This is a genomic window from Nocardia sp. NPDC050710 (assembly GCF_040654375.1).
GTDB lineage: Bacteria > Actinomycetota > Actinomycetes > Mycobacteriales > Mycobacteriaceae > Nocardia.
Window position 1 is genome coordinate 172,466 of the sequence record NZ_JBFAHV010000005.1, and the last position, 111,094, is coordinate 283,559.

The window sequence follows — 111,094 nt, forward strand, 5'->3', positions numbered from 1 at the left end:
GCTGGGTTGGGGACGGACAGGTTGCGGGTTCGAATCCCGTCATCCGCTCCACGAAAACACCAGGTCAACAGCTGCGAGCCATCCTGGACGGGTGCCCATGTCACCACATGTGTCACCACTTGCGGTCACCACGGCTTCTCAGGGCATGGAGGCGCTGGAGGCCGACGCATGCTCTCACCACGCCCTCGAACCTTGTATCGAACAAATGTTCCCATTCCGGCTAAACTTTGTAAGTGACCAATGAGAACCCCACCGAGGGCGCCATCCATCGCTACTTCGATGCACTCCAGACTGGGTCCCCGATGCTCCTGAAGGAGTGCTTCACCGAAGACGCGCGATGGTTCGCACCGGGCCGTCTGCCCAACTCTGGAATCTGGCACGGGCCGAACGCCATTGTTGAGGAGTTCTTTCCGATCGCGATGGCTCGGATGCAGCCGGGGTCGTTCACCACTGAACTGCTCAGCCTGACCATCGGCGACTCGAACGCTGTCGTCGAGTGGCGATCGAGGGCGACCACGGTATCAGGCCACGAGTACAACAACGCCTACATCGCGAACTTCGTCGTCACGGACGGCAAGATCTCCGAGGTGCGCGAGTACTTCGACACCCACCGCGGCGAGACGCTGTACCAGTAGGCCGTGTCGCGTAGAGGCGGCACCTGAATTCGAGGGCTATTTGGAAGGCGCCGTCCGCGCAGCCGAACGCGCTGTCGCGGAAGTCTGCGTGGTGACCAGCCCACGCGTACCCGGCGTCGTCACGACCGACTGAACATCCCCGGCTGGCCAGGTTCAAGGCCTCATCGACGACAGATGCCCGCGTCGAGGTCACCCTCCTCGAATACGCCGCGGTCTCGCGCGCCCGCGACGAGGACTTTCACATCCGCGAATGTTCCGCCGGCCCTGTGGATCTCGACGACTTGCGGCTGATCTCGTTGTCCTCGCCCCGATGCCCGGTGCATCGAAGCCATCGATCGACACGCCGCCCAGGTCGATCCTTTGCGCTGTGAGCGTGTGCCGGACGCTGGCGCACTTGTGCAGCACCGTGATCCCAGCGTTCTTGTAGCGTGGCAGGAACGGCTCCGGAATGGATCCCGTGGTCTCCACGATCGTCACGCCGGACTCGATGATCACTGTCATGTAGTCCTGGTACGGAGGCGGACCCGTGAACGCGGGTTCGGCAGGACAGGCCTCGTTTTCGGCGAGGGTGGGTTGGAGCGATTCGAGGGGGAAATACGCATGCCCGGGTGATACCGACGTCGGCGGGCGTGCTCGGCGCGGTAAAGTCCCGGTTGAAGACGCGGTTCGGCGATCGTTGGCAGTCCAGGTGGGTTTTACCGACGCTCCGGGAGGAGATCGTGAGCTCGTTCGGCAGGCAGCGGGGGCGGCGTAATACCAAGGGCAAGCCCGCGGCGGCTCCCTATGCCTCGATTGCCGGGTGGAACGAGCGGAAGTCCGTGCGGGAGCCGAAAGCCCGCACCGCCGGGAGGATCGGCTCGGCGAAAGCGCGGCCGAGCAAGGCGAAATCGGCTCCGCCGACGTCGGATCGCCCGGCGCGCTCCCGTGGGGAACGCTTCCGGCGGCTGCTGTTCGCGCTGTTCATCCTGTTCGTCGCGGTGCCCTCGCTGCTGTTCGTGCTGGTCTACTGGAGCGCCGAGATTCCCGATCCGTCCGCGGTGCAGACCAACCAGATCGCCACCATCCTGGCCGCGGACGGCAGCACGGTCATCGCCAAGGTTGTTCCGCCCAACGGCAATCGGACGCCGGTACCGCTGTCGGAGGTGCCGCAGCCGGTGCGCGACGCGATGATCTCGGCCGAGGACCGCGATTTCTACACCAACCCGGGCTATTCCACCTCCGGCTTCTTGCGCGCGGCCAGGGACAATGTGCTCGGCAAGGATGACGCGGGCGGTGGCTCGACCATTACCCAGCAGTATGTGAAGAACGCCTTTCTCGGCTCGGAGCGCACGCTCACCCGCAAGATGCGGGAGCTGATCATCGCCGCGAAGATGTCGCGGCAGTGGAGCAAGGACGACATTCTCGCGGCCTACCTCAACACCATCTACTACGGCCGCGGCTCGTACGGCATCGCCGCGGCGTCGAAGGCGTACTTCGATAAACCGCCCGCGCAGCTGACCCTGGCCGAGGGTGCGGTGCTGGCCGCGCTGGTCCGCACGCCGTCCATCCTGGATCCGGAAACCCATCTGCCGGACCTGAAGACCCGCTGGCGGTATGTACTCGACGGCATGGTGGAGATGGGGGCGCTCGCCCCCGGTGATCGCGACGCGACGGAGTTCCCGCCCATCGTCCCGATCACCGAGATCGCCGACGGCAACTCGGCCCGCGGCCCGGAGGGCCTGATCCGCACCCAGGTGCTGCGCGAATTGCGCACCGCGGGCATCGGCGAACGCGAGTTGAATACCGGCGCATTGCAGATCACCACCACCATCGATGCCAAGGCCCAGCAGGCCGCGTTCGCGACGATCGACGACCGGCTCGACAATCAGCCGTCCGAGCTGCGCGCGGCGGTGGTCTCGATCGATCCGCGCTCGGGTGCGGTGCGCGCCTATTACGGCGGTTCCGACGGCATCGGCTTCGACTTCGCGCAAGCCCCGCTACAGACCGGTTCGGCCTTCAAGGTTTTCGCGGCGATCGCCGCCCAGCAGCAGAGCATTCCGCTGTCCAGGGTCCTGGACAGTTCACCGGTCACCGACCGCGGCACCCTGATCACCAATGTGGACGGCGAGTCGTGCGGCAGATGTTCCATGGCCGAAGCGCTGAAACGCTCGCTGAACACCAGCTTCTACCGGCTCACCATGTCGATGTTCGACGGGCCGAAGGCGATCGCCGACGCGGCGCACCAGGCGGGCATTCCGGAGGAGATCCCCGGTGTCGCCGGTAAGTCCCTGACCGAGGACGACGGCCGTCCCCTCAATGGAATCGTCTTGGGGCAGTATCTGGTTCGCCCGATCGATATGGCCTCCGCCTACGCCACCATCGCCGCGTCCGGGATCTATCACGAGCCGTACTTCGTGCAGCGGGTGGTGGCCGGTGACGGCCGGGTGCTGCTCGACCGCGGCGCCCCGGAGAATCAGGTGGGTAAGCAGCCGACGCCCGGACAGCAGCGCATTCCCCGCCAGATCGCCGAGAACACCCTTCAGGCCATGACTCCCATCGCCGCCTACTCCAAAGGGCACGGGCTCGCGGGCGGACGCCCTTCCGGCGCCAAGACCGGCACCACGCAGCTCGGCGAGAGCGATCTGAACAAGGACGCGTGGATGATCGGCTTCACCCCGTCGCTGTCCACCGCGGTGTGGATCGGCACCGAACGGTCGCAGCCGATCCGGACCGCCCGCGGGGCCGATATCTACGGCTCTGGTCTGCCCGCCGATATCTGGAAGCAGATGATGGACGGCGCGCTGGAAGGTACTCCGGTGGAGCAGTTCCCGACCCCCGCGCTGCTCGGCGGAATTACCCCTGGACCCAAACCCGGCAAACCCTCTGGCGGACCCTACGACATCCTGAATCCCCCGCAAACCACGCAAGAGGAGCCCGCGGACATCGCCCCGCCCACCTCCGAGCAACCTCGCCAAGTGGAGATCTTTCCCGGCCTGAACGTCCCGGTGCCCCGGTAGTTATCCGGCCGTGCCATCTAGTGTCGATCTTGTGACCTACGCCGCCCCCGGGGAACGCACGACATGGCAGCATCGTTTGCCAGAGTGAGAGCGAAAGCAAGGCAACGGCACCGGAAGGCAGGAGCGCGTCGGCACCGCGAGGAAGCGGGCCGACGCCGAAGCCGAGGGAACGATGCGGAAGGATATGCGCTCGAGCGACGACAGACTAGACATAGGGGCTACGCCGGTGGATTTCAATGTCGTTGACCAGCCCGAGACGCTGGTGGCTGGGACGGTACTGCGCAGCCCGGCGCTCGCGGTCGAAGGCCCACGCCGTGCCAAGGTGGAGGAGGCGTGGAAGCGAAATCTCGCGCGTCGCCTGCCCGGCCCGCCGACCACCGCATACGTCGATCATGCGCCGGAGATCAATTCATACCTGACCCATATCGTCGGCTACCGGTGCCGCAGTCTCGCCGACCTGCTGCCGGGTGACGTGTTGGCTCGGGTGCCCGCGGGGCGCTTCGCGCGATTCACGGCGAGTGGTGACAATCTCGGTGACACGATCGTCAGTATTTGGCGGGCGGTGTGGGACGCGGAGGCCGCGGGGAGGTTCGTCCGGTCCTATACCGGCGACTGGGAGCATTATCCCGATTCCCGCACGGTCGAGGTATTCGTGGCGCTGGCGACCGAACCGAGTGACGGGTAGGAACTGACTGTGGACTTCGAGATCGTCACATTGGACGAAAGCCTGGTCGCCGGACTAACGATCCCGCTGGCCGGGCGCGAGGTGACCGCGCGCGATCTGGATCTGGTGAACTTCACCTGGGATCGCTATCTGGCCAGGGAGAAGAACGTGCCGCGCGTCGCGGCCTATATCGGGCAGAACGATCACGCCGTCGCGGTGCTCGGCTACGAGGTCGGGGATATGGACGAGATGGACGCGGGCGATGTGCTGACCCGCATCCCGCACGGGCGCTACGCGAAATTCGTTGTCTCCGATAAGCCTTACGATCTGTTGCGCACCGCGTGGGCCCAGGTCGCCAAGGCCGAGAGCGCGGGCATCATCACCCGCTCGCATACCGCGGAGATCGAGCGCTACACCGGACCGACCTCGGTCGAGGTGTACGTCTCACTGGACTGAAACGTCAGGCCTGCGTGCCGTGTATACGGAAAGCGGCCCCCAGCCGGGGGCCGCTTTCGGCTAACGGGCTCAACCCGGTTGGCTCACGGGCGGTCGAACTCGCCGTCGGTGACACCCGCGGTGAAGGCGGTCCACTCGCCGGGGGTGAAGATCAGCGCCGGACCGGTGGGGTTCTTGGAGTCACGGACGCCGACCTTGTCCCCATCGAGGAATGCGACCTCCACGCACTGCCCGCTTGTCTCGCTGTAGGTGCTCTTGAACCAGTGCGCCCCGGACAGGTCAACGTCCACTGTCAAATCTCCTTGCTACCTGCCGGAACAGGTCTCGCGTCGTTGTCGTATCCAACGCAGTGCGCCGAACGGCCTCGGCGAATTCATGGTAGCGCCGGACAAGTTCGGGCCGCTCCAGGTATAAATCGCTGCTCATCGCACCATCGAGATACACAACGGGCGGCTCGACAGGCTGGCCTTTGCTGTCGGTGCCGAAGTCGAGCAACACAAACGGGATCGCGGGCAGACCCCAAACGGAACCTGCCGTGAATGGGTGTACTCGAAGGGAGACGTTCGGCAGCTTGCTCATCTCGGCGAGTCGGCGCAGCTGTGTGGACATCACCTTGGGGCCGCCGACAACTCGATGTAGAGCGGATTCGTGGAGCAGTACATCCAGCGTGAGCGGGCTTGCTTTGCGTGTGACGATGATCTGCCGCTCGAGTCGGACCTGTACTCGCCGCTCGATGTCTTCCTCGTTGCCATCGGCGAAGAACGCGCTGATCATGCCTCGTGCGTAGTCCGCGGTTTGCAGCAGGCCTGGTATCAGTTCTTGGTACGACACCAGTGTGCGTGCGGATCGTTCCATGCCGACGTACATATTGAACGCGTCCGAGAAGAGTCCGCCGAGAGAGGTGATCCCGCCCTCATCCCTGGCCGCCGCTGCTCGCGACGCGAGCCCCACAGCTCGCTCGGTCTCGTCGGCATCTACTTCGTACAGCGAGCACAGTTCGCGTACGTCCTGGCGTCTGGGATTGACGGTGCGCCCGGCCTCCAAGCGCTGTAGAGCGTTATAACTGAGCTGGACTTCCCTCGCTGCGTGCTGGATCGTCAAGCCTTGTCGCTCACGGGTTTCGCGGAGGAACCTACCCAACTGGCGGCGCAGCAGGGTCGGAGACTCGTCCTGGGACATCGCATCGCTCCTCGATGTGAACTCAATTCCGCGGGATTTCTGAACACGTCTTACCGCACATCCGCACACCTTCCTGGGGCTTTGAACAAGTTCGTCTGAACATTCAGATTTGGCTAGTGCACGTGGGAAGCCGGTGGTGTGCTACGTGAGCGCCCGGAGATAGCTCACTTCCCACACCAGGAGTTGTCAGGGGCACCGGGCGCACCTAAATCACCGTGACAGGGGGTTCACAATGCCCGCGCCAGCTGCACCCGGTGACGTCCTTCATGGGTGTCACTATCTCCGCACCGTCAGCGGATTGCCTTGCCACATAGACGAACACAGCCGTCTCGCCGTGTTGGTCGGTGGGAACGTCGGTGCCCTGATCATGTCCGAGTACTGGGGCCATTGCGTCAAAGACCGACTCTCGGGCTTCGGCATGGTCGGGCCGATCGTCTGGCATCCGTTCAATCAGCTCACCGTCATCACCGGCCTCTACGATCCGGCTCACCTCGATCAGCGGCGAGTCTCGGAGGTGCTTCGGGAGACAGATTCGGTACTGATCGAGCCGGGCCAGGTGCTGACCCTGCCGACACCGGGAGACAGCAGCCGGGGATGGGAAACACCGCCACGAAACAGCTTTCGACCGGCGATGTCGTCCGTGCTTGCCGCACTGGTCGCGTGTGTGGATCAGCGGCGTCGATGAACGCCGATATCTCCCCGTTGCCGCACGAGCAAGATGTTCATCTGTCGGTGTTCCTGCACGGGCTTCGATTCGACTACAAAGCCTGTGTGACGGCGGCTTTCGTATTCGTGCAGGTGTGGCGGGACACGCACTTCGAGGATGCTGTGACCGTATTCGCTGGCGGTACGAGTGGCCTCCCACGGCTTCCGAACGAACGGCTGTACCTGGAGCCGTGAGACAGGTTCGGCCGTGACGCGGCAAGCGCGAGTTATTGCGAGTCGAGCAGTTGCCGAACACGACGGAAACGGTTGTGCCACCACGTGACTCGCGCAGGGTCGGGGTGGCGGTAGCGGTCGAGCAGTTCGGGGTCCGGTTGCGGCGGGGTCCGCGGGACGGGGAGATATCCGTCGACCGGGCGTAGCGATTCGGCGACCATGTCACCCTCGAACAGCGAGAGGGTGCCGAGCCCGCAGGCGAAGTCGAGGTCGGGCAGCGCGCCCGCCAAAGCCAGTTGGGCGGCGAGACCGACGCTGGTTTCCAGCGCCGAGGAGACCACACAGGGCAGCCCCGCGGCCTCGGCGACCCGCAGTGCCCGCCGGACCCCGCCGAGTGGAGTGCATTTGAGGACGGCGATATCGGCGGCGCCCGCCACCGCCACGCGCAACGGATCCTCGGCGCGGCGGATGGATTCGTCGGCGGCGATGCGGACGTCCACCTTGCGGCGCACCTCGGCCAATTCCTCGATGGTCCGGCACGGCTGTTCGACATACTCCAGACCGCCTGCCGCGCGATCGATGCGGTTGATGTGCGCGATCGCGGTCGGAACATCCCAGACCGCGTTGGCATCCACCCGCACGGCTCCGTCCGGGCCGAGTGCGGCGCGGACCGCCTCGACACGGGCCAGATCCTCGCTCAGCGATTCGGGATGGTCGGCGACCTTCACCTTCGCGGTGCGGCAGCCGGATCCCACGACGATCGCGTGCGCGCGTTCCGGATCCACCGCGGGCACCGTGCAATTGATCGGGATCCGATTCCGCACCGGCTCCGGCCATCCGAGGGTGATCTGCTCCACCGCGGTGGCCAGCCACCCCGCCGCCTCCCGGTCGTCGTACTCCGGAAACGGACAGAACTCACCCCACCCGAGCGGCCCGGGAATCAGCATCCCCTCCCGCACGGTGATGCCACGGAAGCGTGTCCGCAGCGGGATCGCGTAGACAACGGGCTCGATATCGTCGGTCATCGGCTGCCAGCCTACGGAACGGATGTGGCATTCGGCCGTACGCGCCGTTCCGGTCCATGCTGAAAGTATGGGTTCGGATCCGAGACGCTGGTTGGCCGAGATCCTGCGGGTGCTATCGGCCGCGGTATTCGCCATCGGATGCGGCTGGTTGGCGGCGAGTCTCATTCCGCTGTACGACCTGGTGGCGCGCGGCGTCGATACCGGGAGCGGCGCACGCTATCTGCCGCTGGCCCACGGCGTCGCGTGGACCGGCATCGCCTTGTCCGCGGTGGCGGCGGGTATCCAACTGGCGGAACGGCTTCGGGCGCGCCGACCTATCGGCTGGACGCCGCTGGTCGCGGTGCCGTTGATTGTGGAATCCTGGCTGGTGGGGCTACTGGTCGCGCTGGTGCTGGTCTCGATCTGAGTGGTGGCGGCGCCCGGCCGAGTGGGTGGGCGCCGCCTCGTATCTCAGAGCCGCTCGAGGATCGTGGCGTTGGCGAGACCGCCTGCCTCGCACATGGTTTGGAGGCCGTAGCGGGCGCCGCGTTCCTGCATAGCGTGCACCAGGGTGGTCATCAGCCGGGCGCCGGAGGCGCCGAGTGGGTGGCCGATGGCGATGGCGCCGCCGTTGACATTGACCCGCGACAGGTCGGCGCCGGTATCGTGCGCCCAGGCCAGCACCACCGGTGAGAAGGCCTCGTTGATCTCCACCAGATCGATATCGGACAGCTGGAGTCCGGCCCGCTGCAAAACCTTCCGGGTGGCGGGGATGACCGCGGTGAGCATCAGCAGCGGATCGTCACCGGCGACGGCGAAGCTGTGCAGCCGGGCCAGCGGCTTCAGTCCGAGTTCGCGGGCGCGTTCACCGGTCATGATCAGGACCGCGGCACTGCCATCGCTGACCTGGCTCGCCGTGGCCGCCGTGATCTGCCAGCCGATTTCCGGGAAGCGGGCGGCCATGGCTTCTTCGTAGTACGCGGGCCGCAGCGTGGCCAGGGTTTCCAGGGTGCTGCCCACCCGGATGCCCTCATCGGTCCGGAGGCCCGCGATGGGGGCCAGTTCGCCCGTGAAGGAACCGTTCTTCGTTGCCAGGGCGGCCTTTTCGTGGCTGCCGAGGGCGAACTCGTCGAGCTGTGCGCGGGTCAGGCCCCAGCGCGCCGCGATCAGTTCGGCGCTGATGCCCTGTGAGACCAAGCCCTCCGGGTACCGCTGCGCGAAGCCGACGCCGGAGAGATCGTCGGATCCGATCATGTTGGCGCCCATCGGAATCCGGCCCATCGACTCGACGCCCGCGGCGACCACGATGTCGTACGCGCCGGATATGACGCCCTGTGCGGCGAAGTGGATGGCCTGCTGGCTGCTTCCGCACTGCCGGTCCACGGTGGTCGCGGGCACCGATTCCGGATAGCCCGCGGCCAGCGCCGCCCGCCGGGTCATATTGGCGCCCTGCTCGCCGACCTGGGTGACGATGCCGCCGATCACATCGTCGATGAGGGCGGGGTCGATGCCGCTGCGGTCCGCGATCTCGCGCAGGCTGTGCGCGAGCAGGTCCACCGCGTGCACGTCGTGCAGCGCGCCGTTGGGCTTGCCCCTGCCGATCGGGGTGCGTACCGCCTCGACGATCACCGCGTCTCTCATGGTGCTTCCTTTCGGAGCGCGAGCCCGGCCTCCGGCCTGACTCTATTGGCTTATAGTCAGAGTAACGTCTGGATATAGTCGACTCAAGTCAGAAATCGCTATGATGTGCGTCATGGCAGCCGTAATGGAAGGACCGTTGGCCGATCTGAGCTCGTGGCAACCCGAGGGATGCTCCATCGCCAGAGCGATGGATCTGATCGGCACCCGCTCCGCGATCCTGATCCTGCGCGAGGCGTACTACGGCACCCGCCGGTTCGACGGTTTCGCGGCTCGCGTCGGCATCACCGACGCGGCGGCCTCGGCGCAACTGCGCAAACTGACCGAGGCGGGTCTGCTGGCCAAGCGGCCGTATCGGGAGGAGGGCAAGCGCACCAGGCACGAGTATGTACTCACCGATATGGGCCGCGACCTGCTGCCCGCGGTACTGGCACTGATGCAGTGGGGCGACAGCTACCTACAGCCCGGCCCGCCGCCGCTGCTGCTGGTCGAGGAGTCGACCGGCGCGCCGGTGCGCGTCGAGGTGCGCAGCGCGAGCGGCACCGAGATCACCCTGGAACAGCTCGGGGTGCGGCTCAACGAGGACTATCGGCGCGTGCTGCGGGGCGGCGGCACGGCGTAGTCGCAGGTGGTAGGGGTGACAAGGCTGCGAGGCCACGGGGTCGTCTGGTCGAGGTGCCGGTACATGGTGGGCGGGTGACGCCGAACTCGGCAGCGATTCGATCAACGGTGGAGCGGCGTTTGCCTTGCTTGTGAGTTCGTCGTACATCTGGTGCCGGTGACGACCGCAGCACCGGGTATGACCCAGGCATGTAGCTGAGCTGGGCCGCCACGGAGCTGCACATTGCCACTGCGAGTCCGCCGGCTTATCTGCGAGTCGCTGACGGAGTGCCGTCTGTTCGGTCACCATGCTGGCTATCTCCGGGTTGATGCGTGATCCGGGATCGAGTCCGAGGACCCGATGACGCGTCTCTCGTTCGACAGCTACTTCTCGGGCCTTATCGTGGCGGCGAGGACCGACTTGCCGTTGGGCACCGAGAATGCCAATTGTTCAGTGCGACAGCTAGTTTACCGATCCTAAGGAGGCCTCGATGGTCAAGCTCCCGGTCGATCTGTCCCGATTTCCCCGGGTTGCCTTGGGTAACTGGCCCACACCGCTCGAGGATTGCCCGCGTCTGACGAAGGCGCTCGGCGGGCCGCGCATTCTCGTCAAACGCGACGACGTCAACGGACTCGGCGTCGGCGGCAACAAGCTGCGCAAACTCGAGTTCCTGTTGGGTGCGGCGCTCACCGAAGGCGCCGACACGATAGTCACTTTCGGCGGAGTGCAGACCAACCACGGTCGCCTCACGGCGGCCGCGTGCGCCCGCCTCGGGCTGCGCTGCGAGCTGGTTCTGACCCGACGGGTGACCCGCGTGCCCAGGTCGAACACGCTTGTTGCGCCGCAGAACGGTGAGGCGTACGAGCGGTCCGGCAATGTTGTACTCGACCGGCTTTACGGTGCACGAGTGCATGTGTGTGATGACGACTTCCAGGCCGAGGTCGCCGCTGAGCGGATCGTCGCGGGATTGAACACGCAGGGTCGCAGGGTCGCTTCTATACCGGTCGGCGGATCCAATGCGTTAGGCGTGCTCGGCTACCTGGCCAGCGCTCTCGAACTGAGGGCGCAGCTCGAGAGCATGGACGAGAGGGCAAGCCGCATCGTGTGCGCGATCGGCAGCGCCGGTACCGCAGCCGGTCTCGCGCTCGGCACTGCGCTGATGCACTGGCCGGTGACCGTGGATGCAGTGTCTGTGTCGAACACGGTGCAGGAGTGCCTTGCCGATATCGACCGACTGGTCGGCGACGCGGCGACGCTGCTCGGTGTGCGCTCACCAGTGCTGGACCACGTGCAGGTGACCGACCGTGCGCTCGGCGAAGGCTACGGGATGACCACAGCGGCGGTGTGGGATGCGATCCGGTTGTTCGGTCGTACCGAGGGCATCACCCTCGATCCCGTCTACACCGGTAAGACGGCCGCCGCTCTCATCGACGCGATTCGCGGCGCTGAGATCCCCGCTTCCGAAACGGTGGTGTTCCTGCACACCGGCGGTCTTCCTGGTCTTTTCGGGTATGTACCAGAGCTGATCGAGGAGGCTGAGGGCTGACCCGTCTGCCGACACCTGCCACGATTTTCGAGGATTCGGAACGAAAACTCCTTGTGATCACAGACATTGACTGTTCTCTGGGCGTCCGTCAGAATCGCTGTATGGCAGGTGAGTCACCTATTCGAGCCATGATCGCACGCAAGAGCCTCGTTGATCAGAGTCCGCCGCACGGTTTTGTCGAGGACTGCCTGTTCCCCTGGCCGGAGGCAGGTCTTCCGCCATTCGGTGCGATGAGCTGTTGTATCTCTGCGGGTGCGCGATCCGACCCCGACAGCCATAACCAGGACGAGATCGCTTTCATCTACCGCGGATTCGGGGAAGTCATCATTGGGGCGGATGTTTCGCCGATACGTCAGGGGGACGTCGTATTGATACCGCGCAATGCCGACCATATCTTCAGCAACACCAGCAAGGAGGGGGATCTAGCATTCTTCTCCGTGTGGTGGCCGCGGATCGAACCGCAGACCTGACGCCGGAGCAGCGATGCCAGGGGAAGCATTCACGGTGGCGAAATATATGCTGTCCGCCAACGAGATCGAACAGGTGTACTGGCTCGCGGACTCGCTCGGCGAGCCCGGGCAACGCATCGACGACGGGCTCTTCCTCGCCCGGGTCGCGATGCATGCAAGGGAGCTACCGCGCAACCTGCGGCGCTTCCTGGCGGATTTCCGGGCGAGCAACCGGTCTCCCGCGTGCCTGGTGCTCGGCTATCCCGTCGATGAGGTGCGTATGGGCCCTTCGCCGACGGCATGCAATCGCCTGCGCGAGAAGACGATCGATGAGATTCGACTGGAAATTGCGGCGATCCTGATCAGCTCATGCCTCGGTGATGTCTTCGGTTGGCGACTTCAGCACGAGGGCTCCATCATCCACGATTTGGCACCGAGGCCCGAACATGAGGATGTCGGTCTCGGAACCGGTAGCCGACAGCACATCAACTGGCACACTGAGGATTCCTTCCATCCGTACCGTGCCGACTATGTTGGGCTGTTCTGCGTGCGCAACAGCCACAGAGTGGCGACGACGATCGGTGCGCTCGACCCCGATCAGTTGAGCAAGCGGCACCGTCGACTTCTCTCCGCTCCACTCTTCACATTTCGGCCCGACCCTTCCTATCTGATGTCGAAAGCCCATCCGCTGCCCGGTACGGATCGAGGTGGAATTCTGTTCGGCGACCCAGAAAATCTCTGCCTGCGGTTCGATCAGGATTACATCGACTGGCCGGACGATATAGATGGGATCGCTGAAGCGGTCGAGACGCTACGGCGTGTCATCGAAGCAAGCCTGATCCACATGCCGCTGAGGTCGGGAGATTTTCTACTGCTGAACAATCGGCGCGCGGTGCATGGCAGGCCAGCGTTCACGCCCACTTATCGGGGAACCGACAGGTGGCTCAAGCGGATCAATATCACTCGAAATCTGGAGCGTTCTCGCCGACGTCGACAGTCCGACTTCGATCGGGTGATCTACGTCTGACCGCAACGGATTCTGAACGGCGTGTCCACAGTTTCAGCCGAGGCTTTCTTCGTCGAGATCGGCGAGTTCTCGTCGAACGCGCTCCGCATCGGTCGGGCGGTATTTTTCCTTGTAGATACGCAAGGCCGCGGCCCACGCCTCGCGGGCCAAGTCGGAACGACCCTGTGTGGCGTGAATCTGCCCCATCCGGTCGAGGGTATCGGCCTGGTAGTAGGTGCTGTTGAGATCGCGGAACACCGCGAGAGCGTCCCGATAGAAGTCGAGAGCGTCCTCCAGTCGGTGGGTGCGCTGCGCCACATATCCCAGGCTGACAAGGGTATTCGCCTCGCCTACGCGGTAGTCGTGCCGCCTGCAGAGGCGAAGTGCCGCCTCGCAATGCTCCTGCGCCTGCCCGAAGTCGCCGAGTCGAGATTCGAACCATCCTGTCGCATTGAGCATCGCTGCCTCCCGAACCTCTTGGCCGAGAGCTTGATACAGATGTAACGCGGCGGTGGCGTGCTCCAGTGCGCTCCGGTCGTTTCCTTGCCTCCCGCAAGCCCAGGTGAGAATCCGGTGGGCATGCGCTTGTGCGAGCGGATCGTCGGCATCTTCGGCCACTCGTAAGGCATTGCCCAATTCACGGAGAGCGTCGGCGTGGTTGCCCAGATTGAGGTGGGCGTCACCGAGCAGCCGGTGCGCCAACGACAGAACGGCGGGGTTTCCGACTGCGCGCGCGGAGATCAGACTGGTCTCCCAGGCTGAGCGCCATTCGTGCAGGTGCCCGCGTCTGTAGTGAAAGGTGTCGAGCGACCAAGCCAGCTGCCACGCAGAATTGTGCTCGCCCAGCTCAACAGCGAGCCGCTGAGTGGCGAGCAAGTTGGCGTGCTCGGCTTCGAACCAGGCATCTGCTGCCGCCCGGTCACGCAAGGCAAGCGGGTGGCAGTCGGGACCGGGCTCGTTGATCTCGATCGGATGCCGGTGTGGATCCAGCAGGCGCTCGGCGGTGTGCGCGGTGTGCAGGTAGAACGCCATCAGCCGGCGTAGCGCCGCGTGCCGTCTGCTTTCGGACAGACTCTGGCGAGCCTGTTCGGTTGCGTACAGGCGGAGCAGATCGTGGAAGCTGTAGCGACCCGGTACCGGTTGACTCACCAGGTGAGCGACTTCCAGCTGAAGTAACTGTGCCCGGATGCGGGCCACGGGAAGCCCGGCCAACTCTGCCGCCGCCACGAGACTGATGTCCGGTCCCGATGCGAGACCCAGCAGCCCGAATAATGCGGCGACGTCGTCGGGCAGCGCTCGGTAGGAGAACGAGAACACGGCCCGCAAGTTCAGGGGGATCTCTCCGGCATCCAAATAATCGAGCCGAGCGTTCTGATCACACAGTTCGTCGGCCAGCGCAGCCAGGGGAAAGCTCGGGTGGGCGGTTGCGCGGGCGGCCACGATGCTCAGAGCCAACGGTAGGCCCGCGCAGTATTCCAGGAGCTCGACTACGGCGTTCGGCTCAGTATTCAGTCGTGCCTCACCGATGTGACCGGCCAACAATTGGCGGGAGTCGCGCTCGGGCAGCACCGTCAAATCCACCAACCGCGCCCCGTGGCCCACGACCAGCCCGGCCAGATGAAGACGACTGGTGACCAATACGGTGCAGGCGCGGCCACCCGGCAAAAGCGGGGCAACCTGCTGTGTCTCGCGGGCATTGTCCAACACGATCAGCATGCGTCGGTCGGCCACCAGGCTGCGATACAGCCCGATCTGCGCGTCCAGATCGACGGGTAGCTTGGTCGGATCCTCACCAAGCGCGTGTAGGAAGCCCCGCACCGCCTCGGCGACCGACATCGGTTCGGCGGTTGGCGAGAATCCCCGCAGATCGACGAACAGCTGGCCGTCGGGAAACCGGTCTGCGTATTTATGTGCCCAATGCACCGACAACCAGGTCTTCCCGATGCCGCCGACGCCTCCGATAGCCGAAATCACCACGGTCGCAGCGGATCCCGACGCATCCTCTAGCATATCTGTTAGTGTGGCCAGCTCCGTCTCGCGTCCAGCGAACCGGCGTGGCGCCGGCGGCAGTTGCCTCGGCACCACTCGCTTGACAGTGTCGCCGCTGAAGAATTGATTGTGCTGATCGCCGCCGGATTGAAATACCTTGCCGTGGCCGAACACCTTTGCTTGCTGCTCAGCCTGTCGAGCCGGATCCGCGTTGTGGTCACTCGGCGAATGTGCCTCAGGCATAGCGGAACTCAAACTCCGCGGTTGTATTGGTCCCGACCGGCCTGGAATATGCGAGCGTCACCGGATGCGGTGGCGGTCTGTACAACATGCTGCACCTGAGCCTGTTCGTCGGCTGACAATGCCGGGGTCCATTGCTTGTCCAGCAGGTTGCGTAGTTCCGCCTCGAGGGCGGGATGGTCGGCCAACAATCGACTAAATTTGCGCTGCCAGTCCTTGGCCAGCTCATGCTCGGTATCCGTATCACCAGCTTCGCGCGCCGCCAGCACCTCTCCCCGAACGTCTGTCAATTCCGCCTCGATGGCCGGAACTCGCTCCGGGTGGACTCGGCGCCACAGCGCGGCCGCGCCGGCCCGAATCTCCTTCCATCCGTCAGTAGCCATCGCCGTCACCAACGTCGTGCCTGCCACCAACAACAGTGGGTCCACATATCCCCCCAAGGTTCGAGATGCCGAACAATGTTCTGCGGCCAGTCTATGCCGCAGCTCGTGTTGTCGTACGTAAAAGCCTTACGGCATGGGAGAGTTCATCGCTGAACAGAACTCGATGCCGCACATCGTCCATGTCTCGTGCCGCCGTGGAGACACCAGATGACCGCGATCGGTCGCCACCCAACGCCACTGGCATTCCCCCGGTGGGACCGTCCGCGCACGCGAAAGCCGGGCCGGCGACGAACCGCCGCCGACCCGGCTTCGGGGACATTCAGTTCAACCGGCTGCCGTCGGCGGCCGAGAAGAAGTAGGTGTGCTCGGCGCTGGTGGTCAGGTGCACCCGGGTGCCCTTGGCCGGGGGGTTACGCCAATCCGCCCGCGCCACAATGGATTCACCCGCACCGTTGAGCTGGCCCTCGGCGACGGTGCGGCCGTAGATGTAGGCATCGGAGCCGAGCTCCTCCACCACATCGACCTCCATCTCGATGCCCTTGGTCAGCCCGCCGTTGCCGAGCTCGAAGTGCTCGGGCCGGATGCCGACGACCACGGTACCTTCGGTCGAGTCGGCCACCGAGCGCGGCAGCGGCAGCGCGTATCCGCCCAGCGTGACGCTGCCGTTGTCCACCGGAAGGGTGAACATATTCATCGCGGGCGAGCCCATGAACCCGGCGACGAACGCATTGGCCGGGTCCCGGTACAAATCGCGCGGGGTCGCGCACTGCTGCAACAGCCCGTCCTTGAGCACCGCGACCCGGTCGCCCATGGTCATCGCCTCGACCTGATCGTGGGTGACGTACACGGTGGTGGTGCCGAGGCGGCGCTGCAACTGCGCGATCTGGGTGCGGGTCTGAACTCGCAGCTTGGCGTCCAGATTCGACAGCGGCTCGTCCATCAGGAACACCTGCGGCTGGCGCACGATCGCCCGGCCCATCGCGACCCGCTGGCGCTGGCCACCGGACAGCGCCTTGGGCTTGCGGTCCAGATAGGGCTCCAGGTCGAGCAGCTTGGCCGCCTCCAGCACGCGCTGTTGCTTCTCCGCCTTGGCGACCTTGGCCAGTTTGAGCGCGAAGCCCATATTCTCGGCGACGGTCATATGCGGGTAGAGCGCGTAGTTCTGGAACACCATCGCGATATCGCGTTCCTTGGGTTCGGCATGGGTCACATCGTTGGCGCCGATCAGGATCCGCCCGCCGTTCACCTCTTCCAGTCCCGCGAGCATGCGCAGCGAGGTGGATTTCCCGCAGCCGGACGGGCCGACCAGAACCAGGAATTCGCCGTCGCTGATCTCCAGATCCAGCTGGTCGACGGCCGGTTTCGCCGCGCCGGAGTAGAGCCGGGTCGCGCCGTCGAAGGTCACTGATGCCATGACAAATACACATCCCATCACCGGCAGGAACGTGCCGGACGATCCGAGTAAGGGTTGACCGGCGATCCTACGGTGTTTGCGCGTTTCGCGCACGATCTGCTCGAGTTCGCGCGAGCGGCAATTGCCCGGCCGAATCGGGGTCGCGCCGGTAGCCTCGATCGGGAACCAACCCGAACTGCGAGGAGCGCCTCATGAGTCGTCCTGTTCGTATCGGAGTTCAACTACAGCCGCAGCACGCGCCCAAGTACCGACTCATCCGCGACGCGGTCCTGCGGGCCGAGGACGCTGGCGTAGATATCGTCTTCAACTGGGACCACTTCTATCCCCTGACCGGCGATCCGGTCGGCGCGCACTTCGAATGCTGGACCATGCTCGGCGCCTTCGCCGAACAGACCGAACGGGTGGAGATCGGCGCGCTGGTCACCGGCGGCGGCTACCGCAATCCTGATCTGCTCGCCGATATGGCGCGCACCGTGGACAACATCAGCGACGGACGCCTCATCCTCGGCATCGGCGCGGGCTGGTTCCAGAAGGATTACGACGAGTACGGCTACGAGTTCGGCACCGCGGGCACCCGGCTCGCGCTGCTGAAGGAGAATATGGCCCGGCTCACCGCCCGCCTGAAGAAGCTGAATCCGCAGCCCGCGCGTCGGATCCCGATCCTCATCGGTGGCGGCGGGGAGAAGAAGACGCTGCGGCTGGTCGCCGAGTACGCCGATATGTGGCATACCTTCGCCGACCTGGACATGCTCGCGCACAAGAACCGGGTGCTCGCCGAGCACTGTGCCGCGGTCGGCACCGACCAGGCTCGGATCGAGCGATCGGTGAACTGGCCGGGGGTCGAGAAGGCGCCGGAGTTGGTCCGGGCGGGTGTGACGACCTTCACCATCGGTATCAGCGGACCCGACTACGACCTGGGCGAGGTCGAGCGGGCGGTGCGCTGGCGCGACGAGGTCAATCCGGAGCCGGTCAGCGGGATCGCCTGAACCTGCCCCACCCGAAGCATGCCCCGGAGGGTAGCTGCGGATTAGCACCTGTTCCCGCACAAGACCGTCGCGGATAACGTCGCGCTGGGCCCGCGCAAACTGCGCAGCCTTTCCAAGGATGCGGCACGGACGTTGGCGGTCGAGCAACTCGAGGTCGTCGGGCTGGCCGATCTGGCCTCCGGCGGCATGTCGATGGTCGTCGTGACGCATGAGATGGGCTTCGCCCGCAGCGTCTCCGACAGTGTGGTGTTCATGGACGCGGGTCAGGTGGTGGAGACCGGGACACCGGACGCGCTGTTCGACAACGCGCAGACCGACCGGCTGCGGCGGTTCCTGTCACAGGTGCTGTGAGGCCGTTGTAGCGTACGATCAGCTACCTGCATGGATGCGCACCTGTTAATGTGTTTATGTGCACAGATCCGCTTGTTCATGAGCATGGGAAGAAGGAATTCCGATGACCACAGCACATGCGCAGCACACCGAACACGATCACGTTCACGGCCCGGGTTGCGGCCATACCGAGGTTCCGCACGGTGATCACGTGGACTACGCGCACGACGGCCACCTGCATCGCGAGCACAACGGTCACTACGACGAATGCGAGCCGTCGGGTCACGTCGAGTGCGCCTCCCACGAGCACGTGCACGGCCCCGGCTGCGGCCACCAATCGGTCCAGCACGGCGACCACGTCGATTACCTGCACGATGGCCACCGCCACGCGGTCCACGATGGGCATTACGACGAGCACTGACCGCGCATCGCCGCCGCGGACGACGGCCGGGTAGCCGTCGGCGCGGCGGTTGGGCGGCGCGTCGCCCGCGTCCGGCAACCCCGGTTCGGTAATTTCGTCCGGCCGTGCCCGCTAGGGTCGACCGTGTGATCGAGGCAATCAAGGTTCCCACCGCGGCAGGTACCTTCGACGCGCTCGCCTGCGGGGCGGCGGGTGGGCGCGAAGTGCTATTGCTGCACGGGTTTCCGGAGGCGGCGATCCAGTGGGAATTCCAGCTCGGCGCGCTGGGTAACGGCGGCTGTCAGGTCGTCGCCCCGGATCAGCGCGGGTATTCGCCGGGCGCGCGTCCCGAGCGGGTTACCGATTACCGGCTGGAGGAACTGGTCGGCGATGTCGCCGCGATCGCCGACGAACTCGGCTGGCAGCGATTCGACCTCGTCGGACACGACTGGGGCGGCTACGTCGCCTGGGCCGCCGCGGCCGCCTTCCCGGCCCGCGTCCGCACCCTGACCGCGGTCTCCACGCCGCATCCCGCCGCTTTCCTGCGAGCCATGGCGGAGGATGAGGACCAGGCCCAGCGCTCCCAGTACTTCGATTTGTTCCGCAAGCCCCGGGTCGCCGAGCGGGTGCTGCTCGCCGACAATGCCGCCCGGCTCCGCAGGCTCTTCGACTGGAAGGTCCCCGAAGACCGCATCGACGACTACGTTCAGCGCCTCACCCAGCCCGAGGCTCTCACCGCGGCGCTGAACTGGTACCGCGCCATGCATCTCACCGGCCCCACCCCCGCTGTCGAGGTCCCCACCCTCTACGTCTGGAGCACCGACGACGGCGCCATCGGCTCCACCGCCGCCCTGTCCACCGCTCAGCACGTGACCGGTCCGTACCGCTTCGAAATGCTCGAAGACATCTCGCATTGGATCCCGGAACAGGCCCCCGAAGCCCTCACCATGCTGATCATGGAACACCTGCTGGCCCACCGGGGCTGATATTCACCGTCGGCCATCCGCAACCGGTGACGCTTCGAATATGTAACATGTTGAACATGAGTACACACAGCCTGCGTGATCTGCGGATGCAGCTCGGTGCCATCGTGCGCGGCGTGGCTGCGAGCGGCGAGGAAGCGATCATCACCGACAGCGGCAGCGAGGTCGCGGTGATCATCTCGATGGCCGACTACGAGCGGCTGCACGAGCATGCCGATCTGGTGGACGCACTGCGGCTGCGCCGCTTACGTGAGTCAGGCTACGAAGTCATGTCGATGTCGGAGATGCTCGACGCGTTGGGCGTCGATCCGGCCTCGGTCCTGGCTTCGTGAGAGCACAGTTTCATCCCGACGTACTGAAGCAGCTGCAGAAGCTGCCCCGCGACGTACTCGAAACCGCGCTGCACGCCATTATCGGGCTGACCGAGGACCCGCGGCCGACCGGTGCGAAGAAGCTTGTCGGTCAGGATGATTGGCGCATCCGGATCGGGCAGTACCGCATCGTGTACGAAATCGACGACGGCGAGCAGGTCATCACGATCATGACGGTGGCGAAACGGTCGGATGCGTATCGGTAGCGGTATCGACGGTGGCGAAGGCGGACCAGAGCAGGGGGGAGTATTCGATTGTCCGTAGGGTGCGCCAATTCGCGAGTTGTTCGCGTTGCCAGTCGGCGAGGGTGGTGACCGGGTCGGGGTGTTCGTGTGCGGTGTCGATGGCGCAGATGGCGGACTGGAGGGGGCGGGTGCCGGGAGCGGTGCCCGCGATGCGCTGGAACGCCAGATCGGTGGGGAGCGGCCAGCGGCTGGCGGTGACCAGTTCGGCCCCGCCGTTGAGCATGGCGGCGGTGAGTCCGAGTGCCTCGGAGAAACGCAGGTCGCCGCCGCTTTCGCAGGCGATGAGGGCGACCCGGCTCGGAATGGGCCAGAGTTCGCCGCCCGCGACGGGTTCCGGGTCGAGCGTGTGGGTGCCGAGGAGCAGATCCTTGGCGGAGAGGGGACGGTGGGTTCGGGTGGGTTCGGCGAAACCGCGGGTGTCGGCGGTGCAGGCCAGGTGCAGTTCCGCGTTCTCGCTGCGGCCCGATTCGGGGGCGGCGGCGGTGACATGACCGACATAGATCAGGCGGCTGGCACCTTGACGCAGGGTGTCGCTCAGCCATCCGCGGTCCAGATCGGTGCGGCGGAAGGCGTCGGCGGGGTCGGTGACCGCGGGCGATAGCCGTTGCCGCGAAAGGTATTCGGTGATTCGCTCGATGAGCGGGGTTGCGGTGCTCATGCGGCCGAGTACCGATCCGAGTGCCGAGTCGGCCCGGAATCCGGGGATGCGGGGGTCCAGAACCGCGACGATCGGCAGGTCACGATCATCGGTCCAGCAACGGGCAACGCGGCCCGGTGCGTGCACGATGCCCGCGGGGGCGAGCAGGCTGAGATCGGCGATATCGATCAGCCGCAGCGTCGGGGCGGGCGCGATGATCTCCCAGGGCACCTGTGCCACCCGGGGCGAAGGCTGTAGCCGAATATGCGGGCGGATGCCACGCTGGTGGAGCTCGGCGAGTTGCTCGGCCAGCCCGACGGGCAGCAGTGCCCGGGAAAGAGACTGCGCCAGAAGGTATTCGGTGTCGTGATCGGCGAATGCGCCGGTGCGCAGGGCGCGTTCGAGCCCATCGGGATCGCTCGGATCCGGCAGGGCGTCGGCCAGCCGCCGCACCGCCTCATCGATCGGCGTACCGGGCAGCATGCTCGCACCCCGCGGCGCGGTCTCCCCGACCCATCGCCAGGACATGTACAGATCGCCCGCATCGGCCATGCGCACCAGGACGGTCGGCCGCGTCATGCGGGCACCACCCGGTTGTCGCGTACGCGGCGCCCGTACCGCTGCTCGGCGGCGGCGATATAGGCGGCGAGGGCGATATGCCCGTCGGGTGCGACCGCGAGGCGTGGTGGCGGTGCGACGGGAAGGCCGGCGCCGGCCGCGATTTCGGCGAGGGCGGCCCCGAGCTGGAGCGCACTGGTTCCGGTCCTGCGATCCGCGGCGGGCGATGCGGTTCCGGCCATCAGCGTCGGACCCTTCGGGTTCTGGCCGGTCTCGCTCTTTCGGTCGTCCACTGCGGCCGGGTGCGGGTCGGCAGTCGCGCCGGAGTCGGCGGGTCCGTCCGTCCGATGGTGCGCCGCGCTCGCGTCGGTCGTCGCGCTGTGTGAGGGGATCGGCTCGGCGGCCGGATCCGTCGGGGGAACGGGTGTGCTCGTCCGATGGTGCGCCGTGCGCGCGCCGCTCGCCACGCCGTGCGCCCCGCTCTCGTTGGTCGTCACGTCGTGCGATGGGGTCCGCTCGGTCGTCGCGCTGTGTGAGGGGATCGGCTCGGCGGCCGGACCCGCTGGGGGAACGGGTGTGCTCGTCCGACGGTGTGCCGCGTTCCCGTCGGTCGCCGCACCGTGGGGCGGGGTCCGCTCGGCCGCCGGATCCGCCGGGGGTTCGAGCAGATCGAGCGGGAGCCGTCCGCTGTGGCGGCTTTCGGATCTGTCGATATTCAATGCCGCACCGGCGCACTGTGTCTCGATCAGATCGGCGATGAGCGGTCCGTTGCCGCAGAGGTAGGCGAAGCGGAATGCCAGGCGCATGGCGGGGTCGGCGATCTGGCGGTTCCACTGTTCACGCTGGTGGCCGTTGGCGAAGGTGTGCCGGACCGCGTCGATGGCGACGGCGGAGGTGACCGCGAGATCGGCGGCCGCGGTGAGAATGTGCGCCGGGGGCGCGGGCATCGTGTCGATGACCGCCTCGAGGAGGCTCGCATGCCAGAAATCGATTTGGGCGCAGTGTAATCCGAGGCCGCGTTCGGCGTAGGCATGAAAGGCCGCGCCGAGGAGCTGTTCGCCATCCTCCGGCTCGCCGATGAGGAATGCGACGGTGGCCAGCCGCACCTGCACGTCGGCGGCGTCCAAGACCGCGCCGGAGGCGTGGAAGTAGTCGAAACTGCGGCGGTACAACTCGCGCGCCTCGTCCAGCAGGTCGCGGCCCTCGGCGAGATACCCCATGGTCTTGAGACCGACGCCGGCGCGATGTCCGAGTCCGGTCCGTTCGAAATACTGCTGGCTGGCCCGCAGCAGCGGTTCGGCCTCGTCGAAGCGGTTCAACCGGACCAGCATGGTGGCCTGGTTCTGCTGGGTCTCGGCGACGGCATTGTGATCGCCCGCCGATTCGAAGGCGGCCAGCGCCTGCGCCGCGAAATCGACGGCGAGGTCGCGGTTGCCGATCTCGAAATACGCCCCGGCCAGGTTCATCAACGGATGTCCGGCCAATTGCGGCGCGAAACGTACTGCGGCGTCGAGGGATTCGGTGGAGAGCTCGATGGTGTGCATCCACTGTCCGCGGTGGAAGGATACGGCGCTCAATGACAATAGACAGGCGACACGCAGCATGCCGTGCTCCTGCGCGTCGGCCGTGGCGAGCAGGGTCCGGGCCGCCTCCAGCGCGGATTGCGCCTCGTCGAGTTCACCGAGGTGCTGCAGCGCCTGCGAATAGTTGATCAGTGCCGAGGCGCGCTTTTCCACCGCGTCCGCGGGGATCTCGGCGAGAGCCTCGCGGTACCAGCCGATCGCGGTGGTGTGCTCACCCAGCTCGTCTGCCATGCTCGCCGCATTGATCAGCGCGCTCAGGCGCAGAGCGCCGGTGCCGGTGCGGGCGGCCTGCTCGAAGATCCGCAGTGCCTCGGCGACCTCGCCGCGCTGGTAGGCGGCGGCACCGGCGAGCAATACTTCGCGGCCGTCGTCGGCTGGAGTGTCCTGGGTCATCTAGAAGTCCGAATCCGATGCGGCGGCGGCGATCTCGGTGCGCAGGGGTGCGTCGTAGGCGGTGTCGCCGGTATCGGCCGCGCGACGCAACCGCGCGGCCGCGAGATCGCGGACCCGTCGGCGGATTTCCGCTGCGCTCGCCTCCGGCATCGTGGATATGCCTACGCCGGGTACGTAGATCTCCACCGCTGTCACGGAATCCGCGGCGGCCTCACCGACCCAGGTGTCACCGGCCAGCGTCAGCGCGGTATCGGTCGCCGACCCCGAATCGGTGCGCACCGATGCTCGTGGCCGCAGCCGCGGCGCGACCTCGCCGGCGACCTGTGGTGCCGCGACCACACGCACCCGGACGATATTGGCCCCGGACTCCCGGATCAGCTCCCACGACACCGCCCGCTCCGATGCGTCGATGAGCCCCGGCGGGCAGCGCCGCCAATCCCATCCGCCGACGCCACGGGTCAACGTCATGGCGCGGCCGTCGCCACCACTTCCCGCGGCCAGGGCGTAATCGTCTCGGCGCGCGGCCATATCGACGGTGTGCTCCGTCGTGATCGGTGGCACGGCATCCGCGCCGTCCACCAGGAGGTCGCACGCCTCGGTCAGGGTGGCGATCTCCGCGTCGAGCAGCCGCTGATCCAGCGGCGTGATGCCGTCGACGGTGGAGGCGGGCCACCACCGGGCGGCCCAGTGCGCGTAGCCGAGCCGCCACGCGCTCGCCGCGAGGTCCGGCAGGGCGGGTTCGGCCGACACGTCGAAGGTCGCGTCCCGATCGCCGGGGAAATCCGCCACGGCCATCGCCACCCGCTCGCCGTACACCGCCCAGAGCCACTCCTGGGCCGAGTCGATATCGTCGACGACCGCCGCCGGAAGCCGTTGTCCGGCAAGCAGACCCCAGGACAGCTGACCGCCGAGCGCCTCGAGGACGAGGGTGTCGATCTCGGGTGTCCCGTCCAATACCGTCGGTGCGCCGGCGGGTGCGATGATCCAGATCCCGTCGCCCGCGGGCCGGATGCTCACGTCGGTCATCAGCTCGCCCTCGATTCGGTCGAATCCGGGTCCATCGCGAGTGCATCGGCGCTGAGTGCATCGGCGCTGAGGGCGTTCTTCACCCTCGTCCGATGATCGAGCATCACCGACCGGGCCACGCCGTCGAGCAGATCCCACAGTTCGTCCGGGTCGAACACCCCCGCCTCGCGAACATCGCGGCCGTGCAGGCGAACCCAGAGCCGACGCAGGTACGGCCGCCACGGGGTGTGTAGCTCGGACGCGATGGCGGCGAGAGGGTTGTCCGGCGGTAGTGCGGCGGAAGTGTCCACCATGAGCCGTCGCGCCTGGAGCACATAGGCCTCGCGCTGCCAGCGGCTGTTGATGACCCGCTGCGCGGGGGTTTCGGCGCCCTCCGGGCCGGAGCCGTCGTTACCCGCCGCGGTCGTGGGTGTGCCGATCGCGCCGGATGATGCGACCGGTTCCGCGGGGTCGTCCCCGCCGGTGTGCCGCTGCGCGCCGAGTCGCCGCGGGCCGAGTGGTTGTCCGTTGATCGGCGAAAGACCGACGGCGAGTACGGCTCCGGCGGAGGCGGTCACTCGCAACGATTCATCCAGCAGGGCCCACGGCGCGCAGCTCCGGGCGATCTCCATGGTGACCAGCTCCGGAATCGGCGGCAGTTCCGCCCGTTCGCTCGAGGTCTGTAGCACCGTGAAGACCCGCTCGTAGATGGTCCGGTCGAAAGGTAGCCCCAGACTGGACTTGGACGCCGAGGCGCCCAGCGCCGGTCGCTGTGGCACGGGCTGCGCGGTCAACCCCAGCCGATATGCGCTCGGCCCGGATTCGCGCTGCCACAGGGCGATTCCGGAGTGCGTACCGGCGTGCGCGGCCACCAGACCGTCCAGCAGCCGCTGCCCGTCGCCGTCGTCGTCGCCCTCCAGCCGGGCGCCCGCGGCGGCATCGAGCAGTTCGGTCAGCGCGCGGATATGTGCCCCGGAGGGCGGACCCGCCGCCGGTCGCCGCCGCCAGGCCAGTTCCAGGAGTGCGCCGAGTTCACGCGCCCTGGACTCCTCGGTGACGTGCTGTTTCAGCGCCCGGGTGGTGCGCCCCGCGGCGAATTCGTGAATATCGCGCAGCGCCGCCTCGGCGGTATCGCGGTGCCGCAACGGATCCGGATGACCCTCGGTCGTCGCGAGCTCGAAACAGCGCTGGAAATACAGATCCTGGGGGTGTCCCTCGGTGATCCGCAACGCCCGGCGAACCTGTTTGAGCAGCGTGAACCAGGCGGCCGTCGCGCGAAGCACATCGGCGCCCGCGTGAATTCTGGTGGCGAGCAGGGTCGCACCGTCCTCGGTGAGGATCGCGCCCGCACAACTCGGATGCTGTACGGGACGAATCACCAGCGGATCGAGGATGAGTTTCACCGTGCGACGCAGTGGCCCGCCGGTGGGTCCGCTGAGCGGTTCGACGCCGTCGAGCCTGCGCCACACCTCATCGAGCACCATGGCGCGCGGTCGTCGCATTCGACCAGGTTAACGGAGTTTTGCCGGAATCGGACCGCCGAAACCTGGGATCGGTAGGGCGCGCGAGGTTCCTACCTTTCTTTCAACGGCACCACCGAGGAGCCGGATGAACCGAAAGACAAGGACACAGCAATGAACACCAAGATCCGCTTCGCCACCACCGCGGTCGCCGCCTCTGCCGCCGCCGTCGCCCTCTTCGTCACCGGATGCAGCGACGATTCCGGCAGCTCCGCCCCGAGCCCGTCCGGCAAGCCCGCCACCTCGGCGGCTCCCGTGGCACCGGCCGGGGGCAAGTCGGCCGCCGCGGTCGACGGCAAGACGCTGGACGGCAAGTTCGACACCACCTGCGCCAAGCAGGGCGCAACCCTGGCGCTCGCACTGACCGACACCAACAGCGCGACCTATGGTCAGCTGAGCGTCAGCGCCACCATCGACGGCGACACCGTCCAGGCGGTCGGCATCGCGGGCAGCAAGGGCGGCTCCAACGGCCTGCCCTACGCGGTCGGCTACGGCAACGGCCAGCCGGGCGGCTCGGCCAAGGTGGTCAAGGACGGCAACACCTTCAAGGTGACCGGTGAGGGCGTCGGCGCACCCGACCTGACCAATCCGCTGGCCGGTCCGACCACGTCGAAGTTCGACATCACCTTCGCCTGCTCGACCATCGTCGGCGGCTGATCCGCATCCGCTCGAATCCCGCGCTCCCGCAATCGAATCGCCGAGAGCGCGGGATTCGAGCGATATCCACTCTCGAATCTCGCTGACCAGCAAAGGAAAACCATGAAGACCAAGGCTCGCGCCCTCGCCCTCGCATTCGGCGCCGTGGCATTCGGCTACTACCTCTGGCACGGACTCACCTTCCAGAGCGACTCCCCGTACGACAGCGGTTGGGTCAGTTGGCAGATGTCGCTGCCGATCATCGCCATGACCGTCGTTCCGATGGTCTTCGCCTTCACCGGCGACGGCATACTTCAGGCCCTGACCGGCGCCAACAGCTCGGAGTTCCGGGGTGGCCAGATCGGCCTCGGCACCGTGAAGTCGTTCCACCACACCGGCGTGACCCTCAACGATCAGCCGCAGGTGCGGATCGAATTCAGCGTCGAGGGCGCGGACGGCAAGGTCTTCGACTCGGCCGCGAAAATGATCGTCCCGCTCACCGAGCTCGGGCTGCTGCGGCCCGGGGTGGTGCTGCCGGTGCGGTATCTGCCGGGCCGGACCGACAAGGTCGAGGTCGATCTGTCGGGTAACAGCGCCGAAGCGCAGCGTGCGATGAACGAGTCCATGATCCGAAAGGGCTTCACCACCAAGGCCAAGCTCGATATCGCCGAGCGTGGTATCCCCGCGCAGGCCGTGGTGCAGTCGCTGTCGGTTCCGGGCGAGATCCGCGACGGGCACTCCAAGATCGAGCTCGGACTGGTCGTCACCCGGCCCGACGGGTCGACCTTCGGTACCCGCGCCGAGAAGTTCCTGCCGCCGGCCGCCGTCGGCAACGTACAGGTCGGCCGGATCGTGCAGGTGTTCTACCTGCCGGAGAATGAGCTGGAGGTGGTGCTGGCGCTGCCGGTCAATGCCTGATTCCCGACGACCGATACCCGACGCGGGCTCCGCGACCCGCCCGACCATCCGATCCCTGTCCCGGCGTCCGCCCCCGCATCTAGGGCGAACGCCGGGATATTCTTGTTTTCCGAGGCCCGGCGCACTCCCGGCTAACTGAGGGTTACCTAATTGGTCAGTCGTTCACCTGTGTGTTTCCTCTGGATAGCTTGGGGCGTTTAGCGTGCGGCGCGTCAGACCAACCCGGGAGTCATCGTGAGTTCGAAACACCTCGCCCTCTTCGTGAAGCATGACGGCCAGTCCGCGCGTGCCTCCGTGACCTGTGAATACAAATGTGGGAACGCGTGCTTCCACGAGGTGCCCAACACCTCCTCGGGTGCGTACTTCGGCGATATCGTCAGCTCCTTGAACCGGCGCGGCCTGATCAAGGGTGGCGCGGCCGCCGTACTCGCGGTCGGGGCCGGCAGCGCGCTCGCCGCATGCGGTGATGACGACGCCTCGGCGGGTACGGTCACTCCCACCTACACACCCGCGGGCACCGCGGGCACCGGCACCGCCTTCACCCCCGTCGCGCCCAATAAGGAAGACGCGCTGGTGATTCCCGAGGGCTACCAGCAGTCGGTCGTGATCCGCTGGGGCGACCCGCTTTTCGCCGACGCACCGGCCTTCGACTTCGACAAGCAGACCGCCGCCGCACAGGCCAAGCAGTTCGGCTACAACAACGACTTCGCGGCGCTGCTGCCGATCGAGGGTCAGGCGAACTCCTACCTGATGGTGGTCAATCACGAGTACACCACCGGCCCGCATATGTTCCGCGGCTACAACAAGGACGCTCCAACCGACGAGCAGATCGCGATCACCAAGGCCGCGCACGGTCTCACCGTCGTCGAGGTGAAGGGTGAATCCGGTTCCGGCAAACTGACTCCCGCTTTCGGCAAGTACAACCGCCGGATCACCGCCGACACCGAATTCCTGCTGACCGGTCCGGCCGCGGGCAGTGTCTTCGTGCAGACCTCCGCCGATCCCACCGGAACCAAGATCCTCGGCACCATCGCCAACTGCGCGGGTGGCGTAACTCCCTGGGGCACCGTGCTTTCCGGTGAGGAGAACTTCAACGGCTACTTCGCCAACGGCGACAAGCTGAGCGATCCGCTCGACAAGCCGCGCGCCAAGCGTTACGGCTTCCCCAAGGGCGCCACCACCCCGAACCAGTGGGAGCGCACCGACAAGCGCTTCGATCTGGCGCAGGAACCCAATGAGGCCAACCGTTTCGGGTACGTCATCGAGGTCAACCCGTGGGATCCCAGCTCGACCCCGGTCAAGCATTCGGCGATGGGGCGGCTCAAGCACGAGGGCGCCAATATCTACGTGACCAAGAACGGTGAAGTCGTCTCCTACACCGGGGACGACGAGCGGTTCGACTACATGTACAAGTTCGTATCCTCCCGCAAGATCCAGCCGGGCACCGGTGCGGCGAGTATGCGCCACAATATGACCATCCTGGACGCGGGCACGCTGTATGTCGCCAAGCTGACCGGCGATCACGCCGATAAGATCGACGGCACCGGCACCGTACCCTCGGATAAGGGTTTCACCGGTAAGGGTCAGTGGATTCCGTTGCTGGAGACCGGATCCGATGGCAAGGGCAAGTCATTGGTCGAGGGGATGACGGCGGCCGAGGTAGCGGTGTTCACCCGGCTGGCGGCCGATAAGGTCGGCGCCACCAAGATGGACCGCCCGGAGGATTTCGAGGCCAACCCGTACACCGGCAAGGTGTATGTCGCGCTGACCAATAACGACAACCGCGGCAAGGATGACAAGGTGGCGGGCCCGGACGAGGCGAACCCGCGCAAGCTGAACAAGAACGGTCAGGTCCTCGAGATCGACGACGACCACACCGGCACCGCGTTCACCTGGTCGCTGCTGCTGGTCTGCGGCGATCCGAATGCGGCGGACACCTACTTCGCCGGTTTCGACAAGACCAAGGTCAGTCCGATCTCGTGCCCGGACAATCTGGCCTTCGACCCGTACGGCAACCTGTGGATCTCCACCGACGGCAATGCCCTCAAATCCAATGACGGCCTGTTCTCCGTGGTGCTCGACGGGCCGAATCGCGGTGAGACCAAACAGTTCCTGACGGTGCCTCGCGGTGCGGAGACCTGCGGGCCGATCGTCACAGAATCTCGGGTCATCGTCTGCGTGCAGCATCCGGGTGAGGCCGATGACGCCACCCCGGAGAACCCGCTGTCGCACTGGCCCGACGGTGGGAGCGCGCAACCGCGGCCGTCGGTCGCGGTGGTGTGGAAGAACAACGGCCGCATCGGCGTCTAGCCACCACCCGGTGAAGCCGCTACTCGACTGGGCGGGTAGCGGCTTCACCATTCCAGCTGTTTCCGCCCGGCTAGCCCATATTCGCGTAGCGGGCGAAATCGCCTTGGGCGCCGCTGTATACGTTGAGATCGGTGCCGCCCGCGATGCCCGGGATGCTGCCGCTGTCGGTGGTCTGCCAGAACGTCCAGGTGGGCCAGCCGCCCGGCACCTCGGGCTGGTCGTTGCCGCGGTAGTCGGCGATCCACAGCGGGTACCCGGTGAACTCGTTGCTGTTCGCCATCGCCGTCTTCCAGAAGTTCGGATAGGTGTAGATGATCGGCATCCGGCCGGTCAGGATCCGCACCGTATTCAGATACCGGTGCGTCCAATTGATCAGCGCCGCGGGACCGAGTCCGCCCGCGTTCTCCAGATCGAGTACCGGCGGCAGGTCGAGCGGCCCGTTCTGGCCGAGCACGGTGGCCGCGTACAGCGCCGCCTGTGGTTCCGGCGGCAGATTCGGACGCGCGTAGTGGTACGTCCCGCGCGCCACCCCCGCCGAGCGCATCAACAGGCTGTCCGGTACGAAGTACGGGTTGATGTAATTCAGCCCCTCCGTCGCCTTCACCATCGCGAATTGATGCCCGGCCCGGCGCACCGCGAACCAGTCGATCATCCGCCCGTCGATGTGCTGCCAGGACGACACATCCGGCCCGGTCGGGGTTGCCCCCGCGCTGCCCGGCAGGGTTGCGGTAAGGATGCCGCCCAGCGTGATCCCGGACAACGCAAGCATGCGAGTCGATCTCCAACGAGTGATATCCATGCTGTTCGACGATAGCTAATGACTTCTACTGTGACCAGAGTTGTAGAAGATGCATTTGCTAAATGTTTACTGATATATCCCGTTGGCTGCTGAGTCGTCCCGGTGCGCCCGCCGGGCCGTCCGATACGCGGCTCAGCCGAGCCAGTCGAGGACCGATGCCGCGGTCCAGGACTGTTGCATGCTGCCGAGGGGCTCGCCGGTGAAGGGTTCGTAGTATTCGGCGAAGCTGCCGTCGCTGGCCTGGCGCAGGCCCTCGGCGCGCAGCATGAAGGCGCGTTCGGCCCAGCCACGGCGGGCGAAGACCCAGGAGAACAGCCAGCTCATCACCGGCCAGACCGGGCCGCGCCAGTATTCGCGGGGGCGGAAATCCTTGGAGACCGGAGAGGTCGACGGCGGCAGGGCATAACGCAGATCGGGATGGCCGCAGTAGCGCGGGCCCTCGAACAGGCGAAGCAGGCTCCGTTCGGTATCGCGGGGCAGGCCGCCGCAGATCAGCGGCGAGAAGACCGCGAGGGTTTCGGTACTGATCCAGCGCTGCAATCGGACATCGAAATCGCGGGCCGCGCCGGTGCGGGCGTCGGCGGTGGCGATCACACCCGCGCGGAAGCGGTCGGCCCAGCCGTAGAGGTCGCGCACATCGGCCAGCGGTTGTTTGTACTCCTCGCCGATATTGGCCAGCACCTCGCAGGCCAGCGCAAAGATCGCGGTGACGAAGACGTCCTCGACCGCGAAGCTCATGGTCGAGGCGAGCAGATAGTCGTCGTAGCCCGCTCGCCGCATCTGCTCCACCAGCCACAGGTAGCGGTCGTATTCGCGATCGCTCGGCCGCTGCGTCGGATCGGAGATGACGGCGGTATCCGCGCGGCGGTACGGCGGCAGGTCGCCGGGAATCACATTCTCGTAGGCCCGGTCCCAGCGCGGCGAGTTGTCCATGCCGGACTCCCAGCCGTGATACAGCATGATCCGGCCGCTCTCCTTGGGGTCGCGGGCGTGCGCGAGCCAGCGATGCCAGCGCACCAGATCGGGCCAGCGGCGATTGAGGAACTCCTCGGCCGCCGCCCGGGTGCTGCGGCCGTGCCTGCGCGAATGGTCGAGGATGCGTTGCACCGCGATGGCGTGCACCGGTGGTTGCGTGATGCCGGAGGTATCCGGACCATCCGGTGCGTTGGCGGCCAGCTTGCGGCACTCCCACCGGGATGGGCCGGGAAAATAGCCGTCGACGCCATTGGCGAAGACGATGTGCGGGATCATGCCGTTCTTCCACTGCGCCGAGAGCAGTGTGTCCAGTTCGATCACCGCCCGCTCGACGCTCAGCGGGGCCAAGCCGACCGCCACGAAGGCCGCGTCCCAGCTCCACATATGCGGATACAGCCGGGGCGCGGCACTGGTCATGGTGCCCAGATCATTGCCCCGCAGCAGATAGGCGGCGCGGGCCGCGAGCTGTGTTGGGGTGAACCCCGGATGTGCCATCCCCCTATTCTGCGATGACACTCGCAGATATGCCTGCTCTGCGTGCTCCGGTTCGGCCTCGTGCCGCCGGTGGCTGACCGGCAGATGTGCGGCGGATCTCACTCTCGCATGCCCCGTCCGTGGAGATTGGTACCGATGTATGCGTGCATCGCTGCGCGTGCGGCCAGTGCTACGGGTTCGGCGCGGGATCTTCCGGAACTATTACGGTGGGGCGCATGACGAGCGCCGTGACCAGCACACCGAAGCCGACCGCCTTGATTACCGGTGCCAGCCGCGGACTCGGCGCCGCCATCGCCCGCGAACTCGCGCCGACTCACGATCTGCTGCTCGGCGCCCGGTCCGAGCAGTCCCTGCGCGAAATCCTCACGGAGCTGCCGGATGCGACCGGGTTGCCGGTATCGCTGACCGACTACGCGGCCGTCGCCGCGGCCGTCGCCCCGATCCAGCGGCTGAATGTGCTGGTGCACAACGCCGGTGTCGCCGATCTCGGCGCCATCGCCGAATCCTCGGTCGAGCAGTGGCGGAATACGCTGGAGGCCAACCTGATTGCCGTCGCGGAACTGACGCGGCTGCTGTTGCCCGCGCTGCGTGCCGTCAACGGCCATGTGGTGCTGATCAATTCGGGCGCCGGGCTGCGCGCCAATGCGGGCTGGGCCTCCTACGCGGCGAGTAAATTCGGGCTGCGCGCCTTCGGCGACGCCTTACGGCTCGAGGAACCGAGCCTGCGGGTGACCTCGATCCATCCCGGGCGCATCGATACCGATATGCAGCGCGAGATCATCGCGGGAGAAGGGCGTGAGTACCGGCCGGAGGAATTCCTCGCCGCGACGACCGTCGCCGGGGCTGTGCGCAATGCCATCGACACCCCGCGCGACGGGCATCCCACCGAGATCGTATTGCGGCCGTACTGATCGCCGCCTATCGCTTCGCGACTGATCGCTGCACGCTGACGCGAATACTGGCGCGATCCGATATCGGCGGGCAAGATTCTGGTTCGTTACTTGTGCGTCTTGGTTCAATCCGTGTACAGCTTCCGTCGATACAGTGCCGCCTGTTTGCGTTCCTGTCACCGCCGATGAACCGCGGGAACGCAGGTCCGAGCGGAACTGAAGGTTGTGGATTGTGGATAGGCGACGGTTGCTATCGATGCTCGCTGCGGGTACCGCCGTGGCGCTGACCGGCTGCGCGGTGGCCGAAGGCGAACCGGTGGGTAGCGGATCCGCAGGCGGGCTACCTGGTCTGCCGCCGCTACAACCGCCGAAGCCGCAGCTGCCGCCCCCGCCGAGTGGCCCGAAGACCCCGATTCCGGCTGGGACCATTACCGCGTTGCCCGGCACGGGCAACAGTATGGCGCTGACCGTCGACGACGGCGCCAGCCCGGAGGTGGTCGGCGCCTACATCGAGTTCGCCAAGGACACCGGCGCCCGATTCACCTTCTTCGTGACCGCGTACTACGACTCGTGGGCGATCCACCGCAACGAGCTACGCCCCCTGGTGGATTCGGGACAGATCCAGCTCGCCAACCACACCTGGGACCACGCCGACCTGACCGCGATCTCCGGTTCCGCCGTCGCCTCCCAGCTGGATCGCGCGAAGACCTACCTGCGCAACAACTTCGGAGTGGACGGAACCCCGTACTTCCGGCCGCCGTTCGGCAGGCACAACGCCACCGTCGACCGGATCGCCGCCGACCTCGGTTACACCGTGCCGACCATGTGGTACGGCTCGCTCTCGGACTCCGGCGTCATTACCGAGGAGTACCTGATCGAGTGCGCCCGTAAGTATTTCAACCCGCAGACCATTGTCATCGGCCACGCCAACGCGCCCGCGGTCACGCACTGCTACGGCCAACTGGTCGACATCATCAAGGAGCGCAATCTGTCGCTGGTGACGCTCGACGACGTGCTGCTGCCGCGGTAGCGGCCGAAGCGCCCACGTCGATACCGACGTGGGCGCTTCGCTGTCGAACTCCTAGGCGACGATATTGATCAGCCGGCCCGGCACCACGATCAGCTTGCGCGGCGCCGCGCCGTTCAATACGGCGGCGATCTTCTCATCGGCCAGCGCGGCCGCCTCGATGGTCGCGTTATCGGCATCGGCGGGCACCTGAATGCGGCTGCGCACCTTGCCGTTCACCTGGATCGGGTACTCCACCGACTCGTCCACCAGCAGCGCCGGATCGGCCACCGGGAACGGGCCGTGCGCCAGGGATTCGGTGTGGCCCAGACGTTCCCACAGTTCCTCGGCGATATGCGGCGACAGCGGCGCGAGCATCAGCACCAGCGACTCCACCACCAGGCGGGGCGCGCCATCGGGGTAGGTCTTGGTGAGGTGATTGGTCAGCTCGATCAGTTTGGCGCCCGCGGTATTGTCGCGCAGCGCGGCCAGATCCTCGTCCACGCCCGCGATCGTCTTGTGCAGCAGACGCTGCGTCTCCTCCGAGGCCACCGCGTCGGTGACGCGCAGCCCGCCGGACTCCTCGTCCACCACCAGTCGCCAGATCCGCTGCAGGAAGCGGTGCGCGCCGACGACATCCTTGGTCGCCCACGGCCGCGAGGTATCCAGCGGACCCATCGACATCTCGTAGAAGCGGAAGGTGTCGGCGCCGTACAGATCGCACATCTCATCGGGGGAGATGGCGTTCTTCAACGACTTTCCGATCTTGCCGTACTCCTGGAACACCTCGACCTCGGCGCCCGTGGCAGTGTCCGATTCGCGTCGCTCCCTGGACACTCCGTGGTCACGCTGCGCTGCCGCCTCCGTGTCCTGAGCTCGCGCCGCTGGGGTCCAGAAGAATTTGCGGTCGCGCTCGATCACCTCGGCGGCGGGCACGTACGCGCCGCGCTCGTCGGTGTAGGCATGGGCCTGGATGTACCCCTGATTGAACAGGCGCCGGTACGGTTCGCAGCCGCTCACGTCGCCCAGATCGAACAGCACCTTCTGCCAGAACCGGGCGTACAACAGGTGCAGCACCGCGTGCTCCACGCCGCCGACGTACAGGTCGACGCCGCCGGGATCGGTCGCGCCGTGCTCGGCCGTACGCGGACCCAGCCAGTAGGCCTCGTTCTCCTTGGCGCAGAACGCTTCGGTATTGGTCGGGTCGGCGTAGCGCAGCTGGTACCAGGAGCTGCCCGCCCAGTTCGGCATGACATTGGTGTCGCGCCGATACATCTTCGGTCCGTCGCCCAGGTCCAGCTCGACATTGACCCAGTCGGTGGCCTTGGCCAGCGGCGGCGACGGCTCGGAGTTCGCGTCGTCCGGGTCGAAGGTCACGGGTGCGAAGTCGTCCAGCTCCGGAAGCTCCACCGGCAGCATGGATTCCGGCAGCGCGTGCGGTGCGCCGTGCTCGTCGTAGACGATCGGGAACGGCTCGCCCCAGTAGCGCTGGCGGGCGAACAGCCAGTCGCGCAGCTTGTACTGGATGGTGCCCTTACCGTGGCCGTCCTGTTCCAGCCGGGCGGTGATGGTCGCCTTCGCATCCTCGACGGACAGACCGTCCAGGTAGTCGGAGTTCACCAGTTCGCCTTCGCCGCTGTGGGCGGCCTCGGTGAGGTCGCCGCCGGAGATGACCTCCAGGATCGGCAGCCCGAAGGCGGTAGCGAATTCCCAGTCGCGGTGGTCGTGCCCGGGCACCGCCATGATGGCGCCGGTGCCGTAACCGCTCAGCACGTAGTCGGCGATGAAGATCGGCACGGATTTGCCGTTGGCCGGGTTGACGGCGTAAGTGCCCAGGAAGACGCCGGTCTTCTCCTTGTTCTCCTGGCGCTCCAGATCCGTCTTGGCCGCGATCGACTTGCGATAGGCCGCAATGGCATCCGCCGGGGTGGCGGCGCCCTCATTGGTCCAGCGCGGGTCGGTGCCCTCCGGCCAGGCCGCCGCGGTCAGCTTGTCGACCAGCTCGTGCTCGGGCGCCAGCACCACATACGTCGCGCCGAACAGGGTGTCGGGCCGGGTGGTGAAGACCTCGATCTGCTCGCCGTCGGCGTCGAATTTCACCTGCGCGCCGCGCGAACGTCCGATCCAGTTGCGCTGCATGGACTTCACATTGTCCGGCCAGTCGAGCAGTTCCAGATCGTCGACCAGCCGGTCGGCGTAGGCGGTGATACGCATCATCCACTGCCACAGGCGCTTACGGAACACCGGGAAGTTGCCGCGCTCGCTGCGACCATCCGCGGTGACCTCTTCGTTGGACAGCACGGTGCCCAGCCCCGGGCACCAGTTGACCACCGAATCGGTCTGGTACACCAGGCGATAGGAGTCGATCAGCGCGGCGCGCTCGGAATGCGACATACTCGCCCAGTCCTGCCCCTGCGGCGCGGGCCGCGCGCCGGAGGCGAACTGGTCCTCGAGCTCCGAGATCGGGCGGGCCCGGCCCAGTTCCAGGTCGTACCAGGCGTTGTAGATGCGCAGGAAGATCCACTGCGTCCAGCGGTAGTACTCGGGGTCGGTGGTCGCGAAGGAACGACGGCGATCGTGACCGAGGCCGAGACGGTCCAGCTGCCGCTGCATGGTGGCGATATTGGATTCGGTGGTATCGCGCGGGTGCGCGCCGGTCTGCACCGCGTACTGCTCGGCGGGCAGGCCGAAGGCGTCGTAGCCCAGCGCGTGCAGCACATTGCGGCCGTGCATCCGGTGGTACCGGGCGAAAACATCGGTGGCGATGTAGCCGAGCGGATGCCCGACGTGCAGACCGGCGCCCGACGGGTACGGGAACATGTCCTGGACGAACAGTTTGTCCGCCGGGGTGTCGCCGGCAAGCGGACCGGTCGGGTTGGGTGCGTGGAAGGTTCCGCGCTCATCCCAGAGCCGCTGCCACCGGCGCTCGATGCGGCCCGCGAGGTCAGCGCTGTACCGATGCTCGGGTACATCGCTTTCGGTTGCACGAGTGTCCTGCACGGTCCTGCCTTCTTGTTATCGCCGATCCCCGACAAACTACGTCTAACAGGGTAGAACGTCCGGGTCGCAGTACCCGAAATCGGGCCGGGCTGGATCCGTTGCCGCACCCGTGCGACCCAGGGCGCCGGACCGGTGCGCAGCGGTTCGCGGTCGCGCGCCGGGTTGTGCCGCAGGGACTTACGCGCTTCGCACGGCGGTCGTTCGCAACCGGGCGGAACCAATGGTGCGTTGGGTTGCTGCGCCGGCGGGGGAGTCCGGCGCATTGTGGAATGCGCTTGTCTGGGGCAGTGGGGTATCGGGTGCTGGACGATTGCGGGGGAGCGGCCCGCCGGTCCGGAACGGCCATGCGCTAGCCTGCATGAGTGTTCGTCGTCGCTCTCGCCCTGTTCGTGCTGGCCATCGTCGCCATCGCGACCGGCGTGCTCGGACTGACCGGCAAGCTCCCGCGCAACCGCTTCGTCGGTGTGCACACAGACGACGCCCTCACCACCGAAGAGACGTTCCGGATCGCGAACCGCGTCGCCGCCCCCACCTCGGTCGCGGCGGGCGTTCTGCTCTTCGCCGGTGGTCTCATCGCCTTCGCCGCGAGCTGGGTCGTCGCGCTGGTCGTCGCCGCGGCCAGCATGGTCGTCGCCCTGTTCACCCTCGGTGCCGGCGCCAATGCCGCGGGTCAGGCCATCGCCGGGCTGGTGCCCGCGCAGGAGACCGGCGGCTGCGGGCAGTCCTGCGGCGCGTGCTCGCTGCGCGACGCCTGCGCGCCCGCCAACTGACCCGCTCCCGGGTCGTTCATCCCACCGCGGAATTGTTGTCGCGGCCGCGCACGGAGCTCACGTACCCTGGCGGCACAGCCTTCGTGGGGGAGGCCGTTCCGGGGGGAGAACCGAATGCTCACCGCACTCGGCATTGTGTCGTTACTCATCGGCCTGGACACACTGCGTGATCATGGGTGGCCCGTTGCCATCCCATCCCTTGCCGTCGCGGCGCTACTGCTGACCATCGCGTTCCGCCTCTTGACCCTCAGGTACACCGATGGGCCCGTGCCCGAGACCGCGCGTGCCGTCCGCACCGCCCGTCGACCTGTCCGCAGCAGCCACGCGCCCTGGTGGGCAGGCGGTTCCGGCGACAGTGGCGGCTCCGGTTGGTCGAGTGGCTGTGGCGGCGGCAACAGTAGTGGCGGTGGTGGCGGTGGCTGCGGTGGCGGGAGCTGATCGCGGCCGACTTCGGCGGCGCACACCCGGCACGGTGACGACGTTGCGCGGTGCGGGCCGGTGGCGATAACCGGTTGCGGCCACGGCAGGGGCACACTGCTGGATGGGAACACGTCGCGTGGTTCGTTTCTGCCGCGCATGTATCGGGAGGGAATCAATGAGTTCATTTGTCATGGTGGTCGTCGGCTTCGCAGGCTTCCTCGCCCTGTGGTCCAACCCCGTGATCGGGGGAGTGCTGATCGCGATCGCCGTCCTGATCGGCATGCGAAATTCCGCCCGCCGAGACCGCCGCAACGCCCGCCGATGGCATGCGGGCGGCAGCGGAGGCGGCGATTTCGGCGGCTGCGGTGGCGGAGGCAGCGGTGATGGAGGCAACAGCGGCTCCGGATGGAGTGGTAGCAGTTGCGGCGGTGGAAGCAGTAGTAGCTGTGGCGGCGGCAGCAGTAGTAGCTGCGGTGGCGGCGGCAGCTGCGGTGGCGGCGGCAGCTGAGTGTGACCTACGAGTCCCGGTGGTGGTCCGGTGGCGGGATGCCGCGGGACAGGGGTGCGCCAATCGGGTTGAGGTAGAGCACGACGATCGCCACCGGAACCGGGCCGAGGTTGCGGGCGACGAGGGGATGGTTCGGGCCGCTGGGTTCGCGGAAGAGGCGGCCGCGGCGATAGGTGACCGGTGCGCCGTCCGCGCCGGGATGGTCGAGGGTGCCGCGGGTGACGAGTACCAGCAGGGTGCCGTCGTGATAGTGCCAGCCGCTGCTGCCGCCGGGCTCGATGAGGGTCCGGCGCAGGATGACCTCATGGCGGACGAGGGGGAAACGGAACAGCACCCGGCTCGCCGTGCCGACGGCCGGTTCTGGATTCGGGCGGTACTCGCGAGCGCTCCAGATCCGCATCGGACCATCGAACCATTCGTGGCGTGCCCGGATTCGGGCCGGACGGGCTTTCGATTCCGCGCGCTGAATAACGGTGGCGCGGTCGCACGGGCGGCCCGATACTGAGCGGGTACGACCGGTTCCGAGGCGGGAGATACATGTGATCGACGGGGTAGCTGCGGACGGCGTTCTCGCGGCGGGCAATACGCGGGGGATTTCGGGCCGCCGCGTCGAACATCTCGGCCCGAACTCCGCCGAGCCGCCCGAACTACTGGTCGCGCAGGGGATTTCGCTGCCCGAGGCCACCGAGTCGATCGAAGAGTCGGTGGATCGTGTTCTGGGATCGCCGGGCGCATAGGCCGAACCGACCGCACGGCCGGTCGGCGCGGCGATGGATTCGCTCCGCCCGGGTCACCCTCTTCCGCCTACCGCAGTGAGGCCACCGCCGCCAATACCGCCAAATCCGCTTCGGGATCACCCACGGCGATGCGGGCACTTCCGTTGGGGTAGGCCTTGGCCGTGATCTCGGCTCGTCGCAAGGCCGTCGCGATGCCGGGACCGGGCAGGTAGAGGAAGTTGGCATGGCTGCGGGGTACGGCGATCCCGCAGGAGCGCAGCGAGTTTCGTAGATTCTCCCGTCCGGTGGTGATGCGGTGGATGCGCAATTGGAGTTCGGGAGCGGCCGCGTAGGAGGCGGCGACCGCGGCGACGGCGGCCGTGCTCACGCCGAACGGCAGCTGTAGCCGCCGGACCCTGGCGATGAGCTCGCGGCCGCCGAAGACATATCCGATGCGCAGGCCCGCCAGTCCGTAGGCCTTCGAAAAGGTGCGCAGGATGAGCAGATTCTGATGTCTGCGCAGCAGCGCGTCGGTGTCCACCCGGTCGGCTTCGGCGAGGAATTCGACATAGGCCTCGTCCAGTATCACCGGCACCCGGCTCGGAACCGAGCACAGGAACGATGTCAGCTCGGCCGCCGGGAGCACCGTGCCGGTCGGGTTGTGCGGGCGGCAGATCACGATCAGCGAGGTCCGGTTGCCGACGGCGCGCCGCATTGCGGCCAAGTCTTGATTCCCCATCGCGTCCAACGGCACCGAGACCAGCTCCAGCCCCGCCATCTCGGCCATGATGGGATATCCGTCGAAGGTCGGCGAGCCGACGACCAGCTCCGATCCCGGCGTGGTCAGCGCCTGGATGATCTGCATCGCCACCCCGGTGGCGCCCGATCCGACCACCACCTGATCCGGATGCACACCGAGGTGGCGGGCGATGAGCGTTGGCAGCCGGAGCGGAAAGAACTCCGGATACCGATTGGCCTGCGCCAATGCCTCGTTCACCGCGAGCAGGACCGAAGGCAGGGGCGGGAATGGGTTCTCGCTCAGGCTCAGATCGAACCGCGCCGCCGGTCGTTCGCTCCGGTACCGCCGCGAGGACGCCGATCCGTCGACGAGCCGCATACTCATCGTCGCACCTCATCCATGCGACGCACCCCAGCGCACGGCCGCGGCCGCGGCGAAATCGCCCGCGTGCGCGAAGGCCGAGAGCAGCACCACCGATCCATTACGGAGCCTGCCCGCCCGGTTCTCCACATCAAGGGTGACGGGAATGCCCGCGGCGAAGAGGTTTCCGCACTGGTCGAAGGTATCCGGGTGACGTTCGGACGGCAGTTCCAGCGCGTCGTGCCAGTTGCGCAGAAACAGCCGGTTCGGCTGGTTGGTGACGAAGGTGTCGATATCGCGGCCCTTCACCCCGATGCGGTCGCAGACCGTCAGTGCCACCTCGGGCACCAGCCGGTTGCCCCGCGCGAAGACCTTGGTGATCTTCGATTCGCTGAAGCTGACGCAGCCCTGGCCTTCGCCCGGTTCCCAGTACTTGCGCTCACCATTGGTGGAAAAGTCCATATCCCCGGCGAATTCCGGGTAGGTGCGACATTCGATATCGAGAATCGGTGCGCTGTCATCCTTCACCAGTAGTCCGACTCCGCATCCGTCGCCCGGCACCGGAGCCTGCGCGAGTTTGCGGATCTCGCTCTGGGTGAAGACCGGTCCCGCGCAGTTCTGGGCGGCGGCGACGAGCGCGGTGCGGGCGTCGGTGGTCTGCAACACCATCCGGGCGATCGACATCATATGTACGAAGGCCGCGCAGCCGCCGTTGTGCACGTCGTACACGAAGCCGGGGCGGGCCCCGAGCCGCCGCGCCACCTCGGGTCCGCAGCCCATGACGGGGTTGTCCGGCAGCTGGGTGTGGGTGATCAACACGTCGATATCCGCGATGAACTTCGCGCCATGGCGTTCGATCAGCGGTGCGACGGCACGTTCGACCATATCCACCGCGGTTTCGTCGCGGGACACGTGGTGGCGGCCCTTGGGAGAGCGGAACATGACGTTCTTCGCCATCCGGTCCGAGCGGGAGAACTGGGTGAAGTATTCCGTGCCGACCGGTTCGCCGGGCAGATAGCTCGCCACATCGACCAGGCTCACCGCGGGCAGTCGGGGCGCGTCGGGGTTGGTGGGAATCATGGGGTCACCGCATCCATTCGGGTTTGATCGGCAGGCCGTGGTCCGCGCGGTACTCGCAGATCGCCTTCAGGTTGTCCATTTCCAGCTGGTGACCGGCGGAGAACATCTCCCAGAAGTCACCGACCCAGACCGGTCGCTTCGCGGGAGCGGTTTCGGGGTAGGGGTTTTCGTCGTAGAACGGGTGTTTGCAGTTCACCCACAGCACGACCGAACCCGGCTTGTTGAATACCGCCTGCGCGTCGACGACCCGCATCAGGTAGATCATCCACAGGTGCTGCCCCTGATCCCAGGCGCAGTGGTAGTCGACGGTCATCGACTCGGGGTGGGCGACGGTGCGGGTGAAGATCTTGGTGGCGTCGCCGAGCCGATCGTAGGCCAGCCACAGGCCGGGCTCCTCGGTCTCCACGAAGCCGCGCAGGCTGTAGGTCCATTCCTCCAGCGACCGGGTGTCGGCCAGATATTCGTACACCTCGCGCGGCGGTGCCGCGATATACGCCTGAACCGGGCAGTATTCGCCGAAAATCTGGTCGTGCGGGTACACCGACCGCAACATATCCATGATGATCGGGGTGGTGGCGTCCTTATCGGAGTTCTCGATACGCAGTACTCCGGGCACCACGTCGTCCGGGATATCGCTGAGGGCGGGCAGGGCACTGGTGGTCACTGGTTCCTCCTGGTTGTTTCGAGGGTCGTCAGAAATGGAACGAACGGGGGGATCTCGTCGGGGTCGCAGTCGATCGAAATGAAGGACGGCCCTTCGGCTTCGAGGCAATGATCGAGCGCGGCGGCGAGCTCGGCCGTGGTGTGTACGGAGTGCGCGGGCAACTCGGGAAACATCGCGCCGATCCCGGAACCCAGTTCGGATGGACGAAATCGGTTGAAGCTGTATCGATCTCGGTAATACAGCTGTTCCCTGGTCACGCACATGGCGTGCGCGTTGTTATTGAGCACGATGAAGGTGACGGGTAGCCGGTGCTCGATGGCGGTGTGCACCTCCATTCCGTGCATGTAGAACGCGCCGTCGCCCGCGATGACGGCGGTGCGCCGGATCCCGTGCGGGCCGCGATGGCGGGCGAAGGCGGAGCCGATCCCGGCCCCGAACGCGTAGCCCATACCGCCCATGCCGAGCGCGACCACGAACCGGCCGCCGCGCGGTACCGGCAGGTGGTGCACCACCGCGGCGCCGGTATTGCCCGCGTCGGCGAAGACATCGGTGCCCGCGGGCAGTGCCGCGCCGATGGTTTCGACGAGTTCGCGGTACCGCAGCCCGGGACCGTGTGCCGCGGGGACGCGCAGCGCGGTCGGCGCGGGAGCGGCGGACGGTTCAACGGCAGCCGCGTCATCGGAGAATTCGGCGGCAAGCTCGCCGAGGGCGCCCGCCAGATCAGTGCTGTACGCGTGGATCGCGGGCAGATATGGCGGTATCACGCCGATACTCGCCACAGTGCAGCCGAGCAGCAGTTCGTCGAGGCCGGTGCGGGCGGTGATCGGCATCGTGGTCCCGACCAGCAGACACAGTGCCGCGGAGCGGATCGCGTCGGCGAGTTCGGGATGGCCCATGCTGCCCGCGACGCCGCAGAATCCGGGACCGTCGTTGTCGTAGGTGTCCTTGGCATCCGGTGCGACACCGACGGAGGCATCCAACGCCGATGCCAGCGCGGCCAATTCGGTACGGGCGTTGTCGCGCGCGACCTGATCACCCGCGATGATGACCACCTTCCCCGTGCGCCGGGCGGCGGTCAGCTCGGCCAGCACGCGGGCCGAGCCGGGTTCGTCGCGCCGATGTGTCCTGGGCGGCAACCGGAACGGCGGGTCCGCGATCTCGGACTGCTGCACGTCTTTGGGAAGCAGGAGGACGGCGGGCCCGCCGCGCCGGGCGGCGCCGACCGCCCTGGCCACCATTTCGGGCAGTTCGGCGGCGTTTTCTACACGTGCGCAGTACTGGCTGATCTCGCCGAAGAGCCGGGCGGCGTCGATGGTGCCCGCGTGGCCGCTGGTGTCCTGGAACGCTCCGTGTCCTTCCAGCGTCGTGGGTGGCTGGCCGACCAGGGCGAGTACCGGCACCCGGGACGCGAACGATTCGGCCAGCCCCGCAACGAGATTCATCGCGCCCCCGCCCGAGGTCGCGGCCACGACGCCGAATCCGCCGGTATTGCGGGCGTATCCGTCGGCCATGGTGGCGGCGGAGAATTCGTGTTTGGCGATCACCCCGGTGATCTCGTCCGGGGAGTCGAAGATCGCGTCGTAGAGGTCCTCGATATTGGCGCCGTCGACGCCGAAGATATGCCGCACACCCATCGCCGAGACCGCCCGAACCAGATAATCCACGACCCTGAGTGGCATGCGCACTCCCTTCCCGTAGCGGCCGTCCGAACAGCTCGATCGAGCCATCGGAGTCCAGTTCCTCGTACACGAGGAATACGGGGTAGCGCGGTGGGCGGTTCAACGCCTGACAAAGATTTTCGCGCCGGTGATCGCGAATCGTGTTGCATCGCATGCCGTATGGGCAGTGTTACCAAGGCCCTTGCGTGTACGTATACATCTACGTTTCGCCTTCCGCATGGGCAGTGTTAACGAGGCCTCTTGCATGTACGTATACATCTACGTATAGTGAGTCCATGCCCAATAAGACCATCTACGTGTCCGACGACGATCTACCCCTGTTCCAGCGGGCGCAGGAACTGGTCGGCGGCAATCTCTCCGGCGCGGTGACCACGGCGCTGCGCCGCTTCATCGAGCTGGAGGAGGGTCGTCAAGAGGGCTTCGACGAGATTGTGCTCCGGGTCGGCCACAACGGCGCACGGCAGGTCCGATTCTCCGGCGCGCTGCTCGGCGAGTGGAACGATCAGAACGACGAGCGCATGGAGCGCGTCCGGGTGTTCCGAACCCGCAAGGGCAAGATTGCCATGCATGCCCAGTACGCCAACTGGGACGAGTACCCCACCGATCCGAAGAACTGGCTCAACGACCTCAAGAATTGGCGTCGCATGCTCGGCGTCGGCGAACAGGACTGGGGCGATTTCATTTTCGTGGTGGTCGATTCGCTGGAAGAGCTGAAGGGGGAAATCCCGGACAAGCTCTACCAGCGAGTCGCCGATATCGCGGACCGTCCGCCGGTGGAGGATCTCGATATCTGAGGCCCGGGCCGAATTGCCCACCCGGACAACCGAATAGAAGTCCATAAACATCAATCACCGCGTCGCAGAGGGTGCGGTGCTGATCAATCATGCACATATTCGCATTAAGTTATTGGTTTCAGGAAGAGGAGACCCATGATCAACGGTCATCATGCGCCCGCGATCTCGGCACGCGGCCTGCGTAAAGCGTTCGGCGAGCACGTCGTACTCGACGACATCGACATCGCCGTACCCGAGGGCACCATCTATTCGCTGCTCGGCCCCAACGGTGCGGGCAAGACCACCACCGTGCAGATCCTGACCACCCTCATCGGCGCGGACGCGGGTGAAATCCGGGTGGGCGGCCATGATCTGGTGGCCGAGCCGAAGGCGGTTCGCGATGTCATCGGCGTCACCGGTCAGTTCGCGGCCGTCGACGAATTGCTCACCGGCCGTGAGAATTTGATCCTGATGGCCGATCTGAACCATTTGCCGCGCAAGCACGGCAGGCGCTTGGCCGCCGAATTGCTGGAGCGCTTCGACCTGGTCGAAGCCGCCGACAAGACCGTGGCCACCTACTCCGGCGGCATGACCCGGCGCCTCGATCTGGCCATGACACTGGTCGGCGATCCGCGCATCATCTTCCTGGACGAGCCGACCACCGGCCTCGATCCACGCAGCAGGCGGACCATGTGGGAGATCATCCGCGGGTTGGTCGACGACTACGGCGTGACGGTATTCCTCACCACCCAGTACCTGGAGGAGGCCGACCAGCTCGCCGACCGAATCGCGGTGCTGGACAACGGACGCCTCGTCGCCGAGGGCACCGCCGCCGAATTGAAGCGGCTGGTGCCGGGCGGTCACATCCGGTTGCAGTTCGCCGACCGGACCGGACTCGACGCCGCCGTTCGCCTGCTCGGCGATACCGCCCAAGTACTGGACGAGGCGGGTGAGGGCGCGTTCACGCTGGCCGTCCCCGGAGACGGCGGCGTCGCATCCCTGCGCGCCGTGCTGGATCGGCTCGACGGCGGACAGATCGAGGTCGAGGGGCTCGCGGTGCACACGCCGAACCTGGACGACGTATTCCTCACCCTCACCGGACATTCGACCTCGGAGAAGGAGATCGTGGCATGAGCGTGCATAGTGAGCGAACAATGGGCACGGCCGCCTCCTATGTACTCGCCGATTCGGTCACGATGTTGCGGCGAAATCTGCTGCACGCCAAGCGTTATCCGAGTATGACGTTCGGTGTCGTGCTGATGCCCATCGTGCTGATGCTGGTATTCAATTATGTCTTCGGCGGCGCTCTGGAGAAATCCTCCGGCGGCAACTACATCGACTATCTCGCGCCCGGGATGCTGCTGATGATTCCGGCGTATATGACGGCGTCGGTGGCGGTCTCCATCGCGACGGACATCACCAAGGGCATTGTGAATCGCTTCCGCACCATGTCGATCGCACCGTCCTCGATGCTGACCGGGCATGTGATCGGGGCGCTGATCCAGGCGCTGCTCGGCAGCGTGGCCATGGTCGCCGTATCCCTGCTGATCGGATTTCGGCCGAATGCCGATGTCGTCGAATGGATCACCGTATTCGGTCTGCTCGCGCTGGTGATCTTCGCGCTGACCTGGTGCGCGGTAGCCCTCGGCCTGCTGGCGCCGAATCCGGAGGGCGCGAGCAATATGCCCTTCCCGATCATTATGCTGCCGTTTCTCGGCAGCGGGCTCGTCGCCACCGACACCATGCCGGTCGGCCTGCGCCAGTTCGCCGAGTACCAGCCGTTCACGCCGATCACCGAGACGATCCGCGGCCTGCTCATGGGTACCGAGATCGGCAACAGCGGTCTCCTCGCGGTCGGCTGGTGCGTGGTCATCGGACTGGGCGGATACCTGTGGTCGTCCTCGATCTTCCGGCGGCAGGCAATCCGATAACGGCGCCACGAGACGAGAAAGCGGTCCCCGCCCGGGGACCGCTTTCTTCCGTACCGCGAAACCGACTGCCGTACCCGCCGATCAGACGTTGGCCGTGAGCACGACCTTGCCCGACGCCATCGACTTGATCTGCACATTGGCGATCTTGTCCGGCGCCATATCGACAGTCTGATCGACCGTCAGCACGGTGTCGGGTCCCGCGGGCCACGTACCGAGATCCATCCGGGTGCCGTCGGTGCCGTTCACCACCAGCCCGTAATTCACGGTGTAGATGTAGTCACCCGGTGCGTACCTGCAGGTCATCACGACCCGGGTGCGTCCGTCCGTGGTGACGATCTTGACGTTGGCCGAGACGGGTGTCGGCTCCAGCGGCTCCATCGCGCGTTCGGCGAAGACCTGCTCCGAGGTCGTCGGCTCGTTCGTGGTGATGTTCACCGAGCCGACCAACGGAACCGCGATGGCCACCGCCGCGGCGGCCGCCGCGACCGCGGCGCCGAACGTCACCCACCGGCCGCGCTTGCGCCTGCGCTCGGCCGCGTCGGCGAGCCGGGGCAGCAGCTGCGGCACCGGCGGAACCTCGGGTTCCCGCGCCCCCTGCGGGGCCGGTTCGATCATCGCCAGCGCGGTATCGGGGTCGACGAGTGCGAGCATGCCGGGCAGACCGGCCAGGTCTGTCACCGCGGTCTGGCAATCGCCGCAACCCGCGAGGTGATCCTCGTACTCCCGACGCTCGACGCGGCTGAGGGAGCCGAGCACGTACGGTGCATCCCACGTCGAGTAGTCATCCGCGATATCCGTCATCAGTTCGTCACCCCCATCTCCTGGAGAGCGAGTCGTAGGGCTCGCATGCCGTAATGCATCCGGGATTTCACCGTGCCGGGCGGAATATCGAGCTCCGCCGCGATCTGGTGCGTGGAAAGGCCGCGATAGTAGGCACGCACGATCACCTCCCGGTGATCGGCGCTGAGCCTGCCGAGCGCGTCGGCCACCAGCCAGCCGTCCAGGGCGCGGTCGGCCTGGTCCGGGGCGGGTTGCTCCGGCGGGTTGTCGGTACGGAATTCGCGCCTGTTGCGGGCGCTGCGATGCTCATCCACGGCGAGATTGCGCGCGACGGTGAACAGCCACGCCCGCGCCGATGTCGTGGATTGATCGAGTACGTTCGGGCGCTGCCATGCCCGTAGCAACGTCTCTTGCACTATGTCCTCGGCTCGTCCGGGGTCTCGAACCAAACCCACTGTGTACCGCCAGAGCGCCGACGCGTGTTCCTGGTACAGAACTCGCATCAAGTCGGTTTGATCGTCCGGCATTGCTCACCTCCCGACCATCCCACGGCGTAGACGGGCTGAAAGGTTCAATGGTCTGTCGCACCTAGTTGCGTTCCAACTCGATCGGGTGGGTTGCCAGCAGCGAGAGCGGCAGTGGCTGGCGGCGCAGGACATGTGCCCAGAGGTCGGGTCGGCCGGAGCTGATCGGGTCCGAGGGCAGGGCGGAGACCACGATCCAGTCGTTGTTCTGTAGCTCGCCCTCCAGCTGCCCGAAGGTCCAGCCCGCGTAACCCGCGAAGATCCGGATGCCCTCGACCAGGGCGCCGATCTGCTCCGGATCGGAGTCCAGGTCGACCAGCACCACCCGTCCGTCGATTCGGCGCAGGCCGGACACGCCCGCGATGGACGCTCCCACGCGCAGTGTGCCGAGGCACAGTGCGGCATCGCGTTTGACCGGACCACCGATGAACAGTGTGCGGGGTGAGGCGGCCACCTCGGACCAGCGCGGCAGCACATCGTGCACCGCGGCGTCGTTCGGGCGGTTCAGCACCACGCCAAGGCTGCCGCCCTCATTGTGCTCGATGATGTAGACGACGGTGCGTCGGAAGGTGGGTTCGACCAGTTCGGTCGCGGACACCAGCAAGGAGCCCGCGCGCACCACCTGCTCACCGTGCCGGAACTCGCGCCGTCGGCGATCACCGTGCCCGCCGTGAGTTTGCCGCTCTTCCGGTTCATCTCCGCGTGCCACTCCGACATCATCGCAGTTGGATTGCCATTTCGCACTGATGGTCGGCCAGCTAGTCCGGATCTGGCGGGCATCGTAGGCTCGGCGGTATGGAACCGCCCGAGGTGATCCTCGAGAATGCCGACGCCGTGTACGACTTCTACCGCGACCATCGACAGAACCGACTCAAGGCGTGGGGCGCGTATGCGCTGCTCAGTCGGCGTTACCACCCGCGGATCAGCTTCGCCGAGGGCGCCGAGAAGCAGCTCCGGGCACTGGTGAAGTCGGGGCGGCCGACCATTTTCTCGATCAACCACCTGTCGCAGAGCGATCCCTACACTGTGGCCGCGACGGCCTGGCGCAGTCCGTTGCGGCCGATCATCGGCAAGGTGCGAGTGCTGGCCAAGGATGAACTCTTCGTGGAGCCCGAGCAGCGGCGCAAGGTCGACATGATGGGCGGGATCCCGGTCTTCCGTGGCAAGGACCACGGGATCAGGGCGGTGAACGCGGCGGGCCAGCAGATGATGGATGTCTGCGCCGAACGGCTGGCACGCGGCGACCATGTGGCGATCTTCCCCGAAGGCACCTGTAACGACGTCGACCACACGCAGGTCCAGGCGGTGGGCAGCGGAATCGGGCATATCGCGTTCCGCGCGATGAAACTCGGCGTGCACCCCGCACTGGTCAGCATCGGACTGAGCTACGGCCCCCGCCCCGACCCCACGATCGAACCGACCAAGGAGGAGGCGAAATCCGCCAGCTTCTATTTCGGGGTGCCGATCACCGAACTGCCGACTAAACCCGGCGACATCGCCCGGCTGGCCCGCACCGACCTGCAACACGCGCTCGACGGCGCGACCGCGAACTACTGAGGTAGACCCAAGCGCTCTCGGGCCCACTGCGGCACCGCGGCGACATATTCGGCATGGGTCTCCACGAAATGCCGCACCATCGGACAGAGCGGCAGAATGCCGAAGCCCTCGTTGCGGGAGCTGTCCACCGCGGACCGGACCAGAATGCGCCCGTACCCATGGCCCTCGTGGCGGGGATAGATCTCGGTGTGCACGAATGCCCGCTCGGAAGCGGTGTCCTGGTACTCGGCGTAGCCGGCGAGGGCATCGTCGACGTAGATCTCGAAGCGTTCCAGTGCGGTGTTGTTGCGGACCTCGGTCGACATGGCTCGACGCTACTCCGCCGACCCGGTCGGCGATGCCGCCGGATGTGAAATGACCGGTTCGACTTGTCTACCGGTGCGCGGCCCACGCAGAATGCTCTTGGTCGCGGTGCGGGCTCGAACGGCGGCGGCCCGGCGGAGGTTACGAGAATGATGAGGACGCCCAGACGCGAGTTGCCAGGGGCACTGCGTTTTTCGCGAGCCATCGGCACCATGGCCGTGGCCGGAGTGGTCGGTGCATCGCTGGTCACCGGGCTCGCCGACGCGGCGCCCGCCGTGAGTTTCGGCGCCTGTCCCCAAGATGCGGTGACGCCGGATCGCGGTGTGCAGTGCGCGGTGGTCAGCGTCCCGATGAACTACGCCGAACCCGACGGCCCGCGCATCGACCTCACCGTCAGCCGGATCGCGGCCACCGGCACAAGTCGCGGCGCCGTCTTCGCCAACCCGGGCGGCCCCGGGGCGGACGGCCTGGACTACTGGGCCCGCCGGGTCGATGTGCTGCCCGCCGAACTCGGCGCCGAATTCGACCGCATCGCGGTGCAACCGCGCGGATTGCGTTGGGCCACACCGCTGAACTGTAGTACCGACGTGACCGACGCCACGGGCCAACAGGTTTCGCTGGGCGGTGGCAGCCGCGACGCCATGAAGAAGGCCTGCGACGCCACCCAGCCGGGCTACCTGGACACCATCACGACCGAGAACACCGCACGCGATCTGGACGCGGTGCGGGCCGCGCTCGGAATCGAGCGGATCAACTACCTCGGCACCTCCTACGGCACCTACCTCGGCGCGGTGTACGCCTCGCTGTTCCCCGGCCGGGTGGACCGAATGGTGTTGGACTCCAATGTGAATCCGGCTTGGGTGTGGACCGAGGAGTTCGCCCAGCAGCAGGTCGCGGGCAAGCGCCGCCTCGACGACCTGTTTGCGTGGATCGCCGAGCACAACGGCGAATACCGCCTGGGTGACACCGCACTTCAGGTCTATCGGAACTGGGTGCGGCTGGTCTCGGACCAGGGTGGCGGCTGGTACGCCAACCTCACCCCGCCGCCCGCGAGCGTCGCCGATCTGCCGGGCGACCTGCCCGAGCCGCTCGCCGAGATCGCCCGCGACGGCGTCAACAGCACCGTCGAGCAGGCGGGCAAGGTGCAGAACCTGATCCGGACCCTGCTCTCCGGTGGTGCGTCGGCGCAGGTGCCGCTGGTCGGCGCGACCGCCGTCGCCACCTACACCCGCAGCTACTGGCCCACTTTCGCGCGGGCGATGGCCGACGCCAACCTGGACCCGGCGAATGTGCAGCGGCTCATGGCCATCGAGGGCGCCACCGCGACCGACCCCACCGGCCGCTTCGTCTTCTCCGCCATCACCTGCAATGAGAACGCGGTGGAACCGCGGCCCGAACTGCTGGTCGCCGCCGTCGGCACCATCGCCTCCGGCGGCAATGCCATGGACGCGCGCGCCGATATGGTCCGCTCGGGCATGAGCTGCGGCTCGTGGCGGCCGGTCACCCAGCCGGTCGCGATCACCGGCGCCGGGCTGCGCACCCGTCCACTGCTGTTGCAGAGCCGCCACGACGCGCTGACCGAATATGAGGGCGGCCCCGCCATGGCGCGGGCGCTGAACGGATCGCTGATCACCGTCGAGGGTGGTGATCACGGCACCTTCGGGCGGGCGAATCCGGCGGTGGACAACGCCGTACTGACGTATCTGCGGACCGGTCAAGTCACGATCAGCCAGGCGGATCAGGCGCCGTTGCCCACCCGCTGAGCGGTCGGTCCGCGGTTCGGCGGGGATTGCACGCTGTCGTCGATGCGGTGCCAGTGCTTCGGGTACGGCCGCGCCCCGAGTCGAGCGACGCGCTGGGCGCACGAAGTGCGGCGACCCGGCGCGCACCCCACAATGTCGAAGTGACATCCGCGACCCGGGTGGTGCTCGCCCCGGACAAGTTCAAGGGTTCGCTGACGGCGCCCGAGGTAGCGGCGGCGCTTGCGGCGGGAATCTCGCGGGTGCGGCCCGATGTCGAGGTCCGGCGGGTGCCGGTCGCCGACGGCGGGGACGGGACCGTTGATGCGTTCGTCGCGGCGGGGTGGGAGCGGATCGAACTCACCGCGCCCGGGCCAACAGGTGTGGCTACCGACGCCGCGTATGCGATGCGCGGAGGTACGGCCGTGGTCGAGCTGGCGGCGGTCGTCGGTTTGGTGAAATTGCCCGGGGATGAACCCGATCCGCTCGGTTCGAGCACCTACGGCCTGGGTGTTGTCATTGCGCACGCACTGGATCGGGGGGCCGCCGAGATCGTGATCGGGCTGGGCGGCAGCGCTTCCACCGATGGCGGCGCGGGCATGCTGCAAGCGCTCGGTGTCCGGGTGCTGGATGCAGAGGGGCGGAAATTGCCGTGCGGCGGTGCCGCTTTGGCGCATGCCGTCGAGATCGATCGGACCGGAATCCATCCCGGGGTTGCCGCGGCACACTTCACGCTCGCCTGCGATGTGGACAATCCGCTCCTCGGTCCGAACGGCGCGGTCGCGGTGTACGCACCACAGAAGGGTGCGGATCCCGGCCAACGGTGGACCCTGGAAGCGGCACTGAAGAATTGGGCCGCGATCGCGGGCCCTGATTTCGCCGATCGCCCCGGTGCGGGCGCCGCGGGCGGAACCGGATTCGGTGCGATGGCGCTCCTGGGCGCCGAGGTCCGCAGCGGCATCGAAGTGATACTCGACCTTCTCGACTTCCCGGCCCTGCTCGACGGGGCTGATCTCGTGGTCACGGGCGAGGGATCTCTCGATACCCAAAGTTTGCGCGGCAAGGCCCCGATCGGCGTCTGTGGCGCTGCCCGCACAGCGGGTGTTCCCGTGGTTGCCGCGGTGGGGCGTGCGCTGCTTGCCCCGCAACAGATCCGGGCCGCCGGATTTGCCGCCTGCTACGCCCTCACCGACCTGGACCCCGATCCAGGGCGCTGTATGACGCAGGCGCGACATCTGGTGACGCGGGTCGGCGAACAGATTGCTCGCCGACACCTCGCGGAGTGATCGCTCCTTCTCGCGGATGACTCTTCCGCGGCGAACCGAACGCCGTCAGCTCGCCGAGGCGAGATTGCCGAGCAGTTCGCGCCGGTTCTTATCGCCCCACGCCTCCAGCGGTAGCAGCGCGACGCGGAGCTCCTCGCCGAGCGGGGTGAGGGAGTATTCGACGCGGGGCGGGATCTCCGGATAGATCTCGCGGTGCACAACGCCGCAGCCCTCCAGCTGCCGGAGGTTCTCGGACAGCACCTTTTCGCTGACACCGGTGAGCAGCTTGCGGATCTGACCGAAGCGCTGCGGACCCAGGCCGAGGACCCACATCAGGTGCAGTTTCCACTTGCCGCCGACGACGTCGATCGCCACCGACATGCCGCACACGTCGTGATCTGCGTCACTACTCATGATGGCCGCACCCTTTCTGACGGTATTTCGAACCTCGAGGTAAGCAACCCCACCTCGACGTTCGGTCTTCCCGACCGTACCTGCGGCGACGACTATCTGAATCGGCGCCGACAAGTTACCGAATCGAGAACCGAAGGGACACACAATGTCCGAGCAGACCACCCCCCGTTCCGTCTCCGTGCTCGGCCTCGGGCCGATGGGCCAGGCCATGGTGAAGGCATTCCTGGAGGCCGGGGTCGAGGTCACGGTATGGAACCGCAGCACCGCCAAGGTCGACGCCATGGTCGAACTGGGCGCCAAGCGCGCCGAAACGGTCGCCGACGCGTTGGATGCCAACGAGGTGAGTGTGCTCAGCCTCACCCACTACGCCGCCATGTACGAGGTGCTCGGCCAGGCACCCGAGCACCTGCCTGGCAAGGTCATCGCCAATCTGTCCTCCGACTCGCCGGAGAAGACCCGCGCGGGTGCGGCGTGGGTGCGAGAGCACGGTGCCGAATTCATCTCCGGCGGGGTGATGTCGGCGGGCGACAATATCGTGCACCCGGCCTCGTACATCTTCTACAGCGGACCGCGGGCGATCTTCGAGGCGCACGCCGAACTGCTCCGACCACTGAGCCCGCAGGAGTATCTGGGCGCGGATGACGGTCTGGCGCAAGTCTTCTACCAGGCGCTGCTGACGATCTTCCACCCCTGGCTGCTCGCCTTCGACCAGGCGACGGCGGTGATCGAGCGTTCCGGCCACGACATCGCCCAGTTCGTTCCCTTCGCCATCCGGTCCAGCGAGGCATTCCCCTACTTCATGACCGAGTTCTCGGAGGCGAACAAGAACGGAGGCTGGGCCGACCTCGCAAGCCTGAAGATGATGGACGCCGGTGCGCAGCACATTATCGACGCCAGCGAAGAGGTGGGCGTGGACGCGACGTTCTCGCATACCGCGCAGGCGTTTTGGCGCAAGGCGGTGGCCGCCAGCGAACAGTCGGGCACGGCGGTCTCCACCTACGAGCTCATGCGCGGTACGGCATAGCCGCCCGCGCGCCCGATGACGGCCGCCACTTCGGATGAGTGGCGGCCCTCGGGCACGGGGGCCGACCGGTGCCCGCACCGACGGTCCGGCCCGCTCACGCGGATTCGGCGCCCGAGCCGAGTCGCGGGAAGGGAGTCGTGGAGAACACGACCTCGACCGCGACCTCGAAATAGGCGGCGATCCGCAGTGCGAGATGCAGGCTCGGGCTGTACTCGCCGCGCTCCAGGTAGCCGATGGTCTGGTAGTGCACGCCCAGCGCTTCGGCCAGCTCGCGCCGCGAGATGCCGCGCTCGGCGCGCAGCATCGCGATGCGGTTGTAGATGACCTCAGTAGACACGCTTCAGCGCCTTCTCGCGTCGGACGTCCATGCCGACCCCCGTTTCGCGCCGTGCCATGCGCCGCAACAGCATCGGCGCCAGTAGCAGCCCTGCTACGGCCCAGACCCCGAGCACCGCCGCGGTCTCCAGGTGCCGCCAGGATTGTCCGAGTTCGATGACCGCCGCGTCGGCCGGGAGCAACGCCGACCGCATGCCGAGCCCGAGCCAGTAGATCGGGAACACCTGGGCGATGGCCTGCAACCAGCCGGGCAGGCCGGTGATCGGGTAGTAGATGCCCGAGATCGCGATAAGGCCCATCATCGGCATCGTCAGGAAGAAGGTGCCGCGGGAGTTCTCGAATATCGAACCGAAGATCGCACCCAGCGGCAGGGTGGCGAGCAACCCGAGCGCCGCCACCCAGACGAGCGTCAGCCATGATCCGGCGCCGTCCATCGAGACGCCGCCGACGATCAGCGCGCCGATGCCGAGTAGGACCGCGACCTGCACCAGCACCGATCCGGCGCTCGCACCGATTTTGCCGATGAGATAGCCGACCATGCCGTTCGGCGTCGCCTTGGCCCGCAACAGGGTTCCGTCCTCGCGGTCCAGAACCAGGTATTGCGCGATGTTGAATACGCCGTTGAACGCGATGATGCTGCCGATCACGCCCGGCAATGCCAGGGCGCCGAGTTTCAGTCCGCTCGCCTCGAAGGTTCCGTTGCGCATGAAGTACAACGCTACGAGTATCAGGGCCGGGGTAAAGAATTGGCCGATCAGATCCTGCGCGTTGGTGAACAGCTGCCGCAGTTCGATCGCCGCGCGAGCCCCGCCCGCGCGGACTGCCACCATCGTGGGTGTCATCGCGTGACCTCCTCCAGAGCGCGGACGCCGTCCTCGGCCGGGCCGGATTCATATCGGCGGACCAGCGTCATATAGGTGTCTTCCAGCGAGGCGCGGCGCACCTCGAGTTCATCGATCCGCTCGCCGTACTGCTTGAACAGCTCGTGGACGAATTTGGTCGATTCGGTGGTGGTGTGCACGAAACGCTGGGCATCCAGCGTCCAGCGAACCTCGGCCTCCCCGGCGATCCGGCGCGACAGCTCGTCGGCCGAGCCGTCGGCGATGATCCGCCCACCGGCCAGGATGAGGATCCGGTCGGCGAGCTTCTCGGCCTCGTCCAGATCGTGGGTGGTGAGCAGGATCGTGGTGCGGTGGTCGTCGGCGAGCCGGTGCACCAGATCGTGGAATTCGCGTCGAGCCCGAGGGTCGAAGCCCGCGGTCGGTTCGTCCAGGAACAGCACTTCGGGCCGGCCGATGACGCCGATCGCCACATCCATCCGGCGGCGCTGACCGCCGGACAGCGTCTGGATCTTGGCGTCGGCCTGGTCGGTGAGGCCGACCAGATCTATCAGTTCGTCGGTCTTCCACGGTCGTCGGACGTCGTCGGTGCTGTAGGGGGCGTAGAACGAGCCGAGGTGGGTGAGCAGTTCGCGGACCCGCCACTTACCGTGGTCGCGCCAGGACTGCAACACCACTCCGACCCGCGCCCGCCACGCTTCGCCGCCGCGCGCCGGATCGGTGCCGAGCACGGTGACGCTTCCGGCGGACCGCATACGGAAGCCTTCCAGGATTTCGATGGTGGTGGTCTTACCCGCTCCGTTCGGGCCGAGTAGGACCACCACCTCACCGTGCCGCGCTTGGAATGTCACGTCGTCCAGGACGTCGGTGGCGTCGTACCTCATGCGCAGGTTCTCGACATCGAGAACTACACCGTCACCCACTGTCATATCCCTCCCTATTGTGGGTTGCTGATGATTTGTAGCATATCTACTACATATCGCCGTGACAATACTCCGGCCATTTCGCTCGGCTTCCCGCCGACCCGGGGTAATCGCAAAAGAGAGCACTGCTCTTGACATGATGGCGGCGAGCGTGGAACACTGATCTCAACAGAGAGCAGTGCTCACTAACAAGGAGTAGTCATGGACGCCAGCACCCGCTACATCGGCCCGACCGGCCTCGACCCCATCATGAACCGGATCTTCAACTGGCTGCCCAAACTCGGCATCAGCGTCATGGGATCGCGACTGCTGGCGGTGCGCGGCCGCAAGAGCGGGGAATGGCGGACCACGATGGTGAATGTGATGGACGGCGCGGACGGCGCGCGATACCTGGTCGCGCCCCGCGGTCACACCCAGTGGGTGCGCAATCTGCGGGTCGCGGGCGATGGTGAGCTGCGACTTGGTCGCAAGGTCGAGGCGTTCACCGCCACCGAGGTGGCCGACGCCGACAAGGTTCCGTTGTTGCGCCTGTACCTGCAGCGCTGGGGCTGGGAGGTCGGCCGGTTCTTCGACGGCATCACCAAGGACTCCACCGATGCGGAGCTGGCCGCCATCGCACCGGGCTTCCCGGTGTTCCGGATCGCCTGAGAACTATCGGGTGGCCAGGAATTCCACGGCCGCGGCGTAGCCCTGAATACCCATCCCGGCGATCACCGCGGTGGCGATGGGCGAGATATAGGAATGGTGCCGGAACTCCTCGCGGGCGTGCACATTGCTGATGTGCACCTCCACGATCGGCACCTCGGGAATCACCAGCGCATCCCGCAATGCCACCGAGGTGTGCGTGAGCCCGCCGGGATTGATGATGATGGCCGATTCGGCGCCGCGGGCCCGGTGGATCCGATCGATCAGCGCTCCTTCGGAATTCGATTGGAACGCGGTGATCTCCCGGTCGAACCGGGCCGCGGTCTTGCGGCACAGCTCGACGACGTCGTCGAGCGTCGCCGACCCGTAAACCTCCGGCTGGCGGGTACCGAGCATATTCAGGTTCGGGCCGTTCAGGATCAGGATCGGGGCGACCGTATCTGCCATAGAGGAAACAGTAGCCCCGAATCCCCTACAGGCCCTGCGGCCCTTCCGAGCGCAGGTCGTCCACCTTGCGCATGGCGGTGCGCAGCTCCTCCAGCCATGACTCCGCGTGCTTGCCCGCCAGTTTCACGGTCCAGGCCAGCGCGTCCGCGCGGGAGCGGGCCACGCCGGAGTCGACCAGGGTGTCGAGCACCTTGCGTTCCGGCTGCCGCAGCCTGGTCATGACCGGGACGGCCAGGTGGGTGAACATGATCCGCTCGCCGTCCACCGAAACACCCCAGGCGACGCTGCGCCCATAACGGTGCTGCGCCTCGCCCGCGATCTGCATCCGAGCGGGGCGGGTGGACTCGCGGAATCGGGCGACGGCGCCCTCCTTGGTGGCGCGGGGCAGTTCGTCGGTGGGAGCGTCGCCCTCACCTTCGGCGGATTCCGATCCGGCCGCGGACTTCTCGGGCTGCGGCAGCGGGAGTTCGCCGATGACCACGATCTCGTCCCGGTCGACCTCGATGACGGGCGGTCCGACGAACCAGTCGCTGGGCAACCTGCCCGCGAACCAGTCCGGCACATCCGCTGGGTCGGGCAGGTCGGCCTGCTGCCAGCCGCCCGGTCGTCCGAAACCCCGTCCCCGGTGGTCATGTCTCATGGGGAGTCACCTTCGTTCTTACTATGCTTCCGCACTTACTTCAGTGCGATGATTACAAGATTACTTCGCAATTCCGCAGTATGGTTCCGCTCTGCGTGAACGGGGGTCGAATGGGGTAATCGAGGCGGAGGCGCCGATCGGCGGTACCGATCGGGAGGTAGAGGCGGCCTAAATCGCCGACGTTGGCGGTAATCGCCCGCCGATGCGTTCCGGCCGGTACGGTAGCGGCGCCGGTTATCGCCTTGTGACTGGACACCGTTCATGATCGGCCGCTCGACGAAAAATTTTCGGGCACAATTGGACGCTGAGCATGGGTAACGTCCCGGCATCGGGGCGCCGACAGGCAGGTCCTTTCAGGTACGGTGGTCTTGTTACTGGAGTGACAAGAGTGAAGAGTGGGCGATATGGATGTGTGGGGATCCCGCCGCTTTCGCGTCCGGGGCGCATTGGCACTCACGGGGGTGGCGGCTGTAGCAATTGTCATGGGCTCGTGCGGATTCCGGGCGGAACCGAATGGGCCCGAGGCCATCGTCGAGCGCTTCACCGAGCTCTTGGACGATCAGGATTACACCAAGGCCGCGGAGCTGACGTCGTACCCCAACGCGGCGCAGGCAACCCTGAAGCAAATGTTCGAGGGTATGCAGCCGGGCAAGGTCGACTACCAGAAGACCCAATACATCAGCCTCGACGCGCAATCGGCCATCTTCAGCATGGATGTCGACTGGAACTTCGGTGAGCACCGGTCCTGGAACTACAGCCTCCAGGGCACGCTGCGAAAGCTCGCCATCGGCTGGCGCATCTCCTGGGAGCCGGGCATCGTCATGCCGCAGCTGTCGAACAACCGCACCGCGAAGCTGGTGCGAACGCTACCCTCGCCCGCCCCGCGGATCGTCGATATCACCGGCGCCCCATTGATGAACGAGCAGATCATCAACGTGATCAAACTGGATCCGGCCCGCACGTCCGATCCGGTGGCTTCCACCAACGCACTGGCCAAGGCCATCGAGCCGGTCGCCCCGTTGATCACCGGTCCTTCACTGTTGCAACAGTTGTCCACCTCCCAGGGCAAGCCGGTGGTCGCGGTCAATCTGCGCGAGGCGGACTTCGCGATCCTCGAGTCGGCCATGGCGCCCATTCCCGGCGTGGTGATGGAGAAGCAGCCTCGGCTGATCTCCTCGGACCGCCGGGTGTGGTCGCCATTGCTGGACGCGATGCGCAAAGTGTGGCAGGACAGCCAGGAGCAGCACTCCGGCTGGGGTGTGAAGATTTTCGAACCGGACGGCCGATTCGTCAGCCAAGTAGCCGGATACCAGGGGCCGCCGGGACCGGATATCGCCTCCACCATGGACCAGCGCCTCCAGCGCGCCGCCGAGGACGCGGTGGTCAGCGTCGGCACGCCCGCCTCGATCGTGGCGATCCAGCCGTCCAGCGGCGCGGTGGTCGCGGTCGCGCAGAACCAGCAGGCCAGCGCACACGGTTCGGTCGCGTTCACCGGGCTCTACCCGGTCGGCGGCAATATCGAGCTGTTCCGCAATATCGCCGCGGTTGCCGAGGGGAAGGCGCCGCAGGATGTCTCGGTGCAGGATGCGGCCGAGGCCGCGAGCAGAATCGGCGTCGGCATCGATTTCCAGGTGCCCGGCCTGGACGAGGTGACCGGGCGAAACGCCATCGCGGGCCGCAGCGCGGAGCAGGTGCGCCAGGGCGGCGGCTCGGATGCGGTGCTGGCCAGCCCCTTCGGGATGGCCATCGCGGCGGCCGCGATCGCCCGCGGCGCGGTACCCGCGCCGATGATCGAGCTGGGACGACCGAGCGGTACCGACGCCCAGCTCGCGCCGCTATCCGGCGATATCACCGACCGGCTACGCACGATGCTGCGCGATGCCACCGGGGGACCGGAGTTCGGCAGCCTGCGCGCGTACCGTGACGTCACCGGATACGCCGCGAAGGCAGGCTCGGACGGCTGGCTGATCGCGAATATGGGCGATCTGGCCTTCGCGATTCATATCAACGATGTGGACAGTGGCGACGCCACCGTGCGGATGGCGGCGCGGATGCTCCAAGCGCTGGCCAAGCCGGAGCCGTAATCCCCGGCCTCGGAATCAATTCAACGCTTTGATCGCGGCACGCCAGCCGAGCAGGAAGAGCGCGAGTACGGTCGCCGCCACCACGATGAAGCTGAGCGCCGTGCCCTGACCACTGATCACGCGCAGCAGCATGCCGCCGCAGAGGGTGCCGAGCCAGACCAGTACTCCGGTGGGCCACAGCGCCGTTCCGTCGAAGCGCGCGTCGCGTCCCGTCTCGCCGAATATCCGGCTCGCCGCGGCCAATGCCACCACCCAGCCGATCGCGAGCCCGATCGCGAAAGGCCACAGCGTCTTCAGCAAACCGGTGAGGATCGCCTCGTCGTGGCTGCGCCTGCCGATAATGCAGAACAGGATCACCAACAGCAGGTCGACCACCAATGGCACCAGTTTCTTCACGGGCGCAAGCGTAGTGGGGCGTGCGAACAGCGTCGGTTCCGACACTGTCCCTGTTCAGTCACCAGGTACCGCGGGCGCTGCCGAACTGGGGTGGTCGACAGCCCGCTGCTTTTTGCGCCGATGCTACGGCGACCCCAACCCACAGCGAGAAGGGCCCCTCGACCGGCGGTGCCCTTCTCGCTGTTCGGAGCTATCAGGGGATGGTGTCGGTGAGTACCGCGCTGTCTATTCCGGTGAGGACCGCGGCGCGGGCCGTGAGAACGTGCCAGCCGCGGGCGATGCCTTCGTGCGTGGCGTGTGCGGCTGAGATCAGTGTGTCGGCGTCGCGGCGTCCGGCCAGTAGCGCCCCGACGTCGGCGGCCGAATTCCGATCGAGGTCGGGGATGACGGTGTGCGGCAGCGTGACCAGCGCGGCGAGGATATCGATCTGATCGGAGGGCACCAGAGCACGAGCGGCGCTCAGCACCGCGGCCGGGAGCACGATGGTGCTGCCTGATTCGGCGCACGCCCACGTGATCGCGTGCGGGTACGGGTCTCGGCGGCACCAGCCGCGCACCGCCTCGAGGTCGAGAACGACCCCGGACAGAGCGGGCGCGCTCACGCGGCGCCGGAAGCGCGTTCGTCAGCGGGGAGTGGCGGTAGGCCGAGGAGTTCGCGGCCGTGGTTGATCATGTCCAGGGGTGGGCGACCACCGTAGACGGCCTCGATCGTGGCCAGGGACCGTTCCCGGTCCATGCGGGCCTGCACCGATTCGGAGACGAACGCCGACACCGAGGTGATCCGCCCACCGTCGCGCCACTGGTCGAGGGTGTCCGCGATTTCCTCGGGGACCGTGATCGTGACCTTCCGCGTCCGCCGTTCTCTCGCCATACCGGAAGTGTATCCGGGTATGGCGAGCAGGCGGTGGGAAATTCTCAACACCCTCGCGAAAGCCCTGCCGCCGGACACAGCCCACTTCCGGCGGCAGAGGCCGTCAGTACGCGCCCTCGGCGCGGGCGACTGCGCCGATCGTTTTCGCGATAAGGAGCAGATCGAGGGTCATCGACCAGTTCTCGACGTAGGACAGATCCAGTCGGACTGCATCCTCGAGCGAAAGGTCGGATCGTCCGCTCACCTGCCACAGCCCGGTGACACCTGGCTTCACTAGTAGCCTGCGCCGCGTTTCGCGGTTGTACGAATCGACGTCGCGCTGAAAATGGGGTCGTGGGCCGACTATGCTCATCCGGCCTTGAAGCACGCTGATGAACTGAGGGAGCTCGTCGAGGCTGTGCTTTCGGATCACCTTCCCGATTGGGGTGACCCTCGGGTCGTCCTTCATCCTGGAGAAGATCGGGTCGCCATCGTTCGACTCGATGAGTTCGGCGACCATTACATCGGCGTCGAGCCGCATGCTGCGGAACTTGAGCATGTGGAACGGCTTGCCGGACAAGCCGATTCGCTCCGATCGATAGAACACAGGCCCTTTGCTGGTCATTTTGATCGCGATCGCGATCGCGAACATCGTTGGTGCGATGGTCACAAGGACGGCCAGCGCAAAGAGGAAGTCGAAAGTCCTCTTGCTCCACGGGTTTATGGGTTGTAAGTCGTCCATGTAGAGGTCGTCGATCGTTGGCTCATCCGCCACCGTCGCGTTTCGGCGGTCGGCCGCACGCAGGACACGACCCATCTCGGGGGCGCCAAGGGCGATCCGAAGGGCAGGGCGAAGAGTGGGGATACCTTCCTGCCGCATCATGTCCAGCTCGGCAGTCCATTCCGTCAGGAAGCGAGCTCTGCGAGCCGCGGGCAAGAACAACAGCGCGACGGTGATCAGTGTCCGACTCAGCCATGAGGCCAGCACCCGGCGGTTCCGTCTCATGCCAACGCTCCCCCGGTGTTGGAACGTGCTGGCAGCCAGTCAGGGCGTCGTGACGCTCTGGGCGACAGCTGATTGTGCGCCTGCTCGATCTCCTCGCGCGCCAACCTCGCCCCCGGGTCGGTTAGCCGGTAGTAACGCCGCCGTCGGCGTCCTTCGGCCGACTCGTCGATGTCTTCCCAGTCGCTGCTGACCCAACCGGCAGTCTCCAGGCGCGTCAAGATCGGGTAGATGCTGCCGGTCGGCAGGCCGGAGTTCTCCGAGATCTTGAGGCCGTAATGCTCGTCCGCAGGGCGATCTAGCAGCGCCTGCAGAACCTGCAGAGTCTGAAGCGTGATCCGCACCTTGCCCACCATAGCTAATACTCTACACTGGCTATACTGTAACTCTATAATGGTATGACCTGGCACTTTACCGGATGGCCGACCGCGAGAGGCTGGCTCGATGAAGGAACACCCGTACGTGTTGCAGCCTCGCACCGCTCACCTCCCAGGTCTCGCCACCTGCGAGTTTTGCACTGCAACACCGAAATTCGGCGCCGATAGCGTTCTGATCGATCCATCCGAACGGGACCTCGGGGCGCCATCCGGTGACCTCACCCGTCCGGGGCAACCACAACCGAACGGAACATCATGACCATCTCCACCACCGCCGTGCTCCACGTCCTGGCGGGCCTGATCATCCTTTTGCTCGGTCTGCTGACCGCGGCCGTGTCCGTGCTGCTGTCCCGCCACGACGGGGACCGTTGGACCACGGCCATCCGGCAGGGTTCCATTGGGTTCGTCGGCGCGGTCGGCGTGCTGTCCATCCTGTACGGCATCGTCATTGTGGCCTCGTGACCGCTGCGGGGGTGTGGCTCCGGGAGGTAGCCACACCTCGGCGGCGCCTGGGGTGTCGGACCCTGTGTCACGCACCTGCGGCTGGTCGGGGGTCTCCAAACCTTGGTTCGGTGTCGGTTTTCGCGAGCATCTACCGCCGTCGGCGGTACGCTCGGCGGTATGGCTGGACGGAAGACATCGGTGAGTTTCGACGACGAGACCCTGGAGATCCTCGCGCGCCGCGCCGAGGAGGAAGGCCTGGACCGCTCGGCCTACCTCGCGCGGCTGGTGCGCCGCGACGACCACCGGCGCCGCCTCGCCGCCGACAGCGCCACGCTCAACGCCGCCGGGCACACCCCGGACCGGGCCAGCGCGGTCACCGCAGCCCTGATCACACAGCGCCGCGCGGCCAGCTGATGGCGATACCCCGATTCGGCGAGGTCTGGAACGCCCCGTCGGGCTCGATCCTGCCCGGCGGGATGCTGTGCCTGATCGTGTCCAGCGACGACTACAACCGCATCCGACGCCAGTTCGTCATCGTCGAAGTAGTCACCGATCCACTGTCCGGCGACGCGATCATCTGCGACCTCGGGCCGGTCGGCGTCGCACTCACCGGCGCACCCTTCACGGTCGGACCCGGCTGGTTCACCGGCGCCGAGGAACCGATCGCGATCGTCGACGAGGCGACCGCGCGCCGCGCCGCCGACCAGATCCGGGCGATCCTCGGGCCGTGACCAGCGTAGAGTCCGGTTTTCGACACGAAAATGAGGGGATGGCCGACACAGGTTGATCATCGCCTAGCTGCCGTGGCAGCAGCTGCTCAACCGGATGAGTTCTGCCGCCTGGTCTGACGATCCGATGATCCCGGCATCGCCCTGGCCGCGGTCGTCGAGGAGCTGCACACCGCGTTCGGGGAGCTCGAGGCCGTGCTGGCCGAAGGCGAGGGACCGGTGCGGGTGGACGAGGGCGGGGATCTGGTGATCTCGCCGCTGAGTGCCGAAGATGTTCCGGCCGAGTCGATCTCGCTCAAAGCCGAGCTGACCGAGATGCTGCCGTTCGCGCCGATCGTGTCGCTGCTGATCGAGCTGGACAAACGCACCGGCTACCTGGACTGCTTCACCCACGCCGGCGGCCAGACCACCCGCACCCCGGAGCTCGAGCGGAACCTGATCGCGGTGCTGCTGGCGCACTCGACGAACCTGGCCTGACCCGGATGGGCCTGCGGCATCACCTACGACATCGCTCGGGCGCGGCGCGGTGGGGTGTGTCGTCTCGATGAGCACATGCTGGTCGTCGTCGATCTCAACCACAACGAATTCGAGCACGCCCTCATGAGCGAACGCACCCGCGACTGCCTAGCCGCCGCCCGAGCCCGCGGACGAACCGGCGGGAAGAAGCCGAAACTCGGGCCACGCGTCGGCGACGACGGCAAACGCCGTCAACCAGATCGCCGTCGAATTCGGCGTCACCCGCGCCACCATCTACCGCCACCTCAACAACACGACCCCATAGCCGCACCGCACCGCGCCCGACCAGGAACTACGAGAACTGCGTTGGATTTTCGGTGATTTACTACCGGAACCCCTAAGTTACAGCGTCCGTCGCTGTTCGAATTCCTTCTCGAACTCCGCGTCGTCGGCCTGCGGGGTGCGGAATACGAAGGCGAAGACGATCCAGCCGATGATGGCCACCAGGATGAAACTCACCAGGCGGTATACGAATGCGGCGGCGACCGCCTGCGCGGCGGGCAGTCCGGCGGCGGCGGTGAGGCCGTAGATCAGGGTCGCGTCGACGTAGACGATGCCGCCGGGCGCGAAGGGGATGGAGCCGACAGCCTTGCCCGCGGCGAAGGCGAGGAGCAACCCGGCCAGTTTGGGCTCGGCGCCCACCGCGTAACAGGCGGCGCCGAGGCAGGCGACATCGGCGAAGCGGTGCACCACCGCCCAGACCGCGACCAGTGCGCCGTCGCGTTTGCCGAGGTCCACCGACTCGAGCTGGCTCAGCACGTCGGCGACCTTGTTCATGCCGTATTCGGGTGGGCGTTTGCGCACGCGGTTGATCAGCGCGAGCGCCCGGCGCAGGACCGTCTCCAGCGCGCCCGGGTTACTCGAGATGTAGTTGCCCGCCCACACCAGCGCGACCACGCCCGCCAGCGACAGGATCAATTTGAAGGGGCCGACATGGTTGCCGACCAGCAGTGCGCCGCCGACTCCGAGCAGTGCCAGCCCGGCGGTCGCGACCACCCCGGACATCACCAGCTGCCAGGAGGCCACGATCGGGCTGGCACCCCAGCGGCGGGTCTGCCGGTAGGTGAAGGCGGTGGAAAATACCTGGCCCGCGGGCAGTGTCACCGACATCGCGGTGGCGCCGTAGACCACCGCGACCGATTTACGCTGACCGACCTCGACGCCGCCCGCGTTCAGCAGTTGTTTCTGTACGCGGCCGAATCCGCTCATCGACAGTGTTTGAAGCCAAATGCAGGCCGCGAGCCATCCCCAATGAATTTCGGTGAGACTCTGCCAGGATTCGTGCAGGCGCGGCCACAGGTACACGGCCTCGCCGATCAGCAGGGCCGCCAGGGCACTGCCGACAACCCATTTCGCCCACCAGAATTTACCGCGGCCCTTGCCGGATGTGGGCGGCCGCTCCGCAGGCTCGCCCGCTAGTTCCCCGTTGGCCGTCACGCGGTCAGCCTAACGAACCGATTGTTTCGCCGTCTGTATCGCCGCATGTGGCTCGCGCCTACTCCGCGGCGCTTCCCTGACTCTCGGTGGTGACGTAAACCGCCGCCTCCTCGTCTGCCTCCGGTGTCACCGCGCCATCCTTCGGCCAGGCCAAACGAGTTTTTCGGCGCCTGCCGCGCAGCTGTACCTCGTCGCCGGATATCCAAAAGTCCTGCTCGCTTTCATCGGCGAAGTACAGCGCGCTGCCCGAAGCGAGTACCCGGCCCGGTCGATCCTTGGCCAGTTCGGTCAATCGCGATGCCTCATTGACCGGGTCCCCGATCACCGTGTATTCGAAACGATTTGCGGCGCCGATATTTCCGGCGACGGCAAGACCAGCGGAAACCCCGATGCCGATATCGAGGCCGGGCACCTCGCGCAGCGCCTCGCGCAGTTCGCGGCCCGCGGCCAGGGCGGCGGTCGGCGCGTCCGGCCGATCCAGCGGCGCGCCGAAGATGGCCAGCGCGGCATCGCCGACGAATTTGTTGACGAATCCGTGGTGCCGGTCGATCACGTCGACGACGACCCGGAAGAACTCGTTGAGCAGGCTGACCACCTCGGTCGGCGGACGCTCGGCCGCTGTCGCGGTGGATCCGACCATATCCACGAACAACACGGCGACGAACCGCGTCTCCCCGCCCAGTTCGGTGCCGTAGTCCAGCGCCCGCTGCGCGACCTCCTCGCCGACATGCTGGCCGAAGAGCTCCTGCAGTTGCCTGCGCTTGGCGGCTTCCTCCATCATCCGGTTGAACCCGACCTGTAGCAGTCCGATCTCACTGCCATCGAACACCTCGACCTGGACGTCGCGTGCACCCTCCTGCACCCGGTCGATGGCCTGGCTGAGCTGGCGTACCGGATCGGAAATGCTGGATCCGGTGAGCATGGACAGCGCCAGCGCCTGCATGATCACCACGCCGGTCAGCAGCAGGATGGAGATGGCCAGCGACTGCGCCGAGAACTTCACCTCCGAGGTGATCTGGGTCACGCACAGCAGCACGATGGCGATGGTCGGGGCGAACGTACCCATGCCCCAGGTCATCGCCATCCGGGTGCCGACACCCGCGGTCAGCGTGTGGTCGAAGGTGCCCTTGGTCAGCGCCTCGGCGGCGACCGGACGCAGGATGCGTTCACCGAGCATGTAGGTGAAGCCGAAGACGATGGTGGCGGCCATACATTCGGTGACGATGACGGCGCCCGCCAGCTCCGGGGTCCCGGAGATGATGAGCGCGGCCAGCACCGCGCCGCCGACCAGCCACAACACCAGGTGCACGATGGCCTGACGCAGCGGCGCGTGCAGCGCGGCCATCTGTTCCTGACGACTCGGCGGGCCGCCGCGCATCTGCCAGCGCATCACCGGGCGCAGCATCAACGCCGACGCGGCCAGGCTGAGCAGGCCGCCGGTAATGAACACCAGGGCCGGGACGAGCAGCCCGATGCGCCTGGCACCGGCCGCCTCCCCTTCCGGAACCGGGAGTCCATATTGGATGAACGCCCACACCAGCACCGCGCCGAAGGCGTTGGCCAACAGCATCGATGTCAGGTACAGCGGCCAGCGCGTTCGCATGGTCTGTTTGACCGCTTCCAGAGGCGCCGACACGAGCACCAATCTAGCGTTTCGATCATGTGAGCATGTTGGCGGCGGTTCTGCACGGTCGCGCCTGGCGCCGAGTCCGGGACGGGCCCCCGGCGGCCCGTGACGATTAGGCTCGCTGAGGTGAGTGACCAGAAGCAGAGTGCGGCGCGCAGCACCAGCGCCGCGGACGCGGTGCATCCACTGGTCCGGCAGGGGGCGGAGTGGTCGTGGCGGCTACTGGTCATCTTTGCCGCGGGGTATGTGCTGACCGTGGTGATCCAGCGGCTGGCGACGGTGGTGATGCCGCTGGCCATCGCGCTGCTGGCGGCGGCGCTGCTGGCGCCGCTGGTGGATTGGATGCAGCGGCTCGGCGTGCCGCGCTGGGTGGGGGTTTTCGTCGCACTGGTCGGATCACTCGGCCTGGTCGCCGGCATTATGACCTTTGTCGTGGAGCAGTTCGTCGACGGTGTGCCGCAGCTGTCCGATGAAATCACCGACAGCATCCACAAGATCCAGGACTGGCTGATCAATGGGCCGCCGCAGCTGAGTAATGAGCAGATCCGCAATGCGGGCGACACGATCGTCAAGATGATCCAATCCAATCAGGACAGTGTCACCAGCGGGGCGCTCACCACCGCGACGGTGATCGGCCACATCCTCACCGGCACCTTCCTGACACTGTTCATCCTCATCTTCTTCCTGTACGGCGGCGATCAGATCTGGGAGTTCGTCACCAGGATCGTGCCGACCGCGCACCGGGAACGGGTTCGGGTGGCCGGGGAGCTGGGCTTCGGGACCTTGGTCGGATTTGTGCGGGCCACGGTGGTGGTGGCGGCGGTCGACGCCATCGGTATCGGCGCCGGATTGGCGATTCTCGGGGTGCCGCTGGCGCTGCCATTGGCCTCGCTCGTCTTCATCAGCGCGTTCATCCCGATCATCGGTGCGTTCCTGGCCGGGTTCATCGCCGTCTTCATCGCCCTGGTGACCAAGGGGCTGGTCACCGCGCTGATCGTGCTCGGCATCATCATCGCGGTGATGCAGTTGGAAAGTCATGTGCTGCAACCGCTGCTGCTCGGCCGGGCGGTGAGCATCCACCCGCTGGCGGTGGTGCTCGCCATCACCGCAGGCGTGGTGCTCGGCGGCATCGCCGGAGGTCTACTCGCGGTGCCGTTCGTGGCCGTGATGAATACGGCGATCCGGTCGCTGCTGGCCGACAGCCCCGAGGAGGCGTTCGAGGAGCTGCACACCGGCGAGTTGGGACGGCTGTACGCCGCCGAACCCGACAAACCGGATCCGGACCGGTTCGATGTGGCGGCGTTGCTGATCAACGAGGGCGGGGCATTGCGGCGGTCCGATGAGGACGGGCACGGGGGACCCGATGACGGCGACAAGAACGACTGAGCTCAGCTCCGCCGATGCGGCGACCGCACCGCTGTGGCGGGCGGTGCAGGCGTTTCGGCTGGTCACACTGCTGTATGCGGTGGGCCAGCAGATCGCCTCGGTGCCGTACTACCAGAATCAACGACTGAGCTGGGTCTTCATCGCGCTGATGGCGGTGTGGTCCGGGATCTCGGCGCTGCTGCTCTCGCACTGGCATGTGTCGAATGTGGCGCGGGTGCGGTTCTGGGTGGTGATCGGCGACCACATCGTGGTGATCGGGCTGATCTGCGCGACCCGCCTGGTCGCGGATTACGGCTGGTACCACGGGCATCAGACGCTGCCGACCACGATGTGGGCGGCGAATGCGGTGATCTCGGCGGCGATCCTGCGCGGGCCGATACTCGGCATCGCCTCCGGTGTGCTGATCTCCATGGTGATCATCACGGTGCGCGATCAATGGGGGCAGGACGTGTGGGCGGACGCGACTATGCCGGTGCTGGTATCGGTCGGTTTGGCGCTCGGCCTGGCCGCCAACACCGCGCGGCGCGCCCAGGAACAGCTGCAACGGGCGGTGCGGCTGACCGCGGCCGCCGAGGAACGCGAGCGGCTGGCCAGGGAAGTGCACGACGGAGTGCTACAGGTGCTCAGCTACATCAAGCGGCGCGGCAGCGAAATCGGCGGTCCCACCGAGGAATTGGCGCAGCGTGCCGGTGAGCAGGAGGTCGCGCTGCGGGTGCTGATCTCCGAGCAGGGCGTCCGCGCGGACGCGGGCGGCTCCGAGGTGGACCTGCGGCCGCTGTTGACCGTGCACGCGACTCCGACGGTATTCGTTTCGACCCCCGGCGAACCGGTGCGGGTCGGCCGCTGGGCGGCCGACGAGATCACCGCGGCGGTGGCGACGGCGCTGTCGAATGTCGCGTTGCACGCCGGTCCGGAAGCGAAAGCGTATGTGCTGCTGGAGGATACCGGTGACGAACTGATCGTCAGCGTGCGCGACGATGGGGTCGGGATCGAACCGGGCAGGCTGGAGCAGGCCGTGGCGGAGGGCCGGATGGGGGTGTCACGGTCCATTATCGGCCGGATAGCCGCACTCGGGGGTACGGCGGAACTGCTGACCGAGGGTTCGGGGGAGGGCGTCGAATGGGAGTTGCGGATGCCCCGCGGATGAACGTGGTCGTCGGTGTGGGCTGACCAGGTGTGATCGCTTCGGATGTCGGTGATCTTCTGGCACGATGAAGTGGATTCGGGCCAGGGCGGGCGCACGGATGACGGCACGGGAGGTGTGAAGTGGCCGATGACGGTGCGGTCGAAGCTATTTCGGTGATGGTCGTGGACGATCACCCGATGTGGCGCGACGGCGTCTCGCGCGATCTCACCGAGGCCGGGTTCGAGGTGGCGGCGACCGCGGACGGGGTCGCCGCCGCGACCCGGCGAGCGGCGGCGGTGCGGCCGGCGGTGGTGCTCATGGATATGCAGTTGCCCGACGGGAATGGGGCCCAGGCCACCGCGGAGGTGCTGCGGGTATCGCCGCAGACCCGGGTGCTGGTGCTCTCGGCCTCCGCGGAGCGCGACGACGTGCTGGATGCAATCAAGGCGGGCGCCTCGGGCTACCTGGTGAAGAGCGCGTCGGCCGTCGAACTGATCGATGCGGTGCGCGCGACCGCGGCCGGGCAGCCGGTATTCACGCCGGGACTGGCGGGGTTGGTGCTCGGTGAATACCGCCGGATGGCGACCGCGCCCACCGAACCCGACGAACCGCACCGCCCCGCGCTCACCGACCGGGAAACCGAGGTGCTGCGCATGGTGGCGAAGGGCTTGTCCGCCAAGCAGATCGCCTCCCGCCTCGGGCTGAGCCATCGCACCGTGGAGAACCACGTGCAGGCGACATTGCGCAAATTGCAGCTGGCCAATCGGGTCGAGTTGACCAGGTATGCGATCGAACAAGGGCTCGAGTAACAGGGCCACTCGCGCGCCGGAGAGGGCGACTTCCGGCGTACCCGTCGGCCGTCGGAATCCGGGAATGCCCTGATGTTGTGACGGCCCGGTCGTCGGTAATCTCGAATCCATGGGCGGCCCCGAATCGGTATCCAACGGCGGCGGCGCCGTGGGCAGTGGCGGCGGCGCCGTGGGCGACCGTGAGCTGCGCGTCTCCGACGCCGAACGCGAACATGTCGGTGAATTGCTACAGCGTGCGGTCGGTCTCGGGATGCTCTCGCTCGGTGAGTTCACCGAGCGCATGGATACCGCGCTGGCCGCCAAGACCCGCGGCGAACTCAATGCCGTCCTGATCGACCTGCCCGGGGTCCGGCTGATCGGTCAGCCCGCCGCGCCGCCGACGAATTTCGTGAACTCCGCGCGCTCGTTCCAGCAGCGCCGCCCGATGCCGGGGCCGCCGCGTCCGACGGTCGCGACGCCCGGAAATGTGATCCGCTCCCGCATATCCGGCGTCAGCCGCCGCGGCCACTGGCGGGTGGCGCCGACCCTGCGTCTGAACAACTGGTTCTCCGGCGTCACCCTGGATTTCACCGAGGCCATCATGTCCACCCAGGTGGTGGAGCTGCGCGTCGACGATTACTTCAGTTCCCTCAACCTCATCGTCCCCGCCGAGGCCACCGTCGACCTCGATGCCGTCGACCTCATCGGTTCCAGCGTCGACAACAAGGTCCGTACCGGCCCACCGCTCGGCCCCCTGCACCTCGTCGTCCACGGCCGCATCTGCTTCGGCTCGGTCACCGCCAAACATCCCCTCCGCGCCCACTGGCACAAACCCCTCGGACAGTAAGCCGTTACCTCGCGGCCTCATCGGCCGGAAGGGTAGCCTCCTGATATGACTGCCGCTCAGCACCATGATGAACCCATCCGGGGCCATATGGTGCTGGTACCGACACCCCCCAAGGGTGGGTTCACTGCTCGTGATCTGCCCCGCCTGATGGAGGTTGTCGATGCTCGATTCGAGCTGCTGGACGGTGAAGTCGTGATGATGGCGCCGTCGACACACTGGCACAACGAGGTCATCGATATTCTCAAATTCGCGTTGCGGGCGATAGCGCCGACGGAGGTAGTCGTTGCCACGGAGCAAGTGATCGATCTGGGGTCGACGGTCCCCGAACCGGATCTGTTGATTGTCTCGCGTGAAGCGGTGAGCGCTGACTCGCTGTCCTTCCCACCCGACGTCGTCCACCTCGTGGTCGAGGTGATGTCGCCCGGAACCAAGACCAAGGACCGTGTGCTGCGGCCCGCCCAGTACGCCGAGGCCGGGATCCACTGCTTCTGGCGCGTGGAAAACGAATCGAATGCGATCGTCGTCTACACCTTCGAACTGCTCCCCGAGGGCGGCTACGCCCCGACCGGTGTATTCCGCACCCGGGTAAAGGTCGATCGCCCCTTCCCGATCGACATCGAACTATCCGAAGTGACCTGGTAACAGTCTCAGCGTCCGGCTGCCCGCTTGCCGCCGTCAGCGGGCAGCGGCACGCCCCAGCCGAGGTCGGGGTTTGCGATGAGGACGCCGGGCCAGATTGCGCGGATCTGTTGGAACAGTGGGTTTTCCGGGTCCGCGAAGACGACGTGCAGGTGCGGTCGGAACGCGACCGCATCAACCGGACGATCGCCGATCTCATCCGTTCCCGCGACGTGCTGGACGAGGTCATCGATCGCGCGGGTCAGCGGTTCGTGACTGCCCACGCCGGGTGAGACGGCGATCGGTGGCCGGGGTTAGTCGTTCACGCCGATTCGGCGGGCGAAGGCGCGCAATGGGACCCGGCGATCGTGGTCGAGTAGTTCGGACACGATGTGGCGGGGCAGTGACTGGTACTTGATCCAGTCGGCGCCGCCGACCCGTTCGGCGTTCAGCAGGGCGTCGAGGGCACGCTGATACTGGCCGGTCCGGCTCCACGCGACCGCGGTGTCGGTGAGGTGCCGGGCGCGCGAGGCCTGCGGCAGTCCAGCGTTGCTCGGCATCTCCGAGGCGGCGGCCAGTGCCTCGGGATAACGCTCGGAGGAGACGTTCACGTCGACCGTCTGCATCACGACCTGCGAAGGGCCGAAATAGGTTTCGTAGTCCTGCCGGTCGCTGCCGATACGCAGCGCGACCTCGCCCGCCGCCTCGATGAGCGACAGCGCCTCCGGCACGTTCTGGGCGCGGCCCGCGGCCGTCGCGCCCTGCAACACCAGCGAACCGTAGGCCGACAGATGCGTGGTGCTGACCTCGCCCGCGGGCTCCAGATTCGCCGCCGCTCGCAGGGCGACCTTGCGTGACTCGTCATAGCGGCCCTGCACCAGCAGTTGCCAGGCGATCGAGCCGCGAATGGTGGCCAGCAGCAACGGGTCATTGCCCTGTTCGGCGGCGGCGAGCGCCTGCCGGATCGCCAGGAACGCCGGATCGGTCTGCCCGAGATGCACCAGGGTGCAGCCGGTGACCCAGTACATCCTGGCCATCAGCTCGTTGGCGGGCGCGATCGAACCGTTGCGCGCCGCGTGCACGGTCGCGCGCAGTTGGGTCAGCCCGGACGGCAGGATGGTGGTGAGCAGTTCGTAGCGACCGGCCCAGTACGCCCCCCACGCGTAATCGACCGCGCGGCCGGCGTCGTCGAGGCTGATGGCTTGCTCCTCGGGGAGTTCGCCGAGCAGATCGTCAACGGGGGTCAACGCGCGCCGGATGGCGACGATGCCCGCGTCGGGGTTGCCGGAAGGTATCCCGTGGCGTTGACCGATCAGATCGGCGATGTCCACGTCCAGCGCGCGCGCCAGCTTCTGCAGGCTCGCGATGGAGGCGGTCTGGCGTCCGCCCTGCTCGAGCTTGCGCACGAGGTCCACACTCACCCCGGCTTGGTCGGCAAGTTGACGTTGCGTGAGTGCCTTGCCGCGGAAGCGCCGGATCCGCACGCCGATCGACGAATCGTCCATGTATCCATGTCCTTTGTTACATCCGGGTTTCAGGGTACGACGCTAAGGGATTGCGTTCACCCGAAGTGGGACATTGCGTACGACTCGTTTTCTGCTGGTTGGAATACCGTTGCCTTTCTGCAACTTTGAGAACGCAAAGGGCGGCGGCAATGACTACCATGCCGAACACCATCGTGCGAGCTCCTCGCGCCGATCGCGCGACCGAGCCGGATGCACATGCTTATCGACCGGTGCGCGACACCCAGCGCGTCGACAGATCGCACGACTCGCTATCACGGCGGCATATGACGCTCGCCCGCCCGGCAATCGCACGTGGCGAGGGGTGAGCATCATGTTCGAACGCTGTCGTACCCCACATGACATCGCCCACCTGCTCCGAGATCGGTTCGGGCTGCCGGTGCAACTGCTCGCGGGCCGCCCGATGATCACCACCGGTTCCATCCTCGGCGCCCTGGTCATGCCCCCGGAACTGGGCCGCAAGGTGCTCGCGACGTTGGACCGGACCTTCACCGCACCGGTGGTGGCCGACCCCGGCGAGCGCACCTGGACCTTCCTGGTCACTCCGCCCAGCCCGGCCACCGCGGTGGAGATCGCAGTCCGGCGGTCCCTGGCCGGACACCACGTCACGGTGGTTCCCGCCGGGCGGAACGTCCTGCTACCGAGCACGGATTCGACCCTCGGTTGGCATTGGGCCGGTGAACCCGTACCCGGCCTGTTGCGGATGCCGCCCCGCTCGGCGGTGATCAGCGCCGTGCACCAGGTGACCGGCATGCGCGCTCCGACCCCCTGAGGCCACCCGGCGTGACCGGCCCGCACCGATCACTCGGGTGCGGGCCGGTCGGTCGGGTAGATATTTGCTGCTATCCAGGGGTTTCTACTCATGTTCGGTGCGGATGAGGGGCCGAACATGGTGTTATGACGACCTCTATCGACCCGGCGCTGATTACGCGATTGTCGGGTGAGTTCACCGCGCTGGGGACGCGGATGACCGGGCTCGGGCAGGATCTCGAGCTGCTGCGGGCGCAGGTACTGGCGAGCGCGCAGGGCGCCGTGGTGGCGCGCGAACAGGCTCCCGGCTCGACGGCTTCGGCGGACGATATCGGGGCGGCCGCGCCCCCGCCCGGTCCGGCGCAGGTGTCGTCGACCGTCCCGCAGCCGCCCGGCGTACCCGCGGACGCTGCCGCGCCGATGGCACCCGGTACCGCATCGCCTCCGCCGGGTGTCCCGAGAATGTCTGCCGCGCCGGTCCCGCCGCCTGCCGCGCTGCACCCCGTAGGCGGAATGCCCACGGCCGCTTACGGTCCCGTGCATATGCCGCCGGGAGGCGTCCGCTGGGGTGTGCCCGTACCGCCGCGCACGGCTCCGCCCGGTTGGCGACCTCCGGCGCCTCCGGTGCGCGGCCCTGCCGTCGCGCGCACGCCGTGGTGGCAGCAGGAGGGCGTGATCAGCCGGATTCTCGCGGTCGCGGGCGTCGGGGTCACCCTGATCGGTGTGGTGATGCTGCTGGTGCTCGCCGCGCAGGCCGGATTCTTCGGCCCGGTGCCGAGAGTCATTGCCGGGACGGCATTCTCGGTCGCTCTGGTGGCCGCGGGCCTGCGCGTATTCGGGCGCGCGGGCGGCAGGGTCGGCGGAATCGCCTTGGCGGCCACCGGCATCGCGGGCGCCTATCTCGATGTTGTCGCGGTGACCACGATGTACGACTGGCTGCATCCGGCGCTCGGGCTCGCGGTGGCGTTCGCCGTGGCCGCGGGCGGCGTCGCGCTGGCGATGGAGTGGAAGTCGCAGCCGTTGGCGGTCCTCGTGGTGGCCGGTGCGGGCGTGCTGTCACCGGTGGTGACCTCGGAATTGGTGCTCCTGGCGTTCCTGATCGTGCTCCAGTTGTCCTGCCTTCCGGTGCAATTGGTGCGTGACTGGCCGTTCCTGCATGTGACGCGAACGGTGCCCGCGGTGCTGGCGACATTGGGCAGTATCGCGGTGGCGGGATTCGATGAGCCCGCGCCTGAGCGTGAGTACTGGCTGCTCGCGGCAGCGGTGGCCATCGCGGCGGTCGGTCTGATCGGAACCATCCTGGTGGTACGGCGGCGTCCCTCGGATATGACCGCCACGCTGACCCTCGGGTTGGCGGCCACCCCGCTGCTGGCCGCGCCGGTGCTGTTCGGGCGGGGTGCGGCCGTCGCGATCGCGGCGAGTTTCGCCGCGGTCCTGCTCGCGGTGGCGACAACCAATCTGGTTCCGAAACTGCGTGCGGTGGTGCGCATTCCGGGTCATACCGCGATCGTGGCGGCGGTCGCCGGTTCCTTCGCACTACTGGAGGTCTGCTTCGGGGTGACCGATGTACAGACCCTGCCGATCGCCTTGTTCCTCGTGGCGGTGGCCTACCTCGGGGTGGCCGGGCAGCGGCGTTCCCGGGCCGCGGCGGGCATCGGCGCCGCGTTCGCGGGACTGGGCGCCATCGTCTTCTTCCTCGATGCCACCCCGGAAACCCTTGCCACACAACGGCTCGCGGAGCAGCGACTGGATATTTCGACGGTGCTGGCGGCCGTGCTGGCGCTAGCCGTGGTCGCGGTCGCGGTGTGGGGTCTGCGGAAGCTGCCGAATATGTCGGGCGGCGACACCGAGGAATCCATGCTCTGGATATTCGCGAGCGCCATCGGACTCTATGCGGTGACCGCCGCGACGGTCGCACTCGGCGTAACCTCCGCCGCCGCGGACGGTTTCGTCATCGGCCACAGCGCCGCCACCATCCTGTGGATGGCCGCCGCGACCGCCGCCCTGCTCTACGGTCTGCGCAACCTGTCCCGCTCGGACGCCGTCGCGAAGGTGGCCCTCGGCTCGGGTCTCCTGGTCACCGCGGCAGCTCTGGCCAAACTCTTCCTCTTCGACCTGGCCACCCTCGACGGCCTGGTCCGGGTAGCCGCCTTCCTGGTGGTCGGCGTCCTGCTGCTCTTGGCAGGAACCCGCTACGCCCGGGCCTTCGCCGAGACCCACTCGGAAGCCTGACCGCACTCACGTCGACCGGCGTCCGCCTCGTACAGGTCACAGCCTGTGCGAGGCGACGGCACGGGACTATTCGTGGTCGCGGCGGCGGAGGAGTTCGTTGACGCTGACAGTGCGGCCGTCGCCGCCGTGGTGGCGGCCCTCCTCGGAGCTGGTCACGATCCGGCGGCGGGAGGATCGCAGCTCGGCCATCCAGTTCTCGATGCTGCTGCGGTTCTCTTCCGGTGTTTCGGCCACGGCGGGTTCCGGTACGGCGTGATGCGCCGGACGATGCTCCGGCTCGGCCGGGGCCGACCGAGCGGGTGCGCTCGGGGCCGGTGGCACGGTGCGTGACAGGTGGGCCGACGGTGCCGTGGCGGGCAGGGAGTCGGCGGACGGGGACGCGGTACGTGGCAGATAGGCCGACGGTGCCGTGGCAGGCAGGGAGTCGGCCGAGGGCGCCCGCGCCGGATCGACCGACGGCACACCGGGATCCGCGTGCGGCCGCACCGTGCGCGGCGGCTCCACGGAGGGCGGTACGGCGTGCTGCGGTTCCGCGGACGGCGTCGCCGGAACGGCCCAGGGCCGAGTCGGATCCGGTGGAGTCGCCCGGGGCCGAGTCGGATCGTGCGGGGTCGCCACTGCGGAGGTGCCTATGGGACGGGCCGAGTCCGTCGCGGATCGGGATCCATTGGGGCCGAGGCTGTCCAGACGCTGGGTCGGCGCCTCGGCCTCGATCTCCTCGATGGTGCGCGGGCGGCGCGGCGAACGGCGCAACTTGCCGCCCTCCAGCGCGGGCATCTGCATGGTGACCGGATCGGTGATCGGGGTGGTCTTGACCAGGTCGACCAGTTCGCCGCCGCCGGGGCGTTCGTCGTCGAGGATGGGCTCGCCCAGGCCGATCTTCTCCTGGATCCGCTTCATCCAGGTGGGCGCCCACCAGCAGTCGTCGCCGAGCAGCTTCATGGTGGCGGGCACCAGCAGCATGCGCAGGATGGTGGCGTCGATGAACAGCGCCGCGATGAGGCCGTAGGCGATGTACTGCATCATCACCAGGTCGGAGAAGGCGAACGCGCCGACGACCACGAGCAGGATCAACGCGGCCGCGGTGATGATGCGGCCGGTCTGCGCCGTGCCGATGCGTACCGCCTCGGTGGTCGAGGCGCCCTGCGATCGCGCCTCGACCATGCGCGACAGCAGGAAGACCTCGTAGTCGGTGGACAGACCGTAGATGACGGCGATGATCAACACCAGGACCGGCGACATGATCGGCTGCGGTGTGAAATTCAGCAGCCCGGCCCCGTGACCGTCGACGAAGATCCAGGTCAGGATGCCGAGGGTGGAACCGAGACCCAGCGCGCTCATCAATGCGGCCTTGATGGGCAGCACCAGCGATCCGAAGGTGAGGAACATCAGCAGTGTGGTCACGAACAGGACCAGCGCGATCATCAACGGCATACGGTCGAGCAGCGCGTCGATACTGTCCTTCTGGATCGTCGGCTGGCCACCGACGTACATGGTGACGTCGTCGGGTAGCTCGAGCGACCGCAGGTAGTCGATGGTCGGGTCGGCGTTCTCCGAATCCTCCAGCGTCGCGCTGGTGCGATAGACGCTGTTATCGGTGGTGGACCGTTGCGGTACTTCGAAATTGCCGGTCAGCCCCGGCGCCTCGTTGGCTTCCTTCCAGACCTTGCCGACATCGGTGCTGTTCTCGGAGACGAAGACCAGCTGGACCGGGTCGGTCTTCTTCAGCGGGAAGATCTTGTAGAACTCCTGCAGCGCGACGCGAGTCGAATTGTCCGGCGGCAGGTATCGCTCGTTGATGCCGCCGAAGGCCAGGTTCTTCACCGGAATGATCAACAGCAGCAGCACGATGCAGATCGGGACGGCGATCTTCAACGGGTGCTTCATCACCCACTGGGTGGTCTTTCCCCAGAAGCCGTTCTCGACTTCGTCCGCGGTCTTGTTCTTGCGGAAACGCTTGAGCCCGAGCATATCCACCCGCGGGCCGAGAACGCCGAGCATGGCGGGCAGGATGGTGATGGCGGTCAGCGCGGCCAGCGAGACCGTGGCGATGGTGCCGTAGGCCACCGATTTCAGGAATCCCTGCGGGAAGAGCAGCATGCCGCCGAGGCTCGCGATGATCATGGTCGCCGAGAACACCACGGTGCGGCCCGCGGTCATCACCGTGCGCCGCACGGCGGCTCTGGTGTCGTAGCCCTCGGCGAGTTCCTCGCGGAATCGGCTGACCATGAACAGGCCGTAGTCGATGGCCAGACCGAGGCCGATCATCGAAACGACGCCGGAGACGAAGGAATTCACCTCGGTGAACTTCGTCAGGAACATGATGATGCCGTTGGCGCCGACCACCGTCAGACCGCCGACGATCAGCGGCAGGCCCGCGGCGATCAGGCCGCCGAAGATGAAGAACAGCAGGACCGCGACGGCCGGGATGGCCAGCAACTCCATGCGCTTCTGGTCCGCGGCCATGGTGTCGTTCAGCGTGCCCGCCACCGCCTGCAGGCCGGTGACCTGCACATCGACGCCCGGAATGTAGAAGACGTCCTTTACTTTCCGGAAGTTGCGGACCATATCGGTGTCGTTGTCACCGACGATGGCGACCGAAGCGAAGGTGTACTTCTTGTCCTTGGAGCCGAAGGTCAGCGGTACGCCGGGACCGGTGTCGGTCTGCCAGTACGCGCCGTTGATCTTGGCGATCTCGTTCGGATGGTCCTTCGGCAGGCTGTTGAGACTGTCGACGACCTGCTGGCGGAACTGCGGGTCGTCGATCGTTCTGCCTTCGGGCGCGGTGTACAGCACGATCACGTCACTGGTGTGATCGCGCCCGAAGGCCTCGTCCGAAATCCGTGCGGCCTGCGCGGATTCCGACGTAGGATCATCCCATCCGCTGGAGCTGAGATGGTCTTCCAGACCGAAGCCGTAGCCGCCCAGTGCCAGAAGGGCGGCCACCACCACGCCGATAACGGCGAAGCGCAGCCGGTAGACCAAATCGCCCCAGCGTGTGAACACTAAGCGACTCCTTGAGCGGGGCGAGAGGTGAGCAGTGCCGACAGCGGCCGGAATGGCTGCAGCCAAGCACCCTCGTCGGGCAGCGAATCGAGGCTGACCCGGGGCAGCGGTTCACGAAACACGCCCGGGATATCCTCGAGATCTATGAACTCGAGGGTATCGGATGTGACCGCCCAACTCGCGTGCTCGCGGAACCCCAATACCTGAACAGGGATTCCGTGCGCGGCGAGTTGCTCGAGCGGTTCGCGGAACGCCTGTCCATCGGCCGAGGCGACCATGATCCCCGCGAGTCCGGCGCCGCGGCTACGTAGTTCGATGTGGGCCAGCATGTCGGCATCGACATCGGAATCTTCATCGATCTTGGGTTTGGCGAAGACTGCGTAGCCGACATTGCGCAGCGCCTCGACCCACGGCCGGACGACATCCGCGGTGCCCGGCGCGATATTGGTGAAGACAGTGGCTTCCGGTTCGACCCTGGTGACGCTGCCGACCGAGAGTTCGGCGGTGCGCGCAAGCAGCCAGCGGCCGAGCGCGTCGAAACGGGGGCGATAGGCGGCGGTGGGCCGGCCACCCAGAATGGCGCCGAGACCCATATCGAGGTTCGGTGCGTCCCAGACGAGCAGGACTCGACGCACGTCCGGGGTGGCGCCGGCCAGACCTTCCGATCCGGTTCCGTGCACCTCCCCGACAACATCGACGATCTCGTGGGCAATCTCACTCACAGTCATGTCCGCGCCTCGCTGACGCTCGGCACATTCATGACGGCTGAGCTAATTGGTCGCTCGCTGCGCTCGCTCATCATTCGATCTTGCCCCATATGAACTCGGTGATGGCGCTTCCGGCGCGATGCGCCTTGCCCTCGAATTTCGTGATGGGACGGTCGAAGCCGATCGGAGCGGTGTCGCGATGCTCCGCGCTGACCCCGCCCGTGGTCTCGTTCAGGCCGGTGAACAGCGGTTCCGCCGCACCGACCTCGGCAATGTGTTCCGCGTAACCCGCGTGGTCGGTCGCGACATGCAACACACCGCCCGGTTTGAGCCGGCTGGCGATCAATGCGAGCGTCGCGGGCTGCAATAGCCGCCGCTTGTGATGGCGCGCCTTGGGCCACGGATCGGGGAAGAAGACGCGGACACCCGTCAGCGATTCCTTGGCAATCATGTGCTCCAGCACATCGACCGCATCGCCGCGCAGCAGCCGGATGTTGTCGATGCCATCGCGCTCGATCCGCTGTACCAGCTGGGCGAGGCCGGGCTGGTACACCTCGATGCCGATCAGATTCAGATGCGGCTCGGCCTGGGCCATGGCCGCGGTGGCGGTGCCGGTCCCGCAGCCGATCTCGATGACCAGCGGGGCATCGCGCCCGAACCAGGCGGCGGCGTCCAGCGGTTCGTCGCCGACCTCGCGGCCGATCTTCGGCCACATGCGTTCCCAGGATTGCTGCTGGTTCGGGGTCAGCGCGCCCCGGCGGGACCGGAAGCTGGTGACCCGTGGGTACAGGCGCGAGCCGGTCGGGGAGCGTCGTCCTGCTTCCAGCGGAGCCGAGGCTGTGGACGGCGGCCCCGGAACCGACTCGGCAGTGTGGTTGGCGGCGTCGTTCACGGCATCCATTGTCCAGCATCGGAGGTTCGGCACGGCAAGCTAGTCCGCCTCTCCGCGTATTTCCGCCGGTCGCGAGCGCCTCGACCACCTCGTTTCCGGCCCGCGCCCGAGTTCTCCGCCTGCCCGTCGAATGCCCGCGTGCTCACGAGATCGCGCGTCGCTGCCGTCGCATCCGACTCGTCAAGCGGCGCGTTCGCGGGCGATCCGCGGCGGCGGCGCCGTCTCCTGGCGCAGCGGCCGTCCGAGTACCACCTTGGCCGTGGTCGTCGCCATCTCCAGCAGACCCCGCAGACCCGTCGGAGAGGCCAGGACCGACCAGACCGTGGTGTCGCTGTCGGCGGTCGCCGGTTCGCCCGCCAGCCGATCGGCGAGCCACGCCAGGCTGATCGGGGTGCCGAACACCAGCATCGAGAAATGCTCGCTGAGCCGGTCGCGCACATAGGTGACGGTCGCGCCGCCCTGTCGGTAGCGTGCGACCTGGCCGTCCACCCCGTCCATGTGGATGACCTGGTCGTGTACCGGCTGCACCACGAGCAACGGGCAGTTCGGGGTCGAGTTACCCAGCCGCAGATCGTCGAACATGGCTCGGAAATCGGGGCCGGCGAGGATCTCGTCGAGCGAGCGGCCGGTCATGTAGTCGCCGACCTTCTTATTGGCCAGCGCCAGGATGGCGCCGACCGGTGTCGAACTCTCGGCGCGGGCGACGAAGCGGCGCCCGTCCTGGGAGAGCTCGTCGCGCACGACCGCGCCGAGCGCCGGGTAGAGCCTGCGCAGGGCGGCGATGACGACGGCGGGCAGACCCGCGTAATTGCTGCCGTTCAGTCGTTCGAAGACCTGTCCGGGATCGCCGACCGGCGCGCCGAGCACCGCGCCGACGATATTGAGCTCCGGTGCGTAGGTCGGCGCCATCTCGACCGCCCACGAACTGGCCATACCGCCGCCGGAGTAACCCCACACCGCGACCTGGGTGTCGGCGTGCAGGCCCAGGGGTGCGAAGTCGAGCGCGGCGCGGATGCCGTCGAGGGCGCGATAGCCGGGTTCACGTGGCGCGCCGAAATTACCGTGCGGGCCTTCGTGATCGGCGATGGATACCGCCCAGCCGCGCCGCAGTGCGTTGGCGACGAGCAGCCATTCGAATTGGGTGACCGCGCCGATGGCCCTGGCGCCGCGTCGCAACGCGTAGGAGGGCGAACACTTTTCGGCCACCGCGTCCATGGCGGTCTGGAACGACAGGAGCGGGCGGTCCTCGGACGGGTCGGCGCCCTCCGGTAGCAGTACGGTGGTGACCGCCGCCTCCGGGGTGCCGTGCAGATCGCAGCTGCGGTACAGCAGCTGCCAGGCCGAGACCCGCTGCGGCACCACACCGAAGAGGGCGAGTTCGATCTTGCGGCTGCGCAGGATGGTGCCCGCCGGGCGGGCCGCGAAACCACGCGGCGGCCGATGGAACGGATCGGCGCTCGGCAGCGGCGGACCCTGGAAGCGCGCCGAGCCCGGCTCGCTATCGACAACACCGATGGCGTCGACGCTCATCGCAACCTCCTCGTCGAGCCCGGCCGAACCGTGCCCGCGTCTGCCCGGCCGACTTGACGCCCGAAAAGCGAAGCTGCGCACCGACACTGGTGCCGACCGTCTGAGCAGCGTAAATGAAGTGCGATATGTCTGTGAACCCCGGTTATAGGGCTGGACGCCGCCACTAGACTGCCCCGCATGAGCTCACCGACGGTGTTCATCACCGGTGCGGCAGCCGGCATCGGCCGGGCGACGGCAGTGCTTTTCGCTGCGCACGGGTATCACGTCGGTGCCTACGACATCGATGAAGTGGGGTTGACCAGGCTCGCCGCGGACATCACGAATGCCGGTGGCACGGTTCGTACGGGGGTGCTCGATGTGACCAACGCCACGCAGTGGGCCGAGCGCCTCACGGACTTCCACGGCGCGACCGGGCGACTCGACATCCTGATCAACAATGCGGGAATCCTGCGCGCGGGCGCCTTCGAGGAGATCGAACCCACCGCCCATCAGGCCATCGTCGATGTGAATCTGGGCGGAGTTATAGCGGGTACGCACGAGGCCTTCCGCTATCTCCGGGATACCCCGGGCGCCCAGGTGGTGAATCTCTGCTCGGCGTCGGCGATCTACGGCCAACCCGAACTCGCCACCTATGGCGCGACCAAATCCGCGATCAAAAGCCTCACGGAGGCACTGGATCTGGAGTGGGAGCGGCACGATATCCGGGTCATCGCGGTATGGCCGCTATTCGTCGCGACCGCGATGGTGGACGGCGTGCAGACCGCCTCGACCAAGTCGCTCGGCGTGCGGCTCACCGCGGCGGAGGTGGCCGCGGGGATCTGGGATGTGACCCGCAAACGTGGCCGCCTGCCGAAGGTCCACTACGAGATCGGCATTCAGGCCAAGGCATTGGCACTCGCCGCCAAATACGCCCCGAGCTGGGCGGTCCGCACCGCGAACAAATTCTTCAGCGGCGGCGGGGCCGGCGCGGGGACGTCGAGTTGACCAGGGCCCGCCATTGCCTTTGCCCGGGCACTCGCGGTGAACGCGTATGCGGGCCCGGCGTCTGACAGAATTGCGCAGCGAGAAGGGGGTATGAGCTATGTCGACAGCTACCGAATTCAATGGCCGGATGCGGGAACGCGGCGTGCCGACGCGTGAACAGGATCAGCTGGACCGACTACTTGCCGATCTGCGAGGGGCGGCGGGGTCGGATACCCAGATCGGTTACCACGCCAGCGTCGCGGTGAATGCGTGGCGCAGACCGCCGCGGATCCAGGTGACCGGGCGTGCGCACGCGGGCCGCACCACCGTGCTGCACGCGCTCGCGCTGATGTCGGCCGCGGAGACCGGGCCGGTGGACGAGCCGGGGACGCCCGATCCGGAACTCGATGCCGACATCGTCGTCTACGTGCTCTCCGGTGCGCCGCTGCCCGCTGACCGTCGAGTGCTGGCCACACTGGCGCCGGAGCACACCGTGGTGGTGTTGAACAAGGCCGATGCGATCGGCTCCCGGTGGGGTGACGCGGTCGTCGCCGCCGATCAATACAGCAGGGAGCTCGGCATTCTCACGCTCCCGGTGGTGGCGTCGCTGGCCGTGCGGACCCGGGCGGGCGCGGTGACCGACGACGATATGGCGACGCTGCGCAGACTCGCGGCCACCGCCGACCTATCGCTGACGCTGTCTCCGGATCTGTTCGTCTCGGCTGCGGCCGGGCCGGATGTCGCCGAACGCGAAGCCTTGCTGCACCGTTGGGATCTCTACGGCGTCACCTGCGCGCTGAGCGCGCTGCGCAGCGACCCCGACATCGGCCCGCACGCCATTCTGCAACTGCTGCACGCCGTCAGCGGCATCGATCCGTTGCACCGACTGCTGCACCGCCGCTACGAGCAGGTCTCGGCGCTGCGCGGCGGCGAACTGCTCGACGAACTGGCGCGCCTCGCGGCCCGCGCCGTCCCCGGCGCCGGCGGGCATGCCCGCGACGTGCTCGAGGACTACCTCTACGGCGACGACGCCATGTGGCTGGGGCTGTGCGCCGGTCTGGCCAACCCCTCCGTCGCACATCTGGCCGCGGGCTACCCGTCACCGGCCCCCGCCGACGCCGACGACGCGCTGCACCGGGCCGCGCGCTGGCGCGCCGTCGTCTCCAGCGATATGTCACCCGTCGCCCGCCGCGCCGCGCTACGCGTGCACAACGGCTATATCCGACTGTGGGAGCGGATGAGCAGTGCCGGGCTCTGACCAGCCCGATCCGGGCCGGGCGACGGAACTCGGAATGCCGCCCGGCGCGCGGTCGGTCGGATCGGCGGGGCCCGGATCGGGCGATGTGCCGCCGGAGCTCGAGGCAGTGGTAGCGCGGTGGAACCCGCAGGGCACGGCACTGTTGAAGGCGGTGCGTAGTGCGGTGGCCGCGTCGAGGGTGGCGCTGATCGGGCCGGATGACGCCAACACCACGCTGCTGCGCACGGAGCTGGCCCGTTTCGAGCCGCGCATCGATCTCACCGAGCCGATGAGTGAGGTGGGCGCGGCCGTCGAATCCACCCTGCCCACCGGTGGCGCGCCCGCGGCGGTCGCGCTGATCCTGCTCGACGCGGGCAGCACCCTCGGCACCGACACCCTGCGATTGGTGCGCAGGTTACGGGCCGATGGCATCAGAATCCTGCTCGCCATGAACGGCATCCACGCCTACGGCGACTGGCGTTCGGTCCGTGCGCACAATCTCGAATTACTGGCCGCCCAGGGTGGCGCCGACCTGGATATCGTCCCGGTTTCGGCGCGGCTGGCGGCGGCGGCCAGGACGGGCGGTGATGCCGCGCTGCTCGATCGCTCCGGGCTCACCGCGTTGCACGCCGAGCTGACGGCGTCCGCCGCGGGCGCGGTGGATGCGGGGGACGGCAGGTTGGCCGCCCTCACCGCGCGGGTGCTGGCCGAAACGCGCGAGCGCATCGTGGCGCAGGTGGCGACGCTGCGTTCCGGCGCGGAGCCCGCTCGCTGGCGCGAGGAGCGGGCCACCCTGCTCGCGGGACGGGACGGCGGACGCGCCACCGCGATGTCGACCCTGCGGGGTCAATTGCATCTGGCCAGGGTGGATCTGATGACCGAGGTCGGCGGCCAGGTCCGGGCGCTGCACGTGGCGGCCCGGACCGAACTGGATCGGCTGCGCCCCGCCGATCTCGGCGACTACCCGGATCGGTTGCAGCAGGCGGTGAGCGAGCTGACCGTCGTCGTCGACCACGGCATCGACCGCAGACTGGCCGAGCTCGCCACCCGGTTGGACGGGGTCGATTCCGGGGATGTGGCGTCCGCGCATCGCAGGCGTGATCCGGCGCCGCGGGTGGGTCCGGACCCCGAACCCCGGCACAGAGGTGTCGAAGATCACCTTATGATCGCGCTGGGCGCGTCGGCGGGCGTCGGCCTCGGTCGGCTGCTCGTGTCGCCGCTGGCGCTGGTGCCCGCTTTGGACGTCGCCAGCATCCCGGTCACGCTGCTGCTCGGCGCCTGCGTCGCGTGGTGGGTGGTCAGGGCCCGCAGGCAGGTTGCCGACCGTGCGCACGTGCGCCAGTGGGTGTCCGACGCGTTGGTGAATGTCAAGGCCCAGCTGGAGCAGCGGGTGGCGACCGCGGTCGTCGAAGCGGAAACCGAGCTGGCCGATCGCGTGGTCCGCGCGAGTGCGACCCGGATCATCGACACCGATCGACGGGTGGCCGAATTGGAGGCGCGGATCCGCCGAGCAGCGGCGGAGCAACCGGGGCAACTCGCCGCCTGCGAGCGCGATATCGCCACCATCGATCGGTACATCTAATTTGTTGGATTGGTAACTCGATGGGTATTTGATAAGTACCCGATTCCGTACTGGTCGTCATACCGCGTTAACCTCTAAGCAGGAACCTGGGCGTCCGCTTCGTCCTTGTACGCCGTCCAGCCGGGGCGCGCTTTCGACTGGTCGTAGCGGGTGCCTTCCCGCCAACGGTGGCGCTTGGTGTGTTCGCGCTGGTCATGGGCCTTGGGCCAGGCGGCGAAGCATCGAAGTACCGCCCATCTCAGGAGAGTTTTCATGACCTCAGCGACCATTCCTGGTCTTCGTGGATCCGACGGCAAAGCGCCGACCGAGCACAGCGAACTACTCGCCTGGGTACAGGAAGTCGCAGAACTCACTCAGCCGGAGCGAGTGGTCTGGGCGGACGGTTCCGACGCGGAGTGGGAGCGGCTCACCAACCAGCTGGTCGAGGCGGGCACCTTCAAGCGCCTCGACGAGAAGAAGAAGCCGAACTCCTTCCTGGCCCTCTCCGATCCCTCCGATGTGGCGCGTGTCGAATCCCGCACCTACATCTGTTCCAAGACCGAGGCCGACGCCGGTCCGACCAACAACTGGGTCGACCCCACCGAGATGCGCGCCACCATGACCGAGCTGTACCGCGGCTCGATGAAGGGCCGCACCATGTACGTGGTGCCGTTCTGCATGGGCCCGCTCGGTGCCGAGGACCCCAAGCTGGGTGTCGAGATCACCGACTCGGAATACGTCGTCGTCTCCATGCGCGTGATGACCCGCATGGGCGCGGCCGCGCTGGAGAAGCTGGGCACCGACCGCCCGTTCGTGAAGGCGCTGCACTCCGTGGGCGCGCCGCTGGCCGAGGGCCAGGCCGATGTGCCGTGGCCGTGCAACGACACCAAGTACATCACCCACTTCCCCGAGGACCGCGAGATCTGGTCCTACGGCTCGGGCTATGGCGGCAACGCGCTGCTCGGCAAGAAGTGCTACTCCCTACGCATCGCCTCGGCCATGGCCCACGACGAGGGCTGGCTGGCCGAGCACATGCTGATCCTCAAGCTGATCTCCCCCGAGAACAAGGCCTACTACATCGCCGCGGCGTTCCCGAGTGCCTGCGGTAAGACCAACCTTGCGATGATCCAGCCGACCGTGCCGGGCTGGCGCGCCGAGACCCTGGGCGACGACATCGCCTGGATGCGCTTCGGCAAGGACGGCCGCCTGTACGCCGTGAACCCGGAATTCGGCTTCTTCGGTGTCGCACCGGGTACGAACAACAGCTCCAACCCGAATGCCATGGCCACCATGCACGCGGGCAACACCGTCTACACCAATGTCGCGCTGACCGACCACAACGACGTGTGGTGGGAGGGCCTGGAGGGCGAGCCCGATCATCTGATCGACTGGAAGGGCAACGACTGGCACCTCCGGGAGACCGAGACGCTGGCCGCGCACCCGAACTCGCGGTACTGCACGCCGATGTCGCAGTGCCCGATCCTGGCCCCCGAGTGGGACGACCCGCAGGGTGTGCCGATCTCGGCGATCCTGTTCGGCGGCCGCCGCAAGACCACGGTCCCGCTGGTGACCGAGTCCTTCGACTGGCAGCACGGCGTGTTCATGGGCGCCACCCTGTCCTCCGAGCAGACCGCCGCCGCCGAGGGCAAGGTCGGCACCGTGCGCCGCGACCCGATGGCGATGCTGCCGTTCATGGGCTACCACGTCGGTGATTACCTGAACCACTGGATCAATGTCGGCAAGAACGCCGATGCGAACAAGCTGCCGAAGATCTTCTACGTCAACTGGTTCCGGCGCGGCGCCGACGGCCGCTTCCTGTGGCCCGGATTCGGCGAGAACTCCCGCGTGCTGGAGTGGATCGTCGGCCGCATCGACGGTTCGGCGCAGGCCGAGGCCACCGCGATCGGCAATGTGCCGACCGCCGCGCAGCTGGATCTCGAGGGCCTGAAGGTCGACGCCGATGATGTCGACGAGGCGCTGAAGGTCGACGCGGACGAGTGGCGCAAGGAGATTCCGCTGATCGAGGAGTGGTTCGAGTTCGTCGGCGACAAGCTGCCCTCGGGCGTGCGCGACGAGTTCGAGGCGCTCAAGCAGCGTCTGGCGTAACCACCAGAAACGATGAAACCGCCCGCACCTGTTCGGTGCGGGCGGTTTCGTTCGTTACGGGGAGTCGTCGCGTATTCGGTCGGGCCTGACGCCTACTCCGCGAACGGCGCGAACCGGATCATCTGGTTGAAGCCCGCGCTGACCAGCAGCTTGGACCGGCCCTGCGGCACCGCCGCGGCCTCGGCCCGGAAGGCGGCGATGAGGTGCCGTTTGGCGTCGTGCCGGGGGTGGCGGGCCAGTAGTTCGTCGACCCAGGCCGCGTCCAATTCGCCGATGCGGGCGCCGATCACGTCGACCGACGCACCCGCGGAGACGAATCCGCCGGGATCGCTCAGATCCTCGGCGACGCCGGGGGTGATGTGCGCGGCAATGGCCGCGCCGATGGCCTCGGCGCGCTCCGGAGCGGCGCCGACGCGGACCGCGAACTCCGCGGCGCGCTCGCCGCCCGCCACCGCGAAACAGCGTCCCGGCGTGGGGTGTTCGAGCTGCAAGTCGTGCAGCAGACAGGCCACATAGACCAGTTCGTCGTCGTAGCGCGCGTTGTCGATATCGGCCAGTACCCGGCCGAAGAAGTAGGTCCGATACGAATGCTCCAGCATGTGGATCGACAGGGATTCGCGTGCTTCGAGTTCGGCCGCGCGGGCCAGCGCGGAGTCGGGAATCCGCAGGCCCGCGAATTCCAATCGCCCGCTGCCGCGCCTGCCGATGGCGCGCTTGGCCTGACCCGCCAGCAGTGCGGGCACGGCGCGGGCGAGTTCGGCCGCTAGCTGCCTGCGCTGGTGTCCGGTGAGCGCACCGCCGGTCCGAGTCGCCCATTCCCAATCGATTCCTGCGGGGGCACCCACGCTGTTCTCCTCTGTGTCTCGGCTTATCGAATCGAGTGAAGCGCGCGAGGCGGCGGCGGACGAGTGGCGGAAATGCCAGCAATGCTCGGATTCGCGCCAAATTGGTCCGGTGAAGCAGGTGTCGCACTCGCGCTCGACGGAAGCATGACCTACGACCAGGCGGTTTTATGGGCGTGACACAGCATGCCGCGGTACAAGCATTTTCGCTGGTGCCGGTCAGGTGATGTGGGCGAGGAGTTCGAAGATCAAAACTCACTCGGGTGCGAGAACGTCAGCGGCGGTACGCCGCGCTCTGCGTACCGACCAAGTTCACCAGATCTCGCTGCGCGAGGTTGATATCGAGTAGGTGCAGACCCCAGGTCTTGTTCGGAAGAGTGGGCAGGAGCTCGGCGCCCGGGCCCTCGACCATGAGAACATGCGGTCCATCGCCGCCGGTGCACCGGGCACGGAACCGATCCACTTCACGGCCCTCGACAATGCCGTGGATCGGGGCGTCGTCGTTGTCGCGCAACGATGCCGGGTTGGTGCACAGCACCTCGTACTCGGGCCCGAACGGCAGGTCCCCGCGGATGGCCGAGCCGCCCGGTACCTGTGGCGACAGGCCGAAGCGGGTGTCCGGCGGCGGTGTTTCCGAGAAGGACTCGTAGGCGATGACACACCCGGTCTGTGCCTGATCGGTGCATGCGGGCACGGAGGAGAAGTCGCCGCCGACCGTCGCACCCTTCGGGACCAGGATGTTGTTACCGATCAGGAGCGCCGAAACCAGTTGTGACTGTACTGGTTTCCCTTCGATCCGATTGCGGATCAGTATCCGCAGCATCGCGCTGCCCTGGGAGTGACCGAGGAGCACTACGCCGCGTCCGTTGTTGTGGTGAGTGAGGTAGTCGTCCCAGGCGCGTTCGACGTCCTGGTAGGCGAGATCGCTTCCCGCACTGCGTTCCTGTGCCGTCCCGTTGAACAGCGCACGTACCGTCACTTGCCGGTATACCGGCGCCCACACATTGCAGTTGACGCCGAAGGGTCCCGCCTGCGTCGAGGCAACCGCGCGCAGCTCGGGCGAAGCATCGAAGTTCGCGTTCGTGGACTGTTGCAGCGAAGCGGTGGGATACACATAGAAGCAATCGATCGGCGCGCCCGAGCCGCCGCCGCAGGGGTCACCGGCCTGACCGGGGCGGCAGAGCCAGGTGCTGACCGGTTCGGCCGAGGCGGGCGAGGCAAGCGCCACGAAGGTTGTGGTCAGCGCGAAAACCGCGCTCCACAAGAGCATCGACCGGGCGCTGAGCCGAGCGATCCGCCGCACCTGCCGAATCAGTGCGGCAACGCTATGGCCGAGGTCCTCGATCTCGTCGCGGGCTTTACCTGTTCGTACCAGGATCTGATCGGTACCGGCCATGTCAGCACTATACGCGGCATACCCGAATCGAGATCAACAATCAACTCGCCCAGTAACTCTCGCCCCTTCGGTCAGGCTGTACTCCTCCCGAGGTCGAGTTCCGTGTCGGCCTACGCATCATCCTGACCGGGCTCCAGGCGTAGACCCCCGCGTCCCGTGCCTGGTGGCGGAAGTCTATGCATAGCTCGGATTCATGCCAAGCTGGTCGGGTGAAGCAGGTTGCCGCACTCGCGCTGGATGGCGTCATGACCTTCGACCTGGCCTGCGCGGTGCAGGCGTTCCGGCATGGCCCGGATAAAACCGGTGTGCCGACGGGTTTCGAGATGCGGACCTGCGGGGTGCGCCCGGGCCCGGTGTGGACGCCGAACGGTTTCGAACTGCGGGTCGAGCACGGGCTGGAAGCGCTGGAAACGGCCGATATCGTGGTGGTGCCCGGTATCGGACTGCCCACTCTGCCGACGGCGCCCGAGGTGCTGGAGGCGCTGCGGGCGGCCGCGGCGCGCGGCACGACCATGGTGAGCCTCTGCGTCGGCGCCTTCGTGCTGGCGCAGGCCGGACTGTTGGACGGTCGGCCCGCCACCACTCACTGGGCATATTGCGACGAGTTCGCGGCCATGTATCCCGAGGTGAAGCTGGACCCGTCGGCGCTGTACATCGATGACGGCAGCGTACTCACCTCGGCGGGGTTGTCGGCGGCCTTCGATCTCTGCCTGCACGTGGTGCGCAGGGAGCTGAGCGCGGGTGCGGCCGCGGAGTTGGCCCGCTGGAACGTGACATCGCCGCATCGTGAGGGCGGTCAAGCGCAGTACATCCCGGATGCGTTCGGCCACAACGATTTCCCGGGCGCACTCGCCGCCACTATGGCCTGGGCGGCAGCGAATCCCGCTGCGGTGCGGGATGTTTCGTCATTGGCCGGGCATGCGTTGATGAGTGAACGCACCCTCATCCGCCGCTTCAAGGCCGAGGTCGGCACCACGCCGCGGCGCTGGCTGGAGGCGCAGCGTACGGCGCGTGCCAGGCAGTTGCTGGAAGATACCGATCTGCCGGTGGATGTTGTCGCGATACAGGCGGGATTCGGTAGTGTCACCGCGCTGCGGGCGCATCTGCGTGCGGCGACGGGGACGACGCCCGCGGGTTATCGCCGATCACTTCGTCGCTGAGTCGCCGTAGGGAGGCAGCGGGTCGGCGCCGCGCCCGACCTCCCGAGTGAGGTATATCGACGCAATCGATGATGCCGATCTCCCCTGCGTCAGTGGTTCTTTCGAGGCTGAAGGCCCATCGCGCAACGATCGAACCGCCCGGCCTATGCAGGGATAACTGTTGTCCGGCAATAGCTTTCGCGGCGGCGCGACACTATCCACCGGTCGGGCTCGCGTCGGGTTGTGGATGCTGTGCACGGCCTGCGCGTACGTGCCCTATGCTTACCCGCATTCAGCGCATCACAACCGTACAGTCCGGTTGCTGTCTGTGAGCCATCGGCTGAACTGCTTCCCCTATCGACACCGCGGCCCGTGACATCCACGATCCGCGACGGCGCGTGAGAGGTGGTTGGAGCATGACCGAGCCGGAGTTCGACGCGTCGGACGACCCCGGGGTGACCGATGTCGAATCGGCCGTCGCGAGTACGCCGTTGCAGCGCGCCGCCGGCCAGTTGCAGGCCGCACTTCCCCCGGGCTGGCTGGTCGAGATCGCGACCATACCGACCGAGCCGGTCGGCTTTCCCAAGGCGGTACTCCGTGTGGTGATGTCCACCGGATGAGTCGGCGCCGGGGCGACGAGCCTGTGGGGTCTCGTCGCCCCGAGCCGGTTCCCGGCGCATCCGGTCGGGCGAATGCGCCGTGTCTGTGTGCGGCCGGTCCTATCCGGTCCAGCCGAGCGGCATGAGCAGCGACTTCTGCTCACAGAACGAGTCGAGACCCTCGGGCCCGTTCTCCCGGCCGAGGCCGGAGTTCTTGTAGCCGCCGAAGGGCGACGTCGGGTCGAACGCGTACCAGTTGATCGCGTAGGTGCCGGTGCGCACCCGCGCCGCGATCTCGGCGCCGTGCTCGATATCGGTGGTCCAGACCGAGCCTGCCAGGCCGTAGACCGAATCATTGGCGATGGCGACGGCCTCGTCCTCGGTCTCGTACGGGATCACCGACAGCACCGGGCCGAAGATCTCCTCCTGCGCGATGGTGGACTTGTTGTCCACATCGGCGAAGATCGTCGGCTCCACGAACCAGCCGCGATCCAGTCCTTCGGGCCGTCCGCCGCCGAGCACCAGGCGCGCACCCTCGGCCTTGCCCTTGGCGATATAGCCTTCGACGCGCTCGCGCTGACGCTCCGAGATCAGCGGGCCGAGTTGGACGGCCGGATCGTCGGGTGCGCCGACCTTCATCGTCTTGACGTGCTCGACCAGCGCGTCGAGGATCTCGTCGTAGCGGCTGCGCGGGGCCAGGATGCGGGTCTGCGCGACGCAGCCCTGGCCGCTGTTCATCAGGCCGGAGAACGCCAGTACCGGAATGCCCGCCGCGACATCCATATCCGGCAGCAGGATCGCCGCCGACTTTCCGCCGAGCTCGAGCGAGACGCTCTTGAGCTGTCCGGTGGCGATGGCGCCGATCTTGCGGCCGACGGCCGTACTGCCGGTGAAGGTCACCTTGTCCACGCCGGGGTGCGAGACCAGATATTCGGCCGCCTCGGCCTCGGCGGGCAGTACCGAGAGCACACCTTCGGGCAGACCGGCCTCGGTGAAGATGTCGGCGACCATATTGGCGGTCAACGGGGTCAGTGGTGCCGGCTTGAGCACGATGGTGCAGCCCGCGAGCAGCGCCGGGGCGAGCTTGTTGCAGGCCAGGAAGAGCGGGACGTTCCACGCGGTGACCGCGGCCACGACGCCGCGCGGCTCGCGGGAGACCCGCGAGGTGCCGAAGACGCCGGTGCGAGTCTCGGTCCAGGGGAACGACTTCGCGAGACCGGCGTAGGCGTCGAGCGCCGCGGTGGCCGGAATCTGATTGAGTGTCATGCCGATCATTGGCGGGGCGCCCATTTCCGCGGTGAGCGCGGCGAGGAGATCGGCCGAGCGCTCCTCGATCAGGCGGGCGGCGCGGGTCAGTACGGCCGCGCGCTCCTCCGGCGGGGTGGACGGCCACGGCCCGTTGTCGAAGGCGTGGCGGGCGGCGGCAACCGCGGCATCGACATCGGCACGGACGACGACCGGGACACTGCCGACCGGCTCGACCGTGACGGGAGAGATGACCTGGAGGCGCTCGGGGGAGGTAGGCGCGGTCCACTGGCCGCCGATGAACAAGTTGTCGTAGCGCATGAGAACACGTTACAGTTTTATGGCCCTTTTGTCTGTAACATGTTTCAGTTTTCTGTCCGGACAATGCTCTGAACTGGGTGAATTCCAACCTGTCGGTTCGCTTTTCCGAGAACGCACTATTGCGTTCTGTTGCTGGACAGGGGATGCTGTAGCGACTGATCAGCTCGCTCGATTGTTTGATCCATTACTGCATTGATCTGATACCGCAGGGGTGAACGAATCATGGCGGTGCAAGTGATCGGCCGGTCGCTGATGACCAGCGATCGGACCGAGCATCAAGCGAAAAGCGTGGGTGGCGGCGGGTGGGTGGTTTCCTTCCTGCCGGGTCGCACACTGACGATCGAGCAGGCCACGGCGGCCATGCAGGCCGCCGAGGCCGTTGCCGTTGTCGGTTTGCTGGCCGATCTAGTCGGGCTCACCACGCTGGAAACCGTCGGGCTCGCGATTCAGGAATCTCCGTGGGGCGAGCCGGTCTCCAATACCTGTGGGCGGCGGGCCTGGCGTTGGGGCAGGCTGGAGAGGTAGCCGCGCTACGCCGGCTTGATCGCTACCACCACCAGATTGCTGACCAGCAGCTCTCTGATCCCGGGCACCCGGACCAGCCACCAGGCCCAGTGCGGGTGATAGCGCGGGAATACCGCGCGCACATCGGCGGAAGTGCCCGCCGCCCACCGCAAACCGTCCGCCGCGCGAACCGCGAACAGGGACCGGCCGAAACGGTTCTTCGGCTCCCGCCCGTATTTTCTGCGGTACCGCCGCGCGGCGTACTCCCCGCCCAGGTAATGCCATGGTCCGGTCTCATGGCCGCCGAACGGGCCGTGCCACACCGTGTACGACAGCACGATCAGGCCGCCGGGCCGGGTGACCCGGACCATCTCGTCGGCCATCAGCCACGGATCCGAGACGTGCTCGGCGACATTGGAGGAGAAGCAGATATCCACGGCGTTGTCGCGGAAGGGTAGTGCCATGCCGGAGCCGCGCACCGCGCCCGTCGTCGCCAGTCCTGCCGCGTGCAACTCCGAGGGGTCCGGTTCCACCGGAATGTATCGGGCACCGGCACTCGCGAATTCGTCGGCGAAGTAGCCGGGGCCGCCACCCACATCCAGCACCGTCGCGCCGCCGAGTCCGCGGCCGGTGAGATCGAGGTAGAAGTCGCCGAGCATGGCGGCGCTGTCGGCGGCGATACCGCCGTAGAAGAGGGCGGGGTCGGTCTGCTCGAACCGGAAGCTGCCGAGCAATCGCAACGACCGGCGCAGCGTCGCGCGGCGTGCGAACCGGGACGCCGTGGGCCGGTCGGCCGTCGCGGCGTCGGGCGGCGTTGTTTCACCTCTTGGCACGGCGCAGAGTCTCGCACAGGCCGGGCGTGGCGCCGCAGCCTGCGTCGGAGGTGGGGCGTGTGACCGGCCCGGTGCCGCGCGCGCCGGGCCGGTACTGCGGCAGGCTATCGACATTCACTGTGAAATGTGCGTATTTCAACATTTTCCGACCGATCGGTGTCGGTGGACCGCTTGCTGGACGGGTGCGCAGGTTAGTGTGTAGCCCGATATCCCGGCCGGGACCCGACGAGGCGAGAGAAGCTCCACTGTGCGCGAAGTCCTCCTGCTCTGCTGGCGTGACACCGGACACCCGCAGGGCGGCGGTAGCGAACGGTACCTGGAGCAGGTCGGTGCGCAGCTCGCCGCGCGGGGGGTCAAGGTCACCCTGCGTACCGCCCGCTATCCCGGCGCGCCCCGGCGCGAACATGTCGACGGCATCGACATCAGTCGCGGCGGCGGGCGCTTCACCGTCTACCCGCGTGCGCTGGCCGCGATCGCCCTCGGCCGAATCGGCCTCGGCCCGTTGCGCGGGGTGCGCCCGGACGCCGTGATCGACACCCAGAACGGGATCCCCTTCTTCGCCGCGGTCGCCGCCGCCGCACCGTCGGTGGTTTTGGTGCACCACGGCCACCGGGAGCAGTGGCCGGTCGCCGGGCGGCTGGTCGGCCGGATCGGCTGGTGGATCGAATCGCGGCTCTCACCGCGGGTGCACCGCGAGAACCAGTACCTGACCGTCTCGCTGCCCTCGGCCGAGGAACTAGCCACCCTCGGGGTGGACCGGTCCCGCATCGCCGTGGTCCGCAACGGCGCCGAACCGGTTCCCGCAGACGTTCCCACCGGTGCGGCTCAGACCCGCACACCGGAACCCCGGGTGGTGGTGCTGTCACGCCTGGTGCCCCATAAGCAGATCGAGGACGCGCTGACCGCGGTCGCCCGGCTGCGGGCCGATGTGCCCGGCCTGCACCTCGACATCATCGGCGGCGGCTGGTGGGCGGACAACCTACGCGCCTACGCGAGCGAACTCGAGATCGCCGATGCGGTCACCTTCCACGGCCACGTGGACGAGCGCACCAAACACGAACTGCTGTCACGCGCCTGGGTGCATGTGCTGCCCTCCCGCAAGGAAGGGTGGGGGCTGGCCGTGATCGAGGCCGCCCAGCACGGGGTTCCGACCGTCGGTTACCGCAGCTCCCGCGGCCTGACCGATTCCATTGTGGACGGTGTCACCGGCGTGCTGGTCGACGACGCCGCCCACCTCGCCGAGGCCGTGGGCGAGCTGCTCGACGACGCCGCGGCCCGCACCGTGATGGGCGAGAAGGCGCGGGCGCGGGCTCGCGAATTCTCGTGGGAGCAGACCGGAAACGGGGTGTACGAGGTGCTCGCCGCCGTCGCCGGGGGCGCCCATACGTCGGGTCTGGTCGCCGCACCCGACGCAGGCAACTGACCGGATCCGCTGCGAGCGCGCAGGTGCTGACCGCGTGGTCGAATGCGCGACCGCACGACAGGTGCGTGTCCGGCGCGCTACGGCTCGTCCCGTTCGGGGCGGTCGACCGCCGCCACCAGTAGTCCGCCGATCAGTAGCGCGACCCACAGCAAATGCGCGGCCGCCGCGATGAATCGATGCGCGCCCTGTGATTCGGTATACCGATCCTGAGCGCCCGGAACTCGATAGAGTGCCAGTTGGGTGTCCTCGTATACCGGATCCAGCTGTGCGAGAGTCTTTTTCGATTCGCCGAGTGGTCCGGGTGTGGAACGTTCGACGAGCACCCAGCCGACGCCCAGATCGGCCAGTCGCCGCGCCGAACCGCCCTGCAACAGTGTGCTTTCCACATCGCGTGCCCGGGTGCCCTCGCCCGCCACGGTACGGCCACGGACCGGCAGCTCACCGGTCTGCAACACATCTCGCGGCAGCATTCGCGGCGCGGGATCGAGCACCGGAGCGCCACCGCTGTACGGGAATTTGCGGAACATCCCGCCGGGCAGCACCGCCACATCGCCGGGGCCGTCGATCCGCTCCGCGACCCGCTGCCAGCCGATCGGATAGTGCACCGGACGCAGCGCGCCGCCCGCACCCCACGCGAGATCGAGCAGCGGCAGAATCAGTAGCACAACGAAAAGTGTTGCGGCCAAGACGGGGCCGGTGCGGTTATCCGATGGCGTGGAATTCGCTGCCCCGCCGGTGCTGGAAATCTCCGATGCGACAGTCACTTCCGCGTGGCGTCCGCCGGTCCTTCGTGCGACAGCAAGGCATCCGGCCGCGGCGCACAACGCGTAGGCGGGCATCGCGAGCGCGACATACTTCTGGGTATCGCGGAGCAGGCCCGCGCCGGGAACGTGAACCACCAGCCACTCCATGACCTCCATGCCCACGGAGGTCGCGGCCAGGGCGGGTAGCGCGATGGCGGCGGCGGCCAGCGCCAACAGCGCACGGCGGATGTACAAGCCGCCCCGATCCTCGGCCCGGGTGGTGGCGACGGCGCGGATGCCGGTCGCGACGATCGCGAGCAGCACGAGGGTCGCGGGCAGGGCGAGCAGCGTGGTCCGGGATCCGGGTACGGCGTCGGCATTCCAGATCCCGCCGAGCCCGGCCAGGCTGCCCAGGGTGCCCAGGCCCGGCTCGGCGCGCGCGGCGAAGGCGGCGATACCCGCCGGATCGGAGGGTTCGGCGCCCGCACCGGATAGCGCCGTCGCCGTCAGCCACGGCGCGGAGGCCGCGGCAAGCAGCAGCAGCGAACCGGGAATGCGGCGCCATCCCACCGTCACCAGCGCGACGCAGCCCGCCAGCAACGCGCCGGTCGGCGTGAGCCCGGCCGCGGCGAAGCATCCGGCCAGCGCACCCCATGCGCCGATGCGCCGGGTGGTCGCGGTTCGGATTCGGTAGGCCGCCAGCACGGTCCATGGCAGGGCCGCATAGCCGGTCAGCAGGCTCCAATGTCCCTGGAGCAGGCGCTCGGCCACATACGGATTCCACAGGGCGACCGTGGTGGCCACCAACTGCGCGGCGACCGGCGCCCGCAGCAATGCGCGAGCCAGCACCGCCGCGCCGTATCCGGCGGTCCACAGCGCCACCAGCAGGATCGCCTTGACCAGTAGCCCGCCGTCCACCACCGGCGACAGGACCGCGAGCAACGCATCCTGCGGCACCGCCCGCGGCGCGGCATCACCCAACCCGAACGCCGAATCCGTCGGGTACGAGCGCGGTGTGCTCACCGCATCCCGCACCAGCAGATATCCGGATCCGAGCAACGGCCCCACGATGAGCAGGACAAGTACGGCGCTGTATGCGGCCGGAAGCAGCCCCGTCCACCGCCCTCGTCGTCCCAGACCGCTGTCGCCCACGGACCAGAACCCTACGTCCAGCCCGCCCATCCGCCCACACCCCAGGCGCAACCACCTCCCGGCCGTGCGGGTGCTCGCATACCGCGTCGGGGACATACGGGCTCGGTCCCACCTGAGCGAGGTGGATGCGGCGAGTCGGGGTGGATGCGGGGTGGATGCGGCTGAGGTGGGACGATGGGGTGTGCTTGCGGTTCGTCGTCTTCCTGTGGTGGCGGATTTGACGTTGGTGACGGCGGGGGCGATGACCGCCAATGTGGCGGGTTATCTATTGCAACTGCTGGCCGGGCGCTGGCTCGGGGTGACCGGGTACAGCGAATTCGCCAGTTTGCTCGCGGTGCAGCTGCTGTGCGCTGTGCCCGCGCTGGCATTGCAGAACGTGGTGGCCAGGGAGTCGGTGCGCGGCGCGAGCATGGCGGCATTGCGCGGTGTGCAGTGGCGTTGCGCGGTGATCGTCGCGGGTGTCGCCGCGGTGCTGCTGCCGGTGGTGACCGCGGCGTTGAATGTGAGCGTCGCGGCCTGCGCGGCAGCGCTCGGCGCGGCGCCCGTACTGGTGCTGCTCTCGGGGGAGCAGGGGATTCTGCAAGGCGATAACCGGTTCCGCGGCTTGGCGGTGGTGCTCGGCGCGGCCGGGGTGGCGAAGGTGACGCCCGCGCTGGTGGTGCTGGCGCTCGGTGGTGGTGCGGCGGCCGCGCTGTGGGCCGCGGCCTCCGGTCTGGCGGCGGCCGCGCTGTTCGCCCGCTATGTCGCGGGCGGCGGATCGCGCCCGACGCGGGAGGTAACGGTCACCGACTCCGTCGGTGTGCTGCCGGTGCTACGGGCGGCGCAGGTGCAAGCGGCGCTGATGGCGCTTTCCTCGGCCGATCTCATCGTGGTGCGCATGGTGTTGGACGAGGCGGACGCCAGCCGCTACGCCCTCGGCACCATCGCCGCGAAGATCGCCTTCTGGCTGCCGCAGGCGGTCGGGGTGGTGCTGTACCCGCGGATGGCGCAGCCGACGCATTCGGCACGCGCCATCCGGGACGCGCTCGCCGTGCTGTCCGCGATCGGCATTGTCGCCGTACTCGGCGCGGCCGTGGCGGCACCGCTGGCCCCGCTGTTCGCGGGTGAGGACTACGCCCCGATCCAAGGTCTGCTCTGGCTGTTCGCCCTGCACGGCGCGATCCTCGCGGTGCTGCAGGGCGCGGTGCTGTCCGCGATCGCGGTGGACCGCACTGCCCTCGCCGCCGTGACCTGGGTGGGGCTCGCCGTCGAGGTCACGCTGATGGTGTCCTTCGCCCGGTCCGTGCCCGCCCTCATCACCACGGCGGTATGCGTCGCGGCCACGACCACCGTGGTCGTCGCGGTGATCGTGCTGCGCACGGCCGAGCACACCGCACCGCAACGCCTGTCGAGCTGAGGTCCCCGCGCACGCCCGCGATGCCCGCGTGATCGCCGCTGTGCACACCCTCGTCTACGCGGAGGACCCGGCCGCGGCCCGCGCGGTCTCCCGTGACGTCCTGCCCTGGCCACAAGTGGACGCCCACAACGGCAGGCTCCGGCACCGAACCGAGTGAGCTCGGGGCGCATCCGCATGAGCCGCGGCATCCGGTGGCCGAACGAAAACGGCTCCCCGGCGAGGTAGCCGGGGAGCCGAATCAGGAGGTCGCTCGCGGTGAGCGACCCGAGGTCAGAGACCCTTCTTGATATTGATCTGCTCGGTCGGAGCGTCATCGCCGCCACGCGGCCTACCCATCGGGGCCGGGCCGCCGCGTCCGGCCGGGACGCTGCCCGAACCCGAGCCGCCGGTGAGTCCGAGGACCACACCCGCGATGAGCGCGACGGCGCCGAGCACGCCGAGCGCGATCGGCATGATCCGGCCGTACAGCGACAGCTTGTCGATGCTCTCCTTGGCCACCGAGAGCTGCGATTCGACGGTGTTCTCGTCGAAGACGATATTCGACTTCAGCGCGGTGACATCGACCTTGCCGGGGTTCTGCGCGTAGTACAGGTGCAGCTGCTCGGCGCCCTTGATGACGGTGCCGGTCTGCGGCTCGACCCACACGTCACGCACGTTGGTGTAGTACCTGGTCATGGTGACCGGGGCGTCGCCCTCGAGACCCCACTTCGCGGCGGGCAGCGTCAGCCTGTTGGTCGGCGACTGCACGACGTCCCATAGGTTGGTGGCCGGGATGGTCTGCTGGAAGTGGTAGACCTTCGTGCTGTTGATCTCCGTCTCTTCGACGAAGTTGATGTCGACGGTTTTACGGGCGTTGAGATCGAAGTACGGGTAGGTCTTCTTCTCGGTGCCGATCGGGAAGCGGTACTGCAGACCGGTGCGATGCACCGGGTCGGCGACGCTTTCGCCTTCCTTGTTGACCGTGACCGCGATGGAGCCGTTGGGCTCCTTGTCGACCGGCATACCGGTCTTGCGATCGATGGTGACCCGGTCGACGATCGCGCTGAGCAGGCCGGTGTCGCCCTGCTTATCGATGCGACGCAGGGTCTGACCGGCTTGAATCGTCATCTCGGTGGCGTCGGAGGGCTCTTCGACCGTGAGAAACCGCTGCGAGATGATCGGCACGTTGGTGTCGACCTTCGCCGCTCCCTCCGGAGAGGTGAGCGACTTGGAGTCGAGCACCAGGCTCTCCGCACCCGGTTGGCTGTTCGCCACCGTGGTGATCTCGAGGTCGAGAGGAGTCTTTGCCAGTTTGCTGACGGTGTAGGTCGGGATCATAAGCGCCATCACAATGAGTAACGCGCCAAGACCCACGAGCAGGCAGGCCACCGTCCTTCTGGTACCGGCACTCAGTGCCATGGAGATACTCCTCGTCGTCGAACACAGGTCTTTCCGGCGAGTACTGCGGGCATCCCGCGGCACTCGTGAGCCCCGACACTAACAGTCCGATGTCGTACCATGCGGTGCCGAGGCCGGAATCGACCAGAAATCGCCCGAGTTTAGCGCGAAAAGTGAAATGAGGAGTTATCACCTGGCGATCCGCACGGCAGACTGGAGCTTGATGACCGCAACCGTCCCCGCATCGACCGCCCCCGCGATTTCGGCGCCCGCCGTACCCGCCCGGGCTCGCGGCTTCCTGCCCGCATTGGAAGGTATGCGCGCGATGGCGGCGCTCGGGGTGTTACTGACCCACGTCGCATTCCAGACCGGAGCCACCTCGACGCCGGTGCTCGGCCGGATCTGGGAACGCTTCGATATGGCGGTCGCGGTCTTCTTCGCGCTCTCGGGTTTCCTGCTGTGGCGGCCGCATGCCGCGGCGGCTCGCGGTATCGGCACGGCCCCCTCCGTGGGCCACTACCTGCGTCATCGCGCGGCGCGCATCCTGCCCGCCTACTGGGCGGTGGTCTGCGCGGTGCTGGTGTTGCTGCCCGGTGCGTCGGATACCGCGGGGCTGCGAGTTTGGCTGTCGAATCTCGGTTTACTCCAAGTCTTCGTGCCGCTGACGCTGACCGACGGGCTCACCCAGATGTGGAGCCTGTCCGTCGAAGTGGCGTTCTATCTGGTGCTGCCGCTGCTCGCATTCGCCGTGGTGCGATTGCGCGGCTCCGCGGCGCGGTTGCGCGTCCCCGCCATTTTCGGATTCGGGCTGATCTGTCTCGGCTGGAATTTCCTTCCGGTACCCACTCCGGACGCGATTCACGCCGATAACTGGCTGCCCGGTTATCTGCCGTGGTTCGCTGCGGGAATGCTGCTCGCCGAATTGGTTGACGATAGCAATGTGCTATCAAAATGGCGGCGACTGCTCGCTAGTCAACCGCTCATGTGGGCTGTCGCGCTGGCCGCATTCCTGTTCTCCGCGACCGACCTCGGCGGCCCCGCCGGCCTGACGCGGGCCGAGCCTTGGCAGTACGTCGCCAAGATGGCGCTGGGCACGATCATCGGCTTCTGCCTACTCGCCCCGCTGGTGCTCGGCGGCGGCAGACACCGCTGGCTGCGATCGGCGGTGGCCGCGACGCTCGGCCGGTGGTCCTACGGGATCTTCCTGTGGCATCTGGCCGTGCTGTCCGTCGTTTTCCCGGTGTTCGGCATCCTTCCGTTCCAGGGCAACTTCGGCTACGTCCTGATTCTCACCATCGCCATGACGCTGCCCCTCGCGGCCGCCAGTTACGCGCTCGTCGAAGAACCGGCCCGCGGCTTCGCCCGCCGATTGGATCGCCGGAGGAAACCGGCCGTCGCGCCGGAGGCGGATGCCTCCGCACCCGCCGACCGCTCGGCTTAGGCAGCGGTCAGCCGATCGGCCGACGTGGCATATCCATCAGATGGGGTCCCCGCGCCAAAGCCTTCCAGCCTTCCGCCGGGACGTCGCCGTCGATCGTCTTGATCGCGTACTCCAGATCGGCCGGATCCTCGACATCCCAGTCGGACTGAACCGCGCAGACGGTCAGCTCCCTGCCGGTCTCCCAGAACAGGACCCAGACCTGCTTCTGCTCATCTGCGTGAGTCATGGCCCATATTCCATCGAGGCCCTTCCTCAGGTCGGTATCGACCTGAGGAAACTGGTCGCGGTATGCCCACACCTGCCAGGCTCCCTCGAACGCGAGGTCCACCCCGAGCTTGTCGTGCGCCACCGTGTTCCTCCCGCAGAGGAGGCGACCCAGCGCCATCCCTTCGGAGACAGCGTTGCGTTGCCGTGCGGGTGTCGGTCGTGCGCTCATCGCTCAGCCTCCTCGTGGTGCCAGCAGCCAAAGGTCATTGCCTCGGTGAGATGAATCAGGTGGTGCATCACTGGCTTTCCCGACGCGGAGGACGAAGCGCCAAGGATATTCACCGGCGCCGACACCAATCGCCGACGACAGAGTTGCCGGACCGAGGGGACCACCGCCGGGTGCGACGTACCTGCAGGCGCGAATGTTCGGAAATCCCGGAGCAATCCGGGTTCTGCGTCGGTTCCCGCCGCTACCCTCGCTGCGTGCCCTACAGCCCCTCACCCGCGCTACAGAAATGGCGCACCGACCGCGCGGCCGCACTTAAGAGCCTGGTCGCCGTTCACAGCAAAGTGGTCGACGGACGACGCGGCCGCCAGTACGCCACCGAACACCTCAACCAAGCCTTGTTCATTGCGTTGGCCAGCGAGTTCCAGGGCTACTGCCGCGACCTACACGACATCGCGGTCTTTGCCGCCACCGACGGACTCGCCTCGTCGGGCGCCCCGCGGATGGTGTGGGCCCGCGCTGCACTGATCCGGGGCCGAAGGTTGAGCACCGGCAACGCAAGCTCCAGCGCCCTCGGCAACGACTTCAAGTTCTTCGTCATGGACTTCTGGGGCTCGGTGAAAGCGATATACCCGGCCAAATGCAGCGACTGGTCCAAGTTCCTGACCACTATGAACGACACGCGCAACGCCATCGCTCATCGCGACGACACCAAGCTGGCTTCCATCACGGAACCACTCACGCTGCGCACCTTCAAGAGGTGGCGCTCCACACTCAACTCCGTCACTTCTGGAACCGACAAGGTTGTCCATGCATACTTGCAGGACACGATCGGTAAGAGCTGGTAGAGGAGGTGTCCCCGATGGCAACCACAAAGCCCAACCGGGCACCAGCACGCCGGAATGCGGCGGCGCACTTCAAGGCTGGCGACCGTGTGCGGTTCAAGTACGGCAAGCGTGAGGTCGAAGGCACCGTTACCAGCACTTCCGCCGACCGCGTCCACGTCGAGATGCACTTCTCCGACGAGCCCGTCCCCGGTTTGTTTCGCGAAAACGAGCTGCGCATAGCCTAGCTAGCAGTTGTGACGGCGGCCGCTCCACCAGATGGCAACATGACGCGGGCCCTCACCCGACCAGGATTTGGGTGAGGGCCCGCGACTATGTGGAGCTACCGGTCGCCGGTCACAGCATCCTCGATGCCGGTGGCGTCAGCGAAGAATCGCACCACATCAGCCATCCGCGGCGTCACGTTCTTGCCGCATCTGCTCGGCGACCTTCTTTTGTGCCGCGCCCGTTCCTCGGCAACCGCTGCGCGGCCACATCCGACCATGAACCCCAGCGCATCCCCGTTCCACCCGAATTCTCGTACGGGCATCGGGCCCGGTGCATTGTCGAGGGCGCGGATGCCGTGGCGTCGATTTCACCGTGTCGTCAGCCGCGCGGCGCGGCCGAAGGCGGGGAGTCGGTCGCCGACCGGTCGCGGCGCGGGGGTAGCGCGGCGATGCCGACCGCGATCACCGCGATCAGTGCGGGCAATTGCACCCACAGCGAGCTGCCCATGTAACCGCCGGGAGCGCGCCAGGGGCCGGTCGACAGTGCTGCTGCGGAGAGCGCCGTGCCGATACCCGCCACGGCGGCAAGGTAGTTCGTCGTGACCCGTGGGGCGAATCGCGCGGCGGCTACACCCGCCAGCGTCAGCGCGGTCCCGACCGGACCCGCGATCACCGTGGCGGCGGCGCCGAGGCCGATCGCGCCGAGTACGCGGGTGCCCCAGGTGCGCGGCACGGTCTCGGTGGTCGCTGTCGGCCGAGGCTCGGGCGCAGTGGTGGCATCCGCGTCGACCGGACCGCGATCACCGGCGGAAGTGTCGTCCGTATCGGACGGGCGTCCGGACTCCGGTGTCACGGCACGATCCGCCGACGAGGATTCGTCCGAAGACGGCGGGCCCGCTCGCTCGACCGCGCCCCGCCAGCGCGGGCGGCGCGGAATCGCGAGCAGGACGAGGGGAATGAGCAGCAGCAACCCGCCGAAGATACCCGCGCGGTACCAGCGGTCGGCGGGGAAGGAGATGGTGATCGACCCGGTCTGCTCAGCCGACGGATCCGACCCCGTGGAGAAGTCCGCGGGTAGCAGCCAGCCCTGCTGCCAGCCGTTGACCACGATCGGCTGCAACATGCTGCCCTCGGCGGTATGCGCCTGCCAGCCCGCATTGGTGCTCAACGGCAGCACCAGCAGCCGGTCGGGCGCCGGGGTGGCGTGATCCGGCCGGGGCGGTGCGGGGGCCTCGAAGTTCGGGTCGAAATCGGTGCGGTTCAGGCGGAGCCGGTCGGCGAAGAACAGTTCGGTGGGCCCGACGTTGATGTCCACCCGGCCGTCGGACACCGGGAGATCGGTGGGGGGATCGGCCGGAGCGCCATCGTCATCGGCGCAGACCCGCGCGGGGACCGGTGCGCCGGAACGGAGTTCGTCGGCGGTCGCGGTGACCGTGGTGTGCACGGTGCGCCCGGCGATGGTCAGGGTCGGGCCGAGGGCGCAGGAAATGGTGAGTTCGCGATCCGCGGGTGCGGGCGCCGGATAGTCGGGGCCGAGCACCGCGACCTCGGCGAGACCGGGCGGCTGGGCGAGCGCGAAGCCGAGCGCGGTCTTGTCGAGCACCGGCTGCCAGCTCTGGATGCTGAGTTCGATCCGGTCGGTGACGGTGGGATACAGCGAGATTCGCGCGGGCTCGCCCGGTGCGCGGTCGGTGTCGAGTTCGCGCACCTGCGGCCCGTTGCCGAGATTCACCGAAACGGAGGTGGGCGCGGCGGGCAGCCCACCGAGCGACGAGGTCAGATCGAGTCCGGTCACCAGTGCTGGTTCCGGCAGCTCGATGGTCAGGGTCGGCTTGGCGCCGGAGGTGTTGCGCACCGAATCCTCCGGTGCGGTCCAAGTGGTGCGCACGTCACCGTCGGTTGCCGCGAAGGCCGCGCCACGCAGGTCGCCGACATCGGCCTTACCCCGTGCCACCGGGCGGCTGCGATCGGTGAGCAGCGCTTCGAGCGCGGGCCCCTGCCGGGTACGCACGGTCAGCTGCGGCGTCACCCGCATCGGCTCCGGTACCGAGAGGGTGCGTTCGAAGGTGCCCGGTTCTTCCGGAGCCAGCGCGAGGCCCTTGCTGCACCGCACCCGGTCCGGTGCGTCGAAACATGCGCTGCGCCCGGGGAATTCCTGCCCGAGGTCCCAAGCCCGGACCTGCGCGCCCGGTGGCGTCGGTGGCAGTACGGTGCGGTGACGGATATCCACGCGCACCGGATCGTCGCGCACGCTGTAGTCGTCGAGGGTGAGCTCACTGATCCCGAATTGGCTACCGCGCCCGCCGCCTTCGGTGCGGATGGCGGTGATGCTCAACCATTCCGTTTTGCCCGCGGGCAGCGAAATGGACACCGGCGCACCGGGTTCGGCGATGCGGGCGGAGACGCTGCCGTTCGCGGTGCGCACCTCCACCCACTTCACCGGATCGCCGATGGCGGCGGCGCTGGTGGTCAATCGCAGCAGTCCGGAGCTGATCGGCCGATCCAGGTCGAGCCGAAGCGATTGCCCCACCGCACGTTCCAGCCCGCTGCTGATCCACGCGGTGGCGGGATCGCCGTCCACCACCGCCGCGGTCGAGCTGCCGGGCGCGGAGCCGCCGATCTGGGTGGCGTCGGCCGCCGAACTGGTGGCGGTGATCGTCGCGCCGGACCATTCCCCACGGACCAACTCGGCGCCCGGTACCGGGTAGTCCGGCACCAGATTGTGGGTGCGGCGCGGGTCGTCGGGGGCGCGCAGCGCGGAGTTGTGGTTGTCGACGCGGCCGAAGTCGGACTCCCGGTCCATCGGGGTATCGGTGACGATCAGCGGGCCGATCGGCAGTCCGGCGCGCGTCGCGTCGGCGGCGAGAATGGCGGGAGCGTCGGCGGCGAGCGCGTCGCCGGCCGCGGGGTCGCGGCGCAACCGCTCCAGCACCTCGGGTCCGCCCTGGACGATCGGAACCGAGTCCAGCGGCACGGAATACGCGCCGGGGAATGCCTCCGGCGCGCCGACGCCGCCACGGACCTCGGTGGGCGTGCCGGGTGGTCGCGCCTGCACCCGGTAGATCTCGACCGCCCGATAGGCGGGCCGCAGATCGCCGTCCACCACCAGGCCGTCCGCGATCGCGTTGGTTTCGATCGGCGTCCCGAATTCGGCGACCTTGGTCAGGCCGGGCGAGCCTTCGATGGCCCGGTGCGCGAGCAGCGGACGGGTCGACCGTGACGTCTCGGGGTCGAGGTCGTTGCGCAGTACCAGGATTCCGATGCCCTGATCGGCCAGCGTCGCCGCGAGCCCGGTGGACGGGCGTCCGTCGGCGATGAGTCGCTGCACCGAATCCATGGCGCGGATGGTGCCGGGCGGGTTCAGCGGGACGGCATCCCGGATCGCCCACGGGGTGCTCGCCAGCGCCTGGAGCGGTTCGTCGCGGGTCAGACCCCAGACCTGGCTGCCGAAGGGCGCGCCGGGCACCACGAGGGCGCGGGTGTCGGCGGCATTGTCGGCCAGCCACTGCGCCGTCTGCTTCCAGTACCCGGGGACCTCGTCATAGGAGCCGCGCGGCGCCAGTTTCCCGGTCCAGGCCAGCGAGGTGGACAGGGCGAGCGCGGTCAGGATGAGCGCGGCGACCGCCACCATCCGGTCGCGCTCCGGATGCGCGAAGGCGCTGCGCCATACCGGCATCGGCACCGAGGCGGGCAATGGCACTCGGGCCAGCAGATGCGCCGTCGCGAGGACCAGCGGCAGCCGGATCAGCGGTTCCAGCTTGTGCACATTGCGCAGCGGCGCGCCGCCGGAATCCAGGAAGATCCGCACCGACTCCGCGAACGGCCCGCTGAGCTCCCCGACGTAACCGGCGCAGATGCCCACCAATCCGACCAGCAGGATCAGTGTGAGCCGCCCCCGGTACGGCATGGTTCGCATGGCGAGTCCCGCCATGCCCGCTGCCGCGAGCAATCCGGTGGCCAGCACCGCGGCGGGCTGGGTCACCAGCACCGCACCCGCGATGCGTTCCGGTGAGACGAACGGGGTCCAGCTGTCGGTACCGCGCAGCACCTCGCCGAGCGAGGCCCACTGGGTGGTGACGCCGGAGGACTCGATGTAATCGAGAAACGGCGGACTGACCGTGCCGAGCAACAGCAGCGGCACCGCCCACCAGAAGGTGGCCAGCACCAGCAGCGGAATCCAGGCGCGGGTAAAACGCCACCAGCGTTTATTCGGTGTGTACGACGCCCACCAGAGCAGGGCGGGCAGGAACGCGGCCACCGTGGCCACCGCGTTGACCGCGCCCATCAGCGCGAGCGCCAGCGCACTGCCCGCGGGCGAGGTCGCACCCCCACGCTTGCGGCTGCGGTAGGCGGTGCCGAGCGCGGCGGGGGCGAGCAGCACCCACGGCGCGAGCACCATCGGCAGCGTCTCCGAGGAGATCGAGCCGAGGGTAGTGAGCACCCGGGGCGAGAGTGCGAACGCGGCGGCCGCCACGATGCGCGACCCGCGCCGTCCGATCCCGAGGACCTCGCACAGCCGGATGATCCCCCAGAATCCGGCGAGCAGCAGCAGCGCCCACCAGATCCGCTGCGTCACCCAGGCGGGCACGCCGAGCACATGCCCGGCCGAGAAGAACGCGCCGTGCGGAAAGAAATATCCGTAGGCCTGGTTCTGCACTTGGCCCATCGGGGCCTGGCTGCTCCACAGGTGCGCGGCGCGTTCGAGAAATCCCAGCGGATTCTGTGCCAGGTCGTATTTGGTGTCGGCGACCGTTTGGCCGGGCGACTGCAGGAAGGTCAGCAGGAATGCCGCGACTACCGTCCCGGCAAACCAGCGTCTTCCCAGTGGCGCGACATCGGGCTGACCCTGCGCCGCGCCGGATCCGACTGAATCGGCGGATGAAGTGGAGGTCAGCGGCTCAGCGCGCGCCGTACTCAACGTTGTTGAGCAGCGACGAATCGGGGTCGCCATGGTCCAGGTCGGGGCGCGTGTTCTGCTGCACCGCGGCGGTGATCACGAACACCGCGATCGCGCCCAGAACGGCGCCGGCGACCGCACTCGCAACACCAGGGACAGCAAACTTCATCGCGGCACTCCAATACATCGATGCAGGCATATTCCGGGCCAACCTAGCAGGCCGATCGCGATCCTGGTGCGTTCAGCCCGTGGAATTCGCGCCGACGTGCCCGGATGCCGGGTATCGCGCCGAATTCTGTGCAATCGCACAAGCCGAATTTTCGAGTACGAACGGTCGTGCGGAACCGTACGGCAACCCGGTTCCGGGACGGGTTCAGTGCTCCGGCACGGTGCACTGCAACCCGCGCAGCAGGGTGTGCAGTTTCGCCGTGGTCTCGTCGAGTTCGGCGTGCGGATCCGATGCGGCGACAATGCCGCCGCCCGCGAACGCCCGGATCGAGCGGCCGTCGGCGGAGAGTTCGGCGCAGCGGATCGCGACCACCCATTCGCCGTCGCCGCGCGCATCGCACCAGCCCACCGCGCCGCCGTAGAAGCCGCGGTCCTCTTCGATATGGGAGATGGTGTCGAGGGCCAGCGGCGTCGGGGTGCCGCAGACCGCCGGGGTGGGGTGCAACATGATCGCCAGCTCGAGCGCGGTCGGCGCCGGGTCACGCAGGGTGCCGGTGATGGGTGTGGCGAGATGCCAGACCTCGGTGGTGTGCACCAGTTCCGGACTGTCCGGGACGTCGAGTTCGGTGCAGACCGGGGCCAGGATGTCCCGGATCCAGTCGATGACGAAGGCGTGCTCATCACGGTTCTTGCTGCTGGCCAACAGCTCTCGGGCCTGCGCGGCATCGGCGTCCGGATCGGCCAGACGGGGCAGCGTGCCCGCCAACGGACGCAGCGTCACGGTGTCACCATGCCGGGCGACCAGCACCTCCGGTGTGGCGCCGAGCAGTGTCGCGCCGGGGCGGCCCGCGGGCGTGAGGTCGACGGCGAACACATTGGCGTGCGGATGGCGGGTCAGCAGATGTCCGGCGACGAGTTCCGGATCCAGCGCGCTATCCGCCTCGGCCAGTACCGATCTGGCCGCGACCACCTTGCGCAACGGCTGCGCCTGATCGTTGAGCTGTTCGACCAGCTTCGTCACCCGCGCGATATGTTCGGCGGCGCTGGGGATCTCGGTGACCACCCGGACGGCAGGCAACGCGGGCAGCGCCGCGGGCCGCCACGGCCCGGCGGTGTGCGACACCCGCCGCGGCTCGTTGAGCGCCGCGGATCGGCTCGGATCGAACGGCAGCGCGCCGACGATCAGCTCCGCCGAACCGTTCCGCA

General features: G+C 67.3%; 110 protein-coding genes and 3 pseudogenes (1 of these 113 only partly in view). 60 read left to right on the top strand and 53 right to left on the bottom strand.

Features of this window, described 5'->3' with window-relative positions:
- The first annotated feature begins 233 nt into the window (after nucleotides 1-233).
- The 4 genes from AB0H61_RS12625 (at nucleotide 234) to AB0H61_RS12640 (ending at nucleotide 4,751) form a co-directional block, all read left to right on the top strand.
- Nucleotides 234-635, top strand: coding sequence for a nuclear transport factor 2 family protein (locus AB0H61_RS12625; RefSeq protein ID WP_357302699.1), 402 nt, complete (start codon nucleotides 234-236; stop codon nucleotides 633-635).
- A gap of 719 nt (nucleotides 636-1,354) precedes the next feature.
- Entirely contained in the window at nucleotides 1,355-3,631 is a 2,277-nt protein-coding gene (locus tag AB0H61_RS12630) for a transglycosylase domain-containing protein (protein ID WP_357302702.1), read from the top strand.
- 226 nt (nucleotides 3,632-3,857) lie between these two features.
- Nucleotides 3,858-4,316: a GyrI-like domain-containing protein gene (locus tag AB0H61_RS12635; RefSeq protein WP_357302705.1), complete on the top strand. Its 459-nt coding sequence runs from the start codon at nucleotides 3,858-3,860 to the stop codon at nucleotides 4,314-4,316.
- 9 nt (nucleotides 4,317-4,325) lie between these two features.
- A complete protein-coding gene (locus AB0H61_RS12640; RefSeq protein WP_357302708.1) occupies nucleotides 4,326-4,751 on the top strand; it encodes a GyrI-like domain-containing protein in 426 nt (141 codons plus the stop codon).
- Nucleotides 4,752-4,834: 83 nt separating this feature from the next.
- On the opposite strand, the gene AB0H61_RS12645 is transcribed toward AB0H61_RS12640, so the two are convergent.
- Together AB0H61_RS12645 and AB0H61_RS12650 are read right to left on the bottom strand one after the other, a co-directional pair.
- Nucleotides 4,835-5,041, bottom strand: coding sequence for a DUF397 domain-containing protein (locus AB0H61_RS12645; RefSeq protein ID WP_357302711.1), 207 nt, complete (start codon nucleotides 5,039-5,041; stop codon nucleotides 4,835-4,837).
- Nucleotides 5,031-5,930 (bottom strand): helix-turn-helix transcriptional regulator, encoded by a 900-nt coding sequence (locus AB0H61_RS12650; RefSeq protein WP_357302714.1) that lies wholly within the window; start codon nucleotides 5,928-5,930, stop codon nucleotides 5,031-5,033. Before AB0H61_RS12650 ends, AB0H61_RS12645 begins: the two co-directional genes overlap by 11 nt.
- 367 nt (nucleotides 5,931-6,297) lie before the next feature.
- Here AB0H61_RS12650 and AB0H61_RS12655 point away from each other — a divergent pair, with 367 nt between their 5' ends.
- Entirely contained in the window at nucleotides 6,298-6,615 is a 318-nt protein-coding gene (locus AB0H61_RS12655) for a hypothetical protein (protein WP_357302716.1), read from the top strand.
- Nucleotides 6,612-6,830 carry a hypothetical protein gene (locus AB0H61_RS12660; RefSeq protein WP_357302718.1) on the top strand — a complete coding sequence of 73 codons (219 nt, stop codon included), beginning with the start codon at nucleotides 6,612-6,614 and terminating at the stop codon, nucleotides 6,828-6,830. Before AB0H61_RS12655 ends, AB0H61_RS12660 begins: the two co-directional genes overlap by 4 nt.
- A gap of 32 nt (nucleotides 6,831-6,862) precedes the next feature.
- Here the strand turns inward: AB0H61_RS12660 and AB0H61_RS12665 are convergent, their stop codons facing one another.
- Nucleotides 6,863-7,834, bottom strand: coding sequence for an o-succinylbenzoate synthase (locus AB0H61_RS12665; RefSeq protein ID WP_357302721.1), 972 nt, complete (start codon nucleotides 7,832-7,834; stop codon nucleotides 6,863-6,865).
- Between the two features lie 67 nt (nucleotides 7,835-7,901).
- Here AB0H61_RS12665 and AB0H61_RS12670 point away from each other — a divergent pair, with 67 nt between their 5' ends.
- The gene (locus tag AB0H61_RS12670) at nucleotides 7,902-8,240 is read left to right on the top strand and encodes a hypothetical protein (protein WP_357302723.1); all 339 of its coding nucleotides are present in this window, start codon (nucleotides 7,902-7,904) and stop codon (nucleotides 8,238-8,240) included.
- Between the two features lie 44 nt (nucleotides 8,241-8,284).
- Here the strand turns inward: AB0H61_RS12670 and AB0H61_RS12675 are convergent, their stop codons facing one another.
- A complete protein-coding gene (locus tag AB0H61_RS12675) occupies nucleotides 8,285-9,454 on the bottom strand; it encodes an acetyl-CoA C-acyltransferase (RefSeq protein ID WP_357302726.1) in 1,170 nt (389 codons plus the stop codon).
- 112 nt (nucleotides 9,455-9,566) lie between these two features.
- On the opposite strand from AB0H61_RS12675, the gene AB0H61_RS12680 reads away from it, so the two are divergent.
- The 4 genes from AB0H61_RS12680 (at nucleotide 9,567) to AB0H61_RS12695 (ending at nucleotide 13,074) form a co-directional block, all read left to right on the top strand.
- Nucleotides 9,567-10,073, top strand: a complete 507-nt coding sequence (locus AB0H61_RS12680; RefSeq protein ID WP_357302729.1) for a helix-turn-helix domain-containing protein — start codon at nucleotides 9,567-9,569, stop codon at nucleotides 10,071-10,073.
- Between the two features lie 469 nt (nucleotides 10,074-10,542).
- A complete protein-coding gene (locus tag AB0H61_RS12685) occupies nucleotides 10,543-11,598 on the top strand; it encodes a D-cysteine desulfhydrase family protein (protein WP_357302732.1) in 1,056 nt (351 codons plus the stop codon).
- A 101-nt stretch (nucleotides 11,599-11,699) separates the two neighbouring features.
- Nucleotides 11,700-12,068, top strand: coding sequence for a cupin domain-containing protein (locus AB0H61_RS12690; RefSeq protein ID WP_357302735.1), 369 nt, complete (start codon nucleotides 11,700-11,702; stop codon nucleotides 12,066-12,068).
- Nucleotides 12,069-12,114: 46 nt separating this feature from the next.
- The gene (locus AB0H61_RS12695; protein ID WP_357302737.1) at nucleotides 12,115-13,074 is read left to right on the top strand and encodes a TauD/TfdA family dioxygenase; all 960 of its coding nucleotides are present in this window, start codon (nucleotides 12,115-12,117) and stop codon (nucleotides 13,072-13,074) included.
- A gap of 33 nt (nucleotides 13,075-13,107) precedes the next feature.
- On the opposite strand, the gene AB0H61_RS12700 is transcribed toward AB0H61_RS12695, so the two are convergent.
- The 3 genes from AB0H61_RS12700 to ugpC all read right to left on the bottom strand — a co-directional run bounded on the left by AB0H61_RS12700 (nucleotide 13,108) and on the right by ugpC (nucleotide 17,079).
- The gene (locus tag AB0H61_RS12700; protein WP_357302740.1) at nucleotides 13,108-15,216 is read right to left on the bottom strand and encodes a tetratricopeptide repeat protein; all 2,109 of its coding nucleotides are present in this window, start codon (nucleotides 15,214-15,216) and stop codon (nucleotides 13,108-13,110) included.
- A 77-nt stretch (nucleotides 15,217-15,293) separates the two neighbouring features.
- Nucleotides 15,294-15,665 carry a hypothetical protein gene (locus tag AB0H61_RS12705; RefSeq protein ID WP_357302742.1) on the bottom strand — a complete coding sequence of 124 codons (372 nt, stop codon included), beginning with the start codon at nucleotides 15,663-15,665 and terminating at the stop codon, nucleotides 15,294-15,296.
- Nucleotides 15,666-15,984: 319 nt separating this feature from the next.
- The gene (gene ugpC / locus AB0H61_RS12710; RefSeq protein ID WP_357302745.1) at nucleotides 15,985-17,079 is read right to left on the bottom strand and encodes a sn-glycerol-3-phosphate ABC transporter ATP-binding protein UgpC; all 1,095 of its coding nucleotides are present in this window, start codon (nucleotides 17,077-17,079) and stop codon (nucleotides 15,985-15,987) included.
- Between the two features lie 191 nt (nucleotides 17,080-17,270).
- Here ugpC and AB0H61_RS12715 point away from each other — a divergent pair, with 191 nt between their 5' ends.
- The 6 genes and pseudogenes from AB0H61_RS12715 (at nucleotide 17,271) to AB0H61_RS12740 (ending at nucleotide 20,355) form a co-directional block, all read left to right on the top strand.
- Entirely contained in the window at nucleotides 17,271-18,065 is a 795-nt protein-coding gene (locus AB0H61_RS12715; RefSeq protein ID WP_357302748.1) for an LLM class F420-dependent oxidoreductase, read from the top strand.
- Nucleotides 18,066-18,110: 45 nt separating this feature from the next.
- Nucleotides 18,111-18,416, top strand: a pseudogene (locus AB0H61_RS12720) (peptide ABC transporter ATP-binding protein); the annotation flags it as partial.
- A 103-nt stretch (nucleotides 18,417-18,519) separates the two neighbouring features.
- A complete protein-coding gene (locus AB0H61_RS12725; protein ID WP_357302751.1) occupies nucleotides 18,520-18,816 on the top strand; it encodes a hypothetical protein in 297 nt (98 codons plus the stop codon).
- A gap of 125 nt (nucleotides 18,817-18,941) precedes the next feature.
- Nucleotides 18,942-19,781, top strand: coding sequence for an alpha/beta hydrolase (locus AB0H61_RS12730; RefSeq protein WP_357302754.1), 840 nt, complete (start codon nucleotides 18,942-18,944; stop codon nucleotides 19,779-19,781).
- A 56-nt stretch (nucleotides 19,782-19,837) separates the two neighbouring features.
- Nucleotides 19,838-20,110 (top strand): type II toxin-antitoxin system Phd/YefM family antitoxin, encoded by a 273-nt coding sequence (locus AB0H61_RS12735; protein WP_357302757.1) that lies wholly within the window; start codon nucleotides 19,838-19,840, stop codon nucleotides 20,108-20,110.
- Nucleotides 20,107-20,355, top strand: coding sequence for a type II toxin-antitoxin system RelE/ParE family toxin (locus tag AB0H61_RS12740; protein WP_357302759.1), 249 nt, complete (start codon nucleotides 20,107-20,109; stop codon nucleotides 20,353-20,355). Before AB0H61_RS12735 ends, AB0H61_RS12740 begins: the two co-directional genes overlap by 4 nt.
- Here AB0H61_RS12740 and AB0H61_RS12745 read toward each other — a convergent pair.
- The 4 genes from AB0H61_RS12745 to AB0H61_RS12760 are packed head-to-tail and all read right to left on the bottom strand — an operon-like array spanning nucleotide 20,318 to nucleotide 26,054.
- A complete protein-coding gene (locus AB0H61_RS12745; RefSeq protein ID WP_357302762.1) occupies nucleotides 20,318-21,610 on the bottom strand; it encodes a hypothetical protein in 1,293 nt (430 codons plus the stop codon). The genes AB0H61_RS12740 and AB0H61_RS12745 overlap by 38 nt on opposite strands.
- Entirely contained in the window at nucleotides 21,607-23,565 is a 1,959-nt protein-coding gene (locus tag AB0H61_RS12750; protein WP_357302765.1) for a tetratricopeptide repeat protein, read from the bottom strand. Before AB0H61_RS12750 ends, AB0H61_RS12745 begins: the two co-directional genes overlap by 4 nt.
- A complete protein-coding gene (locus AB0H61_RS12755) occupies nucleotides 23,566-24,591 on the bottom strand; it encodes a hypothetical protein (RefSeq protein WP_357302766.1) in 1,026 nt (341 codons plus the stop codon).
- On the bottom strand, nucleotides 24,591-26,054 hold the full coding sequence (locus AB0H61_RS12760; protein ID WP_357303194.1) for a hypothetical protein: 1,464 nt from the start codon (nucleotides 26,052-26,054) through the stop codon (nucleotides 24,591-24,593). Before AB0H61_RS12760 ends, AB0H61_RS12755 begins: the two co-directional genes overlap by 1 nt.
- Nucleotides 26,055-26,204: 150 nt before the next feature.
- Between AB0H61_RS12760 and AB0H61_RS12765 the strand changes: the two genes are divergently transcribed.
- From AB0H61_RS12765 to AB0H61_RS12775, 3 genes are all read left to right on the top strand, one after another.
- Complete coding sequence (locus AB0H61_RS12765) at nucleotides 26,205-26,747, top strand: lipoprotein LpqH (RefSeq protein ID WP_357302769.1); 543 nt, start codon at nucleotides 26,205-26,207, stop codon at nucleotides 26,745-26,747.
- A gap of 102 nt (nucleotides 26,748-26,849) precedes the next feature.
- Complete coding sequence (locus AB0H61_RS12770; protein WP_357302771.1) at nucleotides 26,850-27,644, top strand: hypothetical protein; 795 nt, start codon at nucleotides 26,850-26,852, stop codon at nucleotides 27,642-27,644.
- Between the two features lie 234 nt (nucleotides 27,645-27,878).
- Nucleotides 27,879-29,954 (top strand): PhoX family phosphatase, encoded by a 2,076-nt coding sequence (locus AB0H61_RS12775; RefSeq protein WP_357302773.1) that lies wholly within the window; start codon nucleotides 27,879-27,881, stop codon nucleotides 29,952-29,954.
- Nucleotides 29,955-30,024: 70 nt separating this feature from the next.
- Here the strand turns inward: AB0H61_RS12775 and AB0H61_RS12780 are convergent, their stop codons facing one another.
- Together AB0H61_RS12780 and AB0H61_RS12785 are read right to left on the bottom strand one after the other, a co-directional pair.
- Nucleotides 30,025-30,723, bottom strand: a complete 699-nt coding sequence (locus tag AB0H61_RS12780) for a glycoside hydrolase family 25 protein (protein WP_357302775.1) — start codon at nucleotides 30,721-30,723, stop codon at nucleotides 30,025-30,027.
- A gap of 162 nt (nucleotides 30,724-30,885) precedes the next feature.
- Nucleotides 30,886-32,223: a glycogen debranching protein gene (locus AB0H61_RS12785; protein WP_357302778.1), complete on the bottom strand. Its 1,338-nt coding sequence runs from the start codon at nucleotides 32,221-32,223 to the stop codon at nucleotides 30,886-30,888.
- Nucleotides 32,224-32,438: 215 nt separating this feature from the next.
- On the opposite strand from AB0H61_RS12785, the gene AB0H61_RS12790 reads away from it, so the two are divergent.
- Complete coding sequence (locus tag AB0H61_RS12790; protein ID WP_357302780.1) at nucleotides 32,439-33,134, top strand: SDR family oxidoreductase; 696 nt, start codon at nucleotides 32,439-32,441, stop codon at nucleotides 33,132-33,134.
- 235 nt (nucleotides 33,135-33,369) lie between these two features.
- A complete protein-coding gene (locus AB0H61_RS12795) occupies nucleotides 33,370-34,143 on the top strand; it encodes a polysaccharide deacetylase family protein (protein WP_357302783.1) in 774 nt (257 codons plus the stop codon).
- 51 nt (nucleotides 34,144-34,194) lie between these two features.
- Here AB0H61_RS12795 and leuS read toward each other — a convergent pair whose 3' ends face one another.
- Nucleotides 34,195-37,119: a leucine--tRNA ligase gene (gene leuS, locus AB0H61_RS12800; RefSeq protein ID WP_357302785.1), complete on the bottom strand. Its 2,925-nt coding sequence runs from the start codon at nucleotides 37,117-37,119 to the stop codon at nucleotides 34,195-34,197.
- A 362-nt stretch (nucleotides 37,120-37,481) separates the two neighbouring features.
- On the opposite strand from leuS, the gene AB0H61_RS12805 reads away from it, so the two are divergent.
- The 3 genes from AB0H61_RS12805 (at nucleotide 37,482) to AB0H61_RS12815 (ending at nucleotide 38,817) form a co-directional block, all read left to right on the top strand.
- The gene (locus AB0H61_RS12805) at nucleotides 37,482-37,889 is read left to right on the top strand and encodes an SdpI family protein (RefSeq protein ID WP_357302787.1); all 408 of its coding nucleotides are present in this window, start codon (nucleotides 37,482-37,484) and stop codon (nucleotides 37,887-37,889) included.
- A 114-nt stretch (nucleotides 37,890-38,003) separates the two neighbouring features.
- On the top strand, nucleotides 38,004-38,327 hold the full coding sequence (locus AB0H61_RS12810; RefSeq protein WP_357302790.1) for a hypothetical protein: 324 nt from the start codon (nucleotides 38,004-38,006) through the stop codon (nucleotides 38,325-38,327).
- 157 nt (nucleotides 38,328-38,484) lie between these two features.
- Nucleotides 38,485-38,817 (top strand): hypothetical protein, encoded by a 333-nt coding sequence (locus AB0H61_RS12815; RefSeq protein ID WP_357302792.1) that lies wholly within the window; start codon nucleotides 38,485-38,487, stop codon nucleotides 38,815-38,817.
- Between the two features lie 7 nt (nucleotides 38,818-38,824).
- Here AB0H61_RS12815 and AB0H61_RS12820 read toward each other — a convergent pair whose 3' ends face one another.
- Nucleotides 38,825-39,217 carry a cupin domain-containing protein gene (locus AB0H61_RS12820; RefSeq protein WP_357302795.1) on the bottom strand — a complete coding sequence of 131 codons (393 nt, stop codon included), beginning with the start codon at nucleotides 39,215-39,217 and terminating at the stop codon, nucleotides 38,825-38,827.
- A 139-nt stretch (nucleotides 39,218-39,356) separates the two neighbouring features.
- Between AB0H61_RS12820 and AB0H61_RS12825 the strand changes: the two genes are divergently transcribed.
- Nucleotides 39,357-39,554, top strand: coding sequence for a hypothetical protein (locus AB0H61_RS12825; protein WP_357302797.1), 198 nt, complete (start codon nucleotides 39,357-39,359; stop codon nucleotides 39,552-39,554).
- Nucleotides 39,555-39,621: 67 nt separating this feature from the next.
- Here the strand turns inward: AB0H61_RS12825 and AB0H61_RS12830 are convergent, their stop codons facing one another.
- Genes AB0H61_RS12830 through AB0H61_RS12845 form a run of 4 tightly spaced genes read right to left on the bottom strand, consistent with a single transcriptional unit; the run spans nucleotide 39,622 to nucleotide 44,055 of the window.
- On the bottom strand, nucleotides 39,622-40,656 hold the full coding sequence (locus AB0H61_RS12830) for an aminotransferase class I/II-fold pyridoxal phosphate-dependent enzyme (protein ID WP_357302800.1): 1,035 nt from the start codon (nucleotides 40,654-40,656) through the stop codon (nucleotides 39,622-39,624).
- A 9-nt stretch (nucleotides 40,657-40,665) separates the two neighbouring features.
- Nucleotides 40,666-41,712, bottom strand: a complete 1,047-nt coding sequence (locus tag AB0H61_RS12835; protein ID WP_357302803.1) for a 3-oxoacyl-[acyl-carrier-protein] synthase III C-terminal domain-containing protein — start codon at nucleotides 41,710-41,712, stop codon at nucleotides 40,666-40,668.
- Nucleotides 41,713-41,716: 4 nt separating this feature from the next.
- On the bottom strand, nucleotides 41,717-42,376 hold the full coding sequence (locus tag AB0H61_RS12840) for an SRPBCC family protein (RefSeq protein WP_357302805.1): 660 nt from the start codon (nucleotides 42,374-42,376) through the stop codon (nucleotides 41,717-41,719).
- Nucleotides 42,373-44,055 carry a thiamine pyrophosphate-binding protein gene (locus AB0H61_RS12845; protein WP_357302808.1) on the bottom strand — a complete coding sequence of 561 codons (1,683 nt, stop codon included), beginning with the start codon at nucleotides 44,053-44,055 and terminating at the stop codon, nucleotides 42,373-42,375. The genes AB0H61_RS12840 and AB0H61_RS12845 overlap by 4 nt, the downstream gene beginning before the upstream one ends.
- 275 nt (nucleotides 44,056-44,330) lie before the next feature.
- On the opposite strand from AB0H61_RS12845, the gene AB0H61_RS12850 reads away from it, so the two are divergent.
- From AB0H61_RS12850 to AB0H61_RS12860, 3 genes are all read left to right on the top strand, one after another.
- Nucleotides 44,331-44,849 (top strand): EXLDI protein, encoded by a 519-nt coding sequence (locus AB0H61_RS12850; protein WP_357302810.1) that lies wholly within the window; start codon nucleotides 44,331-44,333, stop codon nucleotides 44,847-44,849.
- Nucleotides 44,850-44,984: 135 nt separating this feature from the next.
- A complete protein-coding gene (locus tag AB0H61_RS12855; protein WP_357302813.1) occupies nucleotides 44,985-45,962 on the top strand; it encodes an ATP-binding cassette domain-containing protein in 978 nt (325 codons plus the stop codon).
- On the top strand, nucleotides 45,959-46,759 hold the full coding sequence (locus AB0H61_RS12860; RefSeq protein WP_357302816.1) for an ABC transporter permease: 801 nt from the start codon (nucleotides 45,959-45,961) through the stop codon (nucleotides 46,757-46,759). The genes AB0H61_RS12855 and AB0H61_RS12860 overlap by 4 nt, the downstream gene beginning before the upstream one ends.
- 81 nt (nucleotides 46,760-46,840) lie before the next feature.
- On the opposite strand, the gene AB0H61_RS12865 is transcribed toward AB0H61_RS12860, so the two are convergent.
- The 3 genes from AB0H61_RS12865 to AB0H61_RS12875 form a co-directional block, all read right to left on the bottom strand.
- Complete coding sequence (locus AB0H61_RS12865; RefSeq protein WP_357302818.1) at nucleotides 46,841-47,560, bottom strand: zf-HC2 domain-containing protein; 720 nt, start codon at nucleotides 47,558-47,560, stop codon at nucleotides 46,841-46,843.
- On the bottom strand, nucleotides 47,560-48,066 hold the full coding sequence (locus AB0H61_RS12870) for a sigma-70 family RNA polymerase sigma factor (RefSeq protein WP_357302821.1): 507 nt from the start codon (nucleotides 48,064-48,066) through the stop codon (nucleotides 47,560-47,562). The genes AB0H61_RS12865 and AB0H61_RS12870 overlap by 1 nt, the downstream gene beginning before the upstream one ends.
- Nucleotides 48,067-48,127: 61 nt before the next feature.
- Nucleotides 48,128-48,772 carry a YqgE/AlgH family protein gene (locus tag AB0H61_RS12875; RefSeq protein ID WP_357302824.1) on the bottom strand — a complete coding sequence of 215 codons (645 nt, stop codon included), beginning with the start codon at nucleotides 48,770-48,772 and terminating at the stop codon, nucleotides 48,128-48,130.
- A gap of 86 nt (nucleotides 48,773-48,858) precedes the next feature.
- Here AB0H61_RS12875 and AB0H61_RS12880 point away from each other — a divergent pair, with 86 nt between their 5' ends.
- Entirely contained in the window at nucleotides 48,859-49,620 is a 762-nt protein-coding gene (locus tag AB0H61_RS12880; protein ID WP_357302827.1) for a 1-acyl-sn-glycerol-3-phosphate acyltransferase, read from the top strand.
- Here the strand turns inward: AB0H61_RS12880 and AB0H61_RS12885 are convergent.
- On the bottom strand, nucleotides 49,614-49,925 hold the full coding sequence (locus AB0H61_RS12885) for a GNAT family N-acetyltransferase (RefSeq protein ID WP_357302830.1): 312 nt from the start codon (nucleotides 49,923-49,925) through the stop codon (nucleotides 49,614-49,616). The genes AB0H61_RS12880 and AB0H61_RS12885 overlap by 7 nt on opposite strands.
- A gap of 150 nt (nucleotides 49,926-50,075) precedes the next feature.
- On the opposite strand from AB0H61_RS12885, the gene AB0H61_RS12890 reads away from it, so the two are divergent.
- Together AB0H61_RS12890 and AB0H61_RS12895 are read left to right on the top strand one after the other, a co-directional pair.
- Nucleotides 50,076-51,686 (top strand): alpha/beta hydrolase, encoded by a 1,611-nt coding sequence (locus AB0H61_RS12890; protein ID WP_357302833.1) that lies wholly within the window; start codon nucleotides 50,076-50,078, stop codon nucleotides 51,684-51,686.
- A gap of 140 nt (nucleotides 51,687-51,826) precedes the next feature.
- On the top strand, nucleotides 51,827-52,948 hold the full coding sequence (locus AB0H61_RS12895; RefSeq protein WP_357302836.1) for a glycerate kinase: 1,122 nt from the start codon (nucleotides 51,827-51,829) through the stop codon (nucleotides 52,946-52,948).
- A gap of 45 nt (nucleotides 52,949-52,993) precedes the next feature.
- On the opposite strand, the gene AB0H61_RS12900 is transcribed toward AB0H61_RS12895, so the two are convergent.
- A complete protein-coding gene (locus tag AB0H61_RS12900; RefSeq protein ID WP_357302839.1) occupies nucleotides 52,994-53,341 on the bottom strand; it encodes a helix-turn-helix domain-containing protein in 348 nt (115 codons plus the stop codon).
- A gap of 145 nt (nucleotides 53,342-53,486) precedes the next feature.
- Between AB0H61_RS12900 and AB0H61_RS12905 the strand changes: the two genes are divergently transcribed.
- The gene (locus AB0H61_RS12905) at nucleotides 53,487-54,365 is read left to right on the top strand and encodes an NAD(P)-binding domain-containing protein (RefSeq protein ID WP_357302841.1); all 879 of its coding nucleotides are present in this window, start codon (nucleotides 53,487-53,489) and stop codon (nucleotides 54,363-54,365) included.
- 94 nt (nucleotides 54,366-54,459) lie between these two features.
- On the opposite strand, the gene AB0H61_RS12910 is transcribed toward AB0H61_RS12905, so the two are convergent.
- From AB0H61_RS12910 to AB0H61_RS12920, 3 genes are read right to left on the bottom strand one after another with little or no spacing between them, the layout of a single operon-like run.
- On the bottom strand, nucleotides 54,460-54,702 hold the full coding sequence (locus AB0H61_RS12910; RefSeq protein ID WP_357302844.1) for a helix-turn-helix transcriptional regulator: 243 nt from the start codon (nucleotides 54,700-54,702) through the stop codon (nucleotides 54,460-54,462).
- Nucleotides 54,692-55,543 (bottom strand): ABC transporter permease, encoded by an 852-nt coding sequence (locus AB0H61_RS12915; RefSeq protein WP_357302848.1) that lies wholly within the window; start codon nucleotides 55,541-55,543, stop codon nucleotides 54,692-54,694. Before AB0H61_RS12915 ends, AB0H61_RS12910 begins: the two co-directional genes overlap by 11 nt.
- Entirely contained in the window at nucleotides 55,540-56,469 is a 930-nt protein-coding gene (locus tag AB0H61_RS12920; RefSeq protein ID WP_357302850.1) for an ABC transporter ATP-binding protein, read from the bottom strand. The genes AB0H61_RS12915 and AB0H61_RS12920 overlap by 4 nt, the downstream gene beginning before the upstream one ends.
- A 195-nt stretch (nucleotides 56,470-56,664) precedes the next feature.
- Here AB0H61_RS12920 and AB0H61_RS12925 point away from each other — a divergent pair, with 195 nt between their 5' ends.
- Nucleotides 56,665-57,111 (top strand): nitroreductase family deazaflavin-dependent oxidoreductase, encoded by a 447-nt coding sequence (locus AB0H61_RS12925; RefSeq protein ID WP_357302852.1) that lies wholly within the window; start codon nucleotides 56,665-56,667, stop codon nucleotides 57,109-57,111.
- A gap of 3 nt (nucleotides 57,112-57,114) precedes the next feature.
- On the opposite strand, the gene aroQ is transcribed toward AB0H61_RS12925, so the two are convergent.
- Together aroQ and AB0H61_RS12935 are read right to left on the bottom strand one after the other, a co-directional pair.
- Nucleotides 57,115-57,555 (bottom strand): type II 3-dehydroquinate dehydratase, encoded by a 441-nt coding sequence (gene aroQ, locus AB0H61_RS12930; RefSeq protein WP_357302855.1) that lies wholly within the window; start codon nucleotides 57,553-57,555, stop codon nucleotides 57,115-57,117.
- 25 nt (nucleotides 57,556-57,580) lie between these two features.
- Entirely contained in the window at nucleotides 57,581-58,195 is a 615-nt protein-coding gene (locus tag AB0H61_RS12935) for a hypothetical protein (RefSeq protein WP_357302858.1), read from the bottom strand.
- Between the two features lie 404 nt (nucleotides 58,196-58,599).
- On the opposite strand from AB0H61_RS12935, the gene AB0H61_RS12940 reads away from it, so the two are divergent.
- A complete protein-coding gene (locus AB0H61_RS12940; protein ID WP_357302861.1) occupies nucleotides 58,600-60,279 on the top strand; it encodes an NTF2-like N-terminal transpeptidase domain-containing protein in 1,680 nt (559 codons plus the stop codon).
- 15 nt (nucleotides 60,280-60,294) lie between these two features.
- Here AB0H61_RS12940 and AB0H61_RS12945 read toward each other — a convergent pair whose 3' ends face one another.
- The 5 genes from AB0H61_RS12945 to AB0H61_RS12965 all read right to left on the bottom strand — a co-directional run bounded on the left by AB0H61_RS12945 (nucleotide 60,295) and on the right by AB0H61_RS12965 (nucleotide 62,883).
- On the bottom strand, nucleotides 60,295-60,675 hold the full coding sequence (locus tag AB0H61_RS12945; protein ID WP_357302864.1) for a DUF3054 domain-containing protein: 381 nt from the start codon (nucleotides 60,673-60,675) through the stop codon (nucleotides 60,295-60,297).
- Nucleotides 60,676-60,868: 193 nt separating this feature from the next.
- Complete coding sequence (locus AB0H61_RS12950; protein WP_357302867.1) at nucleotides 60,869-61,276, bottom strand: hypothetical protein; 408 nt, start codon at nucleotides 61,274-61,276, stop codon at nucleotides 60,869-60,871.
- Complete coding sequence (locus tag AB0H61_RS12955) at nucleotides 61,273-61,545, bottom strand: hypothetical protein (RefSeq protein WP_357302869.1); 273 nt, start codon at nucleotides 61,543-61,545, stop codon at nucleotides 61,273-61,275. Before AB0H61_RS12955 ends, AB0H61_RS12950 begins: the two co-directional genes overlap by 4 nt.
- A 103-nt stretch (nucleotides 61,546-61,648) precedes the next feature.
- A complete protein-coding gene (locus AB0H61_RS12960) occupies nucleotides 61,649-62,530 on the bottom strand; it encodes a sugar transferase (protein WP_357302872.1) in 882 nt (293 codons plus the stop codon).
- Entirely contained in the window at nucleotides 62,527-62,883 is a 357-nt protein-coding gene (locus tag AB0H61_RS12965) for a helix-turn-helix transcriptional regulator (protein WP_357302874.1), read from the bottom strand. Before AB0H61_RS12965 ends, AB0H61_RS12960 begins: the two co-directional genes overlap by 4 nt.
- A 276-nt stretch (nucleotides 62,884-63,159) precedes the next feature.
- On the opposite strand from AB0H61_RS12965, the gene AB0H61_RS12970 reads away from it, so the two are divergent.
- From AB0H61_RS12970 to AB0H61_RS12990, 5 genes and pseudogenes are all read left to right on the top strand, one after another.
- The gene (locus AB0H61_RS12970) at nucleotides 63,160-63,366 is read left to right on the top strand and encodes a hypothetical protein (protein ID WP_357302877.1); all 207 of its coding nucleotides are present in this window, start codon (nucleotides 63,160-63,162) and stop codon (nucleotides 63,364-63,366) included.
- A 159-nt stretch (nucleotides 63,367-63,525) separates the two neighbouring features.
- Entirely contained in the window at nucleotides 63,526-63,762 is a 237-nt protein-coding gene (locus tag AB0H61_RS12975; RefSeq protein WP_357302879.1) for a hypothetical protein, read from the top strand.
- Complete coding sequence (locus AB0H61_RS12980) at nucleotides 63,762-64,079, top strand: hypothetical protein (RefSeq protein ID WP_357302882.1); 318 nt, start codon at nucleotides 63,762-63,764, stop codon at nucleotides 64,077-64,079. Before AB0H61_RS12975 ends, AB0H61_RS12980 begins: the two co-directional genes overlap by 1 nt.
- 96 nt (nucleotides 64,080-64,175) lie before the next feature.
- Nucleotides 64,176-64,547: pseudogene (locus AB0H61_RS12985) on the top strand (Tn3 family transposase); the annotation flags it as partial.
- A gap of 244 nt (nucleotides 64,548-64,791) precedes the next feature.
- Nucleotides 64,792-64,857 (top strand): hypothetical protein, encoded by a 66-nt coding sequence (locus tag AB0H61_RS12990; protein WP_357303197.1) that lies wholly within the window; start codon nucleotides 64,792-64,794, stop codon nucleotides 64,855-64,857.
- A gap of 77 nt (nucleotides 64,858-64,934) precedes the next feature.
- Here AB0H61_RS12990 and AB0H61_RS12995 read toward each other — a convergent pair whose 3' ends face one another.
- Both AB0H61_RS12995 and AB0H61_RS13000 read right to left on the bottom strand, forming a co-directional pair.
- Entirely contained in the window at nucleotides 64,935-66,029 is a 1,095-nt protein-coding gene (locus tag AB0H61_RS12995) for a YbhN family protein (protein WP_357302885.1), read from the bottom strand.
- Between the two features lie 58 nt (nucleotides 66,030-66,087).
- Entirely contained in the window at nucleotides 66,088-67,632 is a 1,545-nt protein-coding gene (locus AB0H61_RS13000; protein WP_357303200.1) for an adenylate/guanylate cyclase domain-containing protein, read from the bottom strand.
- Nucleotides 67,633-67,782: 150 nt separating this feature from the next.
- Here AB0H61_RS13000 and AB0H61_RS13005 point away from each other — a divergent pair, with 150 nt between their 5' ends.
- The 5 genes from AB0H61_RS13005 to AB0H61_RS13025 all read left to right on the top strand — a co-directional run bounded on the left by AB0H61_RS13005 (nucleotide 67,783) and on the right by AB0H61_RS13025 (nucleotide 72,445).
- The gene (locus AB0H61_RS13005; RefSeq protein WP_357302887.1) at nucleotides 67,783-69,042 is read left to right on the top strand and encodes an AI-2E family transporter; all 1,260 of its coding nucleotides are present in this window, start codon (nucleotides 67,783-67,785) and stop codon (nucleotides 69,040-69,042) included.
- Nucleotides 69,020-70,189 (top strand): DUF5931 domain-containing protein, encoded by a 1,170-nt coding sequence (locus AB0H61_RS13010; protein ID WP_357302890.1) that lies wholly within the window; start codon nucleotides 69,020-69,022, stop codon nucleotides 70,187-70,189. The genes AB0H61_RS13005 and AB0H61_RS13010 overlap by 23 nt, the downstream gene beginning before the upstream one ends.
- A 155-nt stretch (nucleotides 70,190-70,344) precedes the next feature.
- Nucleotides 70,345-70,977 carry a response regulator transcription factor gene (locus AB0H61_RS13015; RefSeq protein ID WP_357303203.1) on the top strand — a complete coding sequence of 211 codons (633 nt, stop codon included), beginning with the start codon at nucleotides 70,345-70,347 and terminating at the stop codon, nucleotides 70,975-70,977.
- Nucleotides 70,978-71,146: 169 nt separating this feature from the next.
- Nucleotides 71,147-71,803, top strand: a complete 657-nt coding sequence (locus tag AB0H61_RS13020; protein WP_357303205.1) for a DUF1707 domain-containing protein — start codon at nucleotides 71,147-71,149, stop codon at nucleotides 71,801-71,803.
- Between the two features lie 45 nt (nucleotides 71,804-71,848).
- On the top strand, nucleotides 71,849-72,445 hold the full coding sequence (locus AB0H61_RS13025) for a Uma2 family endonuclease (RefSeq protein WP_357302893.1): 597 nt from the start codon (nucleotides 71,849-71,851) through the stop codon (nucleotides 72,443-72,445).
- 5 nt (nucleotides 72,446-72,450) lie between these two features.
- Here the strand turns inward: AB0H61_RS13025 and AB0H61_RS13030 are convergent, their stop codons facing one another.
- Nucleotides 72,451-72,705, bottom strand: a complete 255-nt coding sequence (locus tag AB0H61_RS13030) for a hypothetical protein (protein WP_357302895.1) — start codon at nucleotides 72,703-72,705, stop codon at nucleotides 72,451-72,453.
- Nucleotides 72,706-72,735: 30 nt separating this feature from the next.
- Nucleotides 72,736-73,926 (bottom strand): helix-turn-helix domain-containing protein, encoded by a 1,191-nt coding sequence (locus AB0H61_RS13035; RefSeq protein ID WP_357302898.1) that lies wholly within the window; start codon nucleotides 73,924-73,926, stop codon nucleotides 72,736-72,738.
- 331 nt (nucleotides 73,927-74,257) lie between these two features.
- Between AB0H61_RS13035 and AB0H61_RS13040 the strand changes: the two genes are divergently transcribed.
- Together AB0H61_RS13040 and AB0H61_RS13045 are read left to right on the top strand one after the other, a co-directional pair.
- Complete coding sequence (locus tag AB0H61_RS13040; RefSeq protein WP_357302900.1) at nucleotides 74,258-74,716, top strand: hypothetical protein; 459 nt, start codon at nucleotides 74,258-74,260, stop codon at nucleotides 74,714-74,716.
- Nucleotides 74,717-74,841: 125 nt separating this feature from the next.
- Nucleotides 74,842-76,926, top strand: coding sequence for a DUF2339 domain-containing protein (locus AB0H61_RS13045; RefSeq protein ID WP_357302902.1), 2,085 nt, complete (start codon nucleotides 74,842-74,844; stop codon nucleotides 76,924-76,926).
- A 66-nt stretch (nucleotides 76,927-76,992) separates the two neighbouring features.
- Here AB0H61_RS13045 and AB0H61_RS13050 read toward each other — a convergent pair whose 3' ends face one another.
- The 4 genes from AB0H61_RS13050 to AB0H61_RS13065 form a co-directional block, all read right to left on the bottom strand.
- Nucleotides 76,993-79,932 (bottom strand): MMPL family transporter, encoded by a 2,940-nt coding sequence (locus AB0H61_RS13050; protein ID WP_357302905.1) that lies wholly within the window; start codon nucleotides 79,930-79,932, stop codon nucleotides 76,993-76,995.
- On the bottom strand, nucleotides 79,932-80,660 hold the full coding sequence (locus AB0H61_RS13055; RefSeq protein WP_357302908.1) for an NYN domain-containing protein: 729 nt from the start codon (nucleotides 80,658-80,660) through the stop codon (nucleotides 79,932-79,934). The genes AB0H61_RS13050 and AB0H61_RS13055 overlap by 1 nt, the downstream gene beginning before the upstream one ends.
- Before the next feature lie 70 nt (nucleotides 80,661-80,730).
- Nucleotides 80,731-81,540 (bottom strand): tRNA (guanosine(46)-N7)-methyltransferase TrmB, encoded by an 810-nt coding sequence (gene trmB, locus AB0H61_RS13060; RefSeq protein ID WP_357302911.1) that lies wholly within the window; start codon nucleotides 81,538-81,540, stop codon nucleotides 80,731-80,733.
- A gap of 171 nt (nucleotides 81,541-81,711) precedes the next feature.
- A complete protein-coding gene (locus AB0H61_RS13065) occupies nucleotides 81,712-83,061 on the bottom strand; it encodes a lipase family protein (RefSeq protein ID WP_357302913.1) in 1,350 nt (449 codons plus the stop codon).
- Between the two features lie 177 nt (nucleotides 83,062-83,238).
- Between AB0H61_RS13065 and AB0H61_RS13070 the strand changes: the two genes are divergently transcribed.
- From AB0H61_RS13070 to AB0H61_RS13080, 3 genes are all read left to right on the top strand, one after another.
- Complete coding sequence (locus tag AB0H61_RS13070) at nucleotides 83,239-84,045, top strand: SDR family oxidoreductase (RefSeq protein ID WP_357302916.1); 807 nt, start codon at nucleotides 83,239-83,241, stop codon at nucleotides 84,043-84,045.
- Nucleotides 84,046-84,142: 97 nt separating this feature from the next.
- Entirely contained in the window at nucleotides 84,143-85,282 is a 1,140-nt protein-coding gene (locus AB0H61_RS13075) for a hypothetical protein (protein ID WP_357302919.1), read from the top strand.
- The gene (locus tag AB0H61_RS13080) at nucleotides 85,269-86,843 is read left to right on the top strand and encodes a hypothetical protein (protein ID WP_357302921.1); all 1,575 of its coding nucleotides are present in this window, start codon (nucleotides 85,269-85,271) and stop codon (nucleotides 86,841-86,843) included. Before AB0H61_RS13075 ends, AB0H61_RS13080 begins: the two co-directional genes overlap by 14 nt.
- A 74-nt stretch (nucleotides 86,844-86,917) precedes the next feature.
- On the opposite strand, the gene AB0H61_RS13085 is transcribed toward AB0H61_RS13080, so the two are convergent.
- Nucleotides 86,918-87,097, bottom strand: a complete 180-nt coding sequence (locus AB0H61_RS13085) for a hypothetical protein (RefSeq protein WP_357302924.1) — start codon at nucleotides 87,095-87,097, stop codon at nucleotides 86,918-86,920.
- On the opposite strand from AB0H61_RS13085, the gene AB0H61_RS13090 reads away from it, so the two are divergent.
- Nucleotides 87,096-88,928 (top strand): phosphoenolpyruvate carboxykinase (GTP), encoded by a 1,833-nt coding sequence (locus AB0H61_RS13090; RefSeq protein ID WP_357302927.1) that lies wholly within the window; start codon nucleotides 87,096-87,098, stop codon nucleotides 88,926-88,928. The two genes, AB0H61_RS13085 and AB0H61_RS13090, sit on opposite strands and share 2 nt — an antisense overlap.
- Nucleotides 88,929-89,020: 92 nt before the next feature.
- Here the strand turns inward: AB0H61_RS13090 and AB0H61_RS13095 are convergent, their stop codons facing one another.
- Entirely contained in the window at nucleotides 89,021-89,773 is a 753-nt protein-coding gene (locus AB0H61_RS13095; RefSeq protein WP_357302928.1) for an HD domain-containing protein, read from the bottom strand.
- Nucleotides 89,774-90,044: 271 nt separating this feature from the next.
- Complete coding sequence (locus AB0H61_RS13100) at nucleotides 90,045-91,166, bottom strand: DUF3089 domain-containing protein (RefSeq protein WP_357302931.1); 1,122 nt, start codon at nucleotides 91,164-91,166, stop codon at nucleotides 90,045-90,047.
- 176 nt (nucleotides 91,167-91,342) lie between these two features.
- Between AB0H61_RS13100 and AB0H61_RS13105 the strand changes: the two genes are divergently transcribed.
- Entirely contained in the window at nucleotides 91,343-92,326 is a 984-nt protein-coding gene (locus AB0H61_RS13105) for a helix-turn-helix domain-containing protein (protein WP_357302933.1), read from the top strand.
- A 395-nt stretch (nucleotides 92,327-92,721) separates the two neighbouring features.
- Nucleotides 92,722-92,925 (top strand): hypothetical protein, encoded by a 204-nt coding sequence (locus AB0H61_RS13110; protein WP_357302935.1) that lies wholly within the window; start codon nucleotides 92,722-92,724, stop codon nucleotides 92,923-92,925.
- A 99-nt stretch (nucleotides 92,926-93,024) separates the two neighbouring features.
- Here the strand turns inward: AB0H61_RS13110 and AB0H61_RS13115 are convergent, their stop codons facing one another.
- On the bottom strand, nucleotides 93,025-94,470 hold the full coding sequence (locus tag AB0H61_RS13115) for an aldehyde dehydrogenase (protein ID WP_357302938.1): 1,446 nt from the start codon (nucleotides 94,468-94,470) through the stop codon (nucleotides 93,025-93,027).
- Nucleotides 94,471-94,692: 222 nt separating this feature from the next.
- Between AB0H61_RS13115 and AB0H61_RS13120 the strand changes: the two genes are divergently transcribed.
- Entirely contained in the window at nucleotides 94,693-94,995 is a 303-nt protein-coding gene (locus AB0H61_RS13120) for a hypothetical protein (protein WP_357302941.1), read from the top strand.
- A gap of 5 nt (nucleotides 94,996-95,000) precedes the next feature.
- On the opposite strand, the gene AB0H61_RS13125 is transcribed toward AB0H61_RS13120, so the two are convergent.
- Nucleotides 95,001-95,807, bottom strand: a complete 807-nt coding sequence (locus tag AB0H61_RS13125) for a methyltransferase domain-containing protein (protein WP_357302944.1) — start codon at nucleotides 95,805-95,807, stop codon at nucleotides 95,001-95,003.
- Nucleotides 95,808-96,054: 247 nt separating this feature from the next.
- On the opposite strand from AB0H61_RS13125, the gene AB0H61_RS13130 reads away from it, so the two are divergent.
- Nucleotides 96,055-97,230, top strand: coding sequence for a glycosyltransferase family 4 protein (locus AB0H61_RS13130; RefSeq protein WP_357302947.1), 1,176 nt, complete (start codon nucleotides 96,055-96,057; stop codon nucleotides 97,228-97,230).
- Between the two features lie 77 nt (nucleotides 97,231-97,307).
- Here the strand turns inward: AB0H61_RS13130 and AB0H61_RS13135 are convergent, their stop codons facing one another.
- The gene (locus tag AB0H61_RS13135; RefSeq protein WP_357302950.1) at nucleotides 97,308-99,125 is read right to left on the bottom strand and encodes a hypothetical protein; all 1,818 of its coding nucleotides are present in this window, start codon (nucleotides 99,123-99,125) and stop codon (nucleotides 97,308-97,310) included.
- A 241-nt stretch (nucleotides 99,126-99,366) separates the two neighbouring features.
- On the opposite strand from AB0H61_RS13135, the gene AB0H61_RS13140 reads away from it, so the two are divergent.
- Nucleotides 99,367-100,521, top strand: coding sequence for a polysaccharide biosynthesis protein (locus AB0H61_RS13140; protein WP_357303208.1), 1,155 nt, complete (start codon nucleotides 99,367-99,369; stop codon nucleotides 100,519-100,521).
- Between the two features lie 28 nt (nucleotides 100,522-100,549).
- Nucleotides 100,550-100,694 (top strand): annotated as a pseudogene (locus AB0H61_RS13145) (VOC family protein); the annotation flags it as partial.
- A gap of 97 nt (nucleotides 100,695-100,791) precedes the next feature.
- Here AB0H61_RS13145 and AB0H61_RS13150 read toward each other — a convergent pair.
- The gene (locus AB0H61_RS13150; protein WP_357302952.1) at nucleotides 100,792-101,919 is read right to left on the bottom strand and encodes a DUF3068 domain-containing protein; all 1,128 of its coding nucleotides are present in this window, start codon (nucleotides 101,917-101,919) and stop codon (nucleotides 100,792-100,794) included.
- A gap of 202 nt (nucleotides 101,920-102,121) precedes the next feature.
- Between AB0H61_RS13150 and AB0H61_RS13155 the strand changes: the two genes are divergently transcribed.
- Nucleotides 102,122-103,339 (top strand): acyltransferase, encoded by a 1,218-nt coding sequence (locus AB0H61_RS13155; protein ID WP_357302955.1) that lies wholly within the window; start codon nucleotides 102,122-102,124, stop codon nucleotides 103,337-103,339.
- A 7-nt stretch (nucleotides 103,340-103,346) separates the two neighbouring features.
- On the opposite strand, the gene AB0H61_RS13160 is transcribed toward AB0H61_RS13155, so the two are convergent.
- A complete protein-coding gene (locus tag AB0H61_RS13160) occupies nucleotides 103,347-103,688 on the bottom strand; it encodes a hypothetical protein (protein ID WP_357302957.1) in 342 nt (113 codons plus the stop codon).
- A 341-nt stretch (nucleotides 103,689-104,029) separates the two neighbouring features.
- On the opposite strand from AB0H61_RS13160, the gene AB0H61_RS13165 reads away from it, so the two are divergent.
- On the top strand, nucleotides 104,030-104,620 hold the full coding sequence (locus tag AB0H61_RS13165; protein ID WP_357302960.1) for a hypothetical protein: 591 nt from the start codon (nucleotides 104,030-104,032) through the stop codon (nucleotides 104,618-104,620).
- Between the two features lie 14 nt (nucleotides 104,621-104,634).
- Nucleotides 104,635-104,844, top strand: a complete 210-nt coding sequence (locus tag AB0H61_RS13170; RefSeq protein ID WP_357302962.1) for a hypothetical protein — start codon at nucleotides 104,635-104,637, stop codon at nucleotides 104,842-104,844.
- Nucleotides 104,845-105,202: 358 nt separating this feature from the next.
- Here the strand turns inward: AB0H61_RS13170 and AB0H61_RS13175 are convergent, their stop codons facing one another.
- From AB0H61_RS13175 to AB0H61_RS13185, 3 genes are all read right to left on the bottom strand, one after another.
- Nucleotides 105,203-109,648: an alpha-(1->3)-arabinofuranosyltransferase family protein gene (locus tag AB0H61_RS13175; protein ID WP_357303210.1), complete on the bottom strand. Its 4,446-nt coding sequence runs from the start codon at nucleotides 109,646-109,648 to the stop codon at nucleotides 105,203-105,205.
- A gap of 73 nt (nucleotides 109,649-109,721) precedes the next feature.
- A complete protein-coding gene (locus tag AB0H61_RS13180; protein WP_357302964.1) occupies nucleotides 109,722-109,889 on the bottom strand; it encodes a DUF2613 domain-containing protein in 168 nt (55 codons plus the stop codon).
- 204 nt (nucleotides 109,890-110,093) lie between these two features.
- A protein-coding gene (locus AB0H61_RS13185; protein ID WP_357302967.1) for an isochorismate synthase crosses the window boundary here: on the bottom strand, nucleotides 110,094-111,094 show its 3' portion. It continues 94 nt past the right edge of the window; only the last 1,001 of its 1,095 coding nucleotides appear in the window; the start codon falls outside the window, past its right edge — the gene reads right to left on this strand; it ends in the stop codon at nucleotides 110,094-110,096.

Coding starts and splice junctions, on each gene's coding strand:
- AB0H61_RS12650 (WP_357302714.1), bottom strand. CDS start 5,930: ATGTCCCAGGACGAGTCTCCGACCCTGCTGCGCCGCCAGTTGGGTAGG.
- AB0H61_RS12655 (WP_357302716.1), top strand. CDS start 6,298: ATGTCCGAGTACTGGGGCCATTGCGTCAAAGACCGACTCTCGGGCTTC.
- AB0H61_RS12660 (WP_357302718.1), top strand. CDS start 6,612: ATGAACGCCGATATCTCCCCGTTGCCGCACGAGCAAGATGTTCATCTG.
- AB0H61_RS12665 (WP_357302721.1), bottom strand. CDS start 7,834: ATGACCGACGATATCGAGCCCGTTGTCTACGCGATCCCGCTGCGGACA.
- AB0H61_RS12670 (WP_357302723.1), top strand. CDS start 7,902: ATGGGTTCGGATCCGAGACGCTGGTTGGCCGAGATCCTGCGGGTGCTA.
- AB0H61_RS12675 (WP_357302726.1), bottom strand. CDS start 9,454: ATGAGAGACGCGGTGATCGTCGAGGCGGTACGCACCCCGATCGGCAGG.
- AB0H61_RS12680 (WP_357302729.1), top strand. CDS start 9,567: ATGGCAGCCGTAATGGAAGGACCGTTGGCCGATCTGAGCTCGTGGCAA.
- AB0H61_RS12685 (WP_357302732.1), top strand. CDS start 10,543: ATGGTCAAGCTCCCGGTCGATCTGTCCCGATTTCCCCGGGTTGCCTTG.
- AB0H61_RS12690 (WP_357302735.1), top strand. CDS start 11,700: ATGGCAGGTGAGTCACCTATTCGAGCCATGATCGCACGCAAGAGCCTC.
- AB0H61_RS12695 (WP_357302737.1), top strand. CDS start 12,115: ATGCTGTCCGCCAACGAGATCGAACAGGTGTACTGGCTCGCGGACTCG.
- AB0H61_RS12705 (WP_357302742.1), bottom strand. CDS start 15,665: ATGGCTACTGACGGATGGAAGGAGATTCGGGCCGGCGCGGCCGCGCTG.
- ugpC (WP_357302745.1), bottom strand. CDS start 17,079: ATGGCATCAGTGACCTTCGACGGCGCGACCCGGCTCTACTCCGGCGCG.
- AB0H61_RS12715 (WP_357302748.1), top strand. CDS start 17,271: ATGAGTCGTCCTGTTCGTATCGGAGTTCAACTACAGCCGCAGCACGCG.
- AB0H61_RS12725 (WP_357302751.1), top strand. CDS start 18,520: ATGACCACAGCACATGCGCAGCACACCGAACACGATCACGTTCACGGC.
- AB0H61_RS12735 (WP_357302757.1), top strand. CDS start 19,838: ATGAGTACACACAGCCTGCGTGATCTGCGGATGCAGCTCGGTGCCATC.
- AB0H61_RS12745 (WP_357302762.1), bottom strand. CDS start 21,610: ATGACGCGGCCGACCGTCCTGGTGCGCATGGCCGATGCGGGCGATCTG.
- AB0H61_RS12750 (WP_357302765.1), bottom strand. CDS start 23,565: ATGACCCAGGACACTCCAGCCGACGACGGCCGCGAAGTATTGCTCGCC.
- AB0H61_RS12755 (WP_357302766.1), bottom strand. CDS start 24,591: ATGACCGACGTGAGCATCCGGCCCGCGGGCGACGGGATCTGGATCATC.
- AB0H61_RS12760 (WP_357303194.1), bottom strand. CDS start 26,054: ATGGTGCTCGATGAGGTGTGGCGCAGGCTCGACGGCGTCGAACCGCTC.
- AB0H61_RS12765 (WP_357302769.1), top strand. CDS start 26,205: ATGAACACCAAGATCCGCTTCGCCACCACCGCGGTCGCCGCCTCTGCC.
- AB0H61_RS12770 (WP_357302771.1), top strand. CDS start 26,850: ATGAAGACCAAGGCTCGCGCCCTCGCCCTCGCATTCGGCGCCGTGGCA.
- AB0H61_RS12780 (WP_357302775.1), bottom strand. CDS start 30,723: ATGCTTGCGTTGTCCGGGATCACGCTGGGCGGCATCCTTACCGCAACC.
- AB0H61_RS12785 (WP_357302778.1), bottom strand. CDS start 32,223: ATGGCACATCCGGGGTTCACCCCAACACAGCTCGCGGCCCGCGCCGCC.
- AB0H61_RS12790 (WP_357302780.1), top strand. CDS start 32,439: ATGACGAGCGCCGTGACCAGCACACCGAAGCCGACCGCCTTGATTACC.
- AB0H61_RS12795 (WP_357302783.1), top strand. CDS start 33,370: ATGCTCGCTGCGGGTACCGCCGTGGCGCTGACCGGCTGCGCGGTGGCC.
- AB0H61_RS12810 (WP_357302790.1), top strand. CDS start 38,004: ATGCTCACCGCACTCGGCATTGTGTCGTTACTCATCGGCCTGGACACA.
- AB0H61_RS12815 (WP_357302792.1), top strand. CDS start 38,485: ATGAGTTCATTTGTCATGGTGGTCGTCGGCTTCGCAGGCTTCCTCGCC.
- AB0H61_RS12820 (WP_357302795.1), bottom strand. CDS start 39,217: ATGCGGATCTGGAGCGCTCGCGAGTACCGCCCGAATCCAGAACCGGCC.
- AB0H61_RS12830 (WP_357302800.1), bottom strand. CDS start 40,656: ATGAGTATGCGGCTCGTCGACGGATCGGCGTCCTCGCGGCGGTACCGG.
- AB0H61_RS12835 (WP_357302803.1), bottom strand. CDS start 41,712: ATGATTCCCACCAACCCCGACGCGCCCCGACTGCCCGCGGTGAGCCTG.
- AB0H61_RS12845 (WP_357302808.1), bottom strand. CDS start 44,055: ATGCCACTCAGGGTCGTGGATTATCTGGTTCGGGCGGTCTCGGCGATG.
- AB0H61_RS12850 (WP_357302810.1), top strand. CDS start 44,331: ATGCCCAATAAGACCATCTACGTGTCCGACGACGATCTACCCCTGTTC.
- AB0H61_RS12855 (WP_357302813.1), top strand. CDS start 44,985: ATGATCAACGGTCATCATGCGCCCGCGATCTCGGCACGCGGCCTGCGT.
- AB0H61_RS12860 (WP_357302816.1), top strand. CDS start 45,959: ATGAGCGTGCATAGTGAGCGAACAATGGGCACGGCCGCCTCCTATGTA.
- AB0H61_RS12865 (WP_357302818.1), bottom strand. CDS start 47,560: ATGACGGATATCGCGGATGACTACTCGACGTGGGATGCACCGTACGTG.
- AB0H61_RS12870 (WP_357302821.1), bottom strand. CDS start 48,066: ATGCCGGACGATCAAACCGACTTGATGCGAGTTCTGTACCAGGAACAC.
- AB0H61_RS12880 (WP_357302827.1), top strand. CDS start 48,859: ATGGAACCGCCCGAGGTGATCCTCGAGAATGCCGACGCCGTGTACGAC.
- AB0H61_RS12885 (WP_357302830.1), bottom strand. CDS start 49,925: ATGTCGACCGAGGTCCGCAACAACACCGCACTGGAACGCTTCGAGATC.
- AB0H61_RS12890 (WP_357302833.1), top strand. CDS start 50,076: ATGAGGACGCCCAGACGCGAGTTGCCAGGGGCACTGCGTTTTTCGCGA.
- AB0H61_RS12900 (WP_357302839.1), bottom strand. CDS start 53,341: ATGAGTAGTGACGCAGATCACGACGTGTGCGGCATGTCGGTGGCGATC.
- AB0H61_RS12905 (WP_357302841.1), top strand. CDS start 53,487: ATGTCCGAGCAGACCACCCCCCGTTCCGTCTCCGTGCTCGGCCTCGGG.
- AB0H61_RS12915 (WP_357302848.1), bottom strand. CDS start 55,543: ATGACACCCACGATGGTGGCAGTCCGCGCGGGCGGGGCTCGCGCGGCG.
- AB0H61_RS12920 (WP_357302850.1), bottom strand. CDS start 56,469: ATGACAGTGGGTGACGGTGTAGTTCTCGATGTCGAGAACCTGCGCATG.
- AB0H61_RS12925 (WP_357302852.1), top strand. CDS start 56,665: ATGGACGCCAGCACCCGCTACATCGGCCCGACCGGCCTCGACCCCATC.
- aroQ (WP_357302855.1), bottom strand. CDS start 57,555: ATGGCAGATACGGTCGCCCCGATCCTGATCCTGAACGGCCCGAACCTG.
- AB0H61_RS12935 (WP_357302858.1), bottom strand. CDS start 58,195: ATGAGACATGACCACCGGGGACGGGGTTTCGGACGACCGGGCGGCTGG.
- AB0H61_RS12940 (WP_357302861.1), top strand. CDS start 58,600: ATGGATGTGTGGGGATCCCGCCGCTTTCGCGTCCGGGGCGCATTGGCA.
- AB0H61_RS12955 (WP_357302869.1), bottom strand. CDS start 61,545: ATGGCGAGAGAACGGCGGACGCGGAAGGTCACGATCACGGTCCCCGAG.
- AB0H61_RS12960 (WP_357302872.1), bottom strand. CDS start 62,530: ATGAGACGGAACCGCCGGGTGCTGGCCTCATGGCTGAGTCGGACACTG.
- AB0H61_RS12965 (WP_357302874.1), bottom strand. CDS start 62,883: ATGGTGGGCAAGGTGCGGATCACGCTTCAGACTCTGCAGGTTCTGCAG.
- AB0H61_RS12970 (WP_357302877.1), top strand. CDS start 63,160: ATGACCATCTCCACCACCGCCGTGCTCCACGTCCTGGCGGGCCTGATC.
- AB0H61_RS12975 (WP_357302879.1), top strand. CDS start 63,526: ATGGCTGGACGGAAGACATCGGTGAGTTTCGACGACGAGACCCTGGAG.
- AB0H61_RS12980 (WP_357302882.1), top strand. CDS start 63,762: ATGGCGATACCCCGATTCGGCGAGGTCTGGAACGCCCCGTCGGGCTCG.
- AB0H61_RS13000 (WP_357303200.1), bottom strand. CDS start 67,632: ATGCGAACGCGCTGGCCGCTGTACCTGACATCGATGCTGTTGGCCAAC.
- AB0H61_RS13010 (WP_357302890.1), top strand. CDS start 69,020: ATGACGGCGACAAGAACGACTGAGCTCAGCTCCGCCGATGCGGCGACC.
- AB0H61_RS13015 (WP_357303203.1), top strand. CDS start 70,345: ATGGTCGTGGACGATCACCCGATGTGGCGCGACGGCGTCTCGCGCGAT.
- AB0H61_RS13025 (WP_357302893.1), top strand. CDS start 71,849: ATGACTGCCGCTCAGCACCATGATGAACCCATCCGGGGCCATATGGTG.
- AB0H61_RS13035 (WP_357302898.1), bottom strand. CDS start 73,926: ATGGACGATTCGTCGATCGGCGTGCGGATCCGGCGCTTCCGCGGCAAG.
- AB0H61_RS13040 (WP_357302900.1), top strand. CDS start 74,258: ATGTTCGAACGCTGTCGTACCCCACATGACATCGCCCACCTGCTCCGA.
- AB0H61_RS13045 (WP_357302902.1), top strand. CDS start 74,842: ATGACGACCTCTATCGACCCGGCGCTGATTACGCGATTGTCGGGTGAG.
- AB0H61_RS13055 (WP_357302908.1), bottom strand. CDS start 80,660: ATGACTGTGAGTGAGATTGCCCACGAGATCGTCGATGTTGTCGGGGAG.
- trmB (WP_357302911.1), bottom strand. CDS start 81,540: ATGGATGCCGTGAACGACGCCGCCAACCACACTGCCGAGTCGGTTCCG.
- AB0H61_RS13065 (WP_357302913.1), bottom strand. CDS start 83,061: ATGAGCGTCGACGCCATCGGTGTTGTCGATAGCGAGCCGGGCTCGGCG.
- AB0H61_RS13070 (WP_357302916.1), top strand. CDS start 83,239: ATGAGCTCACCGACGGTGTTCATCACCGGTGCGGCAGCCGGCATCGGC.
- AB0H61_RS13075 (WP_357302919.1), top strand. CDS start 84,143: ATGTCGACAGCTACCGAATTCAATGGCCGGATGCGGGAACGCGGCGTG.
- AB0H61_RS13090 (WP_357302927.1), top strand. CDS start 87,096: ATGACCTCAGCGACCATTCCTGGTCTTCGTGGATCCGACGGCAAAGCG.
- AB0H61_RS13085 (WP_357302924.1), bottom strand. CDS start 87,097: ATGAAAACTCTCCTGAGATGGGCGGTACTTCGATGCTTCGCCGCCTGG.
- AB0H61_RS13100 (WP_357302931.1), bottom strand. CDS start 91,166: ATGGCCGGTACCGATCAGATCCTGGTACGAACAGGTAAAGCCCGCGAC.
- AB0H61_RS13105 (WP_357302933.1), top strand. CDS start 91,343: ATGCATAGCTCGGATTCATGCCAAGCTGGTCGGGTGAAGCAGGTTGCC.
- AB0H61_RS13110 (WP_357302935.1), top strand. CDS start 92,722: ATGACCGAGCCGGAGTTCGACGCGTCGGACGACCCCGGGGTGACCGAT.
- AB0H61_RS13115 (WP_357302938.1), bottom strand. CDS start 94,470: ATGCGCTACGACAACTTGTTCATCGGCGGCCAGTGGACCGCGCCTACC.
- AB0H61_RS13120 (WP_357302941.1), top strand. CDS start 94,693: ATGGCGGTGCAAGTGATCGGCCGGTCGCTGATGACCAGCGATCGGACC.
- AB0H61_RS13140 (WP_357303208.1), top strand. CDS start 99,367: ATGACCGCCAATGTGGCGGGTTATCTATTGCAACTGCTGGCCGGGCGC.
- AB0H61_RS13150 (WP_357302952.1), bottom strand. CDS start 101,919: ATGGCACTGAGTGCCGGTACCAGAAGGACGGTGGCCTGCCTGCTCGTG.
- AB0H61_RS13155 (WP_357302955.1), top strand. CDS start 102,122: ATGACCGCAACCGTCCCCGCATCGACCGCCCCCGCGATTTCGGCGCCC.
- AB0H61_RS13170 (WP_357302962.1), top strand. CDS start 104,635: ATGGCAACCACAAAGCCCAACCGGGCACCAGCACGCCGGAATGCGGCG.
- AB0H61_RS13180 (WP_357302964.1), bottom strand. CDS start 109,889: ATGAAGTTTGCTGTCCCTGGTGTTGCGAGTGCGGTCGCCGGCGCCGTT.